Source organism: Stieleria varia, assembly GCF_038443385.1.
In the GTDB taxonomy this organism is placed as follows: domain Bacteria; phylum Planctomycetota; class Planctomycetia; order Pirellulales; family Pirellulaceae; genus Stieleria; species Stieleria varia.
Window position 1 is genome coordinate 5,651,498 of sequence record NZ_CP151726.1, and the last position, 115,343, is coordinate 5,766,840.

At 56.4% G+C, this 115,343-nt stretch carries 87 protein-coding genes (2 of these 87 running past the window's edge); 38 read left to right on the top strand and 49 right to left on the bottom strand.

All coding sequences use genetic code 11. From position 1 onward, the window contains the following. Positions 1-1,609, bottom strand: partial view of a sulfatase family protein gene (locus Pla52nx_RS19040; RefSeq protein WP_146519909.1) — the 5' portion only. It extends 341 nt beyond the left edge of the window; only the first 1,609 of its 1,950 coding nucleotides appear in the window; its start codon is at positions 1,607-1,609; the stop codon falls past the left edge of the window. 198 nt (positions 1,610-1,807) lie between these two features. After that, positions 1,808-2,422 (bottom strand): rhomboid family intramembrane serine protease, encoded by a 615-nt coding sequence (locus Pla52nx_RS19045; protein ID WP_146519908.1) that lies wholly within the window; start codon positions 2,420-2,422, stop codon positions 1,808-1,810. Positions 2,423-2,539: 117 nt separating this feature from the next. Between Pla52nx_RS19045 and Pla52nx_RS19050 the strand changes: the two genes are divergently transcribed. Then, positions 2,540-4,351: a patatin-like phospholipase family protein gene (locus tag Pla52nx_RS19050; protein WP_197454555.1), complete on the top strand. Its 1,812-nt coding sequence runs from the start codon at positions 2,540-2,542 to the stop codon at positions 4,349-4,351. Positions 4,352-4,476: 125 nt separating this feature from the next. Here Pla52nx_RS19050 and Pla52nx_RS19055 read toward each other — a convergent pair whose 3' ends face one another. The 3 genes from Pla52nx_RS19055 to Pla52nx_RS19065 all read right to left on the bottom strand — a co-directional run bounded on the left by Pla52nx_RS19055 (position 4,477) and on the right by Pla52nx_RS19065 (position 7,704). Further along, entirely contained in the window at positions 4,477-5,745 is a 1,269-nt protein-coding gene (locus tag Pla52nx_RS19055) for a tagaturonate epimerase family protein (RefSeq protein WP_197454554.1), read from the bottom strand. 79 nt (positions 5,746-5,824) lie between these two features. Further along, positions 5,825-6,850, bottom strand: coding sequence for a zinc-binding alcohol dehydrogenase family protein (locus tag Pla52nx_RS19060; protein ID WP_146519906.1), 1,026 nt, complete (start codon positions 6,848-6,850; stop codon positions 5,825-5,827). Then, positions 6,847-7,704, bottom strand: a complete 858-nt coding sequence (locus Pla52nx_RS19065; protein ID WP_146519905.1) for an amidohydrolase family protein — start codon at positions 7,702-7,704, stop codon at positions 6,847-6,849. Before Pla52nx_RS19065 ends, Pla52nx_RS19060 begins: the two co-directional genes overlap by 4 nt. A gap of 383 nt (positions 7,705-8,087) precedes the next feature. Here Pla52nx_RS19065 and Pla52nx_RS19070 point away from each other — a divergent pair, with 383 nt between their 5' ends. Beyond that, positions 8,088-8,993, top strand: coding sequence for a sigma-70 family RNA polymerase sigma factor (locus tag Pla52nx_RS19070; protein WP_146519904.1), 906 nt, complete (start codon positions 8,088-8,090; stop codon positions 8,991-8,993). A gap of 564 nt (positions 8,994-9,557) precedes the next feature. On the opposite strand, the gene rdgB is transcribed toward Pla52nx_RS19070, so the two are convergent. The 3 genes from rdgB to fae form a co-directional block, all read right to left on the bottom strand. Continuing rightward, on the bottom strand, positions 9,558-10,160 hold the full coding sequence (gene rdgB / locus Pla52nx_RS19075; protein ID WP_146519903.1) for an RdgB/HAM1 family non-canonical purine NTP pyrophosphatase: 603 nt from the start codon (positions 10,158-10,160) through the stop codon (positions 9,558-9,560). Continuing rightward, positions 10,153-11,037, bottom strand: coding sequence for an NADP-dependent methylenetetrahydromethanopterin/methylenetetrahydrofolate dehydrogenase (locus tag Pla52nx_RS19080; RefSeq protein WP_146519902.1), 885 nt, complete (start codon positions 11,035-11,037; stop codon positions 10,153-10,155). Before Pla52nx_RS19080 ends, rdgB begins: the two co-directional genes overlap by 8 nt. A gap of 133 nt (positions 11,038-11,170) precedes the next feature. After that, complete coding sequence (gene fae / locus Pla52nx_RS19085; protein WP_146519901.1) at positions 11,171-11,671, bottom strand: formaldehyde-activating enzyme; 501 nt, start codon at positions 11,669-11,671, stop codon at positions 11,171-11,173. Between the two features lie 257 nt (positions 11,672-11,928). Between fae and Pla52nx_RS19090 the strand changes: the two genes are divergently transcribed. Further along, complete coding sequence (locus Pla52nx_RS19090; RefSeq protein ID WP_197454553.1) at positions 11,929-13,188, top strand: ATP-grasp domain-containing protein; 1,260 nt, start codon at positions 11,929-11,931, stop codon at positions 13,186-13,188. Between the two features lie 621 nt (positions 13,189-13,809). Next, positions 13,810-14,001: a hypothetical protein gene (locus tag Pla52nx_RS19095; protein ID WP_146519899.1), complete on the top strand. Its 192-nt coding sequence runs from the start codon at positions 13,810-13,812 to the stop codon at positions 13,999-14,001. Positions 14,002-14,143: 142 nt separating this feature from the next. Here Pla52nx_RS19095 and Pla52nx_RS19100 read toward each other — a convergent pair whose 3' ends face one another. Both Pla52nx_RS19100 and Pla52nx_RS19105 read right to left on the bottom strand, forming a co-directional pair. Then, positions 14,144-15,427, bottom strand: a complete 1,284-nt coding sequence (locus Pla52nx_RS19100) for a DUF1559 domain-containing protein (RefSeq protein WP_146519898.1) — start codon at positions 15,425-15,427, stop codon at positions 14,144-14,146. A 667-nt stretch (positions 15,428-16,094) separates the two neighbouring features. After that, the gene (locus Pla52nx_RS19105) at positions 16,095-16,397 is read right to left on the bottom strand and encodes a LapA family protein (protein ID WP_231741945.1); all 303 of its coding nucleotides are present in this window, start codon (positions 16,395-16,397) and stop codon (positions 16,095-16,097) included. 1,152 nt (positions 16,398-17,549) lie between these two features. Here Pla52nx_RS19105 and Pla52nx_RS19110 point away from each other — a divergent pair. Next, positions 17,550-19,379 carry a Y-family DNA polymerase gene (locus tag Pla52nx_RS19110; protein ID WP_146519896.1) on the top strand — a complete coding sequence of 610 codons (1,830 nt, stop codon included), beginning with the start codon at positions 17,550-17,552 and terminating at the stop codon, positions 19,377-19,379. A gap of 127 nt (positions 19,380-19,506) precedes the next feature. Here Pla52nx_RS19110 and Pla52nx_RS19115 read toward each other — a convergent pair whose 3' ends face one another. The 4 genes from Pla52nx_RS19115 to Pla52nx_RS19130 form a co-directional block, all read right to left on the bottom strand. Then, on the bottom strand, positions 19,507-19,980 hold the full coding sequence (locus Pla52nx_RS19115) for a hypothetical protein (RefSeq protein WP_146519895.1): 474 nt from the start codon (positions 19,978-19,980) through the stop codon (positions 19,507-19,509). Positions 19,981-20,081: 101 nt separating this feature from the next. Next, positions 20,082-20,519 carry a response regulator gene (locus Pla52nx_RS19120; RefSeq protein WP_146519894.1) on the bottom strand — a complete coding sequence of 146 codons (438 nt, stop codon included), beginning with the start codon at positions 20,517-20,519 and terminating at the stop codon, positions 20,082-20,084. Continuing rightward, the gene (locus tag Pla52nx_RS19125; protein ID WP_146519893.1) at positions 20,506-21,870 is read right to left on the bottom strand and encodes a sensor histidine kinase; all 1,365 of its coding nucleotides are present in this window, start codon (positions 21,868-21,870) and stop codon (positions 20,506-20,508) included. Before Pla52nx_RS19125 ends, Pla52nx_RS19120 begins: the two co-directional genes overlap by 14 nt. After that, positions 21,867-22,397: a hypothetical protein gene (locus tag Pla52nx_RS19130; protein WP_146519892.1), complete on the bottom strand. Its 531-nt coding sequence runs from the start codon at positions 22,395-22,397 to the stop codon at positions 21,867-21,869. The genes Pla52nx_RS19125 and Pla52nx_RS19130 overlap by 4 nt, the downstream gene beginning before the upstream one ends. A gap of 288 nt (positions 22,398-22,685) precedes the next feature. Between Pla52nx_RS19130 and Pla52nx_RS19135 the strand changes: the two genes are divergently transcribed. The 4 genes from Pla52nx_RS19135 to Pla52nx_RS19150 all read left to right on the top strand — a co-directional run bounded on the left by Pla52nx_RS19135 (position 22,686) and on the right by Pla52nx_RS19150 (position 27,661). After that, entirely contained in the window at positions 22,686-23,201 is a 516-nt protein-coding gene (locus Pla52nx_RS19135) for a hypothetical protein (RefSeq protein ID WP_146519891.1), read from the top strand. 31 nt (positions 23,202-23,232) lie between these two features. Further along, on the top strand, positions 23,233-25,464 hold the full coding sequence (locus Pla52nx_RS19140; RefSeq protein ID WP_231741944.1) for a carbamoyltransferase C-terminal domain-containing protein: 2,232 nt from the start codon (positions 23,233-23,235) through the stop codon (positions 25,462-25,464). 164 nt (positions 25,465-25,628) lie between these two features. After that, positions 25,629-26,012, top strand: a complete 384-nt coding sequence (locus tag Pla52nx_RS19145; protein WP_146519889.1) for a hypothetical protein — start codon at positions 25,629-25,631, stop codon at positions 26,010-26,012. A gap of 158 nt (positions 26,013-26,170) precedes the next feature. After that, on the top strand, positions 26,171-27,661 hold the full coding sequence (locus Pla52nx_RS19150) for a hypothetical protein (RefSeq protein ID WP_390620382.1): 1,491 nt from the start codon (positions 26,171-26,173) through the stop codon (positions 27,659-27,661). 304 nt (positions 27,662-27,965) lie between these two features. On the opposite strand, the gene Pla52nx_RS19155 is transcribed toward Pla52nx_RS19150, so the two are convergent. After that, the gene (locus Pla52nx_RS19155; protein WP_146519888.1) at positions 27,966-29,417 is read right to left on the bottom strand and encodes a BBP7 family outer membrane beta-barrel protein; all 1,452 of its coding nucleotides are present in this window, start codon (positions 29,415-29,417) and stop codon (positions 27,966-27,968) included. Positions 29,418-29,720: 303 nt separating this feature from the next. Between Pla52nx_RS19155 and Pla52nx_RS19160 the strand changes: the two genes are divergently transcribed. Together Pla52nx_RS19160 and Pla52nx_RS19165 are read left to right on the top strand one after the other, a co-directional pair. After that, positions 29,721-31,889: a preprotein translocase subunit SecA gene (locus Pla52nx_RS19160; RefSeq protein WP_146519887.1), complete on the top strand. Its 2,169-nt coding sequence runs from the start codon at positions 29,721-29,723 to the stop codon at positions 31,887-31,889. A gap of 335 nt (positions 31,890-32,224) precedes the next feature. Beyond that, entirely contained in the window at positions 32,225-35,740 is a 3,516-nt protein-coding gene (locus Pla52nx_RS19165) for a type II secretion system protein GspD (protein ID WP_390620381.1), read from the top strand. 324 nt (positions 35,741-36,064) lie between these two features. On the opposite strand, the gene Pla52nx_RS19170 is transcribed toward Pla52nx_RS19165, so the two are convergent. Next, a complete protein-coding gene (locus Pla52nx_RS19170; RefSeq protein WP_146519886.1) occupies positions 36,065-36,568 on the bottom strand; it encodes a hypothetical protein in 504 nt (167 codons plus the stop codon). A 162-nt stretch (positions 36,569-36,730) separates the two neighbouring features. Here Pla52nx_RS19170 and Pla52nx_RS19175 point away from each other — a divergent pair, with 162 nt between their 5' ends. From Pla52nx_RS19175 to Pla52nx_RS19200, 6 genes are all read left to right on the top strand, one after another. Beyond that, entirely contained in the window at positions 36,731-38,080 is a 1,350-nt protein-coding gene (locus Pla52nx_RS19175) for a Gfo/Idh/MocA family protein (RefSeq protein WP_146519885.1), read from the top strand. A gap of 203 nt (positions 38,081-38,283) precedes the next feature. Further along, the gene (locus Pla52nx_RS19180) at positions 38,284-39,600 is read left to right on the top strand and encodes a PQQ-binding-like beta-propeller repeat protein (RefSeq protein ID WP_146519884.1); all 1,317 of its coding nucleotides are present in this window, start codon (positions 38,284-38,286) and stop codon (positions 39,598-39,600) included. Between the two features lie 106 nt (positions 39,601-39,706). Then, positions 39,707-42,529, top strand: a complete 2,823-nt coding sequence (locus Pla52nx_RS19185) for a c-type cytochrome domain-containing protein (RefSeq protein WP_146519883.1) — start codon at positions 39,707-39,709, stop codon at positions 42,527-42,529. A 243-nt stretch (positions 42,530-42,772) separates the two neighbouring features. After that, positions 42,773-43,165 (top strand): GntR family transcriptional regulator, encoded by a 393-nt coding sequence (locus Pla52nx_RS19190; RefSeq protein WP_146519882.1) that lies wholly within the window; start codon positions 42,773-42,775, stop codon positions 43,163-43,165. Then, complete coding sequence (locus Pla52nx_RS19195) at positions 43,162-44,127, top strand: ABC transporter ATP-binding protein (protein ID WP_146519881.1); 966 nt, start codon at positions 43,162-43,164, stop codon at positions 44,125-44,127. Before Pla52nx_RS19190 ends, Pla52nx_RS19195 begins: the two co-directional genes overlap by 4 nt. Next, complete coding sequence (locus tag Pla52nx_RS19200; protein WP_146519880.1) at positions 44,120-45,832, top strand: hypothetical protein; 1,713 nt, start codon at positions 44,120-44,122, stop codon at positions 45,830-45,832. The genes Pla52nx_RS19195 and Pla52nx_RS19200 overlap by 8 nt, the downstream gene beginning before the upstream one ends. Positions 45,833-45,985: 153 nt before the next feature. Here Pla52nx_RS19200 and rfbA read toward each other — a convergent pair whose 3' ends face one another. Then, entirely contained in the window at positions 45,986-46,885 is a 900-nt protein-coding gene (rfbA, locus tag Pla52nx_RS19205) for a glucose-1-phosphate thymidylyltransferase RfbA (protein WP_146519879.1), read from the bottom strand. After that, complete coding sequence (gene rfbB / locus Pla52nx_RS19210) at positions 46,882-47,940, bottom strand: dTDP-glucose 4,6-dehydratase (protein WP_146519878.1); 1,059 nt, start codon at positions 47,938-47,940, stop codon at positions 46,882-46,884. Before rfbB ends, rfbA begins: the two co-directional genes overlap by 4 nt. Before the next feature lie 293 nt (positions 47,941-48,233). Between rfbB and Pla52nx_RS19215 the strand changes: the two genes are divergently transcribed. From Pla52nx_RS19215 to Pla52nx_RS19225, 3 genes are all read left to right on the top strand, one after another. Then, positions 48,234-48,797 (top strand): elongation factor P-like protein EfpL, encoded by a 564-nt coding sequence (locus Pla52nx_RS19215; RefSeq protein WP_146519877.1) that lies wholly within the window; start codon positions 48,234-48,236, stop codon positions 48,795-48,797. A 270-nt stretch (positions 48,798-49,067) separates the two neighbouring features. Further along, entirely contained in the window at positions 49,068-49,691 is a 624-nt protein-coding gene (locus Pla52nx_RS19220; protein WP_146519876.1) for a hypothetical protein, read from the top strand. A gap of 153 nt (positions 49,692-49,844) precedes the next feature. Then, entirely contained in the window at positions 49,845-50,294 is a 450-nt protein-coding gene (locus Pla52nx_RS19225; protein ID WP_146519875.1) for a DUF1569 domain-containing protein, read from the top strand. A gap of 62 nt (positions 50,295-50,356) precedes the next feature. Here Pla52nx_RS19225 and Pla52nx_RS19230 read toward each other — a convergent pair whose 3' ends face one another. Beyond that, a complete protein-coding gene (locus tag Pla52nx_RS19230) occupies positions 50,357-51,625 on the bottom strand; it encodes a PQQ-binding-like beta-propeller repeat protein (protein ID WP_231741942.1) in 1,269 nt (422 codons plus the stop codon). 192 nt (positions 51,626-51,817) lie between these two features. On the opposite strand from Pla52nx_RS19230, the gene Pla52nx_RS19235 reads away from it, so the two are divergent. Next, positions 51,818-53,398, top strand: coding sequence for a PQQ-binding-like beta-propeller repeat protein (locus Pla52nx_RS19235; RefSeq protein ID WP_146519874.1), 1,581 nt, complete (start codon positions 51,818-51,820; stop codon positions 53,396-53,398). Here Pla52nx_RS19235 and Pla52nx_RS19240 read toward each other — a convergent pair. From Pla52nx_RS19240 to Pla52nx_RS19270, 7 genes are all read right to left on the bottom strand, one after another. After that, positions 53,390-55,948: a YbcC family protein gene (locus tag Pla52nx_RS19240; RefSeq protein ID WP_146519873.1), complete on the bottom strand. Its 2,559-nt coding sequence runs from the start codon at positions 55,946-55,948 to the stop codon at positions 53,390-53,392. The genes Pla52nx_RS19235 and Pla52nx_RS19240 overlap by 9 nt on opposite strands. Before the next feature lie 87 nt (positions 55,949-56,035). Next, positions 56,036-57,667 carry a proton-conducting transporter membrane subunit gene (locus Pla52nx_RS19245; protein WP_146519872.1) on the bottom strand — a complete coding sequence of 544 codons (1,632 nt, stop codon included), beginning with the start codon at positions 57,665-57,667 and terminating at the stop codon, positions 56,036-56,038. 646 nt (positions 57,668-58,313) lie between these two features. Further along, the gene (locus tag Pla52nx_RS19250; protein ID WP_197454551.1) at positions 58,314-59,432 is read right to left on the bottom strand and encodes an exostosin family protein; all 1,119 of its coding nucleotides are present in this window, start codon (positions 59,430-59,432) and stop codon (positions 58,314-58,316) included. A 149-nt stretch (positions 59,433-59,581) separates the two neighbouring features. Beyond that, a complete protein-coding gene (locus Pla52nx_RS19255; RefSeq protein WP_146519870.1) occupies positions 59,582-60,472 on the bottom strand; it encodes a biotin--[acetyl-CoA-carboxylase] ligase in 891 nt (296 codons plus the stop codon). Beyond that, complete coding sequence (locus Pla52nx_RS19260; protein ID WP_146519869.1) at positions 60,469-60,726, bottom strand: zinc ribbon domain-containing protein; 258 nt, start codon at positions 60,724-60,726, stop codon at positions 60,469-60,471. The genes Pla52nx_RS19255 and Pla52nx_RS19260 overlap by 4 nt, the downstream gene beginning before the upstream one ends. Before the next feature lie 58 nt (positions 60,727-60,784). Next, complete coding sequence (locus Pla52nx_RS19265) at positions 60,785-62,326, bottom strand: DUF1501 domain-containing protein (RefSeq protein ID WP_146519868.1); 1,542 nt, start codon at positions 62,324-62,326, stop codon at positions 60,785-60,787. A gap of 150 nt (positions 62,327-62,476) precedes the next feature. Further along, on the bottom strand, positions 62,477-64,261 hold the full coding sequence (locus Pla52nx_RS19270) for a DUF1800 domain-containing protein (protein ID WP_197454550.1): 1,785 nt from the start codon (positions 64,259-64,261) through the stop codon (positions 62,477-62,479). A 559-nt stretch (positions 64,262-64,820) separates the two neighbouring features. On the opposite strand from Pla52nx_RS19270, the gene Pla52nx_RS19275 reads away from it, so the two are divergent. From Pla52nx_RS19275 to Pla52nx_RS19290, 4 genes are all read left to right on the top strand, one after another. Continuing rightward, positions 64,821-65,528: a hypothetical protein gene (locus Pla52nx_RS19275; RefSeq protein ID WP_146519866.1), complete on the top strand. Its 708-nt coding sequence runs from the start codon at positions 64,821-64,823 to the stop codon at positions 65,526-65,528. A gap of 4 nt (positions 65,529-65,532) precedes the next feature. After that, entirely contained in the window at positions 65,533-66,603 is a 1,071-nt protein-coding gene (gene moaA, locus Pla52nx_RS19280) for a GTP 3',8-cyclase MoaA (protein WP_231741940.1), read from the top strand. Positions 66,604-66,724: 121 nt separating this feature from the next. Then, entirely contained in the window at positions 66,725-68,242 is a 1,518-nt protein-coding gene (locus tag Pla52nx_RS19285; RefSeq protein ID WP_146519865.1) for a TlpA family protein disulfide reductase, read from the top strand. A 350-nt stretch (positions 68,243-68,592) separates the two neighbouring features. Further along, positions 68,593-68,844 carry a hypothetical protein gene (locus Pla52nx_RS19290; RefSeq protein ID WP_146519864.1) on the top strand — a complete coding sequence of 84 codons (252 nt, stop codon included), beginning with the start codon at positions 68,593-68,595 and terminating at the stop codon, positions 68,842-68,844. A 412-nt stretch (positions 68,845-69,256) separates the two neighbouring features. Here the strand turns inward: Pla52nx_RS19290 and Pla52nx_RS19295 are convergent, their stop codons facing one another. From Pla52nx_RS19295 to Pla52nx_RS19325, 7 genes are all read right to left on the bottom strand, one after another. Further along, positions 69,257-69,535: an outer membrane protein assembly factor BamE gene (locus tag Pla52nx_RS19295; RefSeq protein WP_146519863.1), complete on the bottom strand. Its 279-nt coding sequence runs from the start codon at positions 69,533-69,535 to the stop codon at positions 69,257-69,259. Positions 69,536-70,145: 610 nt separating this feature from the next. Next, positions 70,146-71,072 carry an Rpn family recombination-promoting nuclease/putative transposase gene (locus Pla52nx_RS19300; RefSeq protein WP_146519862.1) on the bottom strand — a complete coding sequence of 309 codons (927 nt, stop codon included), beginning with the start codon at positions 71,070-71,072 and terminating at the stop codon, positions 70,146-70,148. A gap of 281 nt (positions 71,073-71,353) precedes the next feature. Beyond that, complete coding sequence (locus Pla52nx_RS19305) at positions 71,354-71,566, bottom strand: hypothetical protein (protein WP_146519861.1); 213 nt, start codon at positions 71,564-71,566, stop codon at positions 71,354-71,356. A 107-nt stretch (positions 71,567-71,673) separates the two neighbouring features. After that, entirely contained in the window at positions 71,674-73,197 is a 1,524-nt protein-coding gene (locus Pla52nx_RS19310) for a DUF1559 domain-containing protein (protein ID WP_146519860.1), read from the bottom strand. Then, the gene (locus Pla52nx_RS19315; protein ID WP_146519859.1) at positions 73,194-74,732 is read right to left on the bottom strand and encodes a hypothetical protein; all 1,539 of its coding nucleotides are present in this window, start codon (positions 74,730-74,732) and stop codon (positions 73,194-73,196) included. Before Pla52nx_RS19315 ends, Pla52nx_RS19310 begins: the two co-directional genes overlap by 4 nt. Beyond that, positions 74,732-75,514, bottom strand: coding sequence for a hypothetical protein (locus Pla52nx_RS19320; RefSeq protein WP_146519858.1), 783 nt, complete (start codon positions 75,512-75,514; stop codon positions 74,732-74,734). The genes Pla52nx_RS19315 and Pla52nx_RS19320 overlap by 1 nt, the downstream gene beginning before the upstream one ends. After that, a complete protein-coding gene (locus tag Pla52nx_RS19325; RefSeq protein ID WP_146519857.1) occupies positions 75,507-76,031 on the bottom strand; it encodes an RNA polymerase sigma factor in 525 nt (174 codons plus the stop codon). Before Pla52nx_RS19325 ends, Pla52nx_RS19320 begins: the two co-directional genes overlap by 8 nt. An 819-nt stretch (positions 76,032-76,850) precedes the next feature. Between Pla52nx_RS19325 and Pla52nx_RS19330 the strand changes: the two genes are divergently transcribed. The 3 genes from Pla52nx_RS19330 to asd all read left to right on the top strand — a co-directional run bounded on the left by Pla52nx_RS19330 (position 76,851) and on the right by asd (position 79,921). Next, positions 76,851-77,810: a hypothetical protein gene (locus Pla52nx_RS19330; protein ID WP_146519856.1), complete on the top strand. Its 960-nt coding sequence runs from the start codon at positions 76,851-76,853 to the stop codon at positions 77,808-77,810. Positions 77,811-77,982: 172 nt separating this feature from the next. Then, the gene (locus Pla52nx_RS19335) at positions 77,983-78,384 is read left to right on the top strand and encodes a hypothetical protein (RefSeq protein ID WP_231741938.1); all 402 of its coding nucleotides are present in this window, start codon (positions 77,983-77,985) and stop codon (positions 78,382-78,384) included. Between the two features lie 421 nt (positions 78,385-78,805). Then, the gene (gene asd / locus Pla52nx_RS19340; protein WP_146519855.1) at positions 78,806-79,921 is read left to right on the top strand and encodes an aspartate-semialdehyde dehydrogenase; all 1,116 of its coding nucleotides are present in this window, start codon (positions 78,806-78,808) and stop codon (positions 79,919-79,921) included. 247 nt (positions 79,922-80,168) lie between these two features. On the opposite strand, the gene thiL is transcribed toward asd, so the two are convergent. Next, complete coding sequence (thiL, locus tag Pla52nx_RS19345; protein WP_146519854.1) at positions 80,169-81,128, bottom strand: thiamine-phosphate kinase; 960 nt, start codon at positions 81,126-81,128, stop codon at positions 80,169-80,171. Between the two features lie 295 nt (positions 81,129-81,423). Between thiL and Pla52nx_RS19350 the strand changes: the two genes are divergently transcribed. Continuing rightward, the gene (locus Pla52nx_RS19350; protein ID WP_146519853.1) at positions 81,424-82,896 is read left to right on the top strand and encodes an aldehyde dehydrogenase family protein; all 1,473 of its coding nucleotides are present in this window, start codon (positions 81,424-81,426) and stop codon (positions 82,894-82,896) included. Between the two features lie 149 nt (positions 82,897-83,045). Next, positions 83,046-84,479 carry a DUF58 domain-containing protein gene (locus Pla52nx_RS19355; RefSeq protein ID WP_146519852.1) on the top strand — a complete coding sequence of 478 codons (1,434 nt, stop codon included), beginning with the start codon at positions 83,046-83,048 and terminating at the stop codon, positions 84,477-84,479. 123 nt (positions 84,480-84,602) lie between these two features. Here the strand turns inward: Pla52nx_RS19355 and Pla52nx_RS19360 are convergent, their stop codons facing one another. Together Pla52nx_RS19360 and Pla52nx_RS19365 are read right to left on the bottom strand one after the other, a co-directional pair. Beyond that, a complete protein-coding gene (locus Pla52nx_RS19360; RefSeq protein ID WP_146519851.1) occupies positions 84,603-84,884 on the bottom strand; it encodes a hypothetical protein in 282 nt (93 codons plus the stop codon). Between the two features lie 237 nt (positions 84,885-85,121). Beyond that, complete coding sequence (locus Pla52nx_RS19365; protein ID WP_146519850.1) at positions 85,122-85,955, bottom strand: FRG domain-containing protein; 834 nt, start codon at positions 85,953-85,955, stop codon at positions 85,122-85,124. A 324-nt stretch (positions 85,956-86,279) separates the two neighbouring features. On the opposite strand from Pla52nx_RS19365, the gene Pla52nx_RS19370 reads away from it, so the two are divergent. Next, the gene (locus Pla52nx_RS19370) at positions 86,280-86,573 is read left to right on the top strand and encodes a hypothetical protein (protein WP_342190200.1); all 294 of its coding nucleotides are present in this window, start codon (positions 86,280-86,282) and stop codon (positions 86,571-86,573) included. Between the two features lie 848 nt (positions 86,574-87,421). Here the strand turns inward: Pla52nx_RS19370 and Pla52nx_RS19375 are convergent. The 3 genes from Pla52nx_RS19375 to Pla52nx_RS19380 all read right to left on the bottom strand — a co-directional run bounded on the left by Pla52nx_RS19375 (position 87,422) and on the right by Pla52nx_RS19380 (position 90,915). Then, positions 87,422-88,618 (bottom strand): IS91 family transposase, encoded by a 1,197-nt coding sequence (locus Pla52nx_RS19375; protein WP_342190201.1) that lies wholly within the window; start codon positions 88,616-88,618, stop codon positions 87,422-87,424. A 646-nt stretch (positions 88,619-89,264) separates the two neighbouring features. Continuing rightward, entirely contained in the window at positions 89,265-89,600 is a 336-nt protein-coding gene (locus tag Pla52nx_RS32975) for a DUF1559 domain-containing protein (RefSeq protein ID WP_390620380.1), read from the bottom strand. Between the two features lie 685 nt (positions 89,601-90,285). Further along, the gene (locus Pla52nx_RS19380) at positions 90,286-90,915 is read right to left on the bottom strand and encodes a hypothetical protein (protein ID WP_146519846.1); all 630 of its coding nucleotides are present in this window, start codon (positions 90,913-90,915) and stop codon (positions 90,286-90,288) included. Between the two features lie 626 nt (positions 90,916-91,541). Between Pla52nx_RS19380 and ltrA the strand changes: the two genes are divergently transcribed. Continuing rightward, positions 91,542-92,951 (top strand): group II intron reverse transcriptase/maturase, encoded by a 1,410-nt coding sequence (gene ltrA, locus Pla52nx_RS19385; protein WP_342190202.1) that lies wholly within the window; start codon positions 91,542-91,544, stop codon positions 92,949-92,951. Between the two features lie 109 nt (positions 92,952-93,060). Here ltrA and Pla52nx_RS19390 read toward each other — a convergent pair whose 3' ends face one another. Next, the gene (locus tag Pla52nx_RS19390) at positions 93,061-93,672 is read right to left on the bottom strand and encodes a hypothetical protein (RefSeq protein ID WP_146520664.1); all 612 of its coding nucleotides are present in this window, start codon (positions 93,670-93,672) and stop codon (positions 93,061-93,063) included. Positions 93,673-94,742: 1,070 nt separating this feature from the next. Here Pla52nx_RS19390 and Pla52nx_RS19395 point away from each other — a divergent pair. Beyond that, positions 94,743-94,868: a hypothetical protein gene (locus Pla52nx_RS19395; RefSeq protein WP_261344249.1), complete on the top strand. Its 126-nt coding sequence runs from the start codon at positions 94,743-94,745 to the stop codon at positions 94,866-94,868. Positions 94,869-95,193: 325 nt separating this feature from the next. On the opposite strand, the gene Pla52nx_RS19400 is transcribed toward Pla52nx_RS19395, so the two are convergent. The 5 genes from Pla52nx_RS19400 to Pla52nx_RS19420 all read right to left on the bottom strand — a co-directional run bounded on the left by Pla52nx_RS19400 (position 95,194) and on the right by Pla52nx_RS19420 (position 99,712). Next, the gene (locus Pla52nx_RS19400; protein ID WP_146520663.1) at positions 95,194-95,463 is read right to left on the bottom strand and encodes a WXG100 family type VII secretion target; all 270 of its coding nucleotides are present in this window, start codon (positions 95,461-95,463) and stop codon (positions 95,194-95,196) included. A gap of 108 nt (positions 95,464-95,571) precedes the next feature. Beyond that, positions 95,572-96,498 (bottom strand): tetratricopeptide repeat protein, encoded by a 927-nt coding sequence (locus tag Pla52nx_RS19405; protein WP_342190203.1) that lies wholly within the window; start codon positions 96,496-96,498, stop codon positions 95,572-95,574. Between the two features lie 112 nt (positions 96,499-96,610). Beyond that, positions 96,611-97,753, bottom strand: a complete 1,143-nt coding sequence (locus tag Pla52nx_RS19410) for an iron-containing alcohol dehydrogenase (protein ID WP_146520662.1) — start codon at positions 97,751-97,753, stop codon at positions 96,611-96,613. A 252-nt stretch (positions 97,754-98,005) separates the two neighbouring features. Continuing rightward, a complete protein-coding gene (gene epsC / locus Pla52nx_RS19415; protein WP_146520661.1) occupies positions 98,006-98,974 on the bottom strand; it encodes a serine O-acetyltransferase EpsC in 969 nt (322 codons plus the stop codon). Positions 98,975-99,244: 270 nt separating this feature from the next. Beyond that, a complete protein-coding gene (locus tag Pla52nx_RS19420; protein ID WP_146520660.1) occupies positions 99,245-99,712 on the bottom strand; it encodes a hypothetical protein in 468 nt (155 codons plus the stop codon). 410 nt (positions 99,713-100,122) lie between these two features. Here Pla52nx_RS19420 and Pla52nx_RS19425 point away from each other — a divergent pair, with 410 nt between their 5' ends. Beyond that, positions 100,123-100,551, top strand: a complete 429-nt coding sequence (locus Pla52nx_RS19425; protein WP_146520659.1) for a hypothetical protein — start codon at positions 100,123-100,125, stop codon at positions 100,549-100,551. Positions 100,552-100,935: 384 nt separating this feature from the next. Here the strand turns inward: Pla52nx_RS19425 and Pla52nx_RS19430 are convergent, their stop codons facing one another. The 3 genes from Pla52nx_RS19430 to Pla52nx_RS19440 form a co-directional block, all read right to left on the bottom strand. Beyond that, positions 100,936-102,042 (bottom strand): esterase, encoded by a 1,107-nt coding sequence (locus Pla52nx_RS19430; protein WP_146520658.1) that lies wholly within the window; start codon positions 102,040-102,042, stop codon positions 100,936-100,938. Positions 102,043-102,093: 51 nt separating this feature from the next. Then, the gene (locus tag Pla52nx_RS19435) at positions 102,094-103,257 is read right to left on the bottom strand and encodes a hypothetical protein (RefSeq protein ID WP_146520657.1); all 1,164 of its coding nucleotides are present in this window, start codon (positions 103,255-103,257) and stop codon (positions 102,094-102,096) included. 256 nt (positions 103,258-103,513) lie between these two features. Further along, on the bottom strand, positions 103,514-107,680 hold the full coding sequence (locus tag Pla52nx_RS19440; RefSeq protein ID WP_146520656.1) for a PKD domain-containing protein: 4,167 nt from the start codon (positions 107,678-107,680) through the stop codon (positions 103,514-103,516). Between the two features lie 177 nt (positions 107,681-107,857). Between Pla52nx_RS19440 and Pla52nx_RS19445 the strand changes: the two genes are divergently transcribed. From Pla52nx_RS19445 to Pla52nx_RS19460, 4 genes are all read left to right on the top strand, one after another. Continuing rightward, on the top strand, positions 107,858-108,721 hold the full coding sequence (locus tag Pla52nx_RS19445; protein ID WP_197454676.1) for an aspartyl/asparaginyl beta-hydroxylase domain-containing protein: 864 nt from the start codon (positions 107,858-107,860) through the stop codon (positions 108,719-108,721). Between the two features lie 317 nt (positions 108,722-109,038). After that, entirely contained in the window at positions 109,039-110,637 is a 1,599-nt protein-coding gene (locus Pla52nx_RS19450; protein ID WP_146520655.1) for a DUF1549 domain-containing protein, read from the top strand. Between the two features lie 46 nt (positions 110,638-110,683). Further along, entirely contained in the window at positions 110,684-111,991 is a 1,308-nt protein-coding gene (locus Pla52nx_RS19455; protein ID WP_146520654.1) for a DUF1501 domain-containing protein, read from the top strand. A gap of 128 nt (positions 111,992-112,119) precedes the next feature. Further along, the gene (locus Pla52nx_RS19460; RefSeq protein WP_197454675.1) at positions 112,120-113,949 is read left to right on the top strand and encodes an EF-hand domain-containing protein; all 1,830 of its coding nucleotides are present in this window, start codon (positions 112,120-112,122) and stop codon (positions 113,947-113,949) included. Positions 113,950-114,816: 867 nt separating this feature from the next. On the opposite strand, the gene carA is transcribed toward Pla52nx_RS19460, so the two are convergent. Then, positions 114,817-115,343, bottom strand: partial view of a glutamine-hydrolyzing carbamoyl-phosphate synthase small subunit gene (carA, locus tag Pla52nx_RS19465; protein ID WP_146520652.1) — the final stretch only. The gene runs 601 nt beyond the window's last position; 527 of the gene's 1,128 nt are visible here — the last part of the coding sequence; its start codon lies off the right edge, out of view — the gene reads right to left on this strand; the stop codon is at positions 114,817-114,819.

Sequence of the window (115,343 nt, forward strand, 5' to 3'; positions counted from 1 at the left end):
TCGCGTCACGCAGTTTTTTGGTTCCTGCGCGAGCGTTGGAAGACGCTGGGACGCTTTTTTTACCAGGCGTCTTTGATCTTTTCACCGCCGTTTGCTTCTTGGCGTCCTCCGCCGCCATGAATTCGTTTCGGAGCGAATCGTTATCGATGTCAGAGAGCACAGGGGCAACCGGATCGTCGATGCGTTTCAGCTCAGCAAGCAATGTCTTTCTCAGCAGGATCAGCTCAGACTGATGGGACGGTGCGTCGATCAAGTTCTGTAAGCAATCCGGATCGCTGGCGACATCGTACAGTTCTTGCAGGACGCGGTGATCAAACAGCTCCAATCGCGCCGCGATCTCAGGTTCCTTTGCCGCCCGCTTGACCATTTGGCGATACGTTGCGGTTCCCGTCGTTGCCGTCGCAAACTTCCGCTCGCCGTCACTCCAGGGGTTGTACAAGTAAAGGTATTTCTTTGTTTGGATACCGCGCATGGGGTGTCGATTTCGACCGGAGTTCTCGTTGTACTGCAGCACCACATGATCGCGTCCGTCCTGCGTTTCGCCCTTCAGCAAGGGAGCAAATGATCGACCATGCAACCTCTGTGGTGTGGGGTGGCTGGTCTGCATCACGTCCAACAAGGTCGGCAGGAAATCAATCGCGGATACCATGTGAACGTCGTCTGCGGTTCCCGCTTTCGTGACTCCGGGCCACCGCACCATCAACGGCGTCCGCGTGCTGTGGTGGTAAAGCTGCGTTTTTGCGAATGGCAGTGGCATGCCGTGGTCGGAAAGAAACATGATGAACGTCCGGTCGAACTTGCCCGATTGTTCCAACGCCTGCATGACGCTGCGGAAAGCATCATCGGCGCGTCGCACACTGCTGTAATAGCTGGCTAGCTCGTCTTTGATCACGTCGTCGCTGGGCAGAAATCCCGGCACCGGCACTTCGTCTGCCGAAAAAACACGTGTGGGCACGTACGGATCGCTGGCTTGCTCGCCACGTTTGGTTGTGTTGTAAAACGGTTTGTGCGGATCCGAGATATTGACCATCAAGCAAAACGGTTTGCCCGCTTCCTCCGCCATGGCGATCGCATTGCGAGTGCTGGCGCCGTAGCTTGCTGGATCCTTGATGTGGTACTGCCCTCCGTCAGGATTTTGGGTCACATCAGCGTCCCACGCGTAGGGAGTGTATGGAGTTGAGTGACTGACTTTGCCGCGGATCGCGGTGAAGTAGCCGGCGGACTTGGCCAAGTCGCACAGCACGGGGTAGTCGGGATTTCTGTTCTGCTGAAATCCTTCCACGCCATTGACGTTGCTGAACAATCCTGACCACATCAGATTTCGACCCGGCATGCAATTGCCGACGTGCACATGTGCATGATTGAATCGCAACGCCGTCTTGGCAAAGGCATCAATCGATGGAGAGGTCTCCGGCAACGGACATCCAAACACTCCCAGCGAGTCGGCACTCATGTCGTCCACCGTGACGATCAAAACATTAAGGCGTTCAGGAACACCGCCGCTCGGCTTGGGCTCTTGAGCCTGTAAGGTTGCCGTCAGCCCGATTGCGGCCAAGAACAGCGCGATCGCGGACAAGGCATGGAAGCAAAGCCGGACAACGCGGGGCATTGGATGCCGGTGACTGCTGGGAGTAGAGGAAGGCATTTTGTCCGTGTGGTGTTGAATGGAGGGCGGCCGAGACGAAGCGACGGGGCCATCAATATAGCTTGACTGCGACAGAATTCCCTCCTTACGACGGCGACATTCCCACGGAAGCCCGAACCGAATGCTGGCACCCGCGTTTTTCCGCTGATAACGCCGGAACCGTCAAAAATTGCGGTTGGAAAACCAGCTCGGTTTGGCGAGCGTCAGATAGGCCACCGCGACGCCAGCGGCCAATCCGCAAAAATGCCCTTCCCAGGACACAGCCCCACCGGCACCCGGAATCAGCCCCCAAAGCACAGTGCCTCCGAACATCAGGCCGACCAGCAACGCGACACCGATGGCAACCAGACGCCGCTCCAAGAATCCGGACACGATGAGCAATCCGATCAGGCCAAACGCCAGCCCGCTGGCTCCGACATGAACGTAGTTTCGGCCGATCACCCACAGCAGAATGCCGCCCAGCAAGACGATCAGGCAAACGCTCAGCCACGGCTTTGCTCTCGAACCGGCAAGTAGTCCGAGCAAGATTGCCAGTGAAATGGTGTTTCCAAAGAGATGGCTGATTCCTCCATGCAACAGCGGCATCAACACAATGCCCGGCAGTCCCGACAGCGTTCGCGGACGCAAACCCCATGAGCTCAGATCGTAGGGGATGAGCAAGTCCACGAAATAGACAAGCCACATCACTAGCAGAAACACACCGATCCAATAGAACTGTTTTTGCATGACGCGATGGAGATCCGCTGGAAACAAGAACCACACGGAACCGCAATGCATGCGTGAACGTCCGGCTTAGAAATCTCAGCTCGCATTGTACACTTTGTTGTGCGTCATTTGTTATGTACGCTTTGTCGGCATTGATCAAATACCCGTTGCTAAGGTGCAGGCATGAGGATGGATGAATCTGTAACCCGGTCACTGTTGATGGGACTGGCCGGCGAAGGGCTGGAGGAGGTGCTTTCCTCGTTCGCGCCACGCAGCTTTGAGGCGGGTGACACGATCGTGGCGGTGGGCGAGGTGGGCGACGAACTGTTCTTGATCACGGCCGGCAAAGTCCGCGTATGGAGCGGTGAAGGACCCGCGGTTTCCGAACGGACGCTGAGCATTCTGGGCCCCGGTGACCATTTCGGTGAAGCCGCCGCATTGGGCGGTGGTCGCCGCACCGCAACCGTGACGGCGGTTTCCTACGTCGAAACGCTGGTTCTGAGCGGCCCCCAATATCGCCGGTTGCTGAAACAGTACCCACAACTGTTGGAGAACGTTAGCCGCTCGCTCACCCGCCGACTGACCCAAATGAACGCCGCGTCGCGGTCGCCGGACAAGTCCAAACGCAAGGTCCATTCGCTCGCGATCATCGTCGACCATCCGGCCGGATGGTCGTTGGCACAATCGATGCTTGGCACGCTTAGAAAGAATGACCAAGTGATCCAGCCGATTCTGGTCACGGACACTCCACCGCCGGTTTCGGCACGGGAGATGGATCCTGACATGTTGGAAGTCAACGAGTCGGATTTGGCAATCACGATTGCCGGTCGCAGTCGTGGCGATTGCTTTGCCGTCGCGATCGCACACGGTCCCGTTGCGTCAGCGGCGGCCACCAAGCAGTGTGATCGTGTGATCGTTGCGATGGATGCCCAAAAAGGGCTTGCCAGTTTTGGCGGCGAAATCATTCGAGGCATTCCCGCTCACCGCCGGCCCATCGCGGCAATGTTGTATCCAGCCGACATCAATTCCCGGCCCAAGATGGACGACGACTCCGTGCATATGGTGCGTTGCAAGATCACGGATGTGCCAGGCGGGCAAATGCACCAAGCTCACATCGCAGCCGAATCCATCGTACGTCTACGTCGATCACTCAACGGCGTCCGTGTCGGACTGGCGCTCGGTGGCGGTGGGGCACGCGGAATCGCGCACGTGGGGGTGCTGGAAGTTCTGCAGCGTGAGAACATCGTGTTTGATTCCATCGCCGGAACCAGTGCCGGATCCATCGTCGCGGCAGCCATCAGTTCGGGATACGCGGCCGATGAAGTCGGCCAGTTCTTTCGCGATGAAATGATCCCACCAAAATTCTTTGCCAAGTCGGGGGCTCTACGAAGAGCTTGGTTGGTGCACAGTTTTCGCGGCAGTCGTTTTGAAACAAAACTGCGTCGCTACATGAAGACCCTTGATTTCGCGCAAGTCGATTTGCCGCTATCAATCACTACTCTGGATTTGATCAGTGGAAATCAAATGATTCGACGTAGCGGTGACGTCGTCAACGCCGTTTTGCAAAGCATCAATCACCCTGTTTTCGGACGCCCGATCTTGGCCGAAGGTCAGATGCTGGTGGACGGGGGTGTTTTGATGAACGTCCCCGCATCCGTCCTGCGAGCTGAAGGTTGCGATTATGTGATCTCCGTCGACGTCGGTTCGACGTTGTCGACCGACTACGCCAGAGACAAAAACGGCAACCCGCGTCGCCCGAGTTACATTTCGACGCTGCTGCGTACCATGGACATCAGTCGCAGACATTCCAGTGCCTTGCACAGTGAAGAAAGTGATTTGATCATCACGCCTGAGACACAAGCCTTCAAGATCGAGGACTTCCACGCCGTTGACCCCTTGATCGACGCCGGTCGCGAGGTCGGCGAGCGGATGAAAGCCGACGTCAAACGCTTGATCGACAATTTGCGAACCGATCTGCTTGGCCAAAACACGAATGCGTGAACTGTACGTCGTTTGACCCGTAGCCGAAGGCGTAGGTGAGCAGAACGGATGATGTTGGTTCGAACCCATGGTATCGCCGCCGAAGCCTTCGGCTGCGGGTCACGCAAGCAGGCACATGCCGCTGCTCACATGCCGCTGCGTAACGCGTCCAGGTGGCGGCCGAAGTGATCATCGAGCACTTCGATGTACGTCTCCGGATGGGATTTCAAACAATCGTGCACGATCTTGCCAAACTTTGCATCGGTCAAAACGCTGCCGAACGTGCAGTGCAGGATTTGACGCCCCGGTTTGGTGAACCCTTTGCCCACAGGAACGTCTTTCCACATCTCCAGGTATTCGCTTTCCAGCGTCTCATCATCAGCCTCTGACGTCTCGGGTGCATCGGCCAATGTTGCTGAAACGTGATACGTCGCCTTGTCGATTTCGTATCGACCACGAGAAAAATCGACGATCTCTCGAAAGCTCTTGGGATCGTGTCGCGCCACCACTCGCAAGGCTTCCAGGTAACTGGTCCCCGCCGTTTTGACGTGGAACTTACCCTTGGTCGCACGAGCCAGCGACGCGTACATGGAAACCTTGTCACTGCCCGAGTGCAAGCTCAACTTGTACGGCCCGAGCGTTTCTGCGATCGCGGCGTGGTCAGCCAACGAAGTTTCCAACGCGGCGAGGTCGCCTTTGAAATCCACTCCTTTTTCAAAGTCACCGATGAAGCGAGGTGCCAGACTGACGAGCTTCATGCCGCCCTTGAGGCACTGGTCGGCGATGATGAAGTGTTCTGCCAAGGTGGTCGGTTGGTCGGTTTCGTCGACAGACAGTTCGATTTCATAGTCGTTGCCCGCCTTCTCGTTGACGGTGCGAATGTAGTCTCCCAAACGCAACGCACGGGAAATCGCCTTGCCGTACTTCACGGCAGCACGCATACAGGCGGCTTCGTCCAATTCGATCACGGATCCGGTCGAAAGCTTGATCGTGGAACCAAGATACTGGTCGTACCACGGCGCGTCGTCGCGTCCCTCCGAAAACTTGGCCTTCAGGGTAGCTTCGTCGTAGTCGTCCGCTTGTTGATCCACGTCGTCCGACGGATCGATGGTAAAGAACGTGAATCCGGCAGCGGCGGTGATGTCGACGTCCTGATTGACCTTCAGGTGATCCGCATCGGCACCGATCACATCGGTCCATCCCGCATCTGCCGCCGCGTTCATGGCATCGGACATCACGCCTGCGGGTGTCCGCTGTGTCCGCGTCATTTCACGAATCGACTGCTGCGGAAAAATCGCTGCCATGCCCGCGCCGCAGCGCTTCATGGCGGCAACGTGCCCGGGAGTCGCCAGTCCGGTTCGGTCTCCAAATCCGAAACTCGGAGTCATCCCGAGCGTACTGCATTTCTGTGTCATCTGTTGGTCGCCTCTATGGAAACGATGTTATCATTTGTGGGGAATGTCAGTCTAGAAAGACTGACGTACGGCCAGAGTCTCATGCGACGTCAATGATCGCTTTGATCACGCCGGTTTCTGGTTTGGTGAACGATTCAAAATCATTCACAACACTGTCAAATCCGGTGCGGTGCGTGATCCACGGATCGGTGTTGATGGTTCCTTGTTCGATCAACTGAATGATTCGAGTGAAGTCCGGCGGCAACGCATTTCGCGACGCTAAGATGCTGGCTTCTGGTTTGTGCATTGTCGGATGCGTGAACGACAATTCCTCCGTGGTGATGCCGACGTAGACCAGTGTCCCCGTGGGTGCCAGATAACGCAGCGCGCCAGACATCGAATGCTTGTTGCCCGTGGCGTCAATGATGACTTGGTACATGTCGCCGCCCGTGCATTTTTGCATCCTTTCGATCTCGCTGCCGTCACCCGAGAACAGCACCGTGTTCTTCACGCCGTAGTTATCGGTGACGAATCGCAAGCGATCGGGATTCATGTCCATCACGCTCAACACTGCCCCAGTCAACTTCGCGAACTCCAACGTCGCCAAGCCGATCGGTCCGGCACCGATGATCAAGGCATGGTCGCCAGGACGCGGGTTTCCACGATCATTGGCGTGGCAGCCAATGGCCAGTGTTTCGACCAACGCCAACTGGTCAAAATTCAGCTTCTCTGATCGATGCAGTTTGTCGGCGCGGATCAAGAACGATTCACACAAACCGCCATCCATCATCACTCCGATGACCTTGAGGTTTTGACAGCAGTTCGTTGCACCTCGACGGCAAGGGTAGCAATGTCCACAATTCATGTAAGGCTCGACGCTGCAGCGATCGCCGACAGCGACGCTGGTGACACCGTCGCCGACCGCCAAGACCTCCACACCCAGCTCGTGCCCTGGAATGCGTGGAAAGTCAAAGAACGGAAACTTTCCGAGGTAACAACTGATGTCGGTTCCGCACACACCCATGCGATGTGTTTTTACCAGCACCTGCCCGGACCCGGGCGGACCGGGCTCATCAATCTCAATCGGTTTCAGCGTCTTGAGTTCGCTGATTTGAATCGCTTTCATACTTCTCTCGTGGGTTCACTTGTCTGCAATCCATAGACCCGGATCGCGTTGTTCGAAAAAAAGTCTGCTTGTTCGTGCTCAGAAAGCTCAGAGACTAGCTCGTGGACGGTGTCGGTCCATCGCTTGTGGCCGGATTTGAGCAAACATACCGGCCAGTCGCTGCCGAACATCAGACGCGATGGACCAAACGCGTCCAAGGCGACATCCCAGTAAGGACGAATCGTTTCCATGCTCCACTGTTCATCACGCACCTCCGTGACCACGCCCGAGAATTTGCATGTCAGGTTGGGACGTTTCGCGATCTCTCGAAAGCTCTGTTCCCAACGATCGTCGAACTGAAAGGGATCGATCGTCGGTTTTGCGATGTGATCCAACACCGCGTTGAGGTCCGGGTGCGCGTCAAGAAACTCGATCGATGCGGGCAACTGTTTGGCAAAGATCAAGATGTCGTAGACGAGTCCTCGCTCGGCAAGCAAGCCGACACCACGATTGAACTCAGCGTCCAAGATGAAACGGTCATCAGGTTCGTCTTGGACCACATGGCGGACTCCTTTGAGCAAAGGATCGGCAAGGTATTGATCCAAAAGTGCGGCAATGTCGGCGTCTGCCAACGGAAACCAGCCCACGACGCCATTGACCAACGGGTTGCTGTTGGCAAACTCCAGCAGCGAGTTTGTCTCTGCAAGACTTTGGCGGGCTTGAACCGACACAAAACCGGTCACTCCGCTTTCGGCAGCGACTTGCGTTAGCTCATCAGCCCAGAAATCATGTCGGAGTACCGACATGTCGTCATTGATCCATGGATACTGGTCCTCGGAATACCGCCACAAATGATGATGGGAGTCGATCAGCATGTTCGCTATGAAATGAAGAGAGGGCGTGGTGAATCAACCGCAACAACTTAGCAAATTTCAGAACATTCCGGCAGCGTTGCCCACAACGCTTCGCCGAATTGGCTGCCGTCATTGGGGCACATCGGACCCATTTTGTGCTGGAATAACTGGCACGCCGGTCGCATATGGACCTAGCGAAACAAACGTCACTACCGACAAACCCGCAAGCTTTTATGCTTGCCTGAAGCCGCAGTGGTGTCAGGGACGATGACCCAACTACGTTCGCGTGTTATCCCCGATCCTTATCGCGTACGAAACGCCTCCAAGCGTCGCCGGTCCCCCCATCCCCGCGCCGACGACTGCGTTTTGATCGCCTAACCGCACTAGCGAGTCTCGAGATTTCCATGGCCGACTCTTCAACCACTTCCCTCGACAGCGATTCCGATCAGCTGTCCAAACCTGCACGTGTTGGCGCACGCCGCAGCGATGCAGCACAGTCTCCCCTGGAAACCTATCTGCGTGAGATCAACGAGACAGCGCTGCTCACCGCCAAGGAAGAGTTGCAACTGGCAGCACTGATCGAGCAAGGTGATGTGGAAGCGCGAGACCGAATGGTCCGAGCCAATTTGCGATTGGTCGTCAACATTTCACGAGGCTACACAGGCAAAGGCCTCAGCTTGCAGGACCTAATCGAAGAAGGAAACCTGGGGCTGTTGCGGGCCGTGGAAGGATTTGATCCGACGGTCGGTACCCGGTTCAGTACTTACGCGAGCTATTGGATCAAGCAATCGATCAAGCGAGCGTTGATCAACAGCGCCAAGACAATCCGCATCCCCGCGTACATGGTGGAGTTGCTCAGCAAGTGGCGACGCGCAACGGCGCGTCTGAACGAAGAGCTTGGTCGAACGCCGACCAATGAAGAAGTCGCTCGTGTGCTGGGCTTGCCGAAAAAGAAGCTGCCGATCATTCGCAAGGCAATCCGCATCAGCAACAGCACGCCACAAAGCGACCAATCCGAATCAGGATGGTCACTGGGCGAGATGGTGATGGACGAACGACTCAAGTCACCCGATGAGATGATGCTCGACCACGACATCCTGCGTCACGCCATGGACTTGCTCGATGACCTGGATGATCGCGAAGCCACCGTGTTGCGTTTGCGATTCGGGTTGGATGGATTCGAGCCCAAGACGCTGAAAGAAATCGGCGCCGAACTTGGCCTGACACGCGAACGCGTTCGCCAGATCGAGACAGAAGCACTGCGACGCCTCGCCGACGGATTGACCGATCCAAGAGAACGAATGGGTTGAGGCAACGTCGCTCTCAATTCACGTAGCCGAGCCTCTCGGGACATGCGGAAAATAAGTGTCGCGAAATCCACGTAGCAATCATCGCTTCGCGTGATTTTGGTAACGAGAGTGGACACATATTCTCCAAACCGACCACGAATTGGTTAAACAACATAGCCTGGGGTCGCGGCGAAGCCAGCGCACCCCGGGTTAGCTCCGATAGCTGCGGAGCAGCGACAGCATACAGCATGGGGTGCCAACCCCATGTTTCTGCAAGCGAGTCCGCCCAGAAGCTGCGGAGCAGCGACAGCATAAAACGTTTGGTGTAGCCCACAGCACGCGGTGGTCCGGATGCAATCTGTCGCCGCTCCGCGGCTTGTTGGCGGCGTCGGGTGTTCACCTGGGGCTCGCGCCCCAGGCTGTATGCTGTCGTCGCATCCGCGACTGAGGGGATTGCTGGGAATGTGAAGAATGAACCGGCGATGATCGCTGCGCTCTATCGCCGGCTACCGTCTGAGACCGCTTCACGGTCATAGGCAGCAACAATTCTTTTCACGTCTCCCGAGACGCGATTACGTGACGCTTTTATGAAAAAGCGATTCGCATCAGTTTGGGCAAGAACTCGCGCAGTGCTCGGCTGCGGTGGCTGATGGCTCGTTTGACCACGAGATCCAACTCGGCAAACGTGCGATGGTACTCGCGGATTTCGAACAACGGGTCGTAGCCAAATCCCGCCGTTCCGCTCGCCTGCGTGCGAATCAATCCGCCGCATGTTCCACTGGCCGTTGCCCGCGGGTTTCCTTGCGGATCGGACAAACAAATGTGGCAGGAGTAATACGCGGTACGCTTTTCCGTCGGCACACCCTCCAGCTCCGCCAACAGCTTCGCGTTGTTCGCCGCGTCGTCACCATGTTGGCCGCCGTACCTGGCGGAAAAGACTCCGGGAGCTCCGCCCAATGCGTCAACGCTCAGCCCGCTGTCCTCCGCCAGCACCCAACGACCCAAGTGTTTGGCTTGAACGGTCGCTTTCAATTCCGCGTTCTCGGCAAAGGTCGTGCCGGTTTCTTCCACATCCGTGGCGTCAGGGATTTCCGACAACGCAGTCAATGCGAATCGATCCACAGGCAACAGCAGCCTCAGCTCGATGAGTTTCTTGGCGTTGCCTGTTCCCAGTACCAAGTCAAACATCGGACGCCTTTCCTGACTCAACCGACTTGGCCATTGCAAAGATCTCGTCCGCATCGAGAACGAGATCGTTGCTGGTGAACAACGACTTGATGGCTGCCTTGTGGGTCTTCATTTTCAGGCCGCCGACGCCGATGGCACCGTAGCCGACACCGCTACCGATCGCTTTCGCTTTGTCCATCGCGCCGATGCCGCCGATTCCGGCCGGCGGGACGGCGTTCAGGTCGATCGCGACCGCCAATGATTTCACACCGCGGATGGTCTCTTCATTGGCCAGTTCGACACCGGCGGCCCCGCAAGCGATCACGATCTGGGCGTCCTGGAGGATGTCGGCAGTCTGTTCTCGTGTCGCGGCTTGCGCGGCAGAGACGCTGCCCTTTTGAATGTGTTTGCCGATCGCGTCACATGCTTCCTGGGCACGGTCCAGCGAACGGCTGGTGAGCGAGACCGCGGCGCCGTCGCTAGCCAACAGTCGCGCGACACGTTGGCCGACAGGGCCGGTTCCTCCGAGGACCACGGCGCGGGCTCCGTCCAATGCGATGTGTCGTGATGCAGCCACGACGGCGGCGGCCGCAGTCGTGTTGCAACCGTTTGCGTCGAGCATCACGGAGACGCGGACGGGACCGAAAAAGGTTTCGGTGACGCAGTGCAACAAGTGTTCCGCAGCATCAACGTCGCTGCCGCCGATAAAAATCGCGGTGTGACGAAGATCGTCGCCGCCACGGGTAAACATACATCCGTGAACCAATGGACGCACAGACGACGGATGAACTTGACCATACGAGACCAAGTGGTCGATTTCGGAATCGATCGCCACGACGGCATCGAACGAGCTGGGATGATCGTCGCCATCGAACTGAAAAAGAATTCGTTTAGACAAGACGGCGTTCCTTTGAATGCGTGGGAAGGCTTGAATGCGTGGGAATGCTGTGGCGGCACCGTTAGAAAAAAAGCTTTTCGGCTCGCAAGTGAACCGAAAAGCTTCTTGGACTTACACGACTTCGCAAAGGCAGTTAGAAATTGCCCTTGAAGGGGTGAGCAGCGGAGTCTTTCTTGGCGATCATTTCGTCCGCGGTTGGCTTGCCGCCCATGGCGTTGACCAACGATTGCTTGACGGCTTCGTAGTTGTAGTTGTAGATCTTTTCGTCGTCTTCGGCTTCGGGGTGAATGAACACGCCGCAAACACAAACGAGATCTTCTGCTTGATCCTTGGGGATGATTCCTTCGCTGACCGCGTCGGCAACCGCCTTGGCGACTGCGGCTTGCGCGGGACCGAACATTTGCACGACTTGCTTAAAGCCCTTGAGGGTCACCTTGGTGATCATCACGGTCGAAGGCTTGACGGCAACGTTGGGCTCCAACACGGCCAACAGGTTTGTGTGTCCTTCGCTTTGCGTCGACAGCGCATTTGCGAACGCGATGCCTACGGGGCCGGTCTTGCTGCCGATCATCAAATCGATGTGGGCCACTTCATTTCCATCGCCCACCAGGGCTTCACCAACAAATAACGACATCTCAATTCACCTTTACGAAAAGTTTTCGACTGGGACACATCTAGGAGGGACACCTGTATCGGAACAGGGAAGACCGGTGAGGGAGCTACGTGTCCTTGCCCCGCTATCCGCTCGCCGCCTGCCGAAGACACAATGCGGTGGCACCGTCATTTTTCGGGCACCGCATGTCATTGCAGGAGACGATTCGCGTCGCCGGTCAGCGTAGATCCGGCGTTTCGGGTGGGTCTGTCCAATGCAGAAACTATCAAACCGCCACGATGATGCAACCCACCCACGAATTCAGGATGCCGGCGTGTGATGAAACGTCGCGTCTGGGGCCAGAATGGACGCCCCACGTGATCTTGATCGGCGCGTCCGCGCGGGCGGCCGCCCAATCGGCACGGCTTGCCGGACTGATACCAATCACCATCGACCTGTTCGGTGATGACGACACCCAAAGGCTGTCACGAATTTGGTTTTCTGCGGTCGAGATGTATGAAAATGCGTCAAAAGTGGCGGAGGTTCGACACTGGCTGAGCCGTCATGTGGATGACGACGTGCCGGTGATGTTGGTGGGCGAGTTCAGCGGCTGCGTGGAACTGGCACGGCGGTTGGAACGGCCCATTCTTGGCAGCACGACGGCGGTGCCAAAACAGGTCAATGACCACCAGTTCGTCGAGTCGATCGCAAAGCAATGCGGCTGCGTCTTTCCCGAGACACGTCGGACACCGCCCGCGATCCAAGCCGGCTGGCTGTCGAAAATGGATTCGTCCAGTGGTGGTTTAGGGGTGCGATGGAGCGGCGATCGCAAGCCCGATGGCAGCCCGCCGTATTGGCAACGTTGGCATCCGGGAAAACTGCACGGAGCCCATTTTCTGGCCGACGGTCGTGACAGTGTCCTGATGGGAGTCTGCCGAAACTCCTTCACCCGCCTCGGCGATCGACCGTTTGTCTATTCCGGGTCACGTGGGCCGATCCCAGTGTCGTCTGATGTCTGCGAGCAACTCAAAAAAGTCGGGCAGGCGATCGCAGTTCAATCCGGAATCGTGGGCCTGTTCAACCTGGATTTTCTATTGCACGGCGACGATGTTTGCTTGCTGGAGATCAATGCGAGATGGTCCAGCGGGATGGAGATTCTGGACGACTGGCTCCAGACAGTGAAAGGGAAACCCGTCGCGTCAATCATCGGCGACGCTTACTCACTGGGGACTCATCAAAGACCGTTGGAAGCGCTGGCTGCGGCAAAGCGTTTGAGTGAGACCGTGTGTCAGGACAATCTAGTAAGACTTTACAAACGAGTGGTCTTTGCAAATCGTTCCGGACGTTTTGATCCTCAACGCATACCAAGCGAAGTGCTCTGTGGTGAGCAATCACTTTGCGATGTGCCGATGGCTGGTACGGAGATCCGCCGAGGTGAGCCCATTTTGACGATCAAGTGGGTTAGGAAAGGCGGAGTGCCAAAACGTCACAACCAGTCAGAAGACAAGCCAACGTCACTCCGAGCGTTGGTGCGGACAATCCAGGGCACAGTTCGCTAGACGCGGATTATTCATAACCCGACGCGTAAGCGAGGGAAACTCGGTAAATCCTGGACTGCTCAAAATTTGGTGTTGTGTCTTTTTCGGTTTGTGCAAGTTTATGTCCCTACTGCCGGCGCAGCTGGCGGCCCCCAGTGAGCCTCAGGCACTAGCCGTGGGCCTGAAGCGGATTGTGGTGCCGGCCCACGGCTAGCGCCTGAGGCTCACTTTGATTGCGATGCATGGAACAAAAACATGGACTGAAAAAACAATGCCAACACCAAGTTTTGAGCAGCCCACCACGAGTGCATCGTCCAGTCTTGATTTTGGGGTAGCGAAACTCGTCAAGAGTTTCGGCAGCGTGTGAGATGCCGAAAGTCTTGACGACTTTCGCTAGGGGCAACCCAAATTCTTGACTCTGATACAGCACTAAGCGCAAGCGAGTGATTCACGCGTTTTATTCACTCGCTTGCGCTTCGTGCTGGTATTTGCATCGTTTCCAATCAAGATCAATTTACGATCGCATCACCAGGGACGAACGAACTTTATTTGTCGGAGCAACTTTTTGGCACCATGACACGCTCGCGCGTTCAGCTATATTAAGGATTCGGATTTCTTTCCCTCCAGATCACGAGAAGAACAATGAAGAAGTTGATTGCCGGATCTTTTTTGGCGATGTTTTTGATGACGCTGACGACCGGCTGTGAGCAAGGCGCACGTAGCACGGTCGAAAACGCAGAAGCCGATGCGGTCGCTGCGTACGAAGCGGAAGTCGCCGCAGAAGTTGCTGCTGGTGGTGCCAGCGACGTGCCGGCGAAAGACTTGAACAAGTAGTTCCTGTCTTCAGAATAGAACTCAACTGTTCCAACAGTTGTTTGGTACAAGCCTGAGTTTTTGTTTGCCGGTCGCTGAACGAAAAAACCTCGACTCCTTTCGGAGCCGAGGTTTCTTTTTTGCGAGATTGAATCAGTGAAACCTACTGATTCAATTGCTCCTGGATGACTTCGCTGCTGGCTTTGGTACCTAGCGATCCCCAAAGTCCGTACGGGCTTTGCGAACCTGGCGATGCAGCACCGACTCCGGAAAGCCAAACCATACCGGCACGGCTGTTGCCAGATTCGATCGAATCGCTGATGAAGACCACCGCACCATCGGTCATCAGGATGTGAGCACCACCTTGGTGCCTGCTGGACGCGGTGTACATACCCGTTTGACCAGCATTGTTTCCACCGCAGACATGGTGGTTTGGTGGTGCGACGGTGTGCATACCAGAGGCGTGGGGACGGAAGTCAGCCCAACGGGATCCACGACCAGCGGCAGCTCCGTCCAAGGTCACGCCGGTTTGAGCCCAGAAACGCGGACGCAGCGGATCGATTTGACCTTGGACCTCGCACCATTTGGGGTTGTCGCGAACAGATGCCGGAGGGTTTTGTGAACTGTTCTGAGTCGAAATGGTTCGGTTATCGCGATCACCGAGGTAGGTGGCGATTTCACCCATGGCGATGGTGTTGGACAAACCGTCAAGCACGTCACGGAACTTCGCTTCCGCATGAGGAACGAACAGTCCACGGTCGGCTGCTTGAGACTGCTGATTCCAGCCTGTGTTTTGGCGGTTGTATTTCCACGACGGTGACCCAGTACCGGTTCGGATCGCTGCGTTGACGGGTCCTCGAACCGACCACCACATCGAGTCTCCCAAACACACGGCGTAATTGGTTCGACCAAGAGACGGCAAACCAAAACCCGGATCGCTTGGGCAACGGAAAGTTGGAATTTCAGTTCCCCATGGGCGATAGCGAATGTGATCAGGAGTTGGCCCCATGGCTGGCCAAACATTTGGCACCGTGAACGGGGTGTTGGGGTTGGTCGCATCAAAAGTGCTTGGGTTACTGATTTCTTCCCAAAGTGCTTGTTGCTCCATGAACGGTGTCATGCCAACAAGTGCGCTCAACCGCCAAGCATTCGCATGCCCGTAGTTGGTCCACCAATCTTCGGTCGGGGCGTTGCTGCCAACGGGGGCCGTACCGCCAGGACCGTCGGTTCCTGAACCGTGGATTGGAACTTGCTTGTAGGTGCTGTGGTAGTTCTGGATTGCCAGACCGATTTGCTTGAAGTTGTTGCTGCAACTCATTCTGCGTGCTGCTTCGCGAGCAGCTTGGACGGCCGGCAATAACAGGCCGACCAAAATGCCGATGATGGCGATCACGACGAGCAGCTCCACCAAGGTGAAACCGGCACGTGACCTGAGACGATGACTCATGAAAACCTCACGAATGAGAAAAAGGAAGGAACTGCCGTTGCGCAGAACGATACGGCGGTGGGAACATCAGTATATTACAACGCGATTTTCGAAGCAGTATCAACAGGCTAATTTTCCGTTTTTTTCAAGTTTTGAGCGGCCCGGCCAGTGGTTCCCAAGGGGAACTCTTTTGCCGTTTCCCTGACTCGCTGACCGCACGTGTCATCGGCCCCCCGAAGAATGCTCACGTCGCTCAAGCCAACCCGGTTTGAGGGACGTTGACGCTTCTTCGCTGGAGACTTTGCGATGACCCAAATGATGCTTTTTGACGCCCCGGCCGCTTCCCCACTGCCCGCTTCTGTGCCGGTTTCTGTGCCCGCTTCAGTGCCGGTTGCCGAGCCCGCCGCCCGGATCCAACCCAATCGCGCCGCCAACAAAGCCCCCGAGCACACGCCCGGCCTGAATCACATGGGCGACTTGGCGCGCCTGGTCATTCTGAGGTACGAGCTGGCGGCCAAGCGCCGAGCTGAACAAGCCGCCCGACCACGCTGAGCAATGGTCGCTCGATCTTCCAGATCGATAGCGTGCACCGCCATCCGCTGACAATCATCGTTTCGTCATCGGCCAACCAGCCCAAACGGGTGGGTGACTTGGTGGCGATGAGTTCCGCACATCCCGAGAGACGCGGCTACGTGGATTTGTAAACGTCGTTGGGTTCGGGGGTGGCTTCGGGGGGCACGACAGCCGTCGGTTCCGGCTCAGGCTTGGTCACTTTGCCCGGCTTGCGGCCGCGTCGCAACATCCATGCCGTCGTCAATGACCCCAAAACAAAGCCGATTCCAGACGTAACGACCATCAACATCGCCAATGGCAACTCCGTACTGAACAGAAACGGCATCTCCACGGGGACGCTCTCAGTGTTCGCCAAAGAAAACACCAGCAACACCACCACCCCAAAAAGCAACAGAAACCAGCGTATTCGCTGCATCATCATGAACCTCTCACTCGATCACTGAAGAACCGAACCGTCATCCGATTGTAACCGATACGTGAAAAAACCGCCGAGGAATGCTAGCATGGCAGGGCGGTTTTGTGTTTTCCCGTTTGTTGGACGTCTGCCAACACGACCCTCTTTTCAGCCAAGGCGCTACGATGGCGGCTCAGCAACAGTTTTCCTTCATGGACACCGAAGTCGAACAGCCCGTGCAGGCTGCGGCGACGGTGACGGCTGAACGGCAACCAACTGAAAAGAAGTCGCCTGAAAAGAAGCCAACCGCAACAAAACCATCCGCACAAAAAAAATCTACCCCCAAACCATCCCCACTCGTTGCCGCCGCTGCCAAGTCGTCGCCGCAGCCAACACCACCAGCCAAGCAAACACCAGCCAAACAAACACCAGATCGCGCAACCGCCCTGCAGAAACTGCGGGCCGCCGTAGGTTGCATCAGCACGGCGATCGACAAGGCTCCTGCGACGCTCTCGACCGGCTCCAGCGTGTTGGACACTTGGCTACCGGGTTCCGGATTACCCGTCCACGGTGTGACCCAGTGGGTGGCTCAGCACGAAAGCACAGGGGCGGCTTCGCTCTCGATGATCGCGGCAGCCAATCGTTTGCGACAAGTCACCCAGCAGCACGGGAGACGGTTGCCACTGATCATCGTCGATAGCGACGGCATGTTTTATCCACCGGCGGCGATCGCGTTGGGTGTTGCCTCGCAAGAAATGATCTTGGTGCGTCCCAAACGTCACACGGACTTGGTGTGGACGATCGACCAAGCCCTGCGGTGTGATGCGGTGGCCGGTGTGTGGGCGTCGATTCCGTCACGGCTCAGCGACCGAGACGCCAGGCGTTTTCAATTGGCTGCCGAGTCGGGACGCAAACCCGCGTTCATCGTCCGCGGCGCAAACGCGTTGCGTGCCCCCAGTTTTGCCGATGTCCAATTTCACGTCGATACTGCTGTTGTCGACGCCTCTGTTGCTCGCTCTGGCACCGCCGACATCGATCGCTCTCCGATGATGCGGGTCACCTTACAACGATGCCGCGGTGCCATGTTGGGACAAAGTGTTTGTTTGAGCATTGATGATTCTGCGATGCTGGTCACGATTTCCTCCGACGCGACTTCCTTTGATTCAGTGGCTCGCCATGAAACAACTGCTCTGCATTTGGCTTCGCAACTGGCCCATCCAACGACTGCTCAGTCGTCCCCTCAACGAGTCGCTCCGCGAACTGCAGCGGGCGGATCTGGCAGCGGATCAACCGACCGATCCGATCGGCAAAACATCAACTCCACTGCACGCCGCGCCTGAGCGCGCAGTTAATCCCACGCAGGGTCTGCCGATTCTGATTTGGCAGTCCGATCCACGACGCGGCCGCTTGGTCGTCGCGTGTTGTCGTCGTGCCGCCGCGCTGGGTGTACGTTTGGGGATGCCGATTGCGCAAGCGACCGAGTTGGCCAACTCAAAATCCGGCGTGACGGCTTGGATCACTCAACATGATCCCCTCCTGGATGACTTGGCGATCCGCGCGGTCGCTGAGATCTTGCAACAGCACATCACACCGATGGTCGCGATCGAACCGTTGGATGCGAAACCATGGGCCGGACAAGTCTTGCATCAGAGCGACTCGCTGCTGTTGGACCTCAGTGGCGTGGTGCACCTGTTCGGCGATTTGAATCAAGTCATCCAGTCGATCCACGGACAACTGCGACCGCTCGGTTTGCGTCCCAAGATCGCCATCGCCCACGGTGTCGCCGCGGCTTGGGCACACGCACACTTCAACCCGCAAGAAGACTTCATTGATGACGCCACCGCCTTGAACGCGTTGCCGGTGCAAGCCTTGCGGATTGCTCCGGAGACGGTTCACACACTATCGCGCTTGGGGGTTCGCCAAATCGGCGACTTGCTACGTTTGCCTCGCAGCGGCTTGTCGTCACGATTGGGCAAGCCGTTGGTCAAACGTATCGCACAGGTCTTGGGCGAAACCGATGAACCGCTCTCGATTCACCATGCCGATGCAGAACATGTCAGCTCAATGGAGCTGGAGTACCCGACGGACGACCAGTGCATTTTGATGCATCGCCTGGAGCATCTGGTCGATGAGATCATTGCGAGTTTGGCGGCAAGCCAGCGTGGGGCACTACGCTTGGCCTGCCGCCTGGACCTTACGGACCACTCGCAACTGGATTTCAATATCGGTTTATTTGCTCCGACACTGAACAAGAAACACCTCGTTTGCTTGATCGGTGCCTGCGTCGAGACGCGTCGCATACCGGCAAACGTCACGCGAATAACATTGTCGGTTTCTCTCAGCGGCTCACTCCGTACCTCACAGTCCGGTCTTTTTGACAATGACGAAGATGACCTCTTGGGCGATCGACCATCGGGCGATCAGAGTTTGCCTCGCTTCATCGATGCGATCAGCGGACGCTTGGGACGCGATGCGGTCCTGGGAGTCCGGCGGACTCAGGATCCGCTGCCCGAGAAAGCGTTTCAGTTGTACTCTCTGACGGATCACCGAGGTCGGCAGAATATGCAGCGTCGGCTCAAGCAGCGGTCCAGCACGAACGAGCCGGAGCCATCGACCGATCGCGCAAACTCCGACGTACCACGTCACTCCTTTCGTCCGCCTCGTGTGACCGACGCCGGACGTCGACCGATGGTGTTGTTACCCCATCCCTTGCCGCTCACTGCCGTGACTGTGGCGACGAAACAAAAGCCGCCGGGCAACCATCCCCCAATTCAACTGCCCGTTCAATCACTGCCCGTCCATTCACTGCCCGTTGCGTTTCGTCTCGGCGGACGAGTGCATCGAATCGTCCGGCACCGAGGTCCCGAGCGAATTGAAACGGCGTGGTGGAGCGGACCGACGATCCGCCGGGATTATTATCAAGTCGAAACGGATAGCGGTCGCCGCTGGTGGATCTTTCGCACCTTGGGCGATTGCACATGGAGCCTTCACGGACACTTCGGTTGACCGCAAAGTCCTGCTGACGATGGCAACGGATCATCAATCGTTTGGCGTCGCAACTTTCAGCAACCATTTGGTGCGAGGGGAATTCTGGCGAATCCCATTACCGAGCTGGTTGGTGCGAGATGGTTAGCTACTCTTGCATCACGTCATTGGCGTCGGTCTCCGCACCGCGTCGCCACGACTGAATGACGCGAAACATTCGCCTCAGGGCGTCAGCTACCAAGAACACGCCGCCGACCAAGGTGCCAGCGAGATAACCTGCCGGTGGTCCCCAAAAAAGGCCGCCAACGATGGCACACATCAACTCCATCCCGAACTCTCCAGCGAACGCAGCTCCGACCACGATCACGGTCAAACTGTACACACCGCCGGCGATGACCGACGCTTCCCTCGGCTTCTTTCCGCCCATCAAAACGGCTTGAGCGATCGCAACGGTTGCTAGAAAACCGCCGATGGCAAACCCGACATAAACGCCACCGTCGAGCAAGTGCACCGCCGCGAATAGCAAGCTGTATCCGGTGGAGATCGCCAGCAACGACGCCAAATCGAACCGCCTGGGAAACGAAAACAAATCGCCATCAAGGTCTGGCTGTTCAGTGGACATCGGCGGACATCATGGGCAGGAGATTCGCTCTGCATCGTCGGCGATCCATTCTATCGCTAAACGCGATCTCTGCACGCCACAAAGCGGATTCGCTGCTGAACTCACGCCTTCGTGGGCAACGAGGTGATATCGAACCAGTAGTCACAAATTTGATCGACCGTGTGCTGCAAGTCATGCAGGTCGAAGGGCTTGACGATGTACGACGCACAGCCGTGTTCGTAGGCGATGGCCAAATCCTGGGGCGAATCGGATGTCGTCAACACCAGCAAGCGAATCCGTCGCAGCCGCTCGTCTTGGCTGATCTCAGCCAGGACCTCACGTCCGTCCATGACAGGCATGTTCAAGTCCAGCAAGACAATGTCCGGCGTGGGCGCATCGACAAACCGTCCCTTTTTTCGCAAAAACTCCATGCACTGTTCGCCGTTGGAAACATGGTGCAGCGTCACATCATGATCACTGCGTTTGAATCCAACACTGGTCAAATAGGCATCGTCCGCGTTGTCTTCGACGAGCAGAACGACTGCGTTACTGATCTTCATCGGCATGCACAGATTTGGATGGCTGGGATTCAGAAGAAAGTGATTTAGGCGAATGAAGTGTAAACTTGATCAGGGCTCCGACGTCGCTTTCGTCCGCCCAGATTCGACCGCCATGTCTCAGGACGATACGTCTGCAAACAGCCAAGCCGATTCCGTTGCCGGAGTACTCACCCTCGGCATGCAAACGTTTGAAGATTTCGAAGATACGCTTGAAATGTTTGGGGTCAATCCCAATACCGTTGTCCGCGATTGAGATCGTCCAACGATCGCCTTCGAGAATAGCGGATACCCGAATCTGCGGTCTTCGTTCCGGGTGTCGATACTTGATTGAATTCTCGATCAAGTTCCGGAACAACTGTTCGATTTGGGCGGCATCCGCCAAGACTCTTGGCAAGTCCTCCGAAATCAATTCGACCGAACATTTTTCCATTTCACTTTCCAGGACTGCTACTGCCGCCGACAGAGGTTTGTCCAACCAAACAGGCGTCAATTCAGAGGCCAGCGATTGCACACGAGAAAACTTCAACAGATCCTGGATCAGTGTTTGCATGCGTTTTGCACTGGCGACAATCCGGTTGATGTATTCGAGGCCCTGCTCGTCAAGATTCGGTGTGTAGTCACTCTCCAAGAACTGAGCAAACCCCATGATGCCGCGTAGTGGCGTTTGCAAGTCATGCGACGCGACATAGGCAAATTGCTGCAGTTCCTCATTGCTATTCCTTAATCGCTCGTTGGCTCGCTCCAGTTCCTGCGTTCGCTCGATGACACGCCTTTCCAGTTCGGCTTGCATTTCCAACTGCAGACGTTCGGCGTTCTTGCGGTTGGTGATGTCGCGAACAAAGCAACTGAACTCAAATCCGGCGTCGAGCGGCAAGACAGACATGGACAACTCAGCGGGAAATCGCGAACCGTCGCTGCGGATCGCTGTTCGCTCGATTCGTCTGTTCAACAGATCGGAGCGTCCCGCATGTAAGTGATCGCCCGAGTCGCTCCCCGGCCGCGATTCAGCCTCGTCCAGCAAGATGATCTCCGAGATCCGCATGCCGCTTGCTTGCTCGCGGCTCCAGCCGAAAATCACAGCAGCCTGATCATTCCACCCAGTGATGTGCCCCGAATCGTTGACGGTGATCACTCCATCGAGCGCGGTTTCGATGATCAATGCGGTGCGGTGTTCACTTTGACGCAACGCGGCTTCGGTTTCACAGCGCCGTTGAATCTCGGCTTTCAAACTTTCACGCTCAGCCTGCAAGTCCTCCATGACACTCAGCAGAGCGCGCGATCGTGAACTCGCCTCGTCTTCCGAGGTGGATTTTTGGGTTTGCACCGACCGCTGAGTGGACTCAAGGTTCATGACGACACGTCACGCAAGTACTTTTGTGACCTCCCCAACTCTTCCAACAAAGCATTGACTTCCTTCTTCAGCTCAATCACGCGATCTTCACGATCGGTCAAGTGACGAGCAAAGGACTCGAGCTCCTCGTTCTTGTCCTGCAGTTTCTCGTTCAGTGGCGCCAGCCCCGGCAATTCCAACGCTCGGGGCAGCGCCGGAATCAACGCCAAAACGGTGGCCCACGACACCACTGCCGTGCAGATCTTGATCAATCCCGAAAAGCGATACCACGGATGCCAAAAAATCGTCGCTTCGATCAAGTGCCCAAATCCGCACGAAAAAATGAAGCCCGCGAACAACCAGTAGATCTTTAGAAATCTGATGTCCGACCGCTGAAACACAAAGTAGGTGATGAGAATCGGTATCGCGATGTAAGCGCCAAAAATCAGCGAGTCCGAAACAATGTGCACCCAGCCGTGCAGATCTGACCATGAGCCACAGCGCCAGCGAGGCGGGAAACCTTGAGTATCAAAAAGCTCTGAGAACATTGTGAATCCGAATTCGAGATGGGATGAACCAGGCAACCGTCTCTACTGCTGCACGTTTTCTTGCTCACCGAACTTGTCCGCCGAACCATTCAGTGTACAGGATTAACAACCCGAATACTTTGAACCACGCAATTGAGCATCACTCGGACGGCCAAAGAGGCTGAGTCCAGATTCATCTTGTCGCGAGGTGTCCGGAAATCCTAATCTCCCGAAGATGGTGAAATCAGTCCGCACCATCAGACCGTCTCAGCGCAACCTCACCCGCAAACTCAATCGTCCATGGAATCCATGAATCAACGAGACTCAAGCCCTCGGGTAGATGAAACGTCAGAAAGCTTTTTCTGGTTGCGTCTGGTTTACGCCGGCACGATCTTTCTGGGACTGACCACGGGGCCAATCATTCTGTTTGCTCCCAAATTGGCTCGCAAGCTGGTGGGTTTTCCCGAGATGTTGCCCGAACAAGATCCCGTGATCGTTGGCGTGATCGGATGCTTCTGGACAGCCGCTGGCGTGATCTCCATTTTTGGACTCATGCAACCCTTGAAATTCATCGTGATTCCCTTGATTCAGATGATCTACAAGAGCACTTGGCTGCTGTTTGTGTTCTTGCCACTGCTGATCGCCGGCAAGTTTCCCGACTACGGGTGGACGATCGCTATCGGAAACTTCATTTTCCTGATGCTGGACATCAAAGCGATGCCGTTTCGCTATCTCTTATCGGATTCGATGTGTACCACAGAAACCACTGAACACCGCGTGGCGGAAGAGAAGCCGTCGACGATCGTGGTCGGTAATCCTCAGTAGACCATGAACATCATTCGATATGAGATCATCAGTGGCTAACCAGACTCGTCCATCGTCCAGTCTACTGAAGCGGTCGGTCGCCAAGTTGTTGCAGCCCGTGATCGGGACGATCGCTCATTCGTATGGCTTGCACACCCTACAATCACGAGTTTCGCAGGCGACGCTTGATCGAGCAAAGAAGAAACTAGAGCACGGGGAACAACTACGAATCGTCGGCTTGGGTTGCGGTGGTCACAACACGGGTGTCGGATTGGTCACAGCAGATCGTGACACCGGGATACGAGTCATCTGCAATCACGAGGAAGAAAGGTTTGTCGGGCAAAAACACTGCAAGGATTTTCCGGAATTCAGTTTCCAGCAGATGCAAGTCGATTTGCAAGACCTGCAGTGTGACCTCGGGGCGATCGACGGATTTGTTTGCACGTGGGACTACGTCAATTTTTTCTCAAACCTGTGCGGACATATTGTCGGTGAACTACCCGGCAGCCTTACATTGTTACGTCGTGAAGCATCACCGACGTTTTCGACTCGTGATATAGGCCGAATCTTTCGCGCGCCACAGAGCCTTGCGAAACAAGTTTCACGACAGAAAAATGCACCGCAGGCACACCCCATCATCTGCCTGCGTCATCATGACAGCCACGCATTCTCGGCGTACGGACTTTCTCCATTCGCCCAGGACGGCCACCCCACGTTGGTTGCCGTGATCGACGGAACGGGTGACGACGGCTCCATCTCACTTTATCGAGCCGATCAAAGCGGTTTGCATCGTTTCTACAGCAACAAGAACATCTTCGATTCGATCGGCCAGATGTTTCTGTACATCAGCAGTTGCCAAGGCGGTTGGGCGCCGTTGAGCAGTGAAGGACGCTATATGGGCGCTGCTGCGTGGGGAAACGGAGATCGGATGACGAACCCGTACTATCGAATGCTGCGTGAGGTATTCTCATTTGGACGCGATGGCGATGTACGTTTGAATCCCCGATTGGCGAATTGGCATCGAGGAGGCAGCCTACGACCGCTCAACCGGGCACTCATCGATATCTTGGGCGACCCCATCCTGCCCTCGCAAATGTGGAATCCTGATCACGTTTTGAACGTGGATGAAATCCAACATGCCGAGATCACACAGGATCGTGTCGACAAAGCAGCGGCGACACAATTGGTTTTTGAAGACGCCATGTTCCACGTGCTGGACTTCGGCATCCGTCGTAGCGGAGCGCAACGGGTGGTGCTGGCCGGCGGCACCGCGCTCAACTGCGTTGCCAGCATGCGGCTGATGGAACACTTTGATTCCGCATGGTTTCAACGCTACACCAAACTCTCCGGACCGCTGCAAATGTGGGTTCCTCCCTTTCCAGGTGATGCCGGACTGCCTGTTGGTGCCGCTTACCACTTCGCCTGCTTGGCCGGGGCGCCGATGAACAGGCCTGAGGGACGTTTGGCTCATCCGTTCTTGTGCGGACATGCAGCCTCAGAGAACGACATCAATGTCGCCCTGGCTCTATCGATCGACGACATCGGATCTGAACCATTCGGAAACATTCATTCACAAGATTCACTCGATCGAGTCTCAGACTTGATGGCTTACATCGTCGCACACGGAGGCGTGATCGGGTTGTATCAAGGGGCCGCCGAGTCCGGTCCGAGGGCTTTGGGGCACCGTTCCATTTTGGCCGATCCGACATCCAGCGATACTTTGCACGTTTTGAACGAGCGAGTGAAGCATCGGGAACGAATTCGTCCTTTGGCTCCGATGGTCACGTTGGATGCTGCCAAGGAACTGTTTGAGCTTTCGGATGGTGCAGCCGCTGATGACTATGATGCGTACAGCTACATGGTCATGACGACTCGTGCCTTGCCGATTGCTCGGAAGCTGATCCCCGCTGTGATTCATCACGATGGGACGGCGAGAATCCAAATCGTACGTGAACACAACAACCCGCTCGTTCACGCGTACCTACGAGCCATGGGACGACGGACGGGCGTAGAAGCCTCTGTGAATACATCGCTCAATGTCGGAACACCGATTGTTCAAACGCCCTCGCAAGCGTTGGAGGCGTTGCGACGGAGCATGGGAATGCACTGCCTGATCATGATCAGCGATTCAGGAGCCTGTTGGATCACTTGGCATCTCAAAGTCCAGGGATACAAGGACGGGGGTCAACAGCTTCGTCAATGGATCCATCAGTGGCAGGAATTCCCGATGGTACAGAGCCGAGTTCTGCATTTCCGAGTGACCAGACCCGCCACTGCAGCTTGACCTCCAAGGCACCCATCGGTTCACGTTGGTGGCTTTCATGGGATCTTTCGGGCCGGCATTTTCCACGTAACGCAGTTGCGAACTACTTCGCGGGGCAACCGGCTTTCGACCGCTGCCCTGATGCAATTCGCAATTCACGGTTACCGTCTTTTCAGGGAAATCCGATGGCTCATTTGATCGCGAAGCAAGGCACTTGGAATGTTGTACCTGGAGGAATCAGTGACACGCCCCGCTTGGTCGTACCACAGGTTCTCGATGGGATGTTGATCCAGGTGAAGTGTGAGTTCATGGCAAATACAGGGGTGGATGGCGGTTTTTATTACGCCACGCAATCACCTCAAATTCCCAGCGCGATGTCGGCCGCGCAGCGCATCATCTCGGGAACCAACGGCTGGGTGAACGTCGCGATGACCTCGTTCTGGACGCACGCGAATGACGGAAAAGTAGAGGACATCACGTTTGAGATGGATTTCACCACCGGCGGCTTTACCAAACACGGCCAAATCGGCCAGTTTCTGATGTACGCCTCCGTCGAAACGCTGCACTGACTCGGCGCAAAATCCAACCTGCCAGCGCGCCAGACGTTATGATGGGCGCTCTGTTTCCTGCGTGAGGGGGGCCCGTCGTGATCGGGTCCACCATCATCGGGTCCACCGTGATCGGGGTCACGACAGGAAACGGCCTCTATCATCCCGAGATCATACTGATGCGTTTCCTGAACACGCTGCTGCTGACGATCCCACTGCTCTGCGTCGGCTCACTGTCGCAAGCGGACCCGTCGGTAGCGGACGACTATTTCCTGACCATCGGCGGTGGATACGCACCGTCAGGCAATCAAGTCTCGCTTGAGAATAACGTTCTGTTCTTTCAACGCGTCCTGACCGACTTGGGTTTGGACACGTCCAAGAGCGATTGCTTTTTCTCGGACGGTGATGCCAAGGGTCACGACGTGCAAGTCATGGACCCGCAAACGATTCCCAAAGCCAATCGTTTGATGGCCGAGTTCTTTGGCAACAGTCGATCGCTCGGTCTCACCTATCGCGACCACCGTGTGCCCAATGTCCGCGCCAGCACTCGACCGGACAACATTCGTAAATGGTTCGTTGATGTCGGTGCAACAATGCAATCAGGGGATCGCCTCCTGGTCTTCGTCACCGCGCACGGCAGCCGCAGCAGCTCCTCCAAGGAACCCTACGAAACCACGATCGCGACTTGGGGAAATTCATCGATCAAGATGTCGGAGTTTGTCGGACTGCTGGATGAGCTGCCCGACGGAGTGGATGTCGTATCGATCATGGTCCAGTGCCACGCCGGCGGTTTTTCACGCTTGATCTTCAATGCCGGAGATCCCGATCGAGGAATGTCGCCGCAGCGCCGCTGCGGATTCTTTGCAACGGTCAACGATCGACCCGCAGCGGGATGCACTCCTGAAGTCGACGAGGCTAACTATGTGGAGTACAGCACGTACTTTTGGGCGGCGTTGTCCGGGCGTACACGAATGGGAGAATCCATCGAGTTGCCCGACTACGACGGGAACGGATCGGTGTCCTTTGACGAAGCTCATGCGTACACGATCCTGACGGCGGACACGATCGACTTGCCCAACAAAACCTCCGGTGAGTTTCTTAATCAGTACAGCAAGTTCGGCAAGGGTGACTCTGAACTGCTCAAGGATGACGAGCCCTATTCGGTCATCTTGGGTTTTGCCAATCCCGTTCAACGCGCCGTCCTTGAGGGGCTTTCGTCGCAACTGAACCTGGAGGGTGAAAAGCGATTGCTTGCTGCATCCGATGCGGTCGATTCCGGTTCTGGCCGAGGACGTTTTCGACGCCGGCGTGAGGAGTCCGATGCAAGCCGAGTCCGCAGGGAAATCTCTCGCGATCTCGAGCGACGTTGGCCGGAACTGGCAAACATCGTCAATCCCGTCTCCATCGAACTGATGACCACGCGAAGCGACGAGTTCATTCGAGCGATTGAAGAACACAAGGACTACAAACGCTATCGAGAGTTGGCGGATGCCGTCCTAGTCGACGAATCCAAGCGGCAGGTCAAGTACGAACGCTTCTTGCGTGTTGCAGACAACGTCGCACTGGCGGAAAACTTGCGACGTATGGGAAACGAAGAGCGAATCAGGCAGTTTGAAGCGATCGTGCAAGCCGAATCGGGAACGCTTGGAGATGCTGGGCGAACCCAGTGAGCCTCAGAAGTTAGCCTTCGTGCTGGTCCCGTTTGACCCGTAGCCAAAGGCGCAGGCGGAAGCGGCGTTTGACTTCTGCGGTGCAAACCGGTTTGTAGTGTCTCCTGCGCCTTCGGCTGCGAGTCAAACACGCCTTCGGCTGCGGGGCAAACGACTTTCCGATGTCAGCCTGGAAAGGCTGGCGTATAACAAAAAAAGAGCGTGATCGGTTTCCCGACCACGCTCATGCGTTTCATAGAACGGCTGCAGCCCTTTATGTCCCGGACCGACATCAGCGATGCCGCAGCCGCGGGGAGCAGCAGGCTTAGTAAGAGATCGTCATTCCCAAGTCCAAACCTTGGACGAACAAGTCGCCCTCCACCATCGAGAACGCTGGGCGTGCTCCGAATGGTGCGTTGGTGCCCAATTGTGAGCTGTCAACCAAGCGATCGATTTGCTCGCCAGCCAGTGCGACCGATTCGAAGTACAGGAAGCTGTAGCCGACGTTGAAGTCGATGTGGTCACGGAATCGGTAGCCGAGTTTGAAGTTCATCTCGGGGACGAATGTGAACACGTCGTTGCGGAAGTCACCTTGGTTGCCCATGGCCAGCAGGCCACTGTTGGCGGTGGTCGTCACCGCACCCAGCGTGTCCGTGCTGTTGCCGCGGATCGATACGCTTTGAGCCATGTTGCCCAAGTGAACCTTGGTCAGCGAAGTCGCCGTCCAACGTCCGCGTCGGACCGTCGTCTCAAAACCGATTTGCCCACCGTTGAACTCGTTCTCGGTGTTGAATCGATCGGCAAACGTGCGTCGGCGTGCCGTGTTGACGTCGACCGAAACGCTGGCAACATCCAGATCGTTGTCGATTTCAAAGTGGCTGTAGCCGCCGATGAACTCCAAACGTGAGCTTTTGTTACCGTGGAATCGCATCCGAGCGTACGCTTCCGCACCCCACATGTCCAACGATTCGCTTGCGGTCACGCCGCCGGCAAAGAAGTTAGCTTGGTTGCCCAACAGAGCGCTTTCGCCGCCCAAGTTGGTGTCGTAGTAGGGACGACCGATCGAGATGCTGGTCGGGCTGCCGTCGCCTGCGTTGGCATACGACGATTCGTTTTCACCCAACCACCAAAACCGACCGCCGACTCCGATGTCGTCGGACAAGTAGCGGCCCACGTCGCTGCGGAATCCGCCCGACAGCCCACCTTCGATCGCACCTTGGCCGCCAAAGACCGGACGGGTCTGAGGGTCGTCCAACACGGGGAAGATGGTCGCGGGAGCTTCGGCTGCCAAGACCGGTGAGTTGCGATCCGATACGAACCACAACAGGGCGTCGAAGCTTGCCCAGCCATCGCTGTCACACATGCCCAAAGCACTCGCAATGCTGCCGCGGCACTTGCCGGACGAGCATGCACTGTCGCAACCACCGTCACAGCCGATGCTGTCACAGCCGGGGCTGCATCCGCAGCCCGCTGAATCGCCGAAGTATCCGGCAGGTTGCAGTTGATTCATTGACATCTTGCCCGAATGCGAAACCGCTGGGGCATAGTCGGCTGCCGTTGCGTAACCGGAGTCACGCGACACTTGGCGAACGTTTGCCGCGGGGGCAACGTACTGGTCTCCGTAGTAAGCGTCCTCTGTGGAGAGATCTCCGACGAACGCGGGGGACGGGGAATCCACGGCGTCGCCGTAGACGAATTCGTTGTTGTCAGCCATGGCCGACGTTGAGGCTGACAACAGAAGTGCTGCCAGGGTCATGCCTCGAAATTTTTTGCTCATTTGGAGTCTCGTGCAGTCCGGGAATACTGGTTTGACTGGTATAAGACGATCGACTCAATTCATCCGGATATGCAGAACGTCCCGAACGAGTGGCAAACTCAACCCAAGTCCCCTAGGCTCAACGCTCAAATCGCCTGGGTTGCCTGGATTGACAAGAAACGCTGCCAAACGGCGGTAGAATGGCGGTTCGATCCGTCCTCCGATGGCACATGTGGACCAAAAAGTTTTCGGAAATACTCGCTTGAGTGACTCGAACTCACACCATTTCTCGCCTGTTTCCCTTCAGCACCCAGCAAACCTCCCATGAGCAACGTGGACGATGCCAGCAAAACGGAATCACAATCCGCCGCCACCGACAGCGCATCGAATCCCCACTCGAATTCCCATTCTGGGACACCCGATCCGCTGACGCCGCCGTCCTCAGAGAATCCTGCGGGCACCGAAATGACCACGGAAGTCGAAATCCCTCAGCTCGACGATGGGAAACGCAAGGCGACTGTTGCGCCTGAACGATTTCAAACCAGTAACAGTCGCGCCCTGGCGGTGATTTCCAGTCGCGGTTTTCAGCCCAAGATGATTCGCTGGAAACGGATGTTGGCTGAGGTCAACGCGTTGGAGCCTGAGATGATGGCGGAATCCGATTCCTCCCTTCGCAAACGCTCGCTCGCACTTCGCTATCGCGCGATGGCCGGCGAAAAACTTGCCAAATTGCTCCCAGAAGCCTACGCGTTGGTACGCGAGTCCGGACGTCGAACACTTTCCATGCGTCACTACGACGTGCAAATCGTCGGTGGAATCTCGCTGTTCGAAGGCCACATCGCGGAGATGCAGACGGGGGAAGGAAAAACGTTGACCGCGACACTGCCGATGTACCTGCACTCGCTGATCGGCAAGGGGGCCCACCTGGCGACCGTCAATGATTACTTGGCAAAACGTGACGCCGAGTGGATGGAACCGATCTACCAAATGCTGGGATTGTCCGTCGGCATCATTCAGACGCCCGACGATCAGGGATCACGGCGCAAGTCCTACGCGGCGAGCGTGACCTACGGAACGGCCAAGGAATTCGGCTTCGATTTCCTGCGTGACCGCCTGCTGTTGCGAGCTCAAAACCGCATCCAGACCGAGATGCTGGGCGACGGCGACGGTGGTTTTTCATCCTCCGGTGACCAGCCCGTCATGCGCGGGATGCACTTCTGTCTGGTGGACGAAGCCGACAGCATTTTGATCGACGAAGCACGAACGCCATTGATCATTGGCAGCATTGAAGACACCGTGCGGGACCAGATCGTGGAAACCTATCGGTGGGCAGCCGAACACGCTGGGTCCTACGAATTGGACGATCATTTCACCATCGATCCCGAAACAAAACAGTACGAATTGACCGCGAAAGGACGCCAAAAAGTGCGTTCGTTGCCCAAAAGCGATCTGGTCCGCACGATGGGCTTGGTCGATCTGTACGAGTACACCGAGCGTGCGATCAAAACCTCCCGCGAATTCTTGCTCGATCGACAATACGTCGTCCGTCCGGGCGACAAAGGCATCGATGAGATCGTCATCGTGGACGAGTTCACGGGCCGTCTGGCGGAGGGCCGCAAGTGGCGAGACGGGATTCACCAGTCGATCGAAGCCAAAGAGGGCTTGGAGATCAGCGTGCCGACAGGCCAAGCGGCACGAATCACCGTTCAAGACCTGTTCCTGCGCTACGCCCACTTGGCCGGAATGACCGGTACCGCTGCGACCAGTGCTCGCGAAATGAAACGCATCTATCGGACGCCCGTGCTACGCGTTCCCACCAACAGGCCGCCACAGCGAAAGCGATTGCCGGACCGCGTGTTTGGTTCCATGGAATCGAAATTCAAAGCCATCGTCAACGAAATCCAAGAGATCCACGCGACGGGGCGTCCCATCCTGATCGGAACACGATCGATCGACAAAAGTGAGATTCTGTCCCGAATGTTGAACGACGTCGGCATCCAACATCGCGTGCTCAATGCGAACAACGTGGAGTTGGAAGCCGAAATCGTGGCCCAAGCAGGTGGACGTAATCGGGTCACCGTGGCGACCAACATGGCCGGTCGTGGTACCGACGTCAAACTTGCCGACGAAATCGTGGATCTGGGTGGAATGCATGTCATCTGTACCGAGCTGCACGACGCTGCTCGGATCGACCGTCAGTTGATCGGACGTTGCGGACGCCAGGGCGACCCGGGATCGTACCGACAGTTTCTGTCGCTCGACGACGACATCTTGCGGGGCGGCCTGGGACAGGTCAAAGCCGAGAAGCTGAAGGCGCGTGGGGTCGATTTGGCGGGCTCCATCGACCGACTGGCGAGCCTTTTTCGCAAGGCACAGCGGAAAGTGGAACGAAAGCATTTTCGTGACCGGATGGTGTTGCTGCACCATGAAAAGGAACGCAAAAAGATGCAGCGTGAGATCGGCCAGGATCCTTACCTGGATACCCCAGATTGATCCAAATAGGGGCGAAACTTTTCAGAATCGCCTCAAGTCCCTCTGGCGTTGTGCCGACGCGGGTTTGATTTGGAAAAAAACGTGTTTTCTGGCGTCGATCTCTGTTGACACTGCTGGAAAAAACACCTTATCCCCACCGCATGCCATAGGGTTTCGCCCCAGAGGCTCCCGGCGCGTCTGCCCGCTGTGACAGACACATATGCTTGCCAACGGAAGGCAAATGCGCCGCGAGTTTTGGGTAGTCATGCCCGTTTACTGTTGTCTCACCGCGAAGAAGGAGAGTCGCGTTGAATCGCTTCGAGAAAATCACCCGCCCAAACATCTTGGGCCTCGCCATGACGGCGTGCTTGGTGGGAACGTCAACCGTTTCCGCTCAACTCGCAATGCCCGGCACGACCGCCGGGCAAACCAACGTCACGGCAACGACGTCATCCTACGCGAACCCCAATGGGTCTCCGGCCATCGCCCCCGAGGCGGTCAAGCAGGTGATCAATCAAGCTCGCGGAGCCATGACACAGCGAAACTACGAACTGGCCGTGCGTCAGTATCGTCAAGCCGTTTTGATGTCCCGCCAGGCACCCAGTGTCGCCGGTGACGTCGCCCGTCTGCGAATCGATCTGCAAGTTGCAGGGATCGACGCCGCGTTGCTGAGCGTTCCCGAGTCGGCACCCGCCGCATCGTCCGTGCCATCCTACGCCGCCGGTGGAAACACCAACCTGGCGATGCTCGGCGATGTCAATGGTGCGATGCCGATGTCTGGTGCCTCTCAGGCTCCAACGTCACCGCAAGCCGCCAAGGCTCGTGCCCTGCAACTGATCGCAGTGGGACGTGCGGCTCTGGATCGCGGTGACACTGCAACTGCCTTGCAATTGGCTCGCCAAGCCCAAGCGTTGAACGTTCCCGAAACCGCCTTCGCCGCAGGCGAGCCGCGTGTCTGGGACTTTGCCCTCGACGCCGAGTCCGCCGCACGTCGTGCCGCGACCAACAATCCGATCGCCCTGGCCGGTGGACAATCGTCCGCGGAAAGCGAAGCCGGAATGGTTCGCCAGATGCTGTTCAATCAACCATCTGGCACCGTAGGAGACATGAATCCGATCGCTCAAGTCCAAGGGATCAGCGAATTCCCACAGACCGAGTCGGCACCCAGTTTGGGCAACCCATCGCCACTGGCACCTTTGCCCGGAAACAATAATCCGGCTCTGGCGACCGTCGGCGCTGGCGACCAACTGTATGCTGCCGGTCTGGAAGCGTTGGAACGTGGCGATCGCAAGACCGCCCGTGAGAAGTTCCTTGAGGCTTGGAAATACGAAGCCCAAATGGACCTCAGCATGCGTCGTCAACTGAAAGACAAGTTGACGCTGCTGCAACCTGAACGACTACCCCTCGCCGCGAATCCGGCAGCCGACGGGCCGATGACGCCCATCGAAAAGGCTCAACTGGAGGCGCAAGCCGAAACCTCTCGGTTGTATCGAGAGATCACCACCGAACTGGCCAACACGTCCCAGTTAAGTGAAACCGCTCCTCTGGACGCTCTGGACAACCTCAATCGACTTCGCCGTCGAGTGGACAGCGCCAACGTGGGCGAAGATTCCAAGCGGACCTTGGCCAACATGGTCGACAAAGCTTTGGAGAAGCAACGACAGTACGTCGAGGCCAACAAGGTCAAGATCGAGCTGGACTTGCAAAATGATAAAGTCAGGAGCGATATGGCGAACGCTGCGGACATGAATGCCCGCATCGATGAAGAAATCTCGGCATTGGTTGACACCTACAACGACATGATGCGTGAAGGTCGAACGTCCGAAGCCATGGTGGTCGCTAAAAAGGTCAACGAGCTGAAACCCGGTAGCGACATCGCCACCCAAATGTTTCTCGAAAGCCGCGTGGCAACTCGCATGCAAATGTACGAGGAGATCCGTAGTGACAAGGAAGATCTCTTTGCCAGAGGAATGATAGACGTCGAGCGTTCCATGGGCAGTGCCGTCGATGTGATCGACCCCAGCATGCCAATGCGTATGCCCGATCCGAAAACGTGGAACGACATTTCGAACATGCGTGCCGCTCGCAATGACGGCTCCCAATTCGGCACCGTTGCCGAACAAAAGATCCGTGCCCGTTTGGAAGCTCCGGTCGATGTCAACTACACCAACCAACCGCTGGGCGAAGTCCTGCGGGACTTGAGTGCCGTCACCGGTGTTCCGATCCACATTGATCAACGTGCATTGCAAGCCATCCGAGTCTCGGTGGACACTCCGATCACGATGGTTCAAAACCAACCGTTGAAGCTCGGCAGTGTCCTGAACATCATGCTGGGCAACCACGACCTTGCATACGCGATCAAGAACGACGTGTTGATGATCACCAGCGAAGAAGCCAAACGAAGCGATGTCAAACTCCGCACGTACAAGGTCGCTGACCTTGTCACGCCGATCCCGAACTTCACCACCAGCTACGAAGACGGCTTGGCCGGTGCTCTGCGTGCCGCTTACCAAATGGCCAATCCCACGCCGAACGTTCAGTTGACGCCCGTGTCGATGGCCAACATGGCCAATCGTTCGGCCAGCAACATGACGCCGGCAAGCATGGGGCCAACCATGCTGGGTCAGTACGCCGGAATGGGCCAGCAGAGCAGTTTCGGAATGGGACCGACCGGTCCTCAATCTGGTATTCCTGGAGCCGCCGGTGGTAGCAGCTTCGCCGACTTCGACTCGTTGATGCAGTTGATCCAACAAACGGTGGTGCCTGATACCTGGGAAGCCCTCGGTGGCCCCAGCACAATGGCACCCTACCCTCAAAACTTGAGTCTCGTGATCAGCACCACCAGTGACGTTCACGATCAGATTCAAGCCCTGTTGAAATCTCTTCGTTCGCTGCAGAACCTGCAGATCACGATCGAAGTTCGATTCATCACCTTGGCCGATACGTTCTTTGAGCAAATCGGCGTCGACTTTGACGTCCAGTTTGATGACAACGTTCAGCAATTGCCTGATGACGACAGTGGCCCACGTGTTACAGTCGGTTGGGACGGATCGCTGCCCACGCCCGATTTGGACATCAGGCTGAACAATGCAACCAGTGGTCTGCTACCACCTTTCGTAGCACTTGACGGGGGATCGGTTTCATCGATCGGCTTTGCGATCTTGAGTGACATCGAAGCGTTCTTCTTCTTGCAAGCCGCGCAGGGAGACGATCGTAACAACGTCATGCAAGCTCCCAAGGTGACCTTGTTCGACGGCCAGTTTGCATCGATCTCGGACGTTTCACAGCGTCCGTTCGTGACCAGCATCACGCCGGTCGTCGGTGACTTTGCCGTCGCTCAACAACCGGTCATCGTGGTCTTGAACGAAGGAACCCAGTTGAACGTGCAAGGGATCGTCAGTGATGACAAACGATTCGTGCGTCTGACCCTGGTTCCGTTCTTCAGTGAAATCCGTGACGTCGACACGTTCACATTCGAAGGCACCCGCAGCACGACTTCGGGCAGCCGCAACGAAGAGGACACCAACGGTGACGGAGTGATCGACAGCAACGATGCAGTCGACACCACGAACGAAACCGAGGTTGTCACCGGTACCACCGTGCAGTTGCCCACCTTTGCGTTCACGTCGGTGCAAACCACCGTCAGTGTTCCCGATGGTGGAACGATTCTACTGGGCGGTATCAAGCGTATGTCGGAAGGTCGCACCGAGCGTGGTATTCCGATGTTGAGCAAGATCCCTTACGTCAGCCGCTTGTTCCGCAACGTGGCCGTCGGGCGTGACGCCTCAAGCTTGATGCTCATGGTCACCCCACGGATCATCATCCAGGAAGAAGAGGAAGAGACCCAAACGGGCTTTATCCCCAACCGTTAACCATCGGTTAGTCGTGTTGACTCGAGAATCAAGAAACGCCGGCGCAAAACGCCGGCGTTTTTTTCGTTATTGATGCGTTTTGTTTAACGCCAAGCCGCAGGCGAAATCGTATTTGTTTAACGCCAAGCCCCAGGCGAAATCGTATTTGACCCGGCGGGGTAAACCGGTTGGTCGCGTCTCCTACGCCTTCGGCTACAAACGACGGTGATGCAGATGTCAGCCTGGAAAGGCTAACGTACGCTAGGCCGCAGGCGGAAGCGGCGATTGACTTCTGCGGTACCGATTGGTGGTCGCGATTTCGCCTTCGGCTTGTCGTTAAACCAGTCAACCATCCGACGGCGGCGTCAAGCCGCTGCTGTCCATGTAATCGTGCAGTGTTTGCAACAACGTCTTCAACTCTCCGGCCGCCATCGGCAGGATGGTCTCACAATGCTCGGTCATGTCCGCCAACGGACCTAGCATTTCATCGCACTGCTGCTTGATCTCCACGGCCAACGTTCTCGCAATGCGTGTCTTTTCTCTACACACGTTCAAACGCTGCTGAGCACTATGGACGCGTTTCTTGGCTTCGATCGCACTCGGTCGATCCGACGCACGTGCCGACGCCAACTTTTGTGATAGGTAGTCCTTGGCCTCGGTCAGCTCACGCTCGGCCAACTGAGTTTGCCCCCGCCAATAGCTCGGCACTCGGCTGGCGAAATAGTCTTCCGCCCGATGGACGACCAGTCGGATTTCCTGCAAGACCTTTTCCCAATCATCGGACAGGCTCAACAGACCCACTCGGAGCCGCTCAAGCGATTCAACGTTACGGACGTCGCTGGTCGACATGGTTGAACTTTCTCTAGGAACCGATTCAAGGCTTTTTTACGAACGCCGGCGAAATGGGAACCGGTGGAACAAAACCGTAGAAATGAAACCGACCGCCCGGCTCATGTTACACTATGGGAACCCCGTTCATCCGCTTCCTCCCCAACAAAGCACTCACGAAAAATGGATCGACGAAACTTCCTCGCCGGAACCGCCGTGGCCGCATCCGCCTCGGCCCTCGCCTCATCAGCCTTTGCAGCCTCCGATACCAAGAAACGACGCGTCGGCCTGATCGGCTGCGGTTGGTATGGCAAATGCGACTTGATGCAGTTGATGAACATTGAGCCGGTTGAAGTCGTCTCGCTGTGTGATGTTGACTCGAGCATGTTGGACCAGTGCGCTGACATGATCGCCACTCGCCAAGCCTCCAAACAGCGTCCTCGAACTTACGCCAACTACAATGACATGTTGGCTGAAAAGGACCTGGACATTGTCCTGATCGCCACGCCCGATCACTGGCACGCGTTGCCGATGATCGCTGCCGTGGAATCCGGTGCGGACGTCTACGTGCAAAAACCCACGGGAGTCGATGTGCTGGAAAGTAAGGCGATGCTCGATGCCGCGCGTCGCACCGGTCGGGTTGTCCAAGTCGGCACACAGCGACGCAGCACGCCACACTTGATTGACGCAAAGAAACAAGTGGTCGACGCGGGATTGTTGGGCGATGTCGCGTACGCGGAAGTCTGCTGTTACTACCACATGCGTGCCCGCAAGAATCCACCAGACACCATGCCGCCGGCCAATCTGGATTACGAAGCTTGGACGGGACCAGCTCCGATGCGTCCCTACAACGAGTTGGTTCATCCAAGATCGTGGCGCGCGTTCATGGAGTACGGCAACGGTATCGTTGGTGACATGTGCGTTCACATGCTGGATCTCGTCCGCTGGCAACTGGGACTGGGATGGCCACAACGCGTCAGCAGCTTTGGCGGAATCTATGTGGACCACGAATCCAAAGCCAACATCTCGGACACCCAAACGGCGACGTTCGAGTTTGACGAGCTGAATGTCAACTGGACGCATCGTTCATGGGGCGCCGCACCGGACCCAGAGTATCCCTGGGCCGCTGTGATCTATGGCGACAAAGGAACGTTGAAGTTGAGCGTGAACAAGTTTGATTTCGAACCACGCGGCGGCGGCAAGAAACTGCATGGCGAAGCCGTGATCGAAACCGACAAGTACCCCACGGACCTGACGGACCAACGCGACTGGGCGTTGGAGCTGCCTGTTGCGTCCGCGATCCGCGGTCACATGCGAGATTTGCTCGACGCGATCGACAAGCGATCCAAACCAGTGGCGGATATCGAGCAAGGACACATTAGTAGCGCATCATGCATCATGGCCAACATCGCCATGAAACTTGGACGCTCGCTACAATTCGATCCCGAGACGCACACGATCGTCGGTGATGAGCAAGCAACAGCATTGCTGAGACGCGAGTACCGAAAACCCTACGTCCACCCTGCGACCTAACCAATGCAACCGTAGCGGCAACGCTATGACGCATTACATTTGCTGAAACGCGGGGCATACCAGCACGAGGCGCAAGCGAGTGAATCGATAAATCCACTCGCTTGCGCTTCGTGCTGGTAAGAATCCACTCGCTTGCGCTTCGTGCTGGTATTATTGACTGCCAATACATTTCTCAACTTCCCACCTTTCCAACAGAACCCACCATGTCCCTCACTCGCCAATGCGTATTGATCGTCAGCAGCTTGGCTTTTTGCGTCGGCACGCTGCACGCGGACGACTGGCCGCAGTGGCGGGGGAATGGACGTGACGCAAAACTGAGCCAGTCCGAACAACTGCAAAGCTTGCCCAGCGGAGAGATCACGCGGAAGTGGACCATTCCATTGGGCCCCGGTTACAGCGGGCCAACGGTCGCCGATGGTCTGGTGTACGTCACCGACCACGGAGCACGCGACGCGGACGGTGAGCCGATCGATCAGGGCGAAGTCGAGCGGGTGATCTGCGTCGATCGACGTGATGGCAGTCTCGTTTGGCAACACGTGTATGACGCCCCGTACACGATCCAGTATCGCGCCGGACCACGTGCCGCAGTCACGGTCACCGATGGCGTGGCACTGGCGGTGGGCGCGATGGGGCACTTGCACTGCCTGGACGCAAAAACCGGCGCCGTTCGTTGGAAACATGACTTGAACGCCGAGTACAAGATCAACATGCCGATCTGGGGCATCACCGCCTCTCCGCTCGTCCATAACGGATGGGTCATCCAAATCGTCGGCGGCTCCAACGGCAGTTGCGTCGTTGCGTTCGATTTAGAAACGGGGGCCGAACGCTGGCGTTCCATCGATGAACGTGCCGGATACAGCTCACCGGTGATCGTCCGACAAGCCGACCAAGAGGTACTGGTTTGTTGGTCCGGCGAAAGTCTTTCAGGACTGGATCCGGAAACGGGCAAAACGCATTGGCGGATCGAGATGCTGCCTCGCAACATGCCGATCGGTGTCCCCACGCCGATCGTACAAGATGACCTCGTGTTCGTTTCTTCGTTTTATGACGGTTCACTGCTGGTTCGATTGGATTCACAAAAACTGGATGCGACGACCGTTTGGCGTCGTATCGGAGTCGATGAAAAGAACACCGACGCGCTGCACTGCATGATCAGCAACCCGTTCTTCAAAGGAGACCACATTTACGGGGTCGACAGCTACGGCCAACTCCGCTGCCTGTCTCTCGACAACGGCGACCGCGTTTGGGAGTCGGACCAGGCAGTGCAGCGAAATCGATGGGCGACCGTGCACACGATTCAAAATGGCGATCGTGAAATCATGCTCAACGAGCAAGGTGAGCTGATCGATGCCACGGTCAGCCCCAGCGGGTTCACCCTGCACTCGCGAGGGTTTCTGATTTCGCCGACTAAACTGCAGCTTCCCAGACGCGACGGCGTGGTCTGGTCTCACCCCGCGATTTCGAACGGAGAGATCTTCGCCCGCAATGATGCGGAACTGATTTGCGCACCGCTGCGATGACCTCGCAACCGCTTCGTAAAAGGTTTGATCCGGAAATTCCCGCGATCGCTTTGCCACTGAACGACCGTGCGGCGTGTTTCAACGAGCCCCCCACCATCCAACTGCCATGCGTTGCCCCACCTTCCTGCTCGCTTTGTTGTTGATCCTGCAATCCTCATGCGGTCTGCCACTCGCTCTGAGTGACGACAGGGCCGTTGACTTTGCCGCCGATGTTTTCCCCATCTTGGAAAAATATTGCATCGGATGTCACACGGTCGATGATCCTGACGGCGGTTTGGTGATGGAGGAATTCGCAGGTCTATTGCAAGGCGGCGAATCAGGCGTTGCTGTCACGGCAGGCGAACCCAACAGCAGCCGCCTCCTGCTGATGGCCAGCGGCAAGATGGAGCCAAAGATGCCGCCCGATGATGCGGACGGTCCCGACGAAACCGAGCTGCAGACATTGGAGCGTTGGATCGAACAAGGTGCCAAGGGTCCAGACGGTGACATGCCCCTCAAACGCGAACTCCGCACGCCCAAAATCCCCACCGCTGCCGACGCTCCAGCTCCCATCACCGCATTGGCTCAGAATGGGCAATGGACCGCCGTTGCTCGATACAACGAGGTGGAATTGCGTAGCCCCGAAGGGCTCGTGGCCCGAACCATCAACGATATCGGCGGCAAAATCAATGCGATGTCGTTTAGCGCCGACGGTAAACTGCTGCTCGTTGCGACAGGCGTCACCGGAGCCTATGGTCGCGCCGTGATCTTTCAACCCGACACAGGTGAATTGGTCGCGGAGTTGGTCGGACACCGCGACACCCTCTACGCTGCCGAGTTTTCGCCCAACGGTCGATACATTGCCACAGCGGGCTACGACCGAACGATCATCGTGTGGGACTGGTCCGCCCGCACGCCCGTCCGCGAACTCGTTGGCCATAACGGCGCGATATTTGACTTGGCATTTTCGCCAGACTCCAAAGTCCTGCTGAGCGCGTGTGCGGACGAAACGGTCAAAGTCTGGAACGTGGACACGGGCGAGCGGCTTGATACGCTCAGTCAAGCCGAAGCGGAAGTGTACGCGGTAGCGGTGACTCCCGATGGGCAGCACATCGTTGCCAGCAGCGGCGACAACCGGCTACGCGTGTGGCGACTCCTATCGAATGACTCACCCAAAATCAATCCGCTGATCGCCACACGATTCGTCGACGAGTCACCCATTGTCAACTTCGCATTCACCTCCGACGGTCGCTACGTGGTCGCACTGAGTGAATCGGGGAGCGTCAAATTGCTGACGACCAACGACTGGCAACTGTCTGCGACGTTGCCCGAGTTGGGAGAGACCGCAAGCGATCTGTTGATCAGCGCGGACTCCAAAACGATGACCGCATCGTTGATGACCGGAGAACTGGCTCAACGCGATTTGCCTGTCATCGATCAAACAAATCCCACCAATCACCACGCAGCAATCCGGCAGACCTATCTCGATCTTGGGGCACCGGTTTCGGTCAATGAAGACGACCTGCGGAAAGCGGCAAAGCTGGGTGTGGGCGAGCAGGTGACGACGTTGGACTTGCCTCGGGGCGCGATTGTGACGGGGAAATTCGAGCACATCGACGAAAACGACATGTACCGATGGCAAGCTAGCGAAGGCGAAGTCTGGGCGATCGAAGCAGACGCGGCACCGAAAAGCTCCATCGATCCAATCCTCACTGTCCTTGACTCCAGTGGTCAACCCGTTCTGCGAGTGCGACTGCAAGCCGTCCGCGATTCCTACTTCACTTTCCGAGGCAAGGACAGCAATCAAGTCGGCGACTTTCGTGTCTTCAATTGGCAAGAAATGAATCTCAGTGAATACCTGTATGCCAACGGCGAAGTCACTCGGTTGTGGATGCATCCCCGCGGTCCCGATTCTGGATTCATCGTTTACCCGGGCGAAGGAACCCGGTGGACTTATTTTGGGACCTCCCACGTCACGCATGCCTTGGGTGAGCCGGCTTACATCGTTCGCCCTTTGATGCGAGACGAACAGCCCTTTGCCAACGGCTTGCCCGTCTTCGATATCTATTATGAAAACGACGACGATCCGATGCGCGTCGCAGGCAAAGGCAGCCGGATCCTTTTCGCGGCCCCACACGATGACTTGTACACGATCCGCATCGGCGATGCCCGCAGCAACCAGACGGCCAAAGTGGTGGAGTCGACCGGTACAACCGATTCGATGAATAACGACATGTCGTATCGCTTGACCCTGCGAGCCGCCCAACCCTCGTTCAAAGCGACGGTTGCCCCGATCGACAAACCGATTCGTCGCGGCACAGGCCGAGAGTTCACCGTCCGCGTCGAGCGTCTGGATGGTTACTCCGGTCCCGTAACGTTCGATCTCCAGGGACTGCCGCAACAACTGTATGCGAACACGCCTTTGACGATCGAAGCCGGACAGCGGTTTGCAACGGGCATGATCTGGGCCAGTGCGGATGCAGATGGCTGGGAGGGCGAAGTTCAACCGCAGGTGATCGCGTCGGCCGAGATTCTAGGAAAACGTGTCGAGCGCAGTGTGGGATCGGTCGGCAAGCTGACTTTGGCCGGACCGCCATCCGTGACTCCCAGCATCCAGCCTTTGGATCGCAGCGTTTCATCGAGTGAAAATTGGACGCTGCAAGTGCGCCGGGGCGAAACCGTCTCCGCGCGTGTCGTGCTGCAACGCGACGAGAAATCTCAGCAAGAGATTTCGTTCGGCAAGGAAGAAGCCGGCAGGAATGCAACGCAAGGCGTTTATGTTGACAACATCGGTCTCAACGGACTGCTGGTCCTCGCCGGCGCAAACGATCGAACATTCTTTGTGACAGCGGACTCGACCGCCGTGCCCGGCAAACGCTCGTTTTTCTTAAGTGCAGCCGTGGACGGCGGAGTGACCACGTTCCCGATCACGCTCGAAGTCTTGCCGTAGCCCTTCATTCGTACGTCAGTCTTTCTAGACTGACACCCGCGCACCTTCGTTTGCCTCCCAGCCGAAGGCGCAGCAGACGCCACCAACCGGTTGCCACCGCACCGCCAATCGCCGCTTCCGCCTGCGCCTTTGGCTACGGGGCAAACGGGTTTTCTTTTTCACGCCAAGCGATAAAAAATTCTCGAAAACGCTTGACACTCAAAACACCCACTTGTATTATTCCATTAACACAAGGGTGCAATCATGTTATTGAACATTTCATCGGGCGGTCCGCCGATCTATCAGCAGATCGTTGAGCAGATTCGATTCCGGATCATATCGGGGCAGTACAGCAGTGGCGACGAACTGCCGACGATCCGCGGGTTGGCGGAAAGCCTGCAAGTCAATCCGAACACGGTCGCCCGCGCCTACCGCGAGCTCGAGCATGAGTCGCTGATCGAGAAGCGACGGACCAAGGGCACGTTCGTCGCCGAGGTTCCTCGCAAGTGGAGCTTGAGTCAGCGGAGAACGTTGATCGCCCCGGAGATCGACAAGCTGCTGATCTTTGCCCGTCAGCTCGGGATCGAGCTGGATGATTTGATCGAACAATTGAGTCAGCGTGACGCAAAACTTTCTGCCAACGAGGTGAAGCAATGAGCGGCGAAGCAACCAGCAAGGGCGATCCATCTCAGATCGTCGCGGATGTCCATCGGCTCTCGCGAGCCTTTCGTGGCAAGCAAGCGTTACAGGACGTGACTTTGCAGATTCGCCGAGGGACCATTTTCGGTCTTGTCGGGCTCAACGGAGCGGGCAAGACGACGTTGATCAAACATTTGATCGGCTCACTCAAAGCGAAACATGGCAGCGTGACGGTACTGGGGCAGGATCCAACGGTGGAACCGGAGAAATTGCTCGCCCGCATCGGTTACTTGAGCGAAGAAGACTCATTGCCCAAGTGGTTGCGTGTCGGCGAGCTGATCCAGTTTTTGCGAAGCATCTATCCCACGTGGTCCGACGACTACGCCAAGGAGCTTTGTGAGACTTTTCAGCTCAGCCACAACGACAAACTCAGCTCCCTGTCCAAAGGCGGTCGTGCCCGAGTCGGCTTGCTGGCTGCGATCGCTCATCGACCCGAGTTCTTGATTTTGGACGAACCCAGCAGCGGCCTGGATCCGCTTGCCAGACGCGACATTTTAGAAGCCGTGATTCGCACGGTCAGCGACGATGGACGTACCGTACTGTTTTCCAGCCACTTGCTAGACGAAGTCGACCGGGTGTGTGACACGGTGACGATGATTCATCAAGGCCGACTGATCGCATCGATGGAGATGCCTGATCTGACGACACGCTTTACCGAGATCGTCTGTCGGCCGGAGACGGCATGGGTCACGCCGCCCAGTCACGCGGGCGTCTTCGGCTGGAATCGACAAGGCAACGAGTGGAGTGCCGTCGTTGACTTGCAATCAACCAACGAGTCCGCTTTGGGGGCGACGGGATTGCAATTGATCCAACGCCGAGAAATCACGCTTCAGCGTTGGTTCAGCGCCAGGGCGCAAGACGGGGGCGATCAACACGCCGATTCGAACAACTCGTCATCGAAGGAGACCGCTGATGTCTGACACCATAGCGCTGGTTCGATTGTGTTTGATCCGCAGTCGCCTCGGATTGATCTCCGGTGTGGCGATGCTGGTGGTGCTGCAAATATGCCTGTGGTCTGGATACGTGGTGGGCGTGGAAGGTGCCTCGTATTTCCAAGCGTGCGTCGGCATGATGATGTTTCCTCTCGTGATGCTGGGGATTTTGTTGTTTGATTGCGGCAGCGCGGATTTATCAGCTGGCCGCAGCGGTTACAGCGTCTGGCTGCTTCGTTCGCCGATCGCGACTTGGAAATTGGCTTTGGTTCCGATTGCGATGAAGCTCCTTTGGATGATCGCGATTTGGTTTATTTCCATGGGAACGCTTGGGTTCGTATGCGGCATGCCCTTGCCGTCACCGATGCCGGCGATCACCATTTCAGCGGTCACCGCATGGATTTGCTTCTACGCATGGCGACCTTTCCGAGGCCACTGGCTGCGGCTATTCGGGGCGATTGCACTGATGATCGTCAGTTATCTGGCGGTGGTCTTTTCATTGGCCACCGAGTTCAGTGGCGAAGACATCAAACGATATCGTAGCCTGATCCTCGCGGCCCACTACACACTGCCCGTCATCGTTCTCGCCGCAGGCACTTGGGCGGCATTGGCTGCTGTTCGGCTGGCCCGAACCAATCATGACGGACTGATCGGCGAGACCGCGTCAGCCAGCCCGCTGGAGTGGACGGCAGAGACGGGGCGGCGAGGAGTCGCCAAATGGGTAGGGTCGCTGTCCAGTTCGATCGGATCAAGTGAATCACTCGAACAAGGCTCCAGGTTCGCACTGCTGCCGATGGAGTTGCGTCGTTCCGGTGGCAGGATTTTGAATGCGACACTGATTGGATGGCTGCCAATGATTGTCATCGGCACCCTCTTGATTCCCTTTCACGTCTCGACGGTCGTGATGCTGTTGATTGTGTCGGCCGTCATTGCCGCAACTTGCAATGTCGGGGCAGCATTCAACGAAGAAAACGGGCAGCAGACCATATCTTCGTGGATTGCCGCGTCGCCGATCAAGTCATCCACGATGGCTTGGTCGCGAATCACGTTGCAAGCCCTGGTTTCGATGATTGCGATCCTGGCCGCTCTCCTCACCGTGGCAGGCTGGAGCCTTTGGCCATCCAACCGCGCGACATGGGACGTTTTTGCCAGGCAGGTCAACACGGTCTACGAGACTCAATGGGCAGCGCCGGGCGTCGCCGCGACCATCATGTTGCTCAGTAGCATCTTTTTGATCGGCTGCGGTGTCCGACTGGCTTGGGTGGCGATGTCGGGCAGCAGTTGGCTGGGAATAGCCGCTGGTATCGTTCTCGGCATTTTTTTTCTGTCGGCGATCGGCGCGGTGACGCGGTTCTTTTTGACGCAAAAGGACTGGGAGGGCGCTCGGGAAAATGCACTTTACCTGGCATCATTCTTGCCGATGATCGGTTTCGCGTGGTTGATTCTGAAGTCGCTGGCCACGATCACATCGATCACGTTGTTGATCAGCAAGCGTCTGGAGACGATGTCTGTGATTGGCATGCTGTTGATCGGATGGGCGACACTAGTGCTCGCATTGGGCTCGCTGATTCACTGGATATGCCCCGCCGAGTTTGTGACTTGGAGCCGATCGTTGATCGTCGTTGCCATCCTGTTGCCCTTGCCATCGATCTTGATCGCCCCTGTCAGTCTCGCCTGGAATCGCCACCGCTGATCAGACCGGCAGTTAAGCATCACGTCTCGGTGCGTATGGTTTGTGTCTGAGCGGATGGTGGTGTTCGTTTTCGACTTGGAAAGTCGAACGACAATGGTCGCTCGTTTTTCCATGTCGATAGTGGGGCGCGCTAAGCGTGTTGTCACTCCCAACTCAATCACGAAGAGAAACGTGATTCTGTCTCGGCGGATGCTTGATCAGACGCTGCAGGTAATCACCGTATTCGCTGTTGCCGTATCGTTGAACGCTGACCTGGAGCTGCTCCAAGCTGATCCAACCCTGGCGAAAAGCGATCTCCTCTGGGCAAGAAACCTTCAAACCGGTGCGTTTTTCAATGGTGCCGATGAAGCTGCTCGCGTCGTGCAAGTTCTCGTGGGTACCTGTGTCCAACCATGCCGTACCACGCCCGAAGACCTTGACTTGCAGCGTTCCAGCTTGGAGATAAACACGGTTCAGATCCGTGATCTCCAGCTCACCACGCGGTGACGGAGCCAAGCAGCGGGCGATCTCACAGACCCGCTTGTCGTAGAAATAAAGTCCGGGGACGGCGTGGTGGGATGCCGGATTCACCGGCTTTTCCTCCAATGCGATCGCCTGCCCCGAATCGTCGAATGACACCACACCGTATGACTCAGGATCGCGAACTTCATAGGCAAAGATCTGTGCGCCATCGGTCAGCTCCGCCGAGCTACGCAGCATGCGAATCATTCCCTGTCCGTAAAACAAGTTGTCTCCCAAAATCAAGCAGCATGGCTGCTCATCAATAAAATCTTCCGCGATCAAAAACGCTTGCGCTACGCCGCCCGGATTGGACTGAATCGCGTATGTCAGACTCAGCCCCCACTGCTTGCCGTCTGACAACAACGCTTGAAAGAGCGGTTGTTGCTCCCGTGTGGTGATGACCAGGATGTCACGGATGCCGGCGAGCATGAGTGTCGAAAGCGGATAATAGATCATCGGCTTGTCATAGACCGGCAGCAATTGTTTGCTGATCGCGGCCGTCAAAGGCATCAGTCGCGTCCCACTGCCTCCCGCAAGGATAATGCCCTTCATCGTTTCGCCTCGCCAAGTCGTTGGAGCTGATAACTGCCGTCCAGGATTCGTTGCCACCAGTCGCGATGCTCCAAGTACCACCGGACGGTCGCGCGCAAGCCAGAGTCTAAATCGTGTTTCGGGGTCCAGCCCAGTTCGGTCTCGATCTTGGTCGTGTCGACAGAGTATCGCAGGTCGTGGCCCGGACGATCGGCGACGAAGGTGATCAAATCCGAGTATCGTTCGTCTTGCGAGCGAGGATGCATTTCGTCCATGATTTGACAAAGCATTCGTACCAAGTCCAAGTTGCGTTGCTCGCTGCGACCACCGATGTTGTAGGTTTCTCCCGGTGTTCCTTTTTCGAGTACCGTCATCAACGCGGCGACGTGGTCTTGGACATGCAACCAATCTCGCACGTTTTCGCCGGTACCGTAGACGGGCAACGCCTCTTCGTTCAAGCACTTGATGATCATCAACGGCAACAGCTTCTCCGGAAACTGATACGGACCGTAGTTGTTGGAGCAGTTGGTGACGATGACGGGTAATCCGTAGGTCGAGTGCCACGATCTGGCCAAATGATCCGACGCCGCTTTGGTCGCCGAGTAAGGCGAATGCGGATCGTAGGCACTGGTTTCGTTGAACGTCCCCGTTCGCCCCAGCGATCCATAAACTTCGTCGGTCGAAACATGAACGAACCGAAAACCGCGACGTCGCGGCGGACTCAAACCATCAAGATATCGCTGGCTCGCGTCGAGCAAGTTGAAAGTGCCGACAACATTGGTTTGTATGAATGGCGCGGGACCGTCGATCGAGCGATCCACGTGCGACTCGGCGGCCAAATGAATGACCGCATCCGGCTGTGTCTCCTCCAGAACTTCACGGACCACTGCCGCGTCCGCGATGTCGGCTTGAACAAATCGGTAGCGTGGCGATGTCGCCACGTCGACCAGCGAGTCAAGGTTTCCCGCATAGGTAAGCTTGTCCAAGTTGACGACGGAATGATCCGTGGCCGAAATCAAATGTCGAACGAGGTTCGATCCGATGAAGCCAGCCCCGCCGGTAATGATTAGCTTCATGAAGGTCCGATGCTCGCTTTTCGCGTGATGGATGCGGGAAACAGCTCAATGAGAAAATAGTGTCCCTGCTCCGCCGCGTCCAGCAACGCCAGCAGTCGCTCAGAGACAGCACCGCAAACAGCCTCTCAGAAAGCGTCTCGCAGGGGGTTCTGATCCCTGGAGGCCCCCAAGAATCCCATCTCGACAATTCCCCGCGGCATCGCTTCAATGTTGCGTCCCAACCAGCCGAACGACTCTTCAGAGCCTGGACCAACCACTCACTATAAATCCCTACTTATTGAGAGCCTGCCAAAATGTTAGCCAAAGAAGTCAAAACCGGAGCGGTGGTGGTCCACGAGGGAAACCCCGTGATGATCCAGGACATCTCGGTTCAATCTCCATCAGCTCGCGGTGCAGCGACATTGTACAAGTTTCGAGCACGAAACGTGGTCACTCGTAACAAAGTCGATATCACGATGAAGGGCACCGATGTGTTGCAGGAAGCCGACTTTTCTCGACGCGATGTCCAGTATCTGTACTCGGACCCCGAAAACATTTACTTGATGGACAAAGAAGATTTCCAGCAGTACGAGTTGTCACTGGAAGACGTCGAAGAGCAAATGCCGTACATCACGGAAGGGCTCGAGGGCATGCGGGCGCTGATCTACAACGACGCATGCGTGGGGCTGGATGTTCCGGCATCCGTTGAACTGGTCATCACCCAATGTGACCCGGGCGTGAAAGGAAACTCCGCGACTTCACGCAGCAAGCCCGCGACGCTGGAAACCGGACTGGTGATTCAAGTTCCAGAGCACATCAAAGAAGGCGAGCGGGTCAAAGTCGACACACGCACCGGTCACTTTCTATCGCGTGCATGACCCAATCAGCTCGACAAGCGTCGCCGCCCAGATTGTTTGCTAGCGTTTCATGAGCGAGCGAACATCAAAAGGTTCCAACTTTGCCGATTGTTTCGATTTTGGCGTTGTTTCGCTGGTCCCAATCGGGTTTACATGACGATGAATCCCAATCGTGAAATGCACTTTCACATTGGGGTTCACCGGCAATAGAATCCGCAGGACGGGATACGACATGGAAATCGCCTGCCACCCGTTTCTGCGACGGTCATCGAACATGGAAGAAAAAGAGCGATGCGCACCTTGATGATTCTTGCTGTATTGGTCGGCGTCGCGTTCATGGCTGGATGGTTCACCATCAATCGCGGCGATGGTCAAACGACGATCACCATCAACCGCAATGAAATCAAGAACGACACACGGGCTGCGATCACGAAAGGGCGTGAGTACCTCAATCGCGATGGGCAGCCGATGCAGTCGCAGCCAGCAGACGCATATCCCCAGTACCCTTCGCCCAACTACTCCGATTACCAACAAACCGGCTATGGTGCCAATCAACCCTATGGCAGCCAGCCATACGGAAACCAGCCGGTGTCGACTCAGCCATACGGCAACAATGCACCAACCTACGGCGCACAACCGTATGGCACGCAGACCTACGGCGCACAACCCTACGGTAGTCAGGCATACGGTTCGCAGACCTACGGTACTCAGGATTACAGTACTCAGACCTACGGTACTCAGGATTACAGTACTCAGGACTACGGTACGCAAGCTTACAACGGATACGGCTCGCCAGCAGGAACACAGTCCAACCAGGGTTTCAGTGTCCAACCTGCATCCGCCCAGCGTCCCTCCACTGTGAATCCGCAGTACAATGTGCCCACTGGATACGGCAACAGCGCCAGCCAATTCTGACGACGTCCCCACGTAGAAGCGTCTCTCCGAGACGCTAACCCAGCGAGCAAGGCGAGCCGTCCACGCTGGACCGCACGATGGATGCCTGCACATCCTGTTTCTCCATCGACCGCATTTTGATGGATCCCGATTCACGACACATGTGATTTGATCGTGTCAGTGCACTTCCGAACCATTGATGAACTACAATCCTTTGTCGAGATGATCCGCGAGGACAATCACGAGACTTTGGGTCAGTGGTCCGCGGCGCAGAACTTTGCGCATCTTGCAGGGGCGTTCGAGGGTTCGATGCAGCAACTTCCCGCTGGCTACCCCAGAATCGTTCGGATCATGTTGAGGCCTTTCAGGTCGATCGTTACCAAGTACCGATTTCCCCCTTGGCTTCCCATTCCTGCGGCGATCAAACATCGACTTGAGCCTCCCGTCGATGCCTTGTTCGACGAACAGAAGTCGCGATTGCTAGACTCGATTCGAGAATTCTGTTCCCATGACTCTGAGCATCCACCTCACCCAGTGCTTGGAAGACTGACGCGAGACGAGTGGATCGGATTCCATCTACGACATTCTGCTCACCACCTCTCATTCATCCGCATCAAGGAGTGAGATCTCAAAAACGCTAGGCCTGATTGATTTGATGACTCGTTTGATTTGTCCGTCGTCGCAAACTACTGCTCGATACGGTACAGCGCTTTCTCTGTTCGAATCAGGATGGCATTGCCGATCACGGCGGGAGAGGCGAGCGTTCTCTCCTGCAGATCATTTCTGGCGACTTGCTGGAACTCGTCGCCCGGTTTCACCACGGTTGTCATTCCTTCCTCGTCCACAAAATACAGGTGCCCACCCGCATAGACCGGTGATGCAGAGAATCCGCCGCCCAATCGCTCGCGATAAACCAAGTCTCCCGTCTCGCCATCAACGCTACTGAGAATTCCATTGTCACTGACGAAGTAGATGGCGCCGTCAACGGCGATCATCGACGGAGTCTTGGGAACATTTCGGTCGGTCTGCCAGTCCACATGTGTTTCGGTCACGATACCTTTCCCGGTCGGCCGGATGGCCAAGAGCGATGCGTTGTCAAAGCTGGTGGACACGTACACCCGTCCATCGTCAAAGATCGGTTGCGGAACGACCGAATATCCCGTGTAACGAACATCCCAGATCGTCTCACCGGTGGCAGGATCCAACGCCAAAACACAATCGCTGCCGGGCGCAACGACTTGCGTTCGACCCTCGACTTCGATCACACATGGCGTACAAAACGAAAACGTCTTCTTCGCATCGACCGGCCGCCGGACTTGCCAAACCAGTTCGCCCGTCGCCGCATCCAACGCGACGATCTTGGGTTCCTTGTCACCATCGCAGGTGAAAATCAACCGGTCACCGACCAAAACGGGAGTTCCCCCATTGCCGTGCGTCGGTTTGAACTTCAAGTCACGGTTCGTCCAAAGGATTTTTCCGGTGCGATCGCAACACGCTGTGCCTTGGTAGCCGAAGTGCACGTAGACACGATCATCTGTCACGATCGGCGTCGGACTTGCGTGGCTGTTCTTTTTGTGAATCTTTGCATCACCCGACTGTCGCATCAACGCGATGCTGGATACCAGCTTCCCCGTTTCAAAATCAACGATCAACAGCGACAAGTCGAACTGGTCTGCTTCGTCGGTTGGGATGGCTGCCGACAAATAGACTTTGCCGCCACTGGCCACGGGCGTCGACCAGCCTTCCCCGGGCAGCTCGGACCTCCACGCAATGTTCTGCCCCGTCGACCATTGCGTCGGTGGATTCGAGTCCGACGGAGCGTACCCGTTTTCCGTCGGTCCTCGAAACTTTCGCCACTCCGGCTCGGTCGCCACCGCGAACGGTCTCGACGCGGAGCATGCCAGAATCAAGAACGTGCCAGTCAGCATACGAGCGACAATGGTGGGCACCGACATTGGGGATTTCGGGGGCTGGGAGGTGGGAATGCTTGGAATCGTGCGGTGGACAATGCACTCGGGTATCTTAACAGAAACAGATCTTGATCCGAATCACGGGCAATTTCCATCTCAAATCAATTATCCACGACCGATTCGGTACCCATTGCTGATGCGTCCGAGCCGAGACGACGCCGGCGTTTTCGTTTCAGCATGAAGACCCTGCTAGCCGCGTTCTTGGGTATCAGTGTCATCGTGGGGATCGGCGTCACCCGGCTGCGTGACCATTTGAATCGCCGCGAAAGAATGGTGCCCGTGGCGTTTGACATCCAGACAGGAATGAACATTCGTTGGTCCGCCCAATCTGGTTCCACATCGTTTTCAAGCCCCGTTTTTCATCGGGGAAAAGTTTTCATCGGGACGAACAACACGACCGGTTATCTGCCACGCTATCCATCGATCGTGGACCTTGGCGTTTTGCTTTGTTTTGATGCGTCCGATGGCAGTCTACTTTGGCAAGCCTCCAGTGAGAAACTGTCTACCGGACGAGTTCATGATTGGCCTCTGCAAGGAATCGTTAGCACACCTGCGGTACAAGATGATCGATTGTGGTATTTGACCAACCGATGTGAGTTGGCGTGTTTGGACACGCAAGGATTCTACGACCAAGAAGATGACGGAGTGCCTTTGTCAGCAGATGTGGCTCTCTCCATCAAAGAGGCCGATGTTGTCTGGAAGCTAGACTTGATGAAGGAGCTCGACGTCAATCCCCACAATGCCAGCGCCAGTTCGCCCGTTGTCGCCGACGGGCGAGTCTTCGTCGTCACCGGCAATGGGCTCTCATCAGATCACGTCACCAATGCATCAGTGGATGCTCCAAGTTTCATCGCCGTCGATGCCGCGACAGGCGCCTTGATTTGGTCTGACGATTCACCATCGCCCAACATACTGCATGGCCAATGGGGCTCGCCGACCTATGGTGTTTTTCAAGGCGTGCCACAGGTCATCTTCCCCGGTGGCGACGGTTGGCTATACAGCTTTGATCCAGCGGGAAACCCAGATGGCACTGGCAAGTTGTTGTGGAAGTTTGACTGCAACCCCAAGGATTCCGTCTGGTTATTGGGCGGACGTGGAACTCGAAACAACTTGCTCGCACGTCCGACGGTTCACGACGGGTTGGTGTATGTGACCGTAGGCCAGGATCCCGAGCACGGCGACGGCGTCGGCCATGTCTGGTGTATTGACCCGAATAAATCGGGTGATGTCAGTACCGAACTGGTGTTCCATTCCGCGTCACCTCAACAACCCATCGCCCACAAGCGAGTTCAAGCCTGTGACGCCAAAGCCGGCGATTTCACCCAGCCCAACCGCAACTCTGCGATGGTCTGGCACTATACCGGCATGGACTTGGACGGCGATGGCGAAATCGCCGACAGCGAATCAATGCATCGGACGCTCAGCCAAGTGGCGATCGAAGGAGAATTGGCGTTCTTCACTGACACCTACGGTCTGATTCATTGTGTCGACAGGAGAACTGGCCGCGGTCACTGGCAATACGACCTTCTGGCATCCACCTGGTCCACACCCGTGATCTCCGCGGATCACGTCATCGTCACCGATGAAGACGGCGCGGTATCTGCGTTCGCACTCTCAGCGGATCCCACCATCGCCATGCCAGGCGGCAATCCGCTAAGCATCAGCCATTTGGATAGTTCCGGATACGCGACGCCCACGATCAACAACGGCGTCCTCTACATCCTGTCCAGCAAGAAACTCTACGCAATCTCAGATTGAATGCGTATCTTTTTTCTTGGACGAGGTGGATTCCCAGACACCGTCCATCGTGTAGCGGTAGACCTTGCCATCCTCGATTGACATCAAGTGCAGCCATCCGCCGTGAAGCAGATCTGCTACGGGTTGGTGCTTTGCAATCACTCGGCCAATCGATTCACGCGGCGCCGCGATCACGACCAGCAGACGCTGGGGTAAGTGCTGAAAGTCACTGCCGGTGTGCAATGATTGCCAAGGCAGACCGGTCATCAAGTCTCCGCCGTTTCCGGACAAAATCCCGAACTGCCCGACCACGTTGTGCACCGTCTTGTTTCCGCTACCGAAATATCGATTGTCCACGGTCGAAGCGTAGTACTGCATGTTGATCCAGTGTGCGACAACCATGGGCGCCGTCATGATTGCCTCAAGCACACTGCCATGGGGATCCTGGCGATGGTCATAGCTGTGCAGGAACGATCGAGCGTCCAAGTTGGCGTGCTGGGTGACGGACCTTGGTGCCACCACAAACGCTGCGTTTCCAGCCAATCCCCATTCGGGTCGCACCTCGGACCAGTCACTGGCTCGTTTCAGCAGATCAGAGACCGACGAACTCGCAACCACCGGCATTCGTTCAAGTCGCGTCTGCTCGCTTGCAGTGTCGCAAATGTCGGTCAAACAACCGATCTCCAACGCTCGATGAGAGGGGACCTCCGCCTGATCATAGAACGTGATCGAATCGGTTGTCGTGTTGTGCAGTCCGGCGACGAACCAAGTGTCCTCCGGGATATCAATTCCTCGGTCGGAAAGCACAGAGCGAATGTAGGGTTGATTCAGCAGCATTGCAGCAAACCTGGCATTGGGTTGCCCCGAGTGTCCACCACATGCTCCACAATCAAGGCCAGCGGCCAGCGGGTTGTTGTCGGTTTGGCTACCGTGTCCGCAGAAGACAACGAGTTTCGCAAAGTTCTCGGTGAGTCCAAGGTTACGCAACATTGCTTCGGCTAAGTCGGCTTGCACCGACGTTGTGATTCCCTGTTGGTTCAAGCCTCGCAGAGTCGGACCGATATGCTCTCGATCTTGCACCGCAACGCCATCGAATCGAGCGTCACCCTGTTGTCCTGATAAGCCCAGCGCTCGTCGCAGCAGTTTCAATCCGTACATCAATCCGGTTGTCTCGACAAAGGTGAAACAGCCAACAGCCGATGTCTGAAATCCTTTCCACATCTGTTTCCATGATCGAATACGATGACGATCAGCAATGGCCTGAGTTTCGATCGGCGTGTCGGTTTCGTGCAGCCCTTCACGCAGTTTGAATTTCGGCTTGAGCAATACCGGCAAATGCGGCACACCTGACTTCGCGCCCAGCGGGACGTATTCGATCGGCATCCCAAAGAATCCGGCGAAACCGAACGTTTCGACTTTATCCGACACCGTCTCCAACTGACGTCGGATTCGCTCAGATCGCACATCGATGCAAAACACCATCTGAGCAAGCTTGCGATCGGTGTCCGTGTTCCTTGACGCCTCTTCGTTCATGACCAGCGAGTTCAACAATCGATTTCGGTAGCCGATTTCGCTCGCCTGCAGCAGGGTATACCGGACATCAATGTCATCCTGAGATGCATCCCCGGCAGGAAAATGCTCTGGGGACACGCCGTCGAACAAATCCACCCAGTCCACGCACACATCCTGAAGCTTTGCCAGTGCTACATCGTATGCCATTCGAATCGCCAGTAGGCTGTTGAAATCAGGACCCTCACCGTCCCCACCTCCCGCCCAACTCGATTGGTATTTCGTCCATGCGCTCCAACCGGGAACAGAGAAGGCTTGGCAAAGTAAAAAACGCGACCACAGTGATTCGGGAATGGCCAAGGCTTGCAGCATCGCTCCGATGGCCTCCTGCGGCGTTGATGGCAATCCGCGGACAAACTGTCGAAATCCAGAGAGCCCCAAGATCTCAACGTTCAAGTCGTCCTGCGCGGAATCCCTCCAAGACTCGTAAAGTGATTGTCCCAAGTTCGGACGAGACCATTTCGCCTGACCTTGGTCATAGTATGCGGCGCAGTGCTTTGAAATATCATCAATGATCACTTCCTGCCAATCGGCGCACCCAGTTTTCGTTGCCAGTTCCGCAATCGTTCGAACAACCCGATCACCGTTGGTCGGACTTAGAGAATCATCGAAATGGACCCCACACGGTCCGATCGTATTGAGTTGGTCAGCCAGTTCCTCTGCGGTGTACTGAGAAACGACCCCAGCGGCAGCGACTTCCCCAATCGCAACTCGGATATCTGCCACTGAAAAATTCCCTTTGTGAAACTCTGCTGCGTAATGTTTGAGTGGCATCAGCAATTCGCAATCAGAGTACGACCGCATGGACTCACGGGCTGCCAGAAACGATTGGGCAGACAAACCGGCATACGGATTGACAGCGACGTAGTCCCGGAGGGGCCAAACCGGCGAGACGACACCAGCGACTTTAGAGAGTACATCGTCGATCTTGCGAACAATACGCGGCGTGACAAATACAGGTGCGTCCGCTACATGAAATTCTGCAGGCTGTGCGATGCTCATCGAAAATGATCCTTGTGTAATTCGAGAAACTGGTCGTGGAGTAGGGGCTGTTTGCGTTGGTCGTTTGATTGTTTGGCTAAATGTGATTCAGCCGTTTGCATTGAGATGACGAATCGGCGCCAACAATCGGCGGACAATGCTTTCCATGTAGAAACCGTTGGATGCATGGACATGCCATTTGCTGATCCATTTCGCTTGGCTTTTTCCAGTCACGGTCGCTTGCAGTCCGAACACCGCCAGGAAACCCACCAGGATGATTCCCGAGACCGCCCAAGGAATCTGCGCTGTGTTGCTGCTCGGGATGCTGGCCGAGATGACTTGATCGACCGCGACAAAGCTGCACGTGTAGGCGGTACACAGTGCCCCGGCAACAATCATTGCCTGAACCCACAGTTTTGCGTTTCCGGCTTGGTAGACCTGAGCCACCCAGTAGGTGAGCGCCAGGCAGATCACGCCGCCCAGCAGCAGTCCACCAGGTTTGACAATCGGATCGACTCCGAACGCAGCAAACGAGAGAGACAAAATGCCGAGAGTTGAGATCCCTGCGATCCCCCATGACGTGATCAGTCGGCCAAAAGCTTGAGCGTCGACCCTGTGAGCGTCGACCCTGTGAGCGTCGACCCTGTGAGCGTTGAGCCGAGGGTCAGGGACCTGCTCACCCGGGAACAACGTTCCACTGCTCAGAAACGCGTGTGCCTTGTAGAGCGAGTGAGCGATGATATGCAGCATAGCAGCAGAGAATGCTCCCAGCCCACATTGCAACATCATGAAACCCATTTGTGCGATCGTGGAGTACGCCAACGATTTTTTGACACTCGTCTGAGTCAGCATCACCACGGCTGCGAAACAGGCAGTGAAACCACCGACGATGGCCAGAAAGGTTAATGCCCAGGGCGCGAGTGCAACGAGTGGACTCGTTCGGATCATCAAGTACCCTCCCGCGTTCACGATTCCAGCGTGCATCAATGCTGACACTGGTGTCGGCGTCTCCATGGTCAAGGGCAACCAAGTGTGAAAGGGAAACTGGGCCGACTTCGTGATCGCTCCAACCACCAACAGAAACCCTGCGACGCCAAGTGATGTTGTTACCGATTCCATCGACTCCGCTGCGGCGAAAAGCTCGGCGAAGTCAAACGTATTGAACTGGCGATAGATCAACACTAGAGCAGCGATCAACGAAACATCGCCGAGTCGACTGATCGCAAACTTGGTCCAAGCCGATCGCTGTGCCGCAGGTCGATGCCCGTAGTGTGTCAGCAACTGGTGCAATCCAAGACTCGTCAAGATCCAAGCAGCCACGAACATCAGCAGGTTGCCCGAAATCACCATGATCGATACAGCGCCGATGGTGAACGCCGTCCAGCGAAAGTAACGTCCCTGTGTCGCTTCACCATCCAGATAGCGAGCCGAGTAGCCGCAGATCACCCAGCCGACGAAACTGACCAGCGTCAACATCAAGCTGGAGACACCGTCGAAATAGACCGAAACGGCGAACGGTAAGTGATCGGCCGACAACAACTGCTCTGCGATCACCGGACTCGCACCGGTCACAAACAACGATGTCAGCAGGAATGCAGAGACAAACTGAAGCCCCGAAATCCAAGTGATGGTTCGACGCAACCATTCGACACGAGCATTTGCCAGGCCGGTAGGGACTAGGGCAAATCCAAGCAGCACCAGGGCTGGCAGGAGCAGAACGCAGGCAACGGCAAAACTCATGGCTGAGATCCTATTGGAGACGAAGACTGTGACGCGAACTTTAATACGCGACACCTACGTCGTAAATAGGGTTTCGTGTGTTTTTGCTGGAACCTTGAGCCAGAAATTTGCCCACGGTCTTAAAACGATGGTTTTCCGCGTGTTTTGAATGCGAACAAAATTTCGTTTGACCCGCAGCCGAAGGCGCAGGAGACACCACCAAACAGCGGCTGGGTATTTACTCGTTTAACGCCAAGCCGCAGGCGTAAACGGCGATGGACTCTGTGGCGCAGTCCGGTTGGTGGTGGCGATTACGCTGGACTGCTCAGAGTTTGGCGTTTGCATTGTTTTTTCAGTCCATGTTCTTGTTCCACGCATCGCAATTAAAGTGAGCCTCAGGCGCTAGCCGTGGGCCGGCACACAATCCGCCTCAGGCGCTAGCCGTGGGCCGGCACACAATCCGCCTCAGGCGCTAGCCGTGGGCCGGCACCACAATCCGCCTCAGGCCCACGGCTAGCGCCTGAGGCTCACTGGGGGCCACACACTGTACCGGCAGTAGGGACATGAACTTGCGCAAACCCAAAAAGAAACAACACCACACTTTGAGCAGTCCACGTTTACGCCTGCGGCTTGGCGTGAAACGAAGATTGCCGACAACCAAACGCAATCACGCTGCTCGGCTGGTTTGGTAGGAAAAGAATTGCACGCCGCGCGCATCCTCACGCATCAATTCACGGGCAAAGGCGGCCGGACTCAAGTGATCTTCGTAGTACCGAATCGCTCCACGCCGAAGCTCGGCGATTTCATCTGCTTGCATGCTGTCCACTCGCTCCAACGCTTCCTGGAAACCAGCACGCCCGGAGAACGCGATGCAGTTCACACCATCTTGCAAAGCTGGCGTGAACAAGCTGCCGTATTCGAGCACGGGGATGGTTCCGACGGCCATCGTCTCGACACAATTGTGCGACAGTGGATAGTCGACGCCGGGGGCGGCCAAGAAGAAGTGGGCTTGCGAGAGCGTTTCCATCCACTGCTCGGCAGGTAACCGATGCGTGCCGCTGTCGATCAGCACAAACCCATCGATGTTGGTCGTCTTGGCGTTCGCTAACTGTTTGGCATCATCCAAGCGGGTTGTTCGCTTTGGGTAATGTGTCAACGCTTGAGCGATCAATTTGTACCGATTGACTGTTTCGAGCCAACGGTAATGGTCGATCTTTTGATACGACTTTTGTTGGCAATTGCCGCCGAAAAACAGCAACCACTTTCGCTCCTGATTTCGGTACTCCTCCAGCCGGGCATCTTCGTTGAGATCCCAGATTTGCGGATGAAAGCTATAGGGCAGTGGAATGTGCTGCGGATCGGTGCGCCATTGCATGTGGTGCGAGACACGCAGAGTTTTTTCGGCAGGTGCGGCGGGGTTGCTGCGATCGGTCAGGCAAAGATCAAACTTGCTCGGTCCGACCGAGGCGTCAAAGGGGTGTGTGGCACTGACCGCCGACCATTTGATACCTTTGTGAGCGGACTGCAGAAATCCGAGACGGGGGACCAGATAGACATCATATTGGGCTCGCCGAAGCAGTGAGACGAGGGCGTGAAAGCGTCGCCCTTGCTCTCCGTCGAGAGCCGTTTGCGTGAAATCCAACAAACAGGTGCGAGTGCCGGTCAAAGCTGGTTTCTGCAGCGCCATCCAGCGGTCGCGAATCGCCCGTGTCTTCTTTGCACGTACCAGCACCCGAAGCTGGCGAAGCGATTGGCGAAGGGCAGCGACTCGATTGGTCCAGCTCATGGTTCTCGCATCCATCTCTCTTGATCGCAGTTGCTTGAAACCAATCCGTCAGGCTCAAAGCATTCGTCTCGCGACATTCGCAAGCAAATTGACTTTTACGCGACCGGGGAGTCCCAAGGCCAGATCGATTCGCCGTCAATCTGTGGGATTCAGCCGGACCGGATCAAGCGTGTTTCGCCGCTAAAATGCTGCTGAATCCCGGTTGGTGTTTGCACCTCCAGTGCCCCGTTGTCAAGGACGCCGATGCATGTCCCCGAGACCGACCGCTGGCCGCTGAGGAGCGAGATCGGTTTTCCGGCGAGCAAGCACCGCTGCCGATACGCGTTCAAGATTTCTGAGGGGGACTGCTGTAACTGCCGGAGCGTCTCAGCCAGCGATTCAACGATCGAAATCAGCAATGCGGCACGCGACACGGGGCTGCCGGTTGCCTTTGCGAGCGATTGCGGCGTGGGTTGCCCTGCGGCCGCTCCGTCCAATGCCGGTGCTTGGTCGACATTGACGCCGATACCGATGACGACATGGCTGTTTTGCCTCGCGAGCGATTCGATCAGGATCCCGGCGACCTTGCCGCCGGAAACGTAGACGTCATTGGGCCATTTCAGCCTCGCGATCAGCGGCGCATGATCATGCTCGATCGCCTGAGCGATGGCGACTCCGACGGCCAGAGAAAGCAGGTGCCCCGATTCGCTTGCGATTTGCCAAGGTTGCAGCATCGAAAAGGTCAGAGCGTCCCCCGGGCTTTGCCATTGGTTGCCGCTGCGACCTCGGCCTGCCGTTTGCTGATCAGTGAGAAAGAGAATTGGCAGTCCGTCCAAATCTGGCTTCGGCCCACGCCCACCGAGTTCCTGCAACGCGTCGGTGTTGGTGGAGAGGGTTTCCGCCGAGTGAAAAACTTCGCCGCAAAGTTGCTGTTGGATCAAACGGTGTGTTGCACGACGCAAGTCGTCTGAGACGTCGCCGGTGGTGTGAATCCGCAAGTCGTGATTGGAATCATCGGGTTCATCGGACAGGGAATGTGGTGAAGTACCATTTGTCATCATCTGAGGACCCACGCCAGCAGGATCGCTACCAAGAGCGTCAGCCCGGTCCACTGGATCCAACGCGGCAGGGAAGTCCCCATGCCATCGTCGCTGCCAAACTCGTTGCGAGCAAACTCGTCATAGTCAAATCCGTCGTCCCACTCATGCTCGCTCTCATCGCGCCAGCCATCTGAGTCGCTAGAGCCGCAGTGGCGGCATGATCGAGCACCCGCAGGAATGTCGCCGCCGCAGTGTGAGCAAGTATCAGAACTCATGAAAACGACGTGCAATCAACTCGAACAGGTGTTGCCCAGCATGAAACGCAACCAGCCGCTAACCGAACATTTGCAGCGGCGTTGTTGTCTCACCAGCACCGTAGAATGTACGGATGTTGGGCAGAATGTCTACCAGGTCAGGACCGTTACTGATCCCGAACCACATGGCGATTTCGGCGGCCAGCGAATCGACGGAGGTCGTTGGGATCAAGCGTCCACGGTTCAGGTAAATATCGGTGCCCATGGCGAGAGAGGTCGGGAACTGTCCGTAGATCTTGCCGCCGTTGATTCCGCCTCCCATCACGATCTGATTCCCGCCCCACGCATGGTCGCTTCCCTTGCCGTTGGTACTGAGTGTTCGCGCGAAGTCCGAAGCGGTGAACGTCAGCACGTCGTTCTCCAGTCCGAGTTCTTCCAAGGCGTGATAGAACGACGTCAAGGCGCGGCTGACCCGTGAAAGGTTGCCTTCGTGCGCGGTCATCAAGTCGCCGTGATTGTCCCAGCCACCGAGCGACACAAAGAACACTTGGCGTCCTTGCTGAAGAACGCTGTTGGCACCGATCACGCGCGCGATCGTTTCCATTTGGCTACTTGGCGACTCACTGTTGAACGGAGTGTTTACTGTGACGGTGTTGACTGCTTCGTTGAACGCAATCGCCGCGTCTATTGAGTTCTTGTTCACATCGACCAGCGATTGAGAGAGCAAGTTGCTGTAGGTCTGATCGAGAAAGCCGTTGATGTTGCGCGAGAAGATACGGTTTTGATAGTTCGTCGTACTGAGATCAGGCGAGTAGCCTGCCACAACGGTCGCTGGCGTTGCAGGAGTGCTTCCTGACGGGTTGCTTGCGGTGATCGTGTAGGGAATCACGGAACCGCCAGTTTGAAACAAGTTCACTCCGCCGATCGAAATGTTCATCGAAACGCTGGGATTCTGATTGGTGGCTTGCATTGCGTCGGCAAGTCGACCACCCCATCCTGTCAGCCCGTTGCGGGTCTGCGGAACGCCGCTCATCCAGTGTCGTTGCAAGTCGGCGTGGGAGAACAGACCCAAGGGTTTCTGGGTGCTCGCATACGTTGTGGCGGTCATGTAATCGATCAAGGAGCCGATGTTGGCCACGAAAGCCAGCTTGCCGGTGTTGTAGAGTCCTGCCACTCCGCGTTGAGCGGGATCAGTGCTCGCGTTGGGATCTTCGTCGGCAGCCATCCCAGGGCTGAGGCCAAAACTGCGACCGCTGCCATCTGGGTTCAAAGGCACAAGTGAGCTTTGCTCCAGTGCCAACCCTCCTTGGTTTTGCTGAACCCCGTTTCCGTCTACGTAGTCGAATCCGCCACGCGAATCGTGGTAATGCCCGTATTCACCGGAGGTCGAATCGCCGTCGCGTGGAATCAGCATGTTGTACGAATCGTTACCTCCAAACAGGAACAAGCAAACGATCGCCTTGTAACCACTGGTATCGTTTGCCGCCATCACCGACTTAGTCGCTTGCAGCCCCAGCAGGGTGGCCATTAATGACGTGTTGGTCATCATTCCGCATCCCGCCGCGGCCTTTAGCATCGAGCGTCGCGATGCAAGCGAGGAGGGAGAATCGCTTCTGGACATGGTCGTTGACTCCGACAATCTGAAAAGGATGGATTGCGATGCAGTGAAACAGTATCGGGCGATGAAACCCGATCGCGGAACTGAAAAACCTTTCTCCGTCAGCCCTACCGAACCGGCCAACGAGAACTCTTTAGGAAACCTCTCTGCGGACTACTCTTCAATCACGCAGTCGGGCGAAATCAACACTGCGAGCAAGGCTTCCTCTAGCCGCCCGACGTTGCGAGTATTCTGGTTCAGCGTTTCTGCAGCGATCGCATCCTTGATAATCGTCTTGGTTTCTTCGCTCAACGAACCGTGACAGAGCAACAAGTCGAAACGCTGCAAGATCGGCTCCATGTTCGCCAGATCCTTGGCCATCTCGATTTCTTCGTCCAAATCAAATGTGATCCTGCACGTCCCCACACGCATGCCGTACTGCATGTACCTGTTTCGGGCGCTGTAATACATCCGATTCAACGTCCGGTTAGCCGTTACCGCGGTCAAGATCTGAAATTCAGGGGCATACAAAGCACCAAAAGGATTCCGCCGGGAGGGAACATAGGTGGTCAATGCACCGGGTGGTTGGTAGTCGGGCAAGTAATAATTGAACACGGTGGGTGACCGATACGGCATCTGTCCAAGGTCACTTTCGATCGAGCGAGACAGCATCATGTAACCGTTTGGGTAGTCCGACGATGGACGCAGTGCTCGGATCATTCCCGTGATACGCAGGATGGGCTCCTTCATTCGACTGTACTCGGTCCCCCGAGTGATGACTTCCACTCGCGGCGGGTTACTCAATCGTCGCGTCCGTTGTCCGGCAAACAGCTCGGGATCCGTCAAAATGGCTTTGACCACCGCTTTGAGGTCCCCGCGCTGTCCTTGTCCGTTGTTATTGAAGACACGCGTAACGCGACGAACGTAGCCACGCGACGGATTGGACTTGACCAAACGCTGAATCAACCTGATGCAGATGAAAGGCGCAACATTAGGATGGTTGGCAACGACATCGAGGGCTTGGTCGATCTCAGCCTTCGCGTCTTCGTTGGTCATCGGAACCGGCAAAGGGTCCAGAGTCACGCCGAAAACAATTTTGCTGTGCCGTTCGTTGGGGTCGACCTGACCAGGAACGTTGGGGTCTTCGGCGTAGTTGTAATTGTTGTCGTGCTGAGACTGATCCACCATCATCGGATCGCCGAGATTCAGACCGGTGTAAAAGCTGTTGGACCCGTTGTGATAGTACTTCATTCCAGTGAACACGCGAGCCAGCTCTTTGATTTGATCGTTGTCGTAAGTCGGAATCAGCTCCCCATTGGCGTTCAGCCTGGGCCGCCCGTCTTGGTGCAGTTCATAAAGACCGACCGAAAACAACTGCATGATCTCACGTGCGTAGTTTTCATCGGGGTAACGCCCCAATGCCACATTCGACTTCAGATTCCGAACCGAACTGAGCCAGACGCCCATGCACGGATGATACGTCACCTGCCCGAGCAAGTCTCGATAGCTGCCCGATGCACCGGCCGCGAGCATGTCATAGTAATTGCTCATGCCCAGCCAATCGGGGATACTTTGCTCACCACCGCCGATGTCGCGGCCGGCGTTGTTGTTGAATCCTGCACCTGAATCGCCGATGACAAAGATTTGCGACAACGCGTAAGCAACTCGCTGTCGCAACTGATCTTCGCCTGTCAAAGCGATATGCCACCATGCCTGATAGCGATAATCTTGGATGCCGACATTCGCCATGTCAGGCTCACGTCCGTCGGTAGCGATGATGTCGCGAGCAACTTGCTCCTGCGATGAAACGGGCAACTCAAATTGCTGATCGATCCATTCGCCGAACGCACGCATGTTGCCGATTTGCAAGATCCGATCGGCCAACGCTTCAATCGACGCTTCGTCGGGACCAAACGTCGCCTTGGACAAGAACTGCGACGCTTGAATCTTTGCATTCATGCGACGAGCTTCTCTCGCATTGGGCAAGTCAAACGTGCCTGCCTGAGTGAGGTTGACATCGCAGAGGCAACATAAAACCACTGTCAAAAATAACGTTGCGCGGGCAGCAATATGCCCGCCCCATCTGAACAACAGAAGAGGCTTCATTGTAGAACCGCTCGTGGAGAAGGAAGAAAAGAACACGTGCGTAGCTAAAGACCTCCGGCTCACAGTCCACTCGGGACTACCAAGCTGTCCCTGGGAATGAGCCAAAGTCACGGGCGATGCACGTCTCGTCGCTGCCCAAGAATAGCGATCTCAACCCCGCAATGCAACTTGCAACGGTGACCTGACCCCCATTGAATCATCTCTTTTTCCTAGCCAGGAAACCGCTAGACGCTCGCCCTGCATGAAATCGGGCGTGAAGGCAGGGTAAAGAGGGAAGAAAATCCTACACTCGCGTTGGAGTCCAGGGCCCTGGTCGGGCACCCAGAGTGCACCACGGGAGGCGAGGGGGCACGTGTTTGGTTACCCTAAGAATAGAAGTCTTGATGGCGGAGACCTTGAGGGAAGGAAGAAAATGAGTCAGGGCACAGCAGCGGATCGGCAATTGTTCGTCAGCGGTGACATTCGCAGCATTCCTTTCGGCGAGTTGAGGCCGATGTGCAGCAACGTTTTCGAGTGGCTTGTGGCGGGAGTGCTGTTCAAGCTTTTCAGGATGCCTGCGCCGCTTCAGTTCGCGACCGAGAGTCGCCGATTGCTGAGCGTCAATGCCGAACAAGTCCCCAAGCGGCTGATGAATTACTTCGATGGCCTACGCCCCCAAGCCGAACCATTGGGGTACCAGATCAACCACTATGCAACGATTCCTGCCGTTGGTCCCATCGCGATTGCCCTGATGACCATGAGTGAGCCTGCTGGGCAGAGCTGCTTTTACGCCGTTCGGGTGGCGTTGAAGGTCAATGACAGTATCACCGACGATGGCCATTTCGGATTCAATAGTTGTCTCGCCGACGATGAATTGCTTTCGACGATCACGTATGCGAAACTGCCCAAGCCGCGCCCCGGAATGGATCGAAAAATCATCAAGACGACCGACGTGAACGCTCTCCACAAGGAACACCGCAATCGCATGATGGGCAAACGAATCACCCCCGTGCATCCCTCCCAATGGTTTGCTATTGCGGAGAAGCACAACCGGCTGGAGACGGATGACTTGCTGCAGCGACGCGTCACTCGCTTGGCAACCCCCGGTGAAGTCGCCCGTATTCGTTCTCAGACGGGATAGCGAATTGGACGAACGTAAGACCTCCGCCAATTCCAATCAGCTCTCGGGTTCTCCCGTCAAGTTGCCCGTCTCTGACAACGTTTCGATGCCTTTGATCGACGTCTTTGGTCGTGTGCATCGATCGTTGCGCATCAGCGTGACCGACCGCTGTAACCTGCGTTGTTTTTATTGCATGCCCGAAACGGGTGCAGAGTTTGCGCCGCGAGAGAAATTGCTGACTTTTGAAGAAATTGAGAGGCTGGTTTCGCTGCTCGTTGATCGGTGCGGGATTCATAGTGTTCGGATCACGGGTGGTGAGCCACTGGTACGCCGCGATCTGGATCGGTTGATCAAAATGTTGGCTGCGCTGGATCGATTGGATGATTTGTCGCTGACCACCAATGGTTTGTTGTTGGCCGAACAAGCCGAGCGTTTACGTGATTCAGGCCTGCGACGATTGAACATCAGCTTGGACACGGTAGACGAAGCGACGTTTCTGAGAATCTCGCGACGCAAAGGGATTGATCAGGTGATCAGCGGAATCGACGCTGCGTTGCGTGTCGGGTTCGACTCGATCAAGCTCAACACGACCGCGATGAAAGGCATCACGCAAACGGAGATCGTTGACTTGGTTCGATTTGCCATTGAGCGTGATGTGGAGCTTCGGTTCATCGAGTTCATGGCTTTGGACACCGATCGCGCATGGCAGAAAGCCGATGTCCTCAGCGGTGATGAAATTCGGGCAATCATCGAATCCCATTTTGGCAAGCTGACCGAACGAGATCGTCCCCATGCATCTCAGCCTGCGGAAAGTTTTCAACTTTCCGGCGGTGCGCGAATCGGTTTGATTCGGTCTGTCAGTGTGCCCTTTTGCAACGCCTGTGACCGTCTGCGGCTGACCGCCGATGGCGCAATCCGAAATTGTCTGTTTGCCCAGAACGAGTTTCCGATACGCGACAAAATGCGAGGCGGAGCGAGCGACGAAGAGTTGCTCGATGTGATCGTGACTGCGGTTTCCGCGAAAGCCGCCGGCCACGGCATGAACGACGTGTTTTTTTCGCCCCCCGATCGGCCGATGTATTCGATCGGAGGCTAGCGGTCAATGAATCATCCCGTCGGTTCAGGCTAGACTTACCGTTGCGTGTGTGTCAGACGCGACTGTCTGAGCACCATTGTTTCACCCCACTGCTTTGAATCCTATCTTTGGACTCGCATTCATGCGTACGCAAAATTCTGAACCAACGGGCTGCCAGATTCACCGGTTTCGTTTCACAGCAGGCTTGCTCGGTATCATCTGTGCTATCGGGTTCGGATCACTGGGGTGGCACGCTGCGATGCCTCCGCGTGCCCTGGCCGATGATGTGAGCGATGCAGCGGCTTTTCAGCAGATCTACAACGAACTTTTGTCACGGATGGACAAGGACGTCGATGATGCCGCAGCGTATCTAGAGGCAAAGCTTGCGGAGCATCCCGAGATGTCTGATCTCAATATCTTGCGTGAGTCGCTGGCCGGTCGGTTTGCATCCGATGGCCAAGACGAGAAGGCGTGGCAGCAGTTTCAAATGCTGTTGGACGATCAGATCGCACACGTCAATGTTCAAGGAAACCAGTACGGCATTTGGATGACGATCCAGGGAATGCAGGGGCTGAATCGTCAGTCGCCTGAGAAAGACAAGATGATGCAAGCGACGCAGCGCGGCGTGAATGCACTGTCGTCGGTGTCACCCGAGCTGGAGATGCAAGCGCAGTTGCCGCTCTCGCTGTTGACGGCGATGCACGCAAAGGCGTTGTCGGATGACGGCAAAGAGGAGGAAGCAAAAAAAATGGTGCAAGCCCGTTTGGATCGACTCCGCGAGATCAACACATCTGACGATGCAACAGAGCAGACCATGCAAGCGATCGTCAGACTGCTGCGCACGCTCAGCACCGATCAGGCTGAGAACGATCCTTGGCGTGACGATTGCATCGCGATGATCGACGGCGTCTTGGAATCTGCCCTGGAACGCTTTCCCGAATCACCAGCACTGCAGTCCGACTACGCCGAGACGCAGTACTTGATGATCACGCGATGGAAGCAGGATGATCCCGATGCGGCCAAAGCACGATTGGATAGGGTGACGAAACGTCTCTTGCCGATTTCGGGAAGTAACAGAAACGTGCAATCAACCTTGAGACGCCTGGAAATCCACCGAGAACGAATCGCCGGCGTCAAGCCAGCCAAGACGCTTGTGGGGGCTGCCGCTCCAGATTGGGACATCGACGCTTGGGTCAATGCGACGGACGTTTCGCGAGAGTCACTCAAGGGGAAAGTGATCCTGATCGATTTCTGGGCCATGTGGTGCGGGCCGTGCATCGCAACGTTTGATCACTTGCGTGAGTGGCGTAAAGAGTTTGGCGACGACGGATTCGAAATCGTCGGAGTCACCACGTACTACAACTACGCCTGGGATGATCTCAATCAGCGGGCGTCTCGATCGACGGACGAGGTGTCGGCCGAAGACGAACGTAAAACGCTGGAGAGTTTTTTGAAGCATCACGAATTGCTGCATCCCGTGATCGTTACTCCCAAAGAAAGCGAGATGCAGTCGGAGTACGGCGTGCGTGGGATTCCCCATGTCGTTTTGATCGATCGCGAGGGCGTCGTTCAACTTGTTCAAACGGGTGCCGGCGAGGCGACGGCGAAAACGATCGAAGCAAAGATCCGAGAGTTGTTGGGGAAAGGCAAAGGGAAGTAGCTCCCAACCCGACACTTGTTGCAGTGAAATCGTCACGTAGTCGCGTCTTTCCGAGACGTGAAAAGAATTGTTGCTGCATACGACCGTGAAGCGGTCTCAGACGGCAGCCGGCGATAGAGCGCAGCGATCATCGCCGGTTCATTCGGTCTGACGAGAATCGACCCCGGAAGCGGTAACAGCCCAGATTCCGAGAAGTCTGCGACACCCTGCGGGGTCGATTCAACATGGTCGTCGCATACCACGGGTGCGCCTTCGGCGACCCGTGGCTACCTTCTGCGATCCCTCGCGGGATCCACTTCACAATTGGTGAGCGAAGAAGTGGAGTGGCCCGAAGCAACCGCGAGACCACCATGACATCGAGTTCAAGCATTCAATCGCGTTGTTCCGCACTCATCGGTTTTCAATTACAAACCGATCAGGCTCATCAATCGTCGATGCACTCGCATCACGATGAAATTGGCACCAACCAGCAAGTTCAACCGCCAAGACGAGACCGTTTCGAGTCACTCAGAGTGATCGCATCATCAGCAATCGAGCCAACCAAGAGCAAGAAACCGCGTCGCTCACCCAAGTCACACTGGGCAATCTCGGCAACCAGCTAAACCAGCAAAATCTAGCTGGTAGCCAACCAAAGAAAGAAACCCTCAATCAACGTCTGCGCGCTCTGCAGAGGGTTCGGGATTTAAGAAGTGAACGCTCCCACAATGTCGAGCCGCGGAGGCGGCGGAAGCGTAAAGCCTGGGACGCGAGTCCCAGGCCTCGTTTCGCAAGCGGTCCCGATTAAGCCCCGAAGGTGGCGACAGATTATGGGCGATACCGTGCCCTGTCTGTCGCCGCTCCGCGGCTTTCACAATCGGAAACACGGCACCCCATGGGGCTGACGCCCCATGCTTTACGCTGCCGTCGCATCCGCGACTATCCACGGTTCGGCTTTTAAAACCCCCTTCCCCTTATTGCGATCTTCCCCTTATTGCGATTCCGACATCAAAAAGGCCGGTAACATCTGTCCCTGAGTTACCACATTCCTTCTGCGTCTACATAAGCCACCAAGCCGTCGTCGTCGAAAACCACCTGTGTCCATCCTGTCCGCCAGTTAGAGCGATAAACCCAGCATTCTTCGGAAACTTCTTGTGGTTCGCCCATAATCTCACGCACATCTGATTTCTGCAGACCTTTGATAATCAGCTGCGTCTTGTGCGTTCCGCCCGGCGGCTCACCTGCCTTGATGAGGAGAACCACCAAACCCGCTGATACTACAACGCAAAGAAGCAACGATCGTAAACTGAATTTCATTGATGTCGCCAAATCAGGGACCGCAACATGATCCGCCTGTCCCCTCTACCATCTCGTCCAGTGCTTCTTGCAAACGCTTCGCGCGGGGACTGGTCTCCGGAAAGTCATCCGGAGGATTCGGACACGCGGTAAGTTCGCCATCAACAATGCAAGAGATGTCGCCATTTTTCCATTCGTCAAGACATCCCTCCCAGCATGGATCAGAAACACGCCGCCCTGCAGCATTGTTAGCAAGGTCCATATCGTCCGCAAGAGACGAGCCTCTATCCTCACGAGCATCCCATTCACCATTACATCGTGGGTGTCGTGAGTTTATGTTGCAAGAGATAACGCAATGAAGCATTGCGTTGTGGCCGGTATCGTTCGCATGTGTTGGAAGCCCGAGATACTGAAAATCAACTCGAATCGCTTGGGCTTTCGGGCCGTAAACGCAGAAGCATCCAAATTTCGAGAACCAACTTTGACCCTCAGGATCGACTCGGGAAAGCGGCCCGGACGAGGTGTATTCATAGGAATTCCACTCACTACCGTCGAACCCAATTGGATCTCTGGAGCAAGACTTAGCGACGGCTAATGAAAATGCAGCTGCGGTCGTCGTAATTGTCCAATGTCAGGCTTGGCGGTCGCGGAGACGCTGTTGCAGAGTTGCGAGCTGGGTCGTAAGTGCATTTAGGCTGATTTCGGCCAGGGTAGACACAGTCGAAGGTTCATCTCCTAGCAAATCTTGAAGCAATAGGACCTTGCCAATCAACTCCCCCTTCTCAAGACCTACCCGCTCACCTTCTTCGCGACCTTCTTCGCGACCTTCTTCACGACCTTCTTCACGGGCACCTGAAATCGCCCACTCATAGTCGCGTTGCGCTTTTTCGCGTTGATCGTACATTTGCTTGTCCTCCGTTTTGGCGGATATGATCTCAATTGTGGAAATGGCCGTTTCGAACTCGATCCCAGGCAGCAGCCGACACAGAGTTGGGGCATCGTAGTCCTGCGCGAAAAGCAGCAAGAACGCCCACTGATGCAATTTACTCGCGGCGGCAATCGTGTGCTCATCGAGGGAATACTTCGTTAATTCTACCGTGTGGACCTCGATTGCGTTGGAGATTTCGCGGCCGCTTTCCCGGTCAAGCATCTGAAAGCGATGGTGGGCTTGGTCGGTCGCTGCAAACAGCACTCGATTGAGCAAGCAAATGGAGATCGATGGGGCTGCTAGAGCATAGTTGCCGCCCGCTGTCAGTTGATCCACGTACATACTGCAGGCGTAGTAAACAAGTCGCTCAATTAGCCCGGCATAGACTGAAACCTGCATCTCCACGTTCAACCATCGACCTACTTCGTCCCGGCACCGGACATCGAGCACGATCAGCTTGCTCTCGGAGAACTCTTGGTAGCTGAATGGATTCAGAACTTCAGCTGCGATGATGGGTCGCTCAAGATCAAGGATGGCATTGAGCAGCCCGATCAAGGCTTCCGAGTTTTGGGGCGAGCCGAAGATTTTCTTGAAAGCGAAATCGACAGTCGGCCGAATTCCAAGCGGCATTCTGAATACCTGAGTGCGAATGGGGCAAAGCTCTTGTGCCCTACCATCGTAGCGGATTCTCAAGCTTGTGCGGTCGATCGCGAGCCAATTCACTGAAGCCAATCAGACTGTCGACGCTTCCTGAACGAGTCATGCCGGACGCCATGCTGCATCGCGGGAATCCCAGCCTCCGCCACCCCTCCGCTCACGACGCCCAATCTCCGTTCGGTCGCTACGACGGGGCTCCACGCGACGTCACTGACTTTCTGAGAGCTCAACCCCTACCAATTCTTCTCCTCCACTCACAGCTCCCCTTCTGCTTCCCCCATTTCGTGTCGCGTTGCCCCGGACGGCATCGTGCCACCGGGCTGGATCATGCAGCGGCCATCCAGGCCGCCGTGCCTGGCGGCGGCACTCAGGCTCGAATTGTGCATGGCGGCCATCCCGCCAGAATGTTGCGATGACTTCCTGTCATCGCTGATCGCTTCACGACTCATGAAGTTTGTGGGTGGCACCAATTGGTCTGGGAAAGTGAATGCGTCACGTAGTCGCGTCTCTCCGAGACGCGAAATTCCGCGTCTCGGAGAGACGCGGCTACGTGCGATCAGCATGGACGTGCGAACTAGATTTGATCGCCTCCGGCGATGGTCAACATAGCCTTTAGCTTTTCGTTGGTCATCTCGGCACGTTCCAAGGTGAGGACTGATCCATCAAGCATCAACACTCGAACTTCGTCGCGTTCGCCGAACACATCTTTTATAGGCTCCTCTGCTGATATTACCCAGGGTTCCGGATTCGCCCAATGGACCGCGGCCGATTCTGGAGCGTCAATCACCGCGATGGTGTTGGACGTCCCGTCGGTCACATCCCGGAACTGTTTCGGCGGCCCGTCGCCCGACCAAAGCGAACCTGGAAAGACCGGTGCACGGTACGTCGTCAACGTTCCGTCATCCGATCCGTTGGTGTAAACCGGCAGGACAGAAGTCATCAGATGCTCGACCGGTTGATCATCCCAAGCACGACTCAAGTCCAACTCGTAATAGAACGCTTGTTGGCTCAGCCAAGGCAGGATGGGTACTCGCCAGCTCAGCAACGGTTTTCCGTCTCGATCGACAAAGCAGCGTGGTGGCAGATGCCCGTTGACGTCGGCGTAGTTGTGAAAAGCAAGCCCGATTTGTTTCATGTCGTTGGAGCGTTGCGTTTGGTTCCGCTTGCCCTTGCCTGCAGCCAGCAAGGGTTTCATCATGTCCAACGCAACACCATCCAAGTGTATTGAGATCGACATCTCGCCGCGTTCCAGAGTCAGCATCGATCGGAAGGGACGCACCAAATCCAGCGCGGTGATTTGATCCAGTTGATCCGCGAGGCGGCTGCCAGCATCCTCCGATTCGGCGAGAACGTTGACTTTCAACGACAGCGACGGCGGCAACGTCAGCCCGACGACGATCTTGTCGATGTCTTGTGCCAGTTTGCGAGGCGACAATTGAATGGGGGACGAATCCGGCAGCCTTTCCGGCCACAGTTGGCCTAGCAGGTGTTTGGACGCGGGCGGCAAGGAAAGCACAGCGGTATGATCGGCGCGTTGTGCGTCGCTCAGTGGTGTCAACAGCTCACGCACGCGGGATTCATGAGATGGTGACAGTTCGTCTTCGGCGCCACTGAGATTGGTTTTGGCCAGTCGTTGCAGACCACGCTCACTGCTCAACAAAACGGCGTCCTCGGACGCCCGTCCTTGCAGCACGGCAAACACGCCTTTGGCGACCGGCAGCAATTTCAGTGGATCATCGTGCGGGATCACAATCAGAGGAGCTTGATCGGCCACGGATTGAGTGCTCAGCAGCACGAACACGGACTCGACACCCGCTGTGCGAAGCGTATTGACGACTTGCCCGAACATGTCACCCAGCGGGGAATCGTCACCGGCGAGTTCCTTGAGTTTGGCTTTTGCCGCGTCGACGTCGATGGATTTCACGTTCAGTTCGACGACACCGACGGACGATTCATCGATGTACTTGGCCAACGGATGATTCAGTACGACGTCGGCGATCAGGACATCACTGGATGGTTCAGCACGCAGTTGCTGAGCCATGCTGGTATTGGCCAGTAGCAGCACGGCTAGGCTCAAGGTTAGTAGTACATTCTTCATCGTGATGCCTCCAGCTTGATTTCGAGAACAGTGTCTGGGTCGTTGGGAGATCGAGCCGCCCGCGTCAGAGTTGCTTGATTGGGGCTGGTTCGTTTGTAGGAAAAGTGCTCGCCGGTGAAGTCGTCTCGTCGGGCAGGCACGGGGCGTAGCTGGCTGAGTTTTTCTGGAAGCTGTCCGGTTTGCCCGGCGTGAAGCCTCAGTGCGGCGAAGGTCATCGCTAGGCTGTGATCCTGCTTGCACCGAGTCCGGGCACGAAAGACGGCGTCGGCCGCTGGCAAAAGCAATCGGGCGAGAACTTGTCCGACACTGAGATCGGCTTCGTCGAGCTCAAACGCAGCGTTTCGCTCGGCGGTGTATTCTTGGCGATCAACATCCGGCAGCGTGGACCAAACCAACCACCGGTCACGAACGCGTCGCATCTCCAGATCGATGGCCCGCAATACGATTTCCGCGTCGGATAGCCCTTCCATTCGGTCTCGCCACAGCGATGAATTGGACAGCGCCATTCGAGCAGGCTCGATCATCGTCGCTGCGTAGAGTCCACTGAGCAATGCGGTGGACTCTGCAGGCACGTCACTTTCAGAAACTAGCCGAAATTGTTCTCCAATGGATTGCAGCCAAGCGATCGCTGCGGGCTCGCCAATGGGGTCTTTGGGCAGACGCCTGAGTTCAGAAAGCATGCCGACGTGAGCGATGGTTCCGGATTCGAACTCGAGGGATTGACTGATGTTGGAAATCCGATCGACAGGAATCATTGAAAGCGCCCAATATAGACTTGGGGCGTCGGGTTGCTGTTGGATTTGTTCGATTTCATTGATCATCACGCCGGTGATCGCGATGCCGACCAAGCGACCGATCAAGAGATCCGTGCTTCGCGAACCCACCTCCGCCAGCCGAAAGCCCAGTCGCAGATCATCAATGGCGTCATCCCATCGTTTCTCGGCGGTGGCAAGACGAATCCGCAAGGCCAAGGCACGTGCCAACGATCGCATCTCTTGGAACTCGGGCAGCCATGTTTGAAAGATCTCTCCCGCCGTCATTCTGTCCATGCCCAGGTCGTAACTCACGTCCATCATGTTTTCGATTCGTCGAAGCTCGCCCAGCGGTTTCTCGTAAGGAATCAATACTTTCCGAACCGCGTCCACCGGGAGTTGATCCACGGGCATGTCCAGCCACTCGCCGTAGTCTTTGGAGAACTCGACTTTCTGATTCTCACCCACCTGAACACTCAAGATCGCCGCTCTGCTGACGATCGGAGTAGCCAGCCGAGGCTGTCGGTCCTCTGGACTCGGCCACAATCGATACCGCAACAGCGGGTCCGGTTGCTGGCAAGGATGCAGCACGATGGTTTGGGGTGCTTTCTCTTGGGGTTCGTCCGCTTTGGCGTCAGTGTCTGCCTGCAAAGACGGGGACAACATCACTTGTGCCGACACGGTCGCCATCGGACAGGCGACTAAAGAACCGATCAAAACCATCATCGGGGCGATCGCCGGGGCGCCCCGCCGAATCGGCCAAAAAGGAAGTCGAGACATCATCAGTACGAATTCTCCAAGCTAAAAGTGAACTGTTCAAAATCCTGAACCGTGCGTAAAGCACCCGCAGAAAGCGGTGCCGTGAATGTCGACGTGTCGACATCGTTGTTTGCCATTGCTGCATCACTGGTCTGATATGGTCGTGAGACCGGTTTGGACTGATTCATCAACTCCATCGAACCGTGATAGGCAGTCAAAGACTTGCCATGACGCTTGCGGTCCTGCCAGCGCGATGTCCACCGGATCAGGCTGCCCCGCGGTGAACGAAAGTCATTGATCGGTGATTGGGCGGTTGAGTTGGGTGATGGGGAGTTGGGTGCCGCCATACTGGAAGTGGCGTTCGAACTGCTTTCGTCATCGGCAACTCGATCGTCGTTTTTCGCTAAGGTCGGGGCCTTCGCTAACGCCGGCCCGTTCTCCAAGGCCGGCTCGGCGTCCGGCACTGACTCGGTCACCTGAGTTTCAGACTCCGGAACCGCGGCTTGTGCGGAATGGGGAGAACCAACAGGATTTGATGAGTTCGATGTGCCGACGGTGTATGCGGTTGGCAAAGTGACCAGAGCCGTCAATAGACTAGCCGCCAGCATCGATCTCCATTTGCCGATCTCGCGGCGCGGTTGTGGTTTTGCTGTCAGCGTCGAACGCTCCGCCAACGCGGCTTCGTATCCGGCACGATAAAAGACTTCGCGAACGTCGATCGTCGCAGTAGCGGGAACGAGACCACGCAGCGCATCCGCGATGGACTCGTCGTCACCGTTTGAGTTGAGATGCTGTTCATCATTCATGGCACGTCTCACTTGGCAGTTGTACGTTGTGCTCGATTTGGTCTCGTACCGAAAACTGTTGCTTCAAAGTCTTCAGGCCCTGTTGAAAGGCACGGTGCGCGGTGGCTTTGGAGGTTTCCGTGATCTCCGCGATCGACTCAAAGGACATGTCGCCCCAAAGGTGCATGACGATGATTTCGCGGGTGGGCGATGGCAGCTTCAACAGCGCTTCAGTGACTTGCTGAGCGTCGATCGCGGTGTCGATCAAATTCGCGTTGGCGGCGAACCAGTTCGCCGAGACGCATTCCGACTCGCGTCGCTGTCTGCGAAGGTTGCTGCGTCGCCACATCAATAATTGGTTCCGTGCCACGCGGACGAGCCACGCGAGGGGATCGTCGGGCATGTGTGGCTGGGAGGCCAGTGCGATGAAAGCTTCTTGGACGGCGTCGTCGGCGGGTTCTCCGATGGATCGCGCGATGAGCAACACGCGGCTAGCGTGGCGGTCCCATGTCTCGGCGAGGTCCAGTGGAGTGATCAAGTCAACCGACGGCGTTGTTCTTGGTGTTTCGTGGTGTTTCTGAAGTCAAGGATGCCGCCGACGGGGTTCGGTCTCAGAAAACTTTTTGGAGACGTTGAGTTTATTTGGGGAGGAGTATTCGGAGGAGCAGCCGCGTAGATACCGTCGTGCGTGTGGTAATGGCACCGAACAGGACAATACGCCGCTAGTGCATCGTCCAGTCTTAGAACGTGGGTTCGGTAGATATGCCGTTTTGGCGTTAGCCACGGTTTTCGTGACACAACCGTGGCTATCGCCAAAACGGCTAACCCCAAAATCAAGACCGGACGATGCACTAGTGGTTTGGGACAGCTAGAAGTTAGGGTTTGCCGTAGTGGATCTTGCCAAAGATCCCACCGCTACAGGATCTTTCACAAGATCCACTACCCTAAAGATAAGCTGTCCCAGACCACTAGACGCGGCTGATAGGCGCAGACTGTTTTCTCGCCAACCCCGGCTGGGGACGTGCGGATAGCCACAGTGGCGCAACCCAAATTTTGAACGGTCCGGGTCAAGCCCGGCGGAAGCAAGGATTAAACATTGTGCAACCCGAGAATGCCAGCAAATGAAGCCGGGAATCCTTTACATTTGAATTCGAAAGCCGTGAGTTGCGGTTGACATCGCTTGTGGAGCTTTCCTAGCGTCCATCTCGGACGTGAGTCAAAGGCGGATGGATCCGTCAAATCGCGTTTCGTCCTCCGATTTCCTCGATGAATCTGTCGGCACACGTCGATAATCAGAGAGATCGGCAGAGTCGAAAAACCGCTTATTCATAGTCACGGTTGATTAAAGGCTGCAGGGATGCACACAGAGTTCAAGTCCAAAGAATTCAATGCCGTTGGTTTCAAGACCGGCCATTCTGCCTTGGTCGTTTTCTGTTCGGCCATCGTGTTCTTCGCCGCTGGGTGCAAAAGCTCGATGCCGAAATGGAACATGTTCGGCAAGCGAGGTGAGCCTTCCGCTGAAATCTTGGCGGGTAGCGGACCGACTCAAACCTATCCATCGCTGCCCAGTGAGACGGCATCTCCAGAAGCCATCGTTTCGACGGCAGGTGGAGTGGTGCCGAACGTTCAAGACTCGATGAAAGATTCCACCGGGATCGCGATCGCCAGCAACGATTCGCCGTCGGTCAATGCGACTCCGGTCGGATACAACATGTCGGCCGCTCAAGCCAACGGATACGCAGCCGGTCAGCAAAGCGGCTCCAGCAGCGTGCCGAGCATCCCATCGGGATATCAGTTTGGTGCCAATCCGACCAACTCGGGATCATCGACTCGATCGTCAATGCCCAATGCCGTGGCAACGACCGTTCCATCAACACAGCCTGGATACGCGATGCCGTCTTCGTACAGCATGCCATCCAACGTGGGCGCACCATCCGGCTACAGCATCCCTGGCAATGCGGACGCATCCGCAACAGCGGCTTCGTCAATTCAACCGTCTGCATCGTCTAGCAATGGTGGATTCACCATGCCGTCGGATCTTGGTGACGCGTTGAACAGTGCGTCAAGCGGTGCCGCGGTAGCGAGCAGTCAAGTCTTTACCCCCAAGGCCTCCGATTCGGGCACCACCGCAGCGGCGACGTCACCGACGTACTCGACCGCCAGCGCCGTGCAGCCGTCGATTCCGGCCTCCAACACACAGCCCTCTGCTGCTCCGGCGAGCGGCGGATACAGTCCCGGCAGCACGTCAGGGGCTAGCGGATATCCTCGAACCAGTGGCTACACCACGCCGAGCACAAGCGGGTCGTATTACCGATAAATCGAAAACGTTATACAGCACCGGGCTGGGCTGGCCCTTACTGGATTGGCCAGACTGGAGTGGTTCAGTCGACGTTTTGCGAAGAAGGTCTTTTGACCGCAAGTCGCTTGGATGCGGATGATGGCAGGGTTCTGGACCGCGGGTCTGGTGCACTAGCCTCGGGAGCCAAGCGATGTCTGAAATCTTGTGTCTTGCTGCGGTCCTCATGTCCTCGGTCGCTCCGGCCGTTAACGAATCTGGGCGTCGAACTCGACAAGACGTTGACTTGATCGAGCTGAATCATTTCTTGGACGATCAAGGTCGCGAAGTCTTTCAGCAGTTGATCTTCTACGAATGGTCTCGTCACGACCGCGAGTTCCACGTTCGGGCTTGGCGGTTGATCAAGCAGCCTGGGCAGATGCCCCGTCGTCAGTGGAAACCCGACGGCTATCTTTGTTCGTGGCGTGACAACGCGCTGACGCGAGAAGTCTGGTCGCCTTCGCTACGTGAGACTTGGACACAAAAAGATCCCGAGCGGGTGAACCGCCAGATCCTGCCAGAAAACCTTCGACGCCCTCTGTGGCCCAAGGACTAACGCTGGGCTGTTCAAAGTTTGGTGTTGACATTGTTTTTTCCGTCCATGTTGTTTGTCCCATGCATCGCAATCAGAGTGAGCCTCAGGCGCTAGCCGTGGGCCGACACCACAATCCGCCTCAGGCCCACGGCTAGCGTCTGAGGCTCACTGGGGGCCACCAGCTGCGCCGGGAGAGGTGACAGAAACTTGCGGAGCGAAATAGTGCCACAACCCCAAATTTGAACACCTCAGGACTAGCCAGGGCAGCGTCGAGCAATCCTCGACTCTGGCTCTTGCAATGTTGCACTCAAGAGTTAGGGTACTCGCCAGCTGGAGGGATTCTCCCGACCGGCGCTGAACCTATCGCCGGAACATCGCGTCTGACTGGGTTCCAGACCAGACCAGAGATACGTTCCCGCACCCCATTGTTGAGGAAAATGAGATGAAAACCGTCGGCTTTGTCGGCTGGCGCGGCATGGTTGGCTCCGTGCTGATGCAGCGAATGCAGGACGAAAACGATTTCAGCGGCATCGAGCCGGTGTTCTTTTCGACATCACAAGTCGGTCTACCCGGCCCGAACATCGGCGTCGATGTCCCAAGCCTGGGCGACGCCAACGACGTGGCGGAATTGGCCAAGCTGGATGTGATCGTGACCTGCCAGGGCGGCGACTACACTTCGGCGATTCACCCCCAACTGCGCGCCGCCGGTTGGCAAGGACACTGGATCGACGCCGCATCGACCCTGCGGATGCGCGACGATGCCGTCATCGTATTGGACCCGGTCAATCGAGCGGTCATCGACGCCGCCATCAGTGCCGGACGCAAGGATTTCATCGGGGGCAACTGCACGGTCAGTTTGATGCTGATGGCGTTGGGCGGATTGTTCAATGAAAATCTCGTCCAGTGGGCCACCGCGATGACCTATCAAGCCGCCTCGGGTGCGGGTGCCAAGAATATGCGTGAGTTGATCTCGCAAATGGGCACGATCCATCACGACGTCCAGTCGCAACTGGACGACCCCGCCAGCGCGATCCTGGAAATCGATCAAGCTGTGGCAAACAGCATGCGTGGTGACTCCTTGCCGAAAGAACAATTCGGACACGCGCTCGCCGGCAGTCTGCTGCCGTGGATCGACAAGCAGCTCGACAACGGACAGAGCCGCGAGGAATGGAAGGGCCAAGCTGAAACAAATAAGATTCTTGGCCGTCAAGATAATCCGATCCCATTGGACGGTACCTGCGTTCGGATCGGCGCGATGCGATGTCACTCGCAAGCGTTGACAATCAAATTGACGAAGGACGTGCCGATGGACGAGATCCACGACATCATCGCTTCGTCCAACCCATGGGCCAAAGTCATCCCCAACGAACGCGACGTGACCCTGGCGGAGCTGACTCCGACAGCCGTTACTGGTACGCTTGACACTCCTGTCGGTCGATTACGAAAGATGAATCTAGGTCCAGAATTCCTCAACGCTTTCACCGTCGGCGATCAATTGCTCTGGGGCGCCGCCGAACCGTTGCGACGAATGCTGAACATCCTGATCGGCAAACTGTAGAACGTCGACTGTCGTTCGTCTTTCCAAGTCGACAAAGTCCGGAAAGACGGACCATTTAGTGGCACGCCTAGTAGTGGGATTCGCCAGAATTCCCTTCGCACGGGATTTCTGGGGAACGTGAAATGTATTGCCGACGTCTTTGATTACCCAGCTGTAAGGGTACTGATTCGTGAGAGCGAAATTGGATCCCGCAAGGGATCGCAGAAGGTAGCCACGGGTCGCCGAAGGCGCACCCGTGGTGTGCGACTCACAGGTGCGAATGACCTTGTGGTGCCAACCGCTCGAACTTGCTGTCCACTCGTTTCCATAGTCCGGTGCGACCGACCATGGTTCCGATTCGAGTCAATGGAACTCCGAGATCTATCGCCGCGATTTTGCTCGCGTCGGCTTCGCTCACCGACACGATCAATTCAAAATCTTCGCCATCGGACCAAGCGTGTTCGAATGGCGTGCGTCCCGACTGTTGAGCAAGTCGCAATGCGTCCTGGTGAATCGGAATCGCATCGATATCCAATTCGATCCCCACGCCACTGGCGGCACACAAACGATCCAAATCGAGCGACAGTCCGTCACTGATGTCGATTGCGGCATGGACATCGGCTAGCTCTCGCAAACGACGAGAAAGCTCAAGTCGTGGAGTGGGACGCAGGTGACGGCCCAGGATACTGCCGCCGACGTGTCCCGAAACCAGCACCGCATCGCCGACTTGAGCGCCACTGCGTTTCCAGGCCGGTCCATCGGGTAGCGAGCCGATCAAAGTGATACTGATCGCCAAAGGAGATTCGGTGTTGTGCCGAGACTCGTCCGAATCACCAGTGTTGGCGACATCTCGTCCGCGATAGGTGGACAGATCTCCGCCCGCGATGGCGATTTGAAATTCGGATGCGGCCTGCAAGATCCCTTCATAGACCTCGCCCGCTATTTTCGTCGCATTCTTTTTCGGCAGAGCCAAGGTCACCAACGCACTTTCTGCTTGGCCTCCCATGGCGGCGATGTCACTGAGGTTGATCGCCATCGCTTTGTAGCCCACATCGACGAGGTCATGTTGTGCGGAAAGGAAATCCACTCCATCGATGACTTGATCTGTACACACGATCCTGGGATGTGGCGAGGCGGCAAGCACGGCGGCATCGTCCCCGATCCCCAGTTCTACTTGGGGCAGCGATCGGCAACGACCACGCAGATAGGCGAGAAAAGACTGTTCCACAGCGGGGGCACTCAAAAAGACAACGAATCGAACGGTTTCAGCGGTCGCTGTTCTACGCTGAGAGCCCTGCGATGACAACGATGCTGGCGACAACTCGAGAGTGCAATCCGCTACAATCAAGGCTACTGCATCGTCCGGTCTTGATTTTGGGGTTAGCCGTTTTGGCGTTAGCCACGGTTGTGGCACGAAAACCGTGGCTAACGCCAAAACGGCTCATCTACCGAACCCACGTTCTAAGACTGGACGATGCACTACGTTTCATTCCCCGAATCGCCGCCACGCACGCGAGGTTGTCATGAGCATCGCCACTCCCCCGGTCAAATCAGAAGTCAAAATCGAGCAAACGGAATGCTTTATCGATGGCCGGTGGCAGCCTGCCGCCAGCGGCAAAACGTTTGCGACGGTCAATCCGGCCACCGAAGAAGAAATCACGCAGATCGCCGAGGGCGATGCCGCCGACGTGGATGCGGCCGCCAAAGCGGCTCGTGCGGCATTTGACTCCGGTCCCTGGCGGAGCATGGACGCCCGCGACCGCGGACGGTTGCTTTACAAGCTCGCCGACGCGATGGAAAACGAGATCGATTATTTGGCGGCTTTGGAAACGCTGGACAACGGCAAACCGTTCGGGGACAGCCGCAACGTCGACTTGCCGTTGGCGATCGATTGCTTGAGGTACTACGCCGGATACGCCGACAAGTTGCACGGCAGCACGATCCCGATCCGAGGAAATTATCTTTGCTACACCCGCCGTGAACCGGTCGGCGTGGCAGGTCAAATCATCCCGTGGAATTTCCCCGTTCTGATGGCGGCATGGAAATGGGGGCCCGCGCTCGCCGCGGGCTGCACCGTCGTGATGAAACCGGCCGAGCAAACGCCGCTGACCTGTCTGCGAATGGCTTACTTGGCTCAACAAGTCGGCATTCCCGACGGCGTGATCAATGTCGTGCCCGGTTTCGGCCCCACCGCCGGCGCGGCCTGCGTCAAGCATCCGCTGATCGACAAGATCGCTTTCACAGGCGAGCACCGAACCGCACAGATCATCACTCGTGATTCCGCGGACACGTTGAAACGACTGACGTTCGAGCTGGGTGGCAAGAGCCCCAACGTGATCTTTGCCGATGCGGACATGGACGCGGCCGCGCAAGGAGCCTACGTCGGGCTGTTTCTCAATCAAGGTCAGTGCTGTTGTGCGGGGAGTCGCGTGTTTGTCGAAAAGAGCAAGCACGACGAGTTCATCGACAAATTGCACGCATTGACGCAGAAGCGAAAGGTCGGCGATCCGTTCGACAGTCAAACCGAGCAAGGACCGCAGGTGGACAAGGCACAGTTTGACAAAATCATGTCGTACATCGAAAAGGGCAAGAACGAGGGTGCTCAGTGCATCACCGGTGGCAACCGTGTCGGCGACAAGGGTTTCTTCATCGAACCGACCGTGTTCGACCAAGTCAGCGATGACATGGCAATCGCCACGGATGAGATCTTTGGCCCCGTGCTCAGCGTCCTGACGTTTGAGGACAAAGAAGACATGATTCGGCGTGCGAACAACACGTTCTACGGGCTGGCCGCCGCGGTTTGGACACGCGATTTGACGACCGCACACGATTTCGCTGCTCGCGTGCGTGCGGGAACCGTCTGGGTCAACTGCTACGATGTGTTCGACGCTGCAGCTCCCTTTGGCGGTTTCAAAATGAGCGGTTACGGGCGAGAATTGGGCGAGGAAGGCCTGAAGCCTTACACCGAGAGCAAGACCGTTACCGTGGCTCTCTGAGAGGTTGTGTTTTTTGTCGTTTCTCGTAGCCGAGCCTCTCCGAGGCTCGGAGTTTCACGTCTCGGAGAGACGTGACTACGTGAAAACTCTACAACCTCTGAAAGTCATTCAGTTGGCCGATCGCCCCGTCACCACCGTGCCCCTACTCCATGAACGATTTTGCCCAACGCGCCGTCGAGTCGCAGTTTCAAGCACTGACGGCGTTGCCCTGGCTGTTGCTGGTGGTCCTGATTTCGCCGTTGGTCGTCGCCGCATTTGTCCTCAAGATCTACCCGACTCGGGTGTGGATCATCCTGATGTCGTTGGCCACCTTCGGCAGCGTTCTCTGCGTGTTCTGGCCGGGGCTTGTGACAGTCGTCGCGATCTTTGATGCGTTGGTGCTGATCGTTGCCGTTGTCGATTTTCTGTGTCTGTACCCGGTCACCAATCACGGGATTGACGTTCAACGCAATATCGCACGTACCTGTTCGCTCGGCGTGCCGGTGGACAGCTTTGTGCAAATCGAGAACCGCACGCCGTTGACGCTTCACGGCAGTGTTGCCGATGACGTTCCGGATCACTTTGCCTCATCGCCACCGACGCACGAGCTGAAATTGCCGACCATGGGCAATGTGATCATGAAACGCAGGTTGCTGCCGCAACGCCGCGGTGCGTTCTCGTTGCAGCATGTCTATCTGCGTTTCAAAAGCCCCTTGAAAATGTGGGAGCGGCATCGCAAGATCGCGTTGCAAAGCGAGTTGAATGTTTATCCCGACATGAAGCAGTTGACCGACTACGCGCTGCTGGCTCGAACCAATCGCCTCAGCCTGATCGGTGTTCGCAAGACGCGACGTATCGGTCAAGACAGCGACTTTGAAAGGCTGCGAGACTACACCCGCGACGACAACTATCGTCATATCGATTGGCGCAGCACGGCTCGGCGATCCAAGCTAACGGTGCGTCAGTTCCAGAGCGACCAAAGCCAACGCGTTATTTTCTTGCTCGATTGCGGTCGGATGATGACGAACGAGCGAGACGGCTACTCGCTGTTGGATCACGCTCTCAATTCCGCGTTGATGATGGCGTATGTCGCACTCAGTCAGGGCGACGCCGTTGGGATGCTGTGCTTTTCCGATTCGGTACACTCGTACATTCCGCCTCGCAGCGGCAAGAGCCAAATGAACCGATTGATCCATGCAGGGTTTGATCAGTTTCCTCGCATGGTGGAGTCGCGATACGATCAAGCGTTTCTGTACTTGTCCAATCACTGCAAACGCCGATCCCTCGTCGTTTTGGCGACCAATGTGGTCGACGAAGTCAACGCGGGGGCGGTGGTCGACTATCTGAGCAACATCAGCGGCCAACACCTACCGCTGGGAGTCATCCTCCGAGACCGGCAAATGTTTGACGCCGCAGACTCGCCCGATGGAGATGAAATCAACATGTACCGCGCCGCCGCAGCCTCCAATATCTTGCTCTGGCGGGATCAAGTCCTCCGGGACCTGCATCACCGAGGCGTGCTGTTGGTGGACGCCTTTCCGGATGAACTGACCGCACCACTGGTCAATCAGTACCTCAACGTCAAAGCGAAGCATTTGTTGTAGAGTGCTAGGTTCAAATGAGCTAGTCAGGTCACTTGGCAGGACCGCGGACTTCTTAAACAAAGAACTTGAACATCGGCTGCCTCCTCACTCCGCGATGTCAAATCCGTAATGGTTCGCCGCAAGTCACTCATTCTCGGCGTCCAATATTGGAGCGTTGCTTTCATCCGGATCTTGTGTCCCCGAGGGTGGCACAGTACCTGACAACTTCCGTGCAGCCATACGTCCTTCGTTGGTCAATTCAAACACCCCAGCCTTCAAGCCCTCGCCCGATATGTAACCGCGTTGCTCCAGGGACTTGATGGCTGAAAGCCAAGCTTGGGTCGTTTCGGAACTTTGGTTTGGAACAACGTCGACGCCATCAATGTAGACCTCCAGGATCCCATCGAATCGAGTCCAGTAGAACATTGAGTCTTGTCGCGCGACGGAGACCAGGATCTGCGTTTCTTCGGTTGTGAGCGGGGCTGATGATGGCGAAGAAATACATCCACTCGCAACCAAAGTGCCAATCAATATCACAAAGCAAACAGCGTCTTGCATGGCGTTAGGCGTGTCCTGTCGGCGATCGTCCAAGGTAACCCGGCGGCGGCCAAGCGACATCGATTTCCAAACCCGCGTCATCCGCCGATCGGGTTGACCGTTTTGTTATGTGCCGTCGATGTCAAATGCACGCAGCCCCATCGTTCGGACCAGCGCGTCCTCGGTCTGAAACAGCGTGTAGTGATTGATATTGTATTCGTCCAGCTGCTTTAGTGCAGCGACGCGATCTACACGTGGAATTGTCAGTTTGATCAGGACGTCTTGTTTCACGATAGCGCCGGGCGTGACATCGTGGTGCGAGCAAAACGTGTGCTTCTTGGCTTGAGTGTCCCAGTGTGTTGCGGTTGTGTACCAAGCCTTTTGCGCAAAGTGTCGAGTATGCGTTGTCACGTACGGGCCATGGGTGCGAATCATGTTACTGTTGCCTCTGCCTGCTTTGTGCCCTTCGGGAGTTTCGATGAATGCGAAAACGGCAGCACGATCGGCGTTGTTTGCGGTTTCAAGAGCAAAGTATGCGGCAACATACGGAGAAGTTGTCCAGTCGAGCAACGGAGAAGGAAATCCGTGATGCCGCAGGTAGACGAGGTAGTCGTAATGCGGTACGTGGACGCGCATGAAGTCTTGATAGTCCTCGATTTCTGTTTTGATTTCTGGGTACGACTTCAGATTCCACTGGCGTCCGGTTACAGATTCGATTTCGTTTACGCATGAATTCTCGCGCTGTAGATAGTATTGGACGGTGATTGGAGAATCCGCAGCGCGTTCAAGTGTGGTCTGCAGTCGCCACCCGCTGTCAGCTTGCCCTCGAAAAAGGATTTGATTATCGAGCGTCACAGCGTCCTTTTCTGGGACATCGATCGTACGCGTTCCGAATTCGGCTCGAATGCCGGAAACGGCATCCGGAAACTCGGTCCATGAGTTAAGGTCAACAGTACGCATAGTTCAGGCACATAACGCTACGGATCACGCGGTCGCCGCACGCGATCCTCCACTTCAAAAACCACGACTCGGCGACTCGTCGTGCAGTACGCCCAACATGGGCGTGATCTTGTGGGGTGAAAGTTCCCTGGACTTTGTTCCGGTCACTTCCAGTAGAAGACAGGATACCAAATGTAGATCCCAACGAAGGAAGTACGAGGCCCTGTCTCGAAGATGCCAGGCAACTGCGCACAAGGTGGCAAACCGTGGGGAGGAAGCTTGCGAATGTGAGCGTCAAGCTGGATAGCCGCCACACGACAAAGAACGAACCACCGATGAACTCTGATGCTTCCTCGCTCTCCATCCGGGCTTGGCCCGGTGGATGCAAGGACGATCACTGGCCATCTCAAGTCGCGTTGGTCCCTTTGCCACTGGCACGAGGCCAGTGGGGAGATCTACGTGGGCTACGAGTTTCGTGGCTTTGGCGGCCCCATTCGCGTGAGCAAGAAGAAACTCTTGGCATTCAAGAAACGCGTCTGCCAGATCTTTCGTAGAAATCGCGGCGTATCGATGAAACCGGGCTGCGGAAAACAATGTCGTTGGGCGTGTCCTATCGTGTCGCTCGTGGCTTTGCGATGAGCGGCAAGGGGCCGCGTTGTTTGGCAGTCAGAGCGTATTTCCGCGCTCGTCTGGTGTCCAGCGAGCTTTATCCAACGAGTACCTAGCCCTCGAGGGCTTGTTTATTCTCGAAGAGTGCTGACAATCGGGTAGCGCAAGCGAATAGAAATACAGTTCAACCAAGTTCTGTGTCGCATTTGCGGCGGTTTGAATTGCATCTCGAAGTGGGTGGGCGTCGATATCGTGAGATCGCAACCAATCATCAACATCTTGCCCTGAAGACTTGCGTTCGCGTAACTCATCCATGTCGACCGGGTACGAATGCAACCAATAGACGAGGCTTGCGATTCCGACCCGCTCAACGAGATCCGCGTTGGAGAACGCGTCAACTAGCCATGCAACTACATCGTCTGCGCCAAAAGAGTACAAGCACGGCGTCAAGAAATCACGATTCTCGCTTGGATCTGGCATCTCGACGGCTGCCTGGAGCATTGGTTCCATCAGTTCACGATCGAACGTCCGGATGCGGACGAGTACATTCGCAACAAACAGCTGCGGAAGCCATCGGTCATCTTTTCGTCGCAAGATCGCAGCGAATTCGGCGGTGAGCGATTAGTCGAGCGTGGGATGAGCGTTGCAGAACTCGTCAACGAGTTCAAAGACGCGGCATTGATTCCGATCTGGTTCGGACCAAGCATCTGAGTATTCGGCGAGAGTGCTCGACAGAGTCATCAATAGAATGAGTTTCTCCCTCTCCGATAACGAATTGCGATCTATGCAGGCACAGGACGTGCATGCATAGATCGGGCGTTGAACTTTGTCGGAGGCTGGCAGTCCCGTAGGACTTGGATCGGAGCGTCCAATCCGCCTCAGAAAGATTCTATCTCGAACGACACTCCCGGTGTCAAACCGAAGAGGTACATCTGGATCGCTTTTGCCGGTTCCGGCCCCGTTTCCTTTGCGACTTCTACCTGCGTTTCCAGGTACCAGTCGTAATAATCCGAACCGTAGTGTGCCGTCCAGAACTCGCGGTGCGACTCCCGCTGGCGCTCCGCGTACCACTCCGGACACGTCTCACTCTCTCGCCAGAACAACTCCTTCCACGTCGGCTTGGGCGTTTCACACACCAAACTTAGCTCGATGCTCCCGCAGTGCGCACACTCGGGCAACGATGGAGGCTCCCACTGCGAGTCCATCGAATCGACCGCTTCGGTCCGCGTTTCCGAGACCTCCGGCTCTGTCCCCAGCAACTCCTGACAACGAGCCATGTAGCCTGCCAGTCGATTGTTGCTCCAACCGCCGAAGTACCGAGACTTGGTCAACTGGTCCGGTTGGATATGCAGGCACCAGCGGCGTGTGAACTCGAGCACTGATAGCTTGATCGGGACTTGTTCCCGCTCACCGCCCACACGTTTTCCTTCACGGGCCATGAAGACCACCTCGTCGCTGTCCGCAGCGGTGATGCGGTGGTTGCTGATCGGCCCGCCGGTCAGATAGCGTGTCAAGTAGTTGACCACTTCGCCGCCACCACTGGTCTCCTTGGGCGGCGGTTGGATGTAGGCAACCCATTGAGTCGACTCCAGGTTCTTGACGAACACCTCCCAATTCTCATCGCTTTGCAGGTACTCGAACTTCCCGCCCAGCTTCAGTTTGCCGTCGCGTCGCAAGCGACGAAGTTTCGCGATCGCCCGCTTACGGAAGTCTTCCTTCAACTTCTCGGAGTCGACCAGATAGTAACCATCCGAATTGCGAACCCCCGGCGGCGTCTTGGCTTCTTTCCAGTCATCGCCACTCAAGCTCGGCCCGGCACCGGGCACCAGCATGTGAACATGCCAGTGTGCCTCCAGCTTTTGGTTCCAGGTGTGCAATACGCTGATCGCTGCCGGGTCGTAGTCCTGCTCGGACTTGATGTTCTTGGAAAGGCTCTTCCAACCCGTGCTGACCAACAAGTCCGCCAGCTCGTTTCGGTTGGCCAACGCCAACTCAGAGAGGTCACTCGGCAGAGTGAAGACGTTCTTTGGCTTCTTGTTTTCCTCCGGCGGTGTGTACGTCGGCAGTTGCTTCACCGGCAGCCAAACAAAACAAAGAACAGAAAAACGGAGCCCCCCAGACAAATTGCCTGGGAGCTCCAGAAGAAGCGTCTTTGACGCACCCTCGATCCGGCTAGCCCTTGGATGGTTGTGTCCCGGCAGAGCCATCTTCCGTTTCACCAAACGTCGACAACCTCGCAGGAACAAACACTTTGAACACCCGAGTCATGCCTAAAAAATCCCGGGGTTTCAGGGGCTGCCTCTGACCACGCTGTATCCACCAGCCAACTTCCACCAGAAAGTTGTCTCACTGCCGCTGACACATTCCGCCGAACGTCACAAGACAAGGAACGAATCGCCGATAAACTCTGATGCATTGTAGCTCTCCATCCGGGCTTGACCCGGTGGAAGCAAGACTGATGTGCTACAAAGACGCGGTCAACTCTCTTGGCTCCCTTCCGGCCTCGTGCCGGTGGAAGCAAGGAAGATCACTGACCATCTCAAGTCGCGTTGGTCCCTTTGCCACTGGCACGAGGCCAGTGGGGAGATGGGTTGCTTTTAGCCTGCGGTGTCGTAGCCAGTCAGTCGGATTCACCACCGGCACGAGGCCGGTTGGAGTCTGGTCAAATGGAGCGACAGGTAGCAGCTATGCCGGCGACTTCGTGATCTTCACGGAAGCGATTTAAACCCCCCAGCCCCTTTTTACCAGCCCGAAAACTGCTGACTGCTCCAAATGCGGCAGAATTGGAACTCGCCAGGAATATGAGTGAAACTCATCGTAGATCGACAACGGGTTCGAACGAAATGTTTCGTTGTAGAGCGACGGAAGTTGCTTTTGACTGGCCTCATGACCATGTAGCGCGATTCCGATTTGACGCAGATTGTTCGCGCAAGTCGTAAGACGCGTCGACTCTCGGGCTCGTTGAACTGCGACCGACAGGAGAGCAAGTAAGACTCCGACGATCGAAAGCGACACGATAAGCTCAATCAACGAAAAGCCATCACGGTGACGTGCCATCTCGGTATCCTCATCGGGCGAACGCCACGCGTAACCGGGCACGCGTGAAAGATTCTCAACTTCAAAAACGCCCAATCGCGTGCTCCGGTTCACGCGATGATTACCCGCCGTCTTGGATTGTGTTTGGAGGCGATTCAAGGAGGGTTGAAGGTGATTGGTACGGGTTCCCAGTCTCTTCCGAACGAATAGCCGAATCACGTTGAGCGAATGGCGTATAGCCAGTTAGTGTATCACGAGGAACCAAAACGAGCACACCGAGGGCGAGTAACAGTACGGACAGTGCAACGAATTGCGGCATTGCGATCGGCAGGCCAAGTAGTGCAGCACCAATCCAAAGAATCATCGCGATTACGATTGCCAGTCCGTAGACAAGGCGTACTATCCAACGATTGCGAACAAACAGTCCAATGCCAAGCAGAGGCATCAGCGTCAGTTGGGACGCATAGTACGCGAGCGATTCTGTTTGGTCGTCTACCAAGTCGCGGTACGTCGCGACCGCTGTTAGCAGTAACAGAGCGCCACCAACAATGCGAAGATAGATGATCCAAGGCTTCAACGTAAGTCTCAAGACACGTTTGGGATTTCTGTCGGGTAACGTCTGCCGTCACCGGGCGGCGACGAATGAGTTTCCATTTCAAAACCGCCTGACTTCGCCGCTTCGGTTCACGGCTTTGTTCGGCGACGATTACTGTGCGACGTCGACTCGCCAGATCATCTCATCCGCCTCTTCGGCTCCAAACGTTTGGACGAGTGTGTCGTGCAGTGAGTCGCGAGCAGCGGCGTCCTGGAGCGTGCCCGTTAAATATACCTGAGCCGCAGACGAATAATCTGCTTCGACGCCATCGAAATCAGTTGACTGCAAGATCGTCGCAAGCCTGTCGAACTTGCGTTCCGTCCATGCTTGATAGAGTTGTTGCTGGCCGATGATGCCGCCCACGATAAATGTTGCCACGCTGATGATCAATACCGACATCGTGGTGACAATACCCCAAAGCACGTGAACCGACCAGATTCGCGATCGCAATTCCTTTGTTGGTGCGTCGCTGTTAATGGCAGGGCGTGCGGAGCGAACATCGCGCCATGCGAGTAGTGCAAGGACGACGATCGAAATCGCGATGCCAGAGGCGACACCTTGTGAGGCGCCCAAGCCGATGCCAACTTGGAGTGGATGGAATTCAGGCGAGTGGCCGCCGCGGAAAACGGACCGGTAGTACTCAGGCGCGACAGCGCCGATTGTTGCACCGATCGCGGAGCCGACACACGCAAAGACGACACTCCATAGCAGAACGGTTGTCAATGCGGTTCTGGTGGTCATGATTTCAGTCGCCGAACGTCAAAGGTCACCGGGCGGGCGCGAGTGACCTTACCATTTGAAAACGCCCGGATCGCCCGCTCCGGTGCACCGGTACGCCCGACATGGGCGTGAACTTGTGGGGTGCCGCTTCCTTCGGGAAGCCAGTCCCCTGTACGAACTCGGAACTTGAAACGAAGGACAGTATACCAAATGTAATCTTTCAAGATGAAGTACTAGGCGCTGTCTCCAAGATGCCCGGCAACTGCGCACAAGGCGACAAACCGTGGGGAGGAAGCCTGCGATGCTCGATCGGCGTAGCAACCGGCAGCATTCCGCCAAAACTGCGGGGTAACGAATAGAAACGCGATAGAGGCTCTGGGAGTCATTGGGGTGAGCGGCCCGAGGACTGCAAAACCCGTTTCCGACAACCTCCTGAGTAGATCGCGTACTCGCGCAGCGAAAGTTCACGTCCCCGTATTCGGGGAGATCTCAGACGCGTACCCGCGAGTAGGGCTTGCCCAAAAGGCGGGACGACCAGGGTGACCTGACTCGTGCTCTGAGAAGTCAGCAGAGGTCATTGTACCGATCTGCCGCAATCCAGCGGCAACGGAAAGGACCGAACGTTTCTTGACAAGGAAGAACCATCGATGAATTCGAACCGACCCAAACACACAGAACCTCATTCCGGCAACCAGCAAGGAGCGGAAGACATGAAAGGCCCGTGCTCTTGGGAGTCCCTCACCGGTCACTCGGACTCGGCGTCCATCGAGAAGCCATCCTTGAACGCTGTTCCACAGAACCTCATGGAACAAATTGTCGACACCGACAACCTCGAATGTGCCTGGGCACGAGTCCGATCCAACCGCGGAGCCCCTGGCCCCGATGGCATCACGATCGACGAATTCCCAAACCACTTTCCGGAACTCTGGCCGGTGCTTCGACAACAACTGTTGGAAGGAACTTACAAGCCGGGCCCCGTCCGGCGTAAGTCGATTCCCAAACCGGACGGCGGCGAGCGACACCTCGGAATCCCAAACGTAGTGGATCGCCTCGTTCAACAAGCCATCCTGTTAGTCCTAACCCCGATCTTTGATCCGGAGTTTTCCGAATCAAGTTTCGGATTTCGGCCTCACCGCTCCGCTCACGAAGCGATCCATCTCGTTCAAACGCACATTCAAGCCGGCTACCGCTGGTGCGTCGACATGGACCTGTCGAAATTTTTCGACCGCGTGCAGCACGATGTATTGATGCACCGTGTGTCTCGCAAGGTCCGCGACAAGCGACTGCTGCGTCTGATCGGGAACTATTTACGAGCGGGTGTGATGGTCGATACCGATTGGCAACCTTCGACCGAAGGAACGATGCAAGGCGGGCCACTTTCACCGTTGCTTGCGAACATCCTGCTGGATGATTTCGACAAAGAAATGGAGAAACGCGGTCACCGCTTCGTGCGCTATGCGGATGACTTCTTGGTGTTCTCCAAGACTGAGCAGTCAGCCACACGTGTCTTTCGATCGGTAGAACGCTACCTGACATCCAAGCTAAAACTCGTGGTCAACCACGACAAGAGCCGTATCTGTCCGACGGAGGTGGTCGATTTTCTCGGCTACACCTTCCGCGGCTTCGGTGGACGGCTGGGTGTCAGCCCGAAGAATCTGAAGAAGTTCAAGGCGCGAGTGCGAGAAATCACCCGTCGTAACGGTGGTCGATCGATTCAATCGCGTTTCCTGGAGCTTCGACGCTACTTCCAAGGCTGGGTAGGTTACTTTCACTACGGACTGGGTAAGAAGCAAGTGCAGAGTTTGGACAAGTGGACCCGTCGGCGCATTCGCGCCTGCTACTGGAAACAGTGGTACCGAGTCCGCACCCGAATTCGGATGTTGCTGAAGCTCGGCGTCCGTCGTGACGAAGCCATTTCCCATGGTAGCAGTGGCCGCGGACCTTGGGTGATGTCATCGAGTGCTGCGATGCATGTCGCGATCTCGATCGACTATCTCAATAAGAACGGACTAGCGAACCTTGAGGCGATTTGGAGCAAGTTTGCTTCCAAGAAATGAACCGCCGTATGCGGACCCGCATGTACGGTGGTGTGAGAGGGGTCCCGGGCAACCGGGCCCCTATCTCGATCATGGTTCTGTGGCTTTTGAAGCGTCGAATGATCGTCCCTCAGCGTGACGTGTGAACCAGCACGGATTGTAACAGATCGTGTGGAAACGAGTCATTCTCCGCAAGTCGGAGGGATGCGGCAGCGTCACCCGAGCAAGAATACCGCTCGCCAACACGAAGCCAACCGAAATCATCATCCGTTATTGAGCATGAGTCAATTATTGCGTCGGCGGCGAAATACGGTATCGAATTGTGCTGAAGTGCCGATCGCAGAAGTGGGACCACCTCGTTGCGGTCAGCGTTGGTGATTGGTGAAAACAAGGAAAGGAGCAGCAGGGCGTTTCCGAAGTCCAATTGCGAGTTAGAGCCTGCAGTTCGCGCGATGTTCCAAGCCTCAGGCCAGCGAAACACGTGAGGATGACCGTGGCAATTGTCTTCCCAGCCCAGTTGTGTTGTCGTAGTGGTTGGGACAATTTCAGAGACGTACAGCGTCGCGCCACCGTCCAAGTTAATGAAGAGACTCGGGGCTGGCGACAAGTTCAGTTCGATGATGTCAGATGGTGTGTCATGGTCATCGGGTAGATTGGCGAAACGGTCGTCAACGAAAAAGTAGCGACACCAAAACAACGGCGAAGTGAATGTTGTTCGCCATGCCGGTGTGTCAAATCTCATGCTCTTGTCACAGAACTTGTAATTAAGGGGAGTCAGGACTTGGCGGTTGGTTATTTGACGCCTTATGGGCGGTTGCCCCTCGCGTTATCCCGGTCTTATTGGCAGTTGACTGATTTTGGCCAAGCTTTACAGCAATTTGCCAATAAGAACGCCCCGCATTATGGGCAGTTGTCGCTTTGAATGCAATTCCGGGTGGGGCTGGCACCGCTTAGCAGGGACTGCATCTTAACAGCACGGACATTTTGTGCATTTGGATTTCCGATTTGAGGGGTCATGCAATGACAAGATCTGAGAGCAGGCGTGAGAGTGGGTACGGTGGGGTTCATGATAGCGTTGTCGCTTCGGGAAAGCCGGATTGGCCAGCGATCTGGTATGCGAAGTTGCGACGGCATGGCCATTTGGAAACGCCTGAAAGTGGCAGAGGCGCTGCTGGAGTTTCGAAGGCGAAAACGATGGGAAGAGTGCCCGCGTTTGGCAGAGGTGTGTGAGACGCTCGCAATGCTAAACGTGCCCAACAAAAGAGAGGGCCGAGAATGCTGGAAGGCAATCTCAGGGCGCCCGAATCGGACCTGGCGGAACGTGGACACATTGCCCCCAGAGAACCATCGAACGAGTTTAGCAGTCTCTGTCGCTGCTTCCGCAGCTTGATGGGATGATTGCCGGTCGAACGTGGGGCTGACGCCCCACGCTTTATGCTGTCGCTGGCTCCGCAGCTGAGGGCGGCCGCACCTAGAGGAAGTTTTCGTTTTCCATGGGCAGCATCCATTGACACGTTTGATCAACGCAGCAAAGCACTGTTACCCAGGGCGACGCGGCGATCTGACCTGGGCTATTTTGTCATGTCCCTTCGGGACGGAATCGATTAGGTCCCTCTGAAACGAAAATAGCACCTGCCGTCCCATGAGACGTTGCTACGTGATTTGGTATATTGGGGTTTGTGCCCCCTCATCCCCAGCCCTTCTCCCCCAGATCCTGACTCGCTGGAAGCTCGCCAGGATCCGGGGGAGAAGGGAGCCGTGGTGGGGAGATCGGTGCGTTATCGGCATTCGCGAAATCCACGTGACCGCAGGATGCATCGTCACCATTTGCACAAGGACATCAGCACCACGATGATCTACCTGCACTGCTTGAATGACCCAGAAAAGAAAGTGGTCAGTTCGCTGGATCAAGTGTCTGTCGCTGCTTCCGCAGCTTGATGGGATGATTGCCGGTCGGACGTGGGGCTGACGCCCCACGCTTTACGCCGTCGCTGCCTCCGCAGCTGGAAGCGGTCACACGCAGAGCAAGTTTTCATGTTCCATGGGCTACTTTCATCGGCACGTTTGACCAACACTGCAAAGTGCTGTGTCCCTCGGATCGCCATGTCCCTCGGATCGCCAGTAGCCGAAGACGCAGGAGACGCTACCAACCGGATTGGAACGCTGCGTTGAACGCCGTAGCCGCCTGCGTCTGTCGGCTGCGCGTCAAACATTGGGGACGCCTGCGTCTATCGGCTACGGGTCAAATGGGGTTGTGAGTAAGTCAGTGCCCCAAGTAGGCGTCGATCTGTTCCGCCTTGCGCAACAGATAGGGGATGTGCTGTTCGGTGGTCTTGATCAACCGGGACAACTGCCGCATCTGCTCAGAAAAGTCTGCCGCGAATTTTCGCTGTTGTTCGTCTCTCCAAGTTTGCTCCAGTTGATTTATCTGAGTTCCCAAGGCGGTGCTACGCTCCTTGAGGTCTTCCACAAAGCGGTGTAAGTGACTGGCGAATTGACGCAACTGCTCGGGATTGGCAATGGCTTGATTCATAACTGTTTCCTGCTTGCTGGGCGTGATTCTTGGACATGGGACGATCGCCCGACAACCAACCGCTGGTACATGAGCGAGTGAGGCAAACGGGCACGCATGGTACGACGTTCAGCCATCTGATTTTTTCGAATCGTTTTCGGCTTTCGCCAATTGTTGCTGATACTGCTTGAGTGTCAGATCCAGTCCCAAACGTTTAGCGGTTTCGCACAACAGTTTGGCACCGATCAATCGAATCCTTGCCGGGCTGGGCACACTGCGTCGCATCGTTGCGGCGCGTAGCTCCGACATGGCTTGCAAGTCCTTGCCGGTCGCCAGCAAGCATCGGCCTCGCAACAAGTGGGCGGTGGGAGAAAGCTCATCGTTGTCGAGCACTTCGCCCGCGCGTTCAAACGCGTCTTCAAAGATTCCGGCGTCGTACAGCGCTTCGGCCAATGCGATGTGCAAATGGACCAATGATGGGTCTCGCTGCAATCTTGCTCGACAAACGTCGATTCGTCGACACGCCCAGTCGCTGCGACTGCGATCCAACTCACGTTCGGCATCGGCGCTCTTGAGTCGACTCACCAGATCGGAGACTTCACGCAATTGCTGCAACGATCTGGCCAAAATGGCTTCTTCCAACTCCCATTTGACGGTCTCGTTGTCGGGGAAAATCTGGGCCGCTTGTGTCAGCAGGCGTTTGGCCTCCAGTGGACGCTGCTCGCTTCGGTAGATTCCGGCGAGCTCCAAGAAGGCTTTCACGTCGGTGGGGCTGGATTTCAGGTGTTGCTCCAACTCCTGACGCCGCTGCAACGTCACCTTGGGGCGGTCGACTTCCGCATTTCGGTCGTCGTCATTCGTCGGTTTTTTCCGCAGCAACTCGTCGGGGCTGACCGGACGCCAACGACCACCATCGACGGGGCTGAGGGACTCGTTGCCTTTGGGATGCGATCCACCGGAATCCGCTGAAGCCACTAGGCTGTCCTGTGATCGGCTAGCCTGTGATGGGCTAGCCTGCGATGGACGTTGGGCATCATTGGCGTCGGATGAGTGCATGGTGCTGGCTGAGCGGAGGAGTCGGTGGCCAGGATTTCCGTCCACGAGAGATATATCTTCGCCGAAGCTGTCCTGGAATGCAAACTCAGTGGTTCTCGGTCCACAAATCGAGTCACGCCACCGAGCGATACAGTTGCCTTGTCCGATCGGCGTCCAGTGGAATCGGGTTGAACGTTCCGGTCCATTGCTTGAGTGCTTCCTCGACAAAAACGTCGATTCCGCTACTGGGAATGGAAAGCTCTCCCAAGGACGTCGCCATCCCGGCTTCTTTGAGCCATTGGACGATCAACTCGGCGAGTCGATCGGGGGCGTCGTTTTCGGTGACGGTTGGGTCAATTTCTCGCATCAATTCGGCGTACCAATCGGCGTGCCGCGTGCCGTTCATACGGATGACCGATGGCAGCATCAGCCCGACGGCCTGACCGTGTACGATATCATGCTTGGCCGTCAGCGGGTTGGCCGTTGCGTGGGCAGCGCCCAGCATCGAAGTTTCGATTGCCATTCCGGCGAAACAAGCTCCCAACTGCATCGACGCCCGGGCTTCCACATCCTCTGGATGAGTCAGCACGCGAGAAAAGCTGCTGGCTAGCAGCCCAAAGGCTCGCCGACTGTAGGTCGTTGACATCGGGTTGCGACGGCTGGTGACGTAGGTTTCCACCGCGTGCGAGATCGCATCGATGCCGGTCAAGGCCGTCACACGTTGCGGCAACGTCAACGTCAACGTCGGATCCAGGACTGCGATTCGGCACGCGGCCTTGGGGTCCCCGCAAGCCATCTTGGTGTGGGTCACGGCGTCGCTGATCAACGCAAAGGACTGTGCTTCGCTACCAGTGCCCGAGGTCGTGGGCACCGCGATCATCGGCAACATCTCCGCCGTTGCTTTGCCCACCCCGTGATAGTCGTGAATCGTGCCGCCGCCGGAGTAGACGAAGTTGATGCCTTTGCAACAATCCATGCTGCTGCCACCGCCGAGGCCGATCAGCAGGTCTGGCTTTACCTCAGCCGCTTTGGCAACCCCGGCGTCCACCATTGCGGACGTCGGATTCTCGCCAAACTCATGGAAAGACTCGACATTCAACCCGGCAGCTCGCAGCGAATCCACTGCTGAGGAAAAGTGCCCCGCATCGACCAACCCGGCGTCCGTCACCACCAACACACACTTTGGTTTGAACTCCGCAGCAAGCTCTCCCAGTCGAGAGGAAACTCCAGACCCAAAGACAAACCGTGTTCGATTGAGTGTGTCGAATGACTGCATGGTGGGGCCAGATGCCTGGTGGTGGTTTTTTTTGTGCTACTCTACACAGGGTGTTTTGAGCAGCACCGTCAGGGTGGGAGTCGCCTGTGGCTGGGATGTCAGTGGCTGAAATGCCAGTTGCTGGAATTCCAGCTGCGAGCACGTTCACTGTAGTCACCCAGACAGGGTCTCGGCAATCAGACACACCTCGGTTAGGTCCGAAGCCCCGAAGAGCAACGCTGTGAAGCAAACTCGGCAAAGAGCCGGGCAACACTAGATCTGGAAATTGCCTTGATCTGCCCCGCTGGTCTCACTAGCGCCTCGCACTCTCAGTTGAGGCTTTTCCAAGACAACGGTCGTCCTCGGCGAAACGCTCTTGGTGATCCAGACGCTCGACCCGATCACCGAATCCTTGCCGATGACCGTATTGCCGCCCAAGATCGTCGCGTTCGCGTAGACCACCACTCCGTCCTCGATCGTCGGATGTCGCTTGGTGCCACGAATCAATTGGCCGTCGTCATCAGTTTTAAAGCTCAACGCGCCCAACGTCACGCCCTGGTACAGCTTGACATGCTCGCCGATCTCGCAAGTCTCTCCGATCACCACACCCGTGCCGTGGTCAATGAAGAAATAGTCGCCCACGGTCGCCCCAGGGTGAATATCGATCCCAGTCATCTGGTGCGCCCACTCGGTCATCATTCGCGGGATGAACGGGACGCTCAATTCCACCAAAGTATGCGCGATGCGATACACCGTGATGGCGGCAAACCCCGGATAGCAAAAGACGACTTCGTCGGTCGTTTGACAAGCCGGGTCGCCGTCATAAGCCGCCTGTGCATCGGTCGCGAGCACGCGGCGCAACTCAGGGATGCGGTGCAACAATTGCAACGCCATCGCTTGTCCTTTGGCTTCGTAGTCCGTCTCGGTTTCACAATCGTCGTGATTGCCCTTGATACGATCCTCGTGCCGCAAAGCACGCCCGATCTGCACGGTCAGTTGATCATGCAAAGAATCGACGGTCGAACCGACGTGATATCGGATGTTGCCGCTGTGCAATCCGACCTTGCGACGGTATCCCGGATACAAGATGTCTTTGAGCGACAACACGATCTCAACGACCGCTTCGTAGCTCGGCAACGGACAATGTCCCAAATGGTTGATCACATCGTCCGGCGTATAGGTCGCCACGATCTCTTCGGTCAGCGCCGGCAACTGTTCTTTCAAGCGAACGTCAGAAGCCACGTCGATCCCTTTATGGAATGATGGCAGGGAGGAGATCAAAGCGACTCCTCTCGATAAAACAACTCGTTCATGACACAAAAGACTCGCGAAGCGTTCGCATCGCGAGTCTTTATTCGCAGGCATTCACTCGTGCTGATTCTGTCGTGCTGAGAAATGCATGGGTGAGCCGTGGGCCGTAAGGCACATGGCAGTAGGCCCGGCCGCTGACCCGTCACGGCTCACAAATCAACTGTCACATTGACCACCGTGGCAAACACACCTTAGCCGAAATCAGCGGCCAATCGTCGGTGGATTATCGACGAAGAAGTCGCGAGGACCACGAACGGTATAGTACGGATAGGCGACTTGGCCGGTCGGGGGACCCGCCTGAAACGGAACACTGTTCATGCTTGATTGAGCTTGATGCCCACACATGCCTGGGTTCAAGTGTGAGCTGTAGTCAAGTCCGCCCTGTTGCCAGCCCATCGGTCCCGGCACACAACCGGTGCGACATCCGCCGTTACAACCACAGGCGTTGCCTCGCAGCTTGCCAAGCAAACCACCGCCGGCACCGCCACACGAACCGCTGTTGCAGTCCCCGCCGCACGATCCTGAGCCGCATGAACCGGTTTGACAACCGCCGGTTGAACATGCAGGAGTGCCACAACTGGAGCAGCCGCCCCGTGTGTTGTGACGCAAACATCCGGTGCTGCACAGCAACAGGCCGGCCAACGATCCAATCCATAGCCAACGATTCATCGCCGAAATCCTTCTGGGCGAGTTGTTTCAAAAACACGCAGGCCGATCAAGTGACGACGCCACGAGTAGGAGTTGCCCAGCCGCACAGCCCAATACGATGTGCGACGACAATCCGCAACGAGTAAGCGGTTGGCTTGATCACAAGCCGGTCAACGGGAACGCTCACTGCATCTAGTTTTCGGCCCCCTGATCGCTCGCATGCACACAATCACTTCAACCTGACCACTCCCGCCAAAATCCTGAACGAACAAACAACGCAAATTACCAGGCTTATTGCTAGCAGCCGAGTTTTGCGGCTTTGGTTAGCCCTGGGACGAGCTGTTTGTGTGAATCTCAAAGCTGGGTTGCTTCCCAAAGAAGGAAATTGATAACGATCAGTTCAGCTCACGACTCTTTCTTTTGGATGAACCATGCGCACCCCAATCCACTGCGTTCTTGCAGCCACCGCTCTGGTATGTTTTTTATTGCTAGCCCCCCAGTCAGCCCACGCGCAACTGATTCCGCCACCCGTTCAGTCCACTCAGAGTCAGCAAGATGCGAATTTGGAGGAGTTTCTCACCAAGCGACTGCGCGCCGTCAATGACGACCAACGCACCTACGTGCGAACGGTGATCGCTTTGATCAACGATAAGAAACTGGATTTAAAGCTCGTGTTGTCGATCGAACGCTACGCACAACGCAAGAGTTCGCTGTTCCCCTTGCCGTTTTTTGAGCGAGCCTTAAAAGTCGAAGCAGGCAAACGCGGCGTCTCCGTGCCCACGATCCGAGAAATGGTGGCAACAAGGTCCCCGCTCGGCCCCCCACCACGCTCCCCCTACGACACAAGAATCACACGGTAAAGACATCTCATTCACGTAGCCGAGCCTCTTGGGGAACGTGAAAAAAATTGTTGCTGCCTATGACCGTGAAGCGGTCTCAGACGGTAGCCGGCGATAGAGCGCAGCGATCATCGCCGGTTCATTCGGTGTTATGAAAACCGACCCCGGAGGCGGTCGTAGTCCCGATTCCGAGAAGTCTGCGACACCCTTCGGGGTCGATTCAACATGGTCGCTTACCACGGGTGCGCCTTCGGCGACCCGTGGCTACCTTCTGCGATCCCTCGCGGGATCCGATTTCGCTTTCCCGACTTAATCCCCATACAGATGGGTAATCAAAGACGGCAGCAATAAACTTCACGTCCCGAGAGACGCGGCTACGTGAACGCAGTACTCAGGCCGGTCGAGCTACGGTCGGAAGACCAGTTGCAGAAATTTCGGCAAGTAATCGTCTCGCCAAACGTCCCAGTTGTGCGCGCCTTCCGTCTCGACGAACTCGTGCTCCATCTCACGCTTCGTCAATTCGGCGTCGAACGAACGATTCCGCTCGATCAAGAAATCATCTTTGCCGCACGCGATCCACAACATCGGTGGATTCTCTGATTTCGCCAGCGCTGCCAACACCGCATCACGCTCTTCGCCCTCGGGCGCCGCGGCGCTGAACGCTCCTACAGCTCCGAAAAGGTCACTGTGTTTCAGACCGATTCGCAAGGAGTGTCCGCCACCCATCGACAGCCCGGTGATTCCACGGCCAGCTGCATCGGTTCGAACCCGATACTGCTGCTGGATCATCGGTATCACGACTTGCGTAACATCCGCTTCCATTGCCTCGTTGTTGTGCAACCAATAATCCTCGGGGCGATTTCCTGAGGGTACCGGAACAGGATGCCCGTACGGCATCACGATCAGCATCGGCGTGATCTTGCCGGTGGCGATCAAATTGTCCGCTGTCAGATTCGCTCGGCCGACTTCCGTCCATGCCGTCTGGTCATCGCCAAACCCGTGCAGCAAGTACAACACGGGATAGTTTTTGTCAGGATGATCGTGGTATCCCGGCGGTGTGTAGACGATCAATCCCCGGTCAGAGTTGGTAACGGAGGAATGATAGAGATGGTGATGCACCGTGCCGTGAGCGACGGCCTGCAATTGCGTGACCAACGGCGGATCTCCGGGGACTTCGAACAAACTGTTGATCGAAAACCATTTCTTGACCCAACGATTGTGCGGGTCCACTTGGCGGGTGCCGTCAACGACAAAACTGTACTCGTAGATCCCCGGCGGTAACACTTGCGTGGTCACCTCCCAGATTCCGTTTTCCGAGCGGACCAAGTCCAGCTTGCCACCGTCGGTACGTTCGATGTTGACTTGGACGGATTTCGCCGAGTTACTCACGAATCGAAATGTTGCCGTTCCATCGTCATTGATGTTCGGCGACCGCACCTGCTGTGCAATCGAGGTTCCTGAGGCAAGGCAGACGAACGAGATGACCAGCAACAGCCGGTGAATGAATGTCATGATGTTTTGCGATGGGGAGAAGGGTTTTGGAGAGAGAACGAGACCGCCAGTCTAACGTTGTGTCGCGCGTCGTTGTTCTTCCAGCATCCGCTCCAGTGGAGAAAGTCCTTGAGACTCACTCGCCCCATCCATCGGACGAGTCAGGATCGGCGAAACCGCACCGGGATTGTCGGCTTGTTTGGCTGCGCGATAAACATCAACCGTTCCACTCTTGAGCTGATCGCCCGGTGGCAGCGGAAATCGACCAAGTCCTTTGCCTTGATAGTGAATGTCCTCAATCGCCTGCGGACTCTTGCCCGTGCGGTCGATGGCGATCGACTGCAAGTTCCACTCATGGACCACCAGTTCATAGAGAACCTGCGGTGGAACTGGTTCAACGATCTCACGCGTGACTGCCGCGCCGTCTGCCATCACCGTTCGGTAATGTTGAACCAAATCGGCCCCCGAGTCTCGTTTGAACTGAACCAGCTCAGAACCTCGCGAGGGAATCCGCAGTTGCCGCGACTGTGACTGATCAGTCAAATCGTCGATCGTGACACGAATCTCGCGCGGACCACCGTTGACAAGTTTCAGTGTGACAGGAGCAAGCGGTGGGTGGGGAACCAATTGTGAATCCAGCAAAACGGAAACCGGCGCCCGCCGCAAAGGGGCGCGAAAGGGCGGTATCGCCCAACCCGCTCCAGTGGAATAGCCGGACGAGTAGCCCGGTGATCCGCCCGGGTACAGGTCCGGGTACAAGCCGGGGTCACCCCATCCGCCTCCGTAGCCCGAGCTTCCGGCCCCCAATCCTTGAAAGGGATACGCGTATTGAGTCGGTGGAACATAGGCCGATGGTGGCGACCCGACACCGCCAATGATCGGGCGAACGGTTCTCAGCAAGTAATTGTATTGAGGAAAGGGATCGTCCAAGTCGGCGCCCTGCATCCGGCCACGTCCGCTGCGTGGAAAACGCAAGATGCGATTGAGTTCGTACTGAAAATAACCGACGTAACGCCGGTCAGCCGAATCGTATTGTGGGGCGCGACTGTAATAAACACGCTCCCCGTTTGCTTCGTACGCAATCAAGCGTCCCGAGGCAATCTCGACCGTGGCAGAAACCTGCCCAGCACCGTCGACCAGTTCAAACCGAGCCGTCCGTCCCGGCTGAGCATTCACGATTTGAGGGACACCGATGAAAAGAACCGACGCGGCAAGGGCGCAGAAGCAGGATCGCATGAGAGGATTCCCGTGGATGAAATTCGGCCAGGCATCCCGCCTATCAAATGTTTCGCTACGAGCATGACACAGGCCGAACGATCTTTTCGCCGCGCCATCGCTGCCTAGCATTGTGACAGAGCCCAGGCTCCCATGCCACCGACGAATCAGCAACTCTGATATTTGCTGAATCCGTGATTACTCCCGTGAGGACTTTGATCGCCGCGGGGTGAGCACTCTTGGCAAGTTCGGTGATGAATCATCCGTGCTAGGACGATCAGAACAGCAATCCCTGCAGCAGTTCATTGAGCGCGAGATCATTGACTCGATCGGCTGCCGACTTTCCAGGCGACGCAGGAGAATCCTCTGTTCCCGCATCAACCGCCCCCGCATCGACCGAGTGCGCGGCGGCGATCCAGGTGCCGACGAATCGACGGACAGGGTTGATCACACTCTCTGTAGGCCCTGTCAGTTCCTGCGACTCGTCTCGTCCTGACTCATCGCTGCCCATCTGTGACAGACTCAGCGGAACAGACACACCAATCCCTTCACCCTCGGGTTGAGTGGTTGGAACGCCGTTGATGACCAGCAATGCGTCAAAGGCGCTAATGCGTCCGTCGCCACTGGTATCAAGAAAGAATCCTGGGAAGGGCGAAACGCTTTGGGGACTGACCAGGTCTTTGGCCAGTGGATCGGAGATGTAACGTCCATTCTGCAACTCATTGATGATGATCAACGCATCCAGGGCGGTCGTACCCGATTGACCATTCACATCAAGAGGATTCAGGGGATTGGTCCATTCGCTGCCGGCGATTCTGACGATGGCGGATCCTGATTGAGAAACGACGTGAAACATCCCATCAATGACTTCGGTACCCGTGATCTGAAATGAGGGATCCAGATTCAGTTCGTCGTCGCGGTCTGCGAGCACGCGTACGGTATCCGCAACATTGGAGATCGCGGCAAAGGATTCTGCCGAGGCTATCAAACGGTCGTCGCCGCTTCCACGCAGATCGATCAGCAGCGACCGTGTCGGAATACTCATGCGAGTATCGACGCCGTTGCTGGAATCAAGACCTAACTGCCCACCGCCGAGATCGTTAATGTCGATGGATTCGGCGACGTTGCTGAACGTCACGGAAACGTCATTGACGATCAACTCCGAATGGACTTGCTCCAAATTCAGATGATCCATCCGGAACGCTTGTCCCAGCTCGACACTACCGGAGCCAACGCCGCTGGATGCGAAGGACGCGTCGACGAATGGGCCGCCGGACAGGATCAACCGATCGCCGACGGCACCGGAGTCTCCTCCATCGACTTCCACGTGCCCTGCCGACCAACCGGGTGATACAACCAGTTCGATCGTGTCATCGCCTGCACCAGTTCGGATCAACACTTTGCCTTGAACAGCGGACAGAGGGACATTCACCGTGTGTGTGGAGTTGCCCGTTGCACCATTGATGGAGGTTCCGAGTAGAACACTTGGGTCGTGGATCTGAATCGTTGACGCTGTCGTGGAGATCGTCAAATGATCATTCGTGTTGTTCCCCGTGTCGGTGATCACCAGATTTCCATTTGCATCTAAACTGATTTGTGTCTCCGTGGGAATAGGCGGTGGAGCATCAATGACGACCGTGACGTTGAACGTTCTAGACACCGCGTCGGCAGAGTTCGTGTCGTCATCCCGCAGCGAGACGTTCACGGTGTAGGTGCCGGCACTGGCATAGGTATGTTCGAGCAAAAATGTCTTGGTCCCGGGATCGATCGTGATCGGTTGGGCGGTCGAGCCGTCACCAAAAAAGACAGTGCCGGACCAGACATCGTCACCAGGATCTGTGAACGAGATTTCTCGTGTGAAGGCACCCGCAACGGAGGCCGTCAGGGATTCGTCCGCTTGCGGAGCGAAGCTTGCGGGGACGTTGGCAACATTCACCACCAGTGTGTCCGTGTAGGTGTTTTGGCCGAATGTTACCGATAGAGTCGCCGTGTAGACTCCGTTGTCGCTATAGGTGTGGTTTGCCAGTCGCGTTGAGCTGACGCTGCCGTCACCAAAGTCCCAGTGATAGGACGGCACAACTCCTGCGGGCGCGTCGCTAACACTGCCGGCAAAACTCAACACTTGGCCGTCGCTGCCCGTTAGATCCGATCCGGCGTTCACCGTTGGCTCGACCGCATCGACAGTGAGGTCAAAGCCGACGGATCTCGCGGCATTGTCACTGTCCGTCGCTGTGATCACCACCGCGGTGGTAGGCATGGGGTCGTTCGATTGGTATGACCAAATCCAAGTGTTACCTGACGAATGAGAAACCGTGCCCAGTGACGCGGAGACGGAAATCACGTCGGACGCGACATCCGTGATCGTCAGCGACTTTGCCGCCGTCTGCCCCTGCGTGATCGCGATTTCCGAGTCGTCAAAGTCGATTACCGGTGGGGAGTTGGTGACGATCAATGGAAAGGAAAGCGTACTGGTGGCACCAAACGGATCTGTCGCCGTGATCGTGACGGTATCCGTGGCCACCGAGCCTTCGGTCAAGGAACCGCTAGTGGTCTGAAGGGACCACGCCCAGCTGCCCGTTGCACCGTTTCCCTGATTGATCGTGCCGATGGATGCCGTCACCGTCACCCACGCGGCAGAACCGGAGTGAGAGAACGTACCGCTGTTGGTCGCCGTGTTTCCTTCTGGAACACTGACCGATGGCTGGGCGGCCGTCAGACTTGGGGTGCCATAGATGGTGACTGCGTGGTCTTCCACTTCGCCGTTGGGGGCGATCCCCCGTGGCGACAGCCCACCAATCGTGCTCAATCGGAATCTTGATTGCGTGTTCCCGATGACCGCATTGGCTGGAACGTTGAACGTGATTGTATAGGTTCCATCCCCCGCGTTGCCCACGAGGATGCTGTTTGCGATCCTTTCTCCGCTATCGTCCCAATCTCCATCGGCGTTGAAGTCGATCCATGCATCGAGTTTGGCGTTGCCGCCTCGAACATCAACCCCCAAGCTGGCCTGCTGTTGTCCTGCCGTGAGGCGTTGAAAAGTCACACCGTCTTCGTCATCAGCGGCTCCGTTGAGATCGTCGCCGTTGGAACTGCTGGTTACGATATTGTCAAACTCGGCATCTCGATACGCCCCCAATTGTGGACCGACCGGGATGTGACGAGCACCGTCCTGCAATATGGTTGTTGGATACGTCGATCCCGCGTCACCGAAATCAAACTCGGGGGCGCCGATTTCATAGACGTAAGCCACTTCGTGATTCGTTGTGTCAATACGATCAAACTCGGCACCGACCAAAGCCCGGCCACCGTCTACGGCAATCGACAAGCCAAAGAACTCGTTGGTGATTGGTGTCGGGTTGTCGAGGGTTTGTTGTAACACCGCGACGCCGGAACTGATGTCATAGAAGTGAACGGTACCAGACCAACGTTCTCCCACCGACGCTTTATCAGCAGCGATCGCCAAGTAGTTGCCATCCAACGAGACGTTTCGTCCAAAGTAGTCGACCGTTCCTTCGGGATTGGAAACCGTGTCGACCAAGACGGCGCCCGTGCCGCTGATGTCGTAGATCTTGACATCGCGAACACCCGCTCCATCGCCGTTGCCGGCAACCAACGTGTTGCCGTCCAGAGCAAGTCCGACTCCGAACTCGTCATCGCCTTGGATCGTAGCCTGCAGAACAGCATCACCGCTGGACAGATCGTAGACGTAGACAAACCCTGGGTCCGAGCCGAGGGCTTGACCGTTGGAGGACGGAGCCGAGATCGCCACTTTGTTGCCGCTGACGGTAACACGTTCGCCGAAACGGTCCTCCAATTCGGGTGTCGGATTGACGATCGTCGACACGAGGGTCGCGGTGCCGCCACTGATGTCAAAGACGTATGCGGCTCCAGAATCCCGGGCGCCGAAATCGTCTGCCGGAGCGCCGATGACAACCGTGTTGCCGTCTACCGCGACTGACCAGCCGAACCGGTCGTAGCTGTTGGGTGATGGATTATTGATGCTGGTCTGAAACGTAGCGGATGAACTGGTCGCATGGTAAACGTGCACGCGCCCTGTACCTAAGGCACCGGTGTCGTCGTAAGCGGCACCGATCACAAGATTCGATCCATCCAATGCGACATCCCAGCCGAACCCACTGTTCCCATTGGCAGCAGGGTTGGGGATCTCGACTCGATTGCCTGGCGAATTCAAATCGTACAGGTATGCCGATCCAACGTTTCCATCAGACCGATAAGCGCCGACGACTGCGATGTTGCCACTCATCGCCACCGATCGAGAAAACCCGTCGTCGACCAAAGACGGAGACTCAAGCGTTGCCAGTAGATCACCCGCCGCCAATAAGTGACGGGTCTCAAGGTTTTCGATCGTCAATTGTTTTGGGGCCGACGCGGCGAAGAGCCGCGGTTTTCGTCGTGTCTTGCGAAATACGTTCAGACGTTTCATTCGATTGGCTTCAGGAGGGGAATGCCTGAAAGGCTGGCCATGTTTGCATCGGCCACGTGGGGGCAAGGGATCCGACGTCGTTCAAGGCAATTTAACGCCGCGGAATCGATAAACTTGAGCGATATGAGCAAATGTGCATCGCAAATCGCCAAACCCTCTGTGCTCAAACATTGCGACATGAATATTCAGAACGGTCGCAGAGGATCGGCAAGATTTCTGCAATCCGATTTTCAGGACTTCAGGCCTGTAACGATCGCATCGATCCAAACGCCGCTTAGCTCATCGTTCAACGCCTTGGGACATGCCGAGAATGAAAGTAGTATGGGAACTCTTGTCCTTTCACGTTCTGTCGGGCAAGAGTGCCCGACCTACGAGTTTGCCAAACAACCCCTAGTCATTCCCGCGACACCGGGCTCACCGCCGCACAACCATCTTGAATCCTCCATGCCCACCCAATGCCCCTCTGAAGTTCCGGATCGCGTGCGGCTTGATTTGTCGTTCGATGCTGGGCGTTTGCAAGACGACTTGAGAAAGCTGGAGTCGGGTGACTGGATCGACCATTTCGTCACTCAGAACTATCAGGGCAACTGGAGTGTGATTCCGCTGCGGGGGCCGGCGTCTGCCACGCATCCTGTGATGATGATTTATTCCGATCCCACCTGCGTGGACTTTGCGGACACGCCTTACCTTGCGAAGTCAGATTACTTTCAGCAGGTCTTGCAAAGCATTCGATGCCCCTTGCTGGCCGTGCGGTTGATGAAACTGACCAGCGGGTCGAGGATCAAGGAACACAGGGACCATGATTTGGATTTGCAAAGTGGCACCGTTCGACTTCATGTCCCAGTCGTCACGAATCCCGATGTTGACTTCCGGCTGAATGGAATTCGGGTGAAACTGGACGCAGGTTCCTGTTGGTACTTGCGTTTGAGTGATCCGCACTGCGTCGACAACCGCGGGACGTCGGACAGAGTCCATATGGTGATCGATGCTCGGGTCAACGATTGGCTTTTGACCAAATTGACGGTGAAAAGTAACGGATGAGCGACACGAGGACCGGAATCGGGCGTGGCAACCTGCCATCGCTCCCTGCCATTTGTTCCGGGCTGGATTGTCTGGATAATCGCATTTCGCTCTCCGATCCGGTAAACTCAGGGGGTTAGGAATTCGCTACCACACCAATCGACAACCTACTGATGTCGTTTCGCTTGGTGGCCCCAAGTAGCGACGATCCACTTACTGGCGCACCTGGTAAGTGAGATTCGCAAAATTCCTTTCGGACAGGATTTCTGGCGAACTCCACTACGCCATCTATTGATAAGGTGGCATTAGGTATCGCGTCACCACCGGAGTCTGTGATCATGTTTCGGACTATCACCGCCGTCTGTGCAATTTGCTCTCTGTGCGGTGTCACTCAAGGTGAAGATCTCAACGATAGCGTTCTCGGCGTTGGGGAGACGCAACGAGTCGAGGCAGTCGGCAACGAGATCGATGCCGCCGCAAAACGTATCGACGAGATCCTGGAGTCACGATGGCAGCAAGACTCGATCATTCCGGCCGATACAGCCAGCGATGCTGAGTTCTGTAGGCGAGTTTTTTTGGACATCACCGGCGTCGCGCCGCCGGTATCGCAACTGCGAGAGTTTCTTGACAGCCACGACCCGAACAAGCGTGTTGAGCTGATCGACACTTTGCTGCGTTCTCCCAAACACGCCAGCCACATGGCTTCGCGTTGGATCGATATCTTGCTGCCAAACGACAATCAAGTGGCCGTGCGACCCGATGAGAATGTCGCGGCGCTACATCGATGGTTGCAGGAGCAGTTTCTTGTCAACAAACCCTACGATCACTTGGTCGGCGGATTCTTGACTGCAGGCGGTGCGGGGAACGAAGGGCCGGCGATTTTCTACACGTCGCATGAACTGAAACCAGAGCGAATTGCATCGGCGACCTCGCGGATCTTTATGGGGATACAACTCCAGTGCGCCCAGTGCCACGATCATCCGCTGGGACAATGGACTCAGGAAGATTTCTGGCAGTACGCGGCGTTCTTTGGCCAATTGCAACAACGTGACTCTCGGATGGGCGGCGGAATGGTGGTCGAGGATCGATCGGGCGGAGAAGTCACCTTTCCGGAAACCGAACGTGTGATGTTGCCTCGCTATCCAGGAGTCAAAACGCTGCCAGAAGATGATCCGTCCGAAAACCGGCGTCGACAACTGACGATATGGATGGCGTCGCGAGACAATCCATTTTTTGCACGTGCCGCGGCCAACCGTGTTTGGGGGCATCTGTTTGGCAGAGGCCTCGTCGATCCGGTGGACGACATGGATGTCGACAATCCCGCCAGTCATCCTGAGTTATTGCAGTACCTAGCAGACTTTCTGATTGAACAACGATTTGATCTTCGTGACTTGTATGCTGCAATCGGTCGTACCAAGGCGTACGGTCGAACCAGTGCCGCGCCCATGGGTGAAATTCCGCCGCCGGATTCCTTCGCGATCATGAACGTCAAAACGCTGACGCCGGCCCAGTACTTTGACAGCATGCAGCAAAACGTGTTTCGACGTAGCGTTGTCATCGCAAGTGATTTAAGTTCACCAGATCGTGGACAGCGTCAACAGTTCATTTCACGGATGGAAGCCACGGAGGCGTCACCGAGAGATTATCCGCATGGAGTGGTGCAGGCATTGGGCTTGCTCAACGGGCCGGAAGTCACCCAGGCGACGCAACCCGCCTCCGGAGCGTTGTTGTTGGCGATGCAAGCTCCATTTTTTACAGAGGCTCAGCGGATCGAAACACTCTTTTTGGCTGTTCTGTCCCGTCGACCGACGGATGCGGAGGCCAAGCGATTTGCGGAATACTTGTCCAGCAGCAAAGACAGTGAGTCCAGAGAGGCCGCGTTGGGCGATCTGCTCTGGGTGCTGCTCAATACCGCCGAATGCACCGTTTGTCCCTGATCGATTTACCGACCAACCAACGAACCTTAAACACCGGGCAGCGAATATGGCCAATCGAACAAGTCGCCGACGTTGGATGCAAGCCGTCAGCGCAGGAGTGATCGGTGGAGCAGCAACCAGCGGATGGATGCCCTCTTTGGCTGCGGCGGCCAAGCAGGCTGCTGCCAATGGTCGACATTGTATTTTGTTGTGGATGTCGGGTGGTCCGAGTCAGATCGACACTTTTGACATGAAACCAGGCCAACCGAATGGAGGCACGTTCCAGGAAACCGCCACCAATGTCGCGGGCGTTCGCTTCAGTGAGCACCTACCGATGCTGGCCAAACAGGCGGATCGTCTCGCGATCTTGCGTGGCATGAGCACCAAAGAGGGCGACCATGAGCGAGGCACTGTGCTGATGAGGACGGGGCACATTCCCGGCGGTCCGATCAGCTATCCGGCGATCGGATGCTCGTTGTCCAAAGCCTTGGGCAGCGACGCTGCTGATCTGCCGGACTATGTCAGCATCGCACCTGGACCGTTTGCCCGCACCTCCATTCGACCGGGTTTTCTGGGACCAAGACACGCCGCAACCTCCGTGGCCGCCACGCCGACCGGCGGAGATGATGGGTTTGCGCAGCTACGAGTTGATTTCCTGGAACGCTCAGCGGGGATTGATGTTGGTCGGCACGCCCAGCGATTGGCGTTGTGGCAAGACATGCAAACCGACTTTGCTAAAACACGTCCACAACAGAACGTATTGACCCAGAACACCGTTTACGAGTCCGCTATTCGGATGCTGGAAAGCGATGCACGCCATGCCTTTGATTTGTCACGCGAGTCCGACGCAACTCGGACGGCCTACGGCAAAGGAGCATTTGGACAAGGATGTTTGATGGCGCGACGATTGATCGAGCGTGGTGTCCCGTTGGTGGAAGTCAGCATGGGGAACGGCTTGGGCTGGGACACACACGCCAATAACTTCGATCAAGTCAAGCAGCTCAGCGGTGAACTGGACGCCGGCTGGGCAACCTTGATGAACGAGTTACAAGACCGCGGGTTGCTGGAACGCACCACCATCCTGTGGGCGGGCGAATTTGGCCGCACGCCGAAGATCAACCCAAGCGGTGGTCGCGACCACTTCCCCCAAGCATTCACGTGCGTGATGGCCGGCGGTGGCGTGGCCGGCGGTCAGACCTACGGTCAGACGAGTGACGATGGAATGGATGTCACCGACGGAAAAATGAATCAGCAGGACTTACTCGCCACCTTGTGCCAAGCATTGGGCGTCGATCCCTCGACCGAGAATATCGCCGAAGGAGGAAGGCCGATTCGGATCGCGGAAGGCAACGTGATCCGAGAGGTCTTGAGCTGATGCATCAACCTCGGCTGTATTGGCGATCAGCAGTTCTTATCGCTTGCCTGTTCGTGCTGGGAATCTCTGGATGTGGAGTGCATAGCCCTAGGCCGGTGCCTGAGTCGGAAACGCAAGGGTCCGAGAACGTGAAACCGTCGATCGAGGTCGAGCCGACCAAGGACTCCGTTGAAGTTGAGTTCACTGAGGATGTTGTCACTGAGCAAACCACCTCTGAGCAAACCACCTCTGAGCAAGCGACTACTGCACCAGACGCTACAGAACAAATGGCGGCCGAGCCCGAGCCACGAGAGGCCGTGTCGATGACGCCCGAGACCCAGACCACCGATTCCGAGGCAATGGTCGAGGAAAACGATATCGCCAAGAATGAGCCGGTGAGCGAACACGACGAACCGTCGGTGGCCCCAGATTCCAATTCCGACTCGCCCGTTCGATTGTATTTGCCGACCACGGCGGGCATCTTACTGGTCGATGTCGACATTCGGATCGGCGACCTGTCTCTCGGTCAAGCTCATCAGCGCAGAATCGCACGTGTGATGGCGGACGCGGTTGGAGAACCACAGGGTGATGGTGACGAAGCCGAGTCGTTGAGTTGGCGAACGCTGTTTGAGTACGTTCGCTCACATCCCGAACAGTTTGGCAACCGACAGACGTTCACACCGGCGCAGTACAAAGACATGGAGCGTCGGTACGATGCCAACCGAAATCTCCAACCGGATCACGAGGAAGTCGCTCGGCTTGTTTTTGGAGTCAACTCAGTGGGCGGTCCCTTTCGCTTGACCGGCACGGACTACTATCGCAATGCCAATCGACGACAATCCAAGCTCTTGTCGGCGATCGATCTGAACCAGGACAGCGTCCTGGAACCGAGCGAAATTGACTCGGCCGAGCGATCGCTACAACGTCTGGATCGCAACGGCGACAGACGGTTGGATCGCGACGAAGTGTTACCGACACCGGCGGCAAACGACCCAGCATGGAAGCGCAGTCGATCAAGTCGCCATGGTCAAGTCGCAATGGATCTGGAAGGCTTCGTCGATTGGTCGATGATGGCCTATTCATTCGACTCGTCACGGCTGAATTCACCTTTGGGAAAAAATCCCGGCGCGGTATCAAACCTGGATGCGGATCAAGACGGCTTGGTCAATAAAGATGAGATCCAGCAGTTGCGAACCGCAGTGGCGGACCTAGTTTTGGAGCTGAAGTTCGACAGCGAAGAATCCTCGCAACCCTTTTTCAACCTTGTCAGTGCAGCAGATGATGTTCGACAAACGATGCAACTGCACGATAATGGGCGATCGATCGCGTTCACTGATGACTCTGCGACACCACCGATGAAGATCACCTTTTCGGCAAAGGATACCTTGGGACAAACTCAACGCATTCCCTTGGAAGCGTTCGAGATGCTTGATGCGAATTCGGACGGCGGACTGGACGAGAAGGAGTTCCCCGATGTGCCGGACGAGTCGTTTTCATTCGAGCGACTGGATGCCGATGGTGACGGCAAGGTCACTTTAGCGGAAATCAATCGTCGACGTGTCGATGACGCATTGCTTTGGCGAGTCCAAGTGCGAGCGCGAGGCGCCGAGTCACGCGACGCGATTTTTGCATGGTTGGACCAGGACGGTGATGGATCGCTCTCGGAACGCGAGTTGCGATTCAGCGGTCGTCGACTGAATTTCGGCGAAGGCGTAGCACTCGACCACGCGTCGCTGCCCGATGCATATGAAGTCGAGTTCTTGCGAGGTGACCCATCAAGTGATGACCAAAGCTTTCGCGAAGCAATGCCGACGCGAGAGACGGACAGCGGCAACATGCAGACTTGGGCACGCATGACCGACAGCAACCAAGACGGCGAGATCTCGCGTGGAGAGTTCATCGGAACCGAAAAACAGTTTGACGCATTGGACCGAGACGCGGATGGATTCATCACGGCGTCAGAAGCGTCAGTGAATTAGCGGATGATTCATGCGGATGATTGTTTTTAGCGCAAACAGATTCATGACAATGAGTTGTGACATCGTTGGGAAATGCAGATTGTTTTTCACAACCCGACGCGTAAGCGAGGGATTTACCGAGTATCCCTCGCTGACGCGTCGGGTTATGAATAATCCGGGCTAGTGCATCATCCGGTCTTGATTTGGGGGTTAGCCGTTTTGGCGTTAGCCACGGTTGTGTCACGAAAACCGTGGCTAACGCCAAAACGGCTCATCTACCGAACCCACGTTCTAAGACTGGACGATGCACTAGGGGTGGACTGCTCAAAGTTTGGTGTTGACATTGTTTTTTCAGTCCATGTTTTTGTTCCATGCATCGCAATCAAAGTGAGCCTCAGGCGCTAGCCGTGGGCCGGCACCACAATCCGCCTCAGGCCCACGGCTAGCGTCTGAGGCTCACTGGGGGCCACCAGCTGCGCCGGGCAGCAGCCTCAGGCGCTAGCCGTGGGCCGGCACCACAATCCGCCTCAGGCCCACGGCTAGCGCCTGAGGCTCACTGGGGGCCACCAGCTGCGCCGGCAGCAGCCTCAGGCCCACGGCTAGCGCCTGAGGCTCACTGGGGGCCACCAGCTGCAGCCTCAGGCCCACGGCTAGCGCCTGAGGCTCACTGGGGGCCACCAGCTGCAGCCTCAGGCCCACGGCTAGCGCCTGAGGCTCACTGGGGGCCGCCAGCTGCGCCGGCAGCAGGGACATAAACTTGCGCAAACCCAAAAAGACACAACACCAAACTTTGAGCAGTCCAGCGACAATCGTCGTTCGACTTTCCAAGTCGAAAACGAACACCACCACCCGTTGATTTCGTCATACAGAGCATGGACCTACGGTTAATCAGCTCAACTGTTGCTGAAAGCGGTCAAACAGGTAGTGGCTATCGTGGGGCCCCGAGGAGGCTTCCGGGTGATACTGGATCCCGAATGCATTGTGTTCGCGGTGACGAATGCCAGCGATCGTGTCGTCATTCAAGTGGCGGTGGGTGATCTCCAGGCAATCCGGCAGCGATTCTTCTTCGACCGCGAACCCGTGATTCTGAGTCGTGATTTCGACTTTGCCGGTCGTCAAATCAAATACCGGCTGGTTCGCACCGCGATGTCCGAATTTCAACTTGAACGTTTTTGCGCCGCAAGCCAGAGCGAGTAATTGATGCCCCAGGCAAATTCCAAAGATCGGTTTTTTGCCGACCAACTGGCGAATCGTATCATGCGCGTAGGTGAGCGGTTCTGGGTCACCCGGTCCGTTGGACAAAAAGATCCCATCGGGCTCGAGCGCCAAGACTTCGTCGGCACCTCGGTTTCCGGGAATGATCGTGACGCGATTCCCACGCGAGACGAAGTGGCGAGGGATGTTCCACTTCATTC

Bases quoted from the DNA above. Each gene is read 5' to 3' on its own strand.
- Pla52nx_RS19285 (WP_146519865.1), top strand. From the start codon at position 66,725: ATGCGTACGCAAAATTCTGAACCAACGGGCTGCCAGATTCACCGGTTT.
- Pla52nx_RS19435 (WP_146520657.1), bottom strand. From the start codon at position 103,257: ATGCGATCCTGCTTCTGCGCCCTTGCCGCGTCGGTTCTTTTCATCGGT.
- Pla52nx_RS19365 (WP_146519850.1), bottom strand. From the start codon at position 85,955: ATGCGTACTGTTGACCTTAACTCATGGACCGAGTTTCCGGATGCCGTT.
- Pla52nx_RS19335 (WP_231741938.1), top strand. From the start codon at position 77,983: ATGTCTGAAATCTTGTGTCTTGCTGCGGTCCTCATGTCCTCGGTCGCT.
- Pla52nx_RS19110 (WP_146519896.1), top strand. From the start codon at position 17,550: ATGAAACAACTGCTCTGCATTTGGCTTCGCAACTGGCCCATCCAACGA.
- Pla52nx_RS19090 (WP_197454553.1), top strand. From the start codon at position 11,929: ATGATGCAACCCACCCACGAATTCAGGATGCCGGCGTGTGATGAAACG.
- Pla52nx_RS19155 (WP_146519888.1), bottom strand. From the start codon at position 29,417: ATGAGCAAAAAATTTCGAGGCATGACCCTGGCAGCACTTCTGTTGTCA.
- Pla52nx_RS19180 (WP_146519884.1), top strand. From the start codon at position 38,284: ATGTCCCTCACTCGCCAATGCGTATTGATCGTCAGCAGCTTGGCTTTT.
- Pla52nx_RS19395 (WP_261344249.1), top strand. From the start codon at position 94,743: ATGCATCGTCACCATTTGCACAAGGACATCAGCACCACGATGATCTAC.
- Pla52nx_RS19370 (WP_342190200.1), top strand. From the start codon at position 86,280: ATGCTTCCTCGCTCTCCATCCGGGCTTGGCCCGGTGGATGCAAGGACG.
- Pla52nx_RS19390 (WP_146520664.1), bottom strand. From the start codon at position 93,672: ATGAGATTTGACACACCGGCATGGCGAACAACATTCACTTCGCCGTTG.
- Pla52nx_RS19215 (WP_146519877.1), top strand. From the start codon at position 48,234: ATGTTAGCCAAAGAAGTCAAAACCGGAGCGGTGGTGGTCCACGAGGGA.
- Pla52nx_RS19115 (WP_146519895.1), bottom strand. From the start codon at position 19,980: ATGTCCACTGAACAGCCAGACCTTGATGGCGATTTGTTTTCGTTTCCC.
- Pla52nx_RS19350 (WP_146519853.1), top strand. From the start codon at position 81,424: ATGAGCATCGCCACTCCCCCGGTCAAATCAGAAGTCAAAATCGAGCAA.
- Pla52nx_RS19055 (WP_197454554.1), bottom strand. From the start codon at position 5,745: ATGACACAGAAATGCAGTACGCTCGGGATGACTCCGAGTTTCGGATTT.
- Pla52nx_RS19400 (WP_146520663.1), bottom strand. From the start codon at position 95,463: ATGAATCAAGCCATTGCCAATCCCGAGCAGTTGCGTCAATTCGCCAGT.
- Pla52nx_RS19275 (WP_146519866.1), top strand. From the start codon at position 64,821: ATGAGTCAGGGCACAGCAGCGGATCGGCAATTGTTCGTCAGCGGTGAC.
- Pla52nx_RS19250 (WP_197454551.1), bottom strand. From the start codon at position 59,432: ATGAGCTGGACCAATCGAGTCGCTGCCCTTCGCCAATCGCTTCGCCAG.
- Pla52nx_RS19150 (WP_390620382.1), top strand. From the start codon at position 26,171: ATGCGTTTCCTGAACACGCTGCTGCTGACGATCCCACTGCTCTGCGTC.
- Pla52nx_RS19450 (WP_146520655.1), top strand. From the start codon at position 109,039: ATGTTTCGGACTATCACCGCCGTCTGTGCAATTTGCTCTCTGTGCGGT.
- Pla52nx_RS19380 (WP_146519846.1), bottom strand. From the start codon at position 90,915: ATGACCACCAGAACCGCATTGACAACCGTTCTGCTATGGAGTGTCGTC.
- Pla52nx_RS19095 (WP_146519899.1), top strand. From the start codon at position 13,810: ATGAAGAAGTTGATTGCCGGATCTTTTTTGGCGATGTTTTTGATGACG.
- Pla52nx_RS19175 (WP_146519885.1), top strand. From the start codon at position 36,731: ATGGATCGACGAAACTTCCTCGCCGGAACCGCCGTGGCCGCATCCGCC.
- Pla52nx_RS19355 (WP_146519852.1), top strand. From the start codon at position 83,046: ATGAACGATTTTGCCCAACGCGCCGTCGAGTCGCAGTTTCAAGCACTG.
- Pla52nx_RS19190 (WP_146519882.1), top strand. From the start codon at position 42,773: ATGTTATTGAACATTTCATCGGGCGGTCCGCCGATCTATCAGCAGATC.
- Pla52nx_RS19265 (WP_146519868.1), bottom strand. From the start codon at position 62,326: ATGTCCAGAAGCGATTCTCCCTCCTCGCTTGCATCGCGACGCTCGATG.
- Pla52nx_RS19130 (WP_146519892.1), bottom strand. From the start codon at position 22,397: ATGTTCTCAGAGCTTTTTGATACTCAAGGTTTCCCGCCTCGCTGGCGC.
- Pla52nx_RS19135 (WP_146519891.1), top strand. From the start codon at position 22,686: ATGAATCAACGAGACTCAAGCCCTCGGGTAGATGAAACGTCAGAAAGC.
- Pla52nx_RS19105 (WP_231741945.1), bottom strand. From the start codon at position 16,397: ATGATGCAGCGAATACGCTGGTTTCTGTTGCTTTTTGGGGTGGTGGTG.
- Pla52nx_RS19290 (WP_146519864.1), top strand. From the start codon at position 68,593: ATGACATCGAGTTCAAGCATTCAATCGCGTTGTTCCGCACTCATCGGT.
- Pla52nx_RS19300 (WP_146519862.1), bottom strand. From the start codon at position 71,072: ATGCCGCTTGGAATTCGGCCGACTGTCGATTTCGCTTTCAAGAAAATC.
- Pla52nx_RS19320 (WP_146519858.1), bottom strand. From the start codon at position 75,514: ATGAATGATGAACAGCATCTCAACTCAAACGGTGACGACGAGTCCATC.
- rdgB (WP_146519903.1), bottom strand. From the start codon at position 10,160: ATGTTTGACTTGGTACTGGGAACAGGCAACGCCAAGAAACTCATCGAG.
- Pla52nx_RS19310 (WP_146519860.1), bottom strand. From the start codon at position 73,197: ATGAAGAATGTACTACTAACCTTGAGCCTAGCCGTGCTGCTACTGGCC.
- rfbB (WP_146519878.1), bottom strand. From the start codon at position 47,940: ATGAAGCTAATCATTACCGGCGGGGCTGGCTTCATCGGATCGAACCTC.
- Pla52nx_RS19220 (WP_146519876.1), top strand. From the start codon at position 49,068: ATGCGCACCTTGATGATTCTTGCTGTATTGGTCGGCGTCGCGTTCATG.
- rfbA (WP_146519879.1), bottom strand. From the start codon at position 46,885: ATGAAGGGCATTATCCTTGCGGGAGGCAGTGGGACGCGACTGATGCCT.
- Pla52nx_RS19445 (WP_197454676.1), top strand. From the start codon at position 107,858: ATGAATATTCAGAACGGTCGCAGAGGATCGGCAAGATTTCTGCAATCC.
- Pla52nx_RS19195 (WP_146519881.1), top strand. From the start codon at position 43,162: ATGAGCGGCGAAGCAACCAGCAAGGGCGATCCATCTCAGATCGTCGCG.
- Pla52nx_RS19045 (WP_146519908.1), bottom strand. From the start codon at position 2,422: ATGCATTGCGGTTCCGTGTGGTTCTTGTTTCCAGCGGATCTCCATCGC.
- Pla52nx_RS19295 (WP_146519863.1), bottom strand. From the start codon at position 69,535: ATGAAATTCAGTTTACGATCGTTGCTTCTTTGCGTTGTAGTATCAGCG.
- Pla52nx_RS19050 (WP_197454555.1), top strand. From the start codon at position 2,540: ATGGATGAATCTGTAACCCGGTCACTGTTGATGGGACTGGCCGGCGAA.
- asd (WP_146519855.1), top strand. From the start codon at position 78,806: ATGAAAACCGTCGGCTTTGTCGGCTGGCGCGGCATGGTTGGCTCCGTG.
- Pla52nx_RS19405 (WP_342190203.1), bottom strand. From the start codon at position 96,498: ATGCACTCATCCGACGCCAATGATGCCCAACGTCCATCGCAGGCTAGC.
- Pla52nx_RS19270 (WP_197454550.1), bottom strand. From the start codon at position 64,261: ATGAATGCAAAGATTCAAGCGTCGCAGTTCTTGTCCAAGGCGACGTTT.
- Pla52nx_RS19330 (WP_146519856.1), top strand. From the start codon at position 76,851: ATGCACACAGAGTTCAAGTCCAAAGAATTCAATGCCGTTGGTTTCAAG.
- Pla52nx_RS19185 (WP_146519883.1), top strand. From the start codon at position 39,707: ATGCGTTGCCCCACCTTCCTGCTCGCTTTGTTGTTGATCCTGCAATCC.
- Pla52nx_RS19245 (WP_146519872.1), bottom strand. From the start codon at position 57,667: ATGAGTTTTGCCGTTGCCTGCGTTCTGCTCCTGCCAGCCCTGGTGCTG.
- Pla52nx_RS19100 (WP_146519898.1), bottom strand. From the start codon at position 15,427: ATGAGTCATCGTCTCAGGTCACGTGCCGGTTTCACCTTGGTGGAGCTG.
- Pla52nx_RS19145 (WP_146519889.1), top strand. From the start codon at position 25,629: ATGGCTCATTTGATCGCGAAGCAAGGCACTTGGAATGTTGTACCTGGA.
- Pla52nx_RS19070 (WP_146519904.1), top strand. From the start codon at position 8,088: ATGGCCGACTCTTCAACCACTTCCCTCGACAGCGATTCCGATCAGCTG.
- Pla52nx_RS19230 (WP_231741942.1), bottom strand. From the start codon at position 51,625: ATGTCGGTGCCCACCATTGTCGCTCGTATGCTGACTGGCACGTTCTTG.
- Pla52nx_RS19360 (WP_146519851.1), bottom strand. From the start codon at position 84,884: ATGTTCTACTGGACTCGATTCGATGGGATCCTGGAGGTCTACATTGAT.
- Pla52nx_RS19260 (WP_146519869.1), bottom strand. From the start codon at position 60,726: ATGAGTTCTGATACTTGCTCACACTGCGGCGGCGACATTCCTGCGGGT.
- Pla52nx_RS19200 (WP_146519880.1), top strand. From the start codon at position 44,120: ATGTCTGACACCATAGCGCTGGTTCGATTGTGTTTGATCCGCAGTCGC.
- Pla52nx_RS32975 (WP_390620380.1), bottom strand. From the start codon at position 89,600: ATGGCACGTCACCGTGATGGCTTTTCGTTGATTGAGCTTATCGTGTCG.
- Pla52nx_RS19420 (WP_146520660.1), bottom strand. From the start codon at position 99,712: ATGAATCGTTGGCTATGGATTGGATCGTTGGCCGGCCTGTTGCTGTGC.
- Pla52nx_RS19255 (WP_146519870.1), bottom strand. From the start codon at position 60,472: ATGATGACAAATGGTACTTCACCACATTCCCTGTCCGATGAACCCGAT.
- Pla52nx_RS19160 (WP_146519887.1), top strand. From the start codon at position 29,721: ATGAGCAACGTGGACGATGCCAGCAAAACGGAATCACAATCCGCCGCC.
- Pla52nx_RS19315 (WP_146519859.1), bottom strand. From the start codon at position 74,732: ATGATGTCTCGACTTCCTTTTTGGCCGATTCGGCGGGGCGCCCCGGCG.
- Pla52nx_RS19430 (WP_146520658.1), bottom strand. From the start codon at position 102,042: ATGACATTCATTCACCGGCTGTTGCTGGTCATCTCGTTCGTCTGCCTT.
- Pla52nx_RS19120 (WP_146519894.1), bottom strand. From the start codon at position 20,519: ATGAAGATCAGTAACGCAGTCGTTCTGCTCGTCGAAGACAACGCGGAC.
- fae (WP_146519901.1), bottom strand. From the start codon at position 11,671: ATGTCGTTATTTGTTGGTGAAGCCCTGGTGGGCGATGGAAATGAAGTG.
- Pla52nx_RS19165 (WP_390620381.1), top strand. From the start codon at position 32,225: ATGACGGCGTGCTTGGTGGGAACGTCAACCGTTTCCGCTCAACTCGCA.
- Pla52nx_RS19065 (WP_146519905.1), bottom strand. From the start codon at position 7,704: ATGCTGATCGACTCCCATCATCATTTGTGGCGGTATTCCGAGGACCAG.
- Pla52nx_RS19060 (WP_146519906.1), bottom strand. From the start codon at position 6,850: ATGAAAGCGATTCAAATCAGCGAACTCAAGACGCTGAAACCGATTGAG.
- Pla52nx_RS19235 (WP_146519874.1), top strand. From the start codon at position 51,818: ATGAAGACCCTGCTAGCCGCGTTCTTGGGTATCAGTGTCATCGTGGGG.
- Pla52nx_RS19410 (WP_146520662.1), bottom strand. From the start codon at position 97,753: ATGCAGTCATTCGACACACTCAATCGAACACGGTTTGTCTTTGGGTCT.
- Pla52nx_RS19125 (WP_146519893.1), bottom strand. From the start codon at position 21,870: ATGAACCTTGAGTCCACTCAGCGGTCGGTGCAAACCCAAAAATCCACC.
- Pla52nx_RS19170 (WP_146519886.1), bottom strand. From the start codon at position 36,568: ATGTCGACCAGCGACGTCCGTAACGTTGAATCGCTTGAGCGGCTCCGA.
- Pla52nx_RS19440 (WP_146520656.1), bottom strand. From the start codon at position 107,680: ATGAAACGTCTGAACGTATTTCGCAAGACACGACGAAAACCGCGGCTC.
- Pla52nx_RS19455 (WP_146520654.1), top strand. From the start codon at position 110,684: ATGGCCAATCGAACAAGTCGCCGACGTTGGATGCAAGCCGTCAGCGCA.
- ltrA (WP_342190202.1), top strand. From the start codon at position 91,542: ATGAATTCGAACCGACCCAAACACACAGAACCTCATTCCGGCAACCAG.
- Pla52nx_RS19425 (WP_146520659.1), top strand. From the start codon at position 100,123: ATGCGCACCCCAATCCACTGCGTTCTTGCAGCCACCGCTCTGGTATGT.
- Pla52nx_RS19240 (WP_146519873.1), bottom strand. From the start codon at position 55,948: ATGAGCATCGCACAGCCTGCAGAATTTCATGTAGCGGACGCACCTGTA.